Raw genomic sequence first — 115,343 nt, 5'->3', positions numbered from 1 at the left:
ACGGCTCACGGCTCGGGAGTCAGCCACAGGCGCTTTCCATTCACTTCCCTGGCGGGCCGCTCCCAGACCGCGGCGATGGCCTCGGCCAGTACCGTGACGTCCGTGAAGCCCGCGAATTTGGCGTTCGGGCGCTCGGCGCGCAGCGCGTCGTGCACCAGCGCCTTGATCACCAGAATGGCAGCCGCCGCGCGCGGTCCCTCCTCGCCCCCCGCCTTGCGGAAGGCGTCGGCGAGCGCCAGCGTCCAGGCCTCGGCGGCGGCCTTGGCCGCGGCGTAGGCGGCGTTGCCCGCGGTGGGCCTGCTCGCGCCCGCGGCGCTGATCAGCAGGAACCGGCCGCGGTCGCCGCGCAGCAGACCGTCGTGGAAGGCGAGTGAGGTGTGCTGGACCGTACGGATCAGCAGCTTCTCCAGCACCTCCCAGTCGGCGAGGTCGGTCTCGGGGAAGGAGGCGCTGCCGCGCCAGCCGCCCACGAGATGGACCAGTCCGTCGACCCGGCCGAACTCCTTCTCGGTCTTGTCCGCCCAGGCCCGGGTGGCGTCGAGGTCGAGCAGATCGACCGTGTCACCGGTGACCGTGGCTCCGCCGTGCGCGTAGCGGGCGGCGTCGACGGCTTCCGCCAGCCGTGCCGGGTCCGCGTCGGCGGCCACGACGACGGCACCCGCCTCGGCCAGCCGCAGCAGGGCGGCACGCCCCGCCGGACCCGCCGCTCCCGCGACCGCGACGACCGCGCCCTCCAGCGCGCCGCCGCCCGTACCGCCGTTCCCGTCCATGCCCGTCGCCTCCCGCGGCCGAGGGGTCACGCGGCCACCCGCTCGGTGCTCGTGGCGGTGATCCCCTTGGTGGAGGCGATCACGTTCTTGAGCTTCTTGGCAAGCGCCTCGTAGAACATGCTGAGCGGAAACTCGTCCGGCAGCACGTCGTCGACGAGCTTACGGGGCGGCTGCGACAGATCGAGGGCGTCGGGACCCTTGGCCCAGCGGGAGCCGGGGTGCGGGGAGAGATACTCCGAGACGAGGTCGTACGCCGCGAACCAGTGGACCAGTTTGGGGCGGTCGATACCGGCCCGGTAGAGGTCCTCGATCTCCGCGCAGAGCTGGTTGGTGACGCCGGGGGCGCGGTCCCAGTCGATCCGCAGGGTGTTGTCGGTCCAGCGCAGCACATCGTGCCGGTGGAGATAGGCGAAGAGCAGCTGACCGCCGAGGCCGTCGTAGTTCCGCACCCGCGCGCCGGTGACCGGGAAGCGGAACATCCGGTCGAAGAGCACGGCGTACTGGACGTCGCGGCCCTGCGCGACCCCGTCGGCCTCCAGCCGCACGGCCTCACGGAACGCGGTGAGGTCGCAGCGCAGCTCCTCCAGTCCGTACATCCAGAACGGCTGGCGCTGCTTGATCATGAACGGGTCGAAGGGGAGGTCGCCATGGCTGTGGGTACGGTCGTGGATCATGTCCCAGAGCACGAAGGCCTGCTGGCAGCGGTCCTGGTCGGCGACCATCTCACGGATGTCGTCGGGGAGTCCGACCCCGAGGGTGTCCACGGCGGCCTCGGTGACCCGGCGGAAGCGGGCGGCCTCGCGGTCGCAGAAGATCCCGCCCCAGGTGAAGCGCTCGGGGGCCTCGCGCACGGCGATGGTCTCCGGGAAGAACACCGCGGAGTTGGTGTCGTACCCGGCGGTGAAGTCCTCGAAGGTGATCCCGCAGAAGAGGGGATTGTCGTAGCGCGTGCGCTCCAGCTCGGCCAGCCACTCGGGCCAGACCATACGCAGCACGACCGCTTCGAGATTGCGGTCGGGATTGCCGTTCTGCGTGTACATGGGGAAGACGGCGAGATGCTGGAGGCCGTCCCGCCGGTCGGCCGCGGGCTGGAAGGCGAGCAGCGAGTCCAGGAAGTCGGGTACGTCGAAGGCGCTGTCGGCCCACTTACGGAGGTCGGCGACGAGCGCCCGGTGGTACGCGGCGTCGTGCGGCAGCAGCGGGGAGAGCTGTTCGACGGCGGAGGTCACCCGGTCGAGCGTCACCTCGACGAGCCCGCGCGCCGGAGCGCCCTCGGCGTCGAAGTCGACCGAGCCGTCCTCGGACTGCCAGGGGCGGATCTCCTCGACGGCATTCTTGAGCTGTGTCCAGGCCGGGTGCTCGACCACCCGGGCAGCATCGACAGCACGGCTTGTGCCGGACGCGGCGTCCTGCGCAAGAATTTCCGTCATGTCACTTCCTCCACACGAGATCTTGGCGTAAAGACACCGTATAGGTCTCTTGTTCCGCCATACAAGGACGACCGTGAGAAATTATCCTGCGGACCCCCCATGGTCACCGCCGTTTTTCCTGCCGCAATGAGGTAGGACACACACTTCCATCGTGCCGCACGGCGCCTCGACGAGCCACCGCTCCCCGGGGCGGCTCGCCGCCGCACGACGGGTTCCCATCCGCCGAGCGGCCGTTAGAGTGCGCGGGATCCGCAGTCGACGGAAGCGAGACGAACCTTGACTTTCCAGACCATCGGTCATCGTGGAGTGATGGGTGTCGCACCCGAGAACACCCTGCGTTCCTTCGTACACGCCGAGCGCGCCGGCATGGACGCCATCGAGCTGGATCTGCATCTGAGCAAGGACGGCGCGCTCGTCGTGATGCATGACACCGAGGTGGACCGTACGACCGACGGCACGGGCGCCATCGCCGAACGGACCCTCGCCGAGCTGCGGGAGCTGGACGCGGGCGACGGCGAGCGGATCCCGGTCTTCGAGGAGGTCCTGGACGCCGTACGGTCGCCGCTCCAGGCCGAGATCAAGGATGTGGCCGCGGCGAGGGCGCTGGCCGAGGCGATCCACCGGCGCGGGCTGACCGGGCGCGTCGAGGTGTCATCGTTCCATGACGCGGCGGTCGCCGAGATCGCGGCCCTGGCACCGGGGGTACGGACGGTGCTGATCGCGAGCCGCTGGGGCGCGGACGTGGTGGACCGGGCCGAGGCGGTGGGCGCCGCCTCGCTGGCCCTGAACATCCGCAGACTGACCCTGGAGATCGTGGAGCGCGCGCACGACCGGGGGCTGCGGGTGATCGGCTGGGTGGTGAACACCCAGGATCAGCTACGGCTCGCGCGGGCCTTCGGACTGGACGCGGTGACCACCGATCTGCCGGAGATCCGGCGGACCGGCCGGTTCACGGCCTGAGTCCCGGCGCCTGGGACCGGGCGCCCGGGTCACGGCGCCTGGGTCAGGGCCGGCCGCACGGCCCGGGACCGCGCGCGATCCCGGGCCGCGTACGGTCCCCGACCGCGTACGGCCCCGGACTACATACGGTCCTGGGCCGCGTACGGTCCCGGGCCGCTGCGGGTCATCCGGCCAGCGGCTTGACCAGCAGCTCGAACGCGAGATCGTCGCGCTGCGGGATACCGAAGCGCTCGTCGCCGTACGGGAACGGGAAGAGTTTTCCCGTACGGCGGTAGCCGCGCCGCTCGTACCAGGCGATCAGTTCCTCGCGGACCGTGATCACGGTCATATGCATCTCGCGGACGCCCCAGGTCTCGTGCGCCAAGCGCTCCGCCTCCGTGATGACCCGTCGGCCGAGCCCCCCGCCCTGCGCGCCGGGCAGTACGGCGAACATCCCGAAGTAGGCGGCCTCGCCCCGGTGTTCGAGCTGGCAGCAGGCGACCAGCTCACCGTCGCGCTCGACCGCCAGCAGCCGGCTGCCCGGCGCCTCGATCACCTCCAGCACACCCCGTGGATCGGTCCGCCGGCCCTCCAGGATGTCCGCCTCGGTGGTCCATCCCGTACGGCTGCTGTCCCCGCGGTAGGCCGACTCGATCAGGGCGACCAGCGCCTCGGTGTCGGCCGCGGTGGCGTCCCGGTAGGTGAGTTCGCCGGTGGGGCGCGAGGCGGTGTCCATGGTGCGCGTTCTCCGTATCCGGTCGTGCGGCGTCGCTCTGAAAGACGTCCTGAAGACGTCCTGAAGACGCCCGCAGCCTAACCCGGCCCCGCTCAACCGGAGCGCGGGCGGTCGTACCGCGGTACGAACCCGAGCAGCCGGGCGCAGGCCTCGGTGTCGAACAGCGAGTCATGGCCCGCCAGCTCGGCGAAGACGGGCACCCCGGGGTGGTAGAGCGTCATCAGCTCCGCAGTCGGCAGCGGTGAGCTGGTGTCGCGCGCGGCCACATTGACCACATGGCAGCCGGACAGCCGGGTCTCCAGCCCGCGCCGGACCGCCTCGGCCGCGTCCCGGGTGTCCAGCCACCCCCACAGATCCATCCGGTGCGCCGCGGGATCGGCCCGTACGGCGTCGAGCTGGCTCATCAGCCGTTCCCCGGTCCCGGTGAAGGGCAGCCGCAGACAGACGATGTCGGTCCCGTATCGCCGGTGGACGGAGCGGGCCGTCTCCTCCAGAACGATCTTCGACAGTCCGTAGGGGTCCTGGACGAGCGTCGGATGCTCCTCGTCCAGGGGGACGTAGCGCGGCGACTGCGGCACCGGCGACCAGGCGAGTCCGACGGCCGCCATGCTGGAGGCGGCCACCACCCGGCGGACACCGCCGCGCCCCGCCTCGTCCAGCACCCGGTGCGCGGTCAGACAGTTGGTGGCGAAGAGATCGCTCGCGTCGTCCACGTTGGGATGCGGGATCGCGCCGAGATGGACGACGGCCTCGGCTCCGTCCATCGCCTTGCGCACCAGATCGGGATCGCGGAGATCCCCGGTGTGGACGGACTCGGCGCGTGGCTCGTCCACCGGGAGCAGATCGGTGGCGACGACCTGGTGGCCCCGGGCCAGCAGATCGTCGAGCACGAACCGTCCGATATGGCCGGCCGCGCCGGTGACCAGTACCCGCATCAGCCCTTCACCGCCCCGACCAGTCCGTTGACGAAGTACCGCTGAAGACTGAGGAAGAGCAGGATCACCGGAATGACCACGATGAGCGCGCCCGCCATCAGATTGTTGTAGTGCGGCACGTTCTCCGCCGAGAGCGACTGGAGACCCAGCGGCAGGGTGTAGGTGGACGGATCGTTGAGGGAGACCCGGGTGAGCAGGAACTCGTTCCAGGTCGGGATCGCCGTCAGCAGCGCCACCGTGATCAGCGCGGGCCTGGCCAGCGGCAGATAGACACCGGTGAAGATACGCAGCTCGCTCGCGCCGTCGACGCGCGCCGAGTCGCGCAGCTCGCCCGGTACGGCCATGAAGGCTCCGGTCATCAGCAGGATCGACAGCGGGGCACCGCCGTTGACGAAGGGCAGCACCAGTCCGAAGTGCGTGCCGAGGATCCCCATCTTGTTCTCCAGCAGCACGATCGGCAGCATCACCGTGATCCCGGGAACGAACAGCAGTGCGACGAAGAGCTTCTGGAGGGCTCCCCGGCCGGGGAAGCGCAGTACGGCGAAGGCGTAGCCGGCCGCCGCGTAGATCACCAGCGTCAGGACCACCGTATAGCCCGTCACCAGCAGGCTGTTCAGGAAGAAGTCGAAGAAGTGCAGCTTGTTCCAGGTGTCGACGAGGGTGTCGAGCGTCGGGTCGTCCGGGATGAGATGTCCGCCGCGTACGACCTCGATCTGGTCCTTGAAGGCCGCCGACACCATCCACAGGAACGGGTAGACGCTGACGAGTCCGTACAGCGCGAGCAGAACGCCGACGACGGTGCGGGCGATCAGCCGGCGGCTGCGGGCGGCGCGGTCGTCGGGCGGGCCGGTACGCGCCTTGAGGGGTATCGATGTCATGTCGTGCTCCGCGATGTCATGTTCTGCTCCGCAGCGCGCGCAGATTGATCAGGGCGAGTACCAGCGCGGCGGCGAAGAGGATCCAGCCGAGCGCGCTGGCGAGCCCCAGGGTGGGGAGGAGGTTCTTCAGGAACGCGAGGCGGTAGGCCTCCAGCCCCAGCACATTGGTGTGGTCCCCCGGACCGCCGTTCGTCATCACCAGGAAGGTCTGGAAGCCCTGGAGCGACTCCCGCAGATTGAGCAGCACCACCACGGCGGTGATGGGCCGCACCAGGGGCCACACCACCGAGGCGTTGGTACGCCACCAGCCGGCGCCGTCCAGCTCCGCGGCCTCCAGCACACTGCGGTCGATGCCCTGGAGCCCGGTGAGATAGAGCAGCATCGCGACCGGGACCTGTCCCCACACCGTCACCACGATCATGGTGGGCAGGGCGGTGGACGGGTTGCCGAGCCAGCCCTGCGGCTGCTGGAGGGAGCCCAGCCCCAGGCTGTCGAGCAGGAGGTTGATGGCGCCGTCCGGCTGGAGGATGTACTGCCAGGCGAAGAAGACCGCGACTCCGCTGGTGACATAGGGCAGGAAGTACACCGAACGCAGCACCGACCGGAACCGCTTGATCTGGTTGAGCAGTACGGCCAGCGGAAAGGAGACCGCGACGGTCAGGGCCGGTGAGGCGATCATGACCCAGAGCGTGTTGGCCGCCGCGTGGCGCACCCGGGGCGCGTAGACGGGGCTGCGCCAGAGCAGATCGGCGTAGTTGTCGAAGCCGACCCACTTCCAGTTCGGGGTGAACCCGTTCCAGGTGGCGAAGCTGAGCGCGAACCCGTATCCGACGGTGTACAGGCCCATGACACAGAACAGGACCACGGCCGGGGCGACGAACAGATACCCGGTGAGCGCCTCGTACGAACGCGGGCGCCGGCGGCGTGTACCCCCTGCCGCCGGCGCCTTCGTCACCGCGCCGGGAACCGTTGTCACCGTGCCGCCGCCCAGTAGGCGGCGTTGAGCTCACGGAGTTTCCGGGCCGTCTCCTCGACGGACCGCTGCTTGAGCGGGGTGAGATCGGCGAGGATCGCGCCGGCGTCGTCCTGCTCGTAGCCCGGCGCGCGGAACTCGTTGCCGCGGTTCGGGTCGTAGGTGTTCTGCGGGGTGCCCTTGAAGCTGTCGACCATCGCGGCGAGCGCCGGGCCGAGAACGGTGGCGGAGTCCCCGCCGAGTTCGGTGGCCGGTACGTCGGAGGCGTCCTTGGCGAACTTCGCGGCGGTCTCCTGGGTGGAGAGGAACTCCATCCACTTCTTGGCGTTGCCGGGCTGGTCGCTGGTCGCGCTGACGCTCAGACCGGTGAGCGCGAGCGGACCGAGCGCGCGGTCCGGTACGGCGCCGTCCTTCAGGGCGGGCAGTCCGAACGCGAACACGTCGTCGGGGCTCATCCCGTTCTGCTGGAGGAAGGCGAGGGTGAAGGTGCCTCCGACGTCGAAGGCCGCCTTGCCCTGGGCGAAGGCCTGGTCGGCCTCGTCGATGGTGAGGCTCTGGGTGCCCGGCATCCAGTACGGCGTGAGCTGGTCGTACAGGCTCAGCACCTTGATCCCGTTGGGCGAGGCGAAGTCCGCGCTCTCGTCCTTGCCGAAGAGCGCCTCGTACCCCTGCTGTCCGAGCTGGCTGAAGGCGAGCGGCTGGAGGACCCAGGTCAGTCCGGTGGCCTGGACCTTGAGGCCGAGGGCGAGACCGCCGGTGGTGGGGTTCTTGGCGGTGGTCGCCTTGAGCGCGGCCAGGAACCCGGCCCAGTCGGCGGGGGGTTCGGTGATGCCCGCGTCGGCCAGCATCTTCTTGTTGGCGTAGACGATGCCGAAGGTGCCCACGGTGAGCGGCACGCTGTAGCGGGCGCCCTCCTCGATGCCGTGGTCCCTGGCGGTCTCGGGCTGCGAGTCCTTGAAGCGCTGTTCGGTGACGAGTCCGGACTGCTGTACGGCCTGCTGGATACGGCCGGCCCACTCGCCCTTGAAGTCGTCCCTGAGGTCGGCGACGATGCCCGCCGCGCCGAAGACCCGGTCCTCGCCGTCGGAGTGGACTTCGAGCACATCCGGCAGATCGCCGGTCTTCGCCGCGCTCTGCACCTTGGCGGTGTACGCGTCGTCGGGGGTGTACGCCTCGATCTCGACCGAGATACCGGTCTGCTTCTCGAATTCGGCCGCCGCGTTGCGCAGCGCGCCCACATGGGACTGCTTGAAGGTCCACATCTCCAGCGAGGCGGAGTCCCCGCCGGAGTCGGACGATCCGCCGCAGGCGGCGAGGGTGGTCAGTGAGAGCGCGGTCGCCGCGGCGACCACCGCGAGCCGGACATTCCGCGAAAATGGTATGCGCATCGCCCCTACCTAAGGATCAACCGTTCAGAAGGCCGAATGACGTTGGAGTGACTGAACTTATGGTCGAGGTGATATAGCGTCAAGACGCACGTCGAGATTTCGTGCTGACCGGATCGCCGAGGGGCGCCGGTGCGAGAAGCGGAGGTTCCGTGGAATCGGTGGCAGCAGCAGCGCGCGGGCGCAAGCCCGAAGAGGTCAAGTCCGCCGCTCGGGTACTTGAGGTGCTCGAACTACTCGGCGCGGAGGGCGCCCGGCTCTCGCTCGCCGAGATGGCCGGCGCCATGGCCGTGCCCAAGAGCAGTCTGCACGCGATCCTCCGCACGATGGAGGCACGCCACTGGGTGGATCTCGACGCGTCGGGCACCCGCTACAGCCTCGGCCTCAAAGCCCTGCTGACGGGCACGGCCTATCTGGAGGGCGACGATGTCGCGAGCCTCGCGGGACCGGTGCTCGACGCGCTCGCCGAGGAGACGGGCGAGTCGGTCCATCTGGGCAGACTCGACGGTACGGACGTGGTCTACCTGGCCAAACGCGAGTCGCGGCACGCGCTGCGGATGTATTCGGCGGTGGGCCGCAGACTCCCCGCGCACGCCACCGCGCTGGGCAAGGCGATGCTCTCCCAGTACGACGCGGCCGAGGTGCGGATGCGGCTCAACTGGCCGCTGGAACGGCTCACTCCGGACACCGTGACCGATCCCGAGTCACTGCTGTCCCAGCTCTCCGAGGCACGGCTGCGCGGCTGGGCGATGGACGACGGCGAGAACTCGCCCGACATACGGTGTGTGGCCGTGGCGCTCGGCACCGGCCACGGCGGCGGCGACGCGATCAGCTGCTCGGCGCCCAAGAGCCGGATGGACGACGCCCGCGCGGAGGAAGTCGCCCGCGCGGTCACCGAGGCGGCCCACTCGCTGGGCACCCTGCTCAAGCGCCTCGGACAGCACTGAGCACCGCCGAAGCCTCCGCCACGATATTTGGTAGAGTCATTGACAAATGAAAGTCGACCTCCCTACGTTCGAGTAGCGGTACATCATTCTGCTATCTGTACGCTGGAGTTCGCATGGCTCAGCCTGATGCCCGCTCCGATCTTCTCGCTCCCGCCCCCTGGGTCGAGGAACGCGGCGCCAAGGTCCGCATCACGGCCGTACGCACCTTTCTGACCGCCCCGCACGGCTGTCCCCATCTCATCGTCCGTGTCGAGACCACCGAACCGGGGCTGTACGGCCTGGGGTGCGCCAGCGATCCGCAGCGCACCCTCGCCGTACGGTCCGTGCTCGACGACTATCTCGCGCCGCTGCTCGCCGGGCGCGATCCCGACGACATCGAGGACCTCCACCGGTTGATGCTCAACAGCGCCTACTGGCGGGGCGGTTCGATCACCGGCAACGCCCTGGGCGGTATCGATGTCGCCCTCTGGGACCTCAAGGCCAAGCGGCTCGGCGCCCCGCTGTACTCACTCTTCGGCGGACGGGTCCGTACCCGCGCCGACGCCTACACCCATGTCGACGGCGCCGACGCCGCCGAACTCGCCGAGAAGGTGGTGGCCGCGCGGGAGCGCGGCTACCGGCATGTCCGGGTCCAGGCGGCGGTCCCCGGTTCGGACGCCTACGGCACGAAGGCCGGCGGTCCGGCCGACGCGTCGGCGCTGCGCCGGCGCGCGGTGCCCTGGGACTCCGCCGCGTACGTACGGACCGTGCCGGGCATCCTCACCGGGGTACGGGAACGGGTCGGCGACGGGACGGAACTGCTCCACGATGTGCATGAGCGGCTCGATCCCCGCCAGGCACGGGAGTTCCTGCGCCGGGTCGAGGGAGCCGGGCTCTACTTCGTCGAGGATCTGCTCGCCCCGGAGGACGCGGCGCACTTCGCGGGGATGCGCGCGGCCTCCTCCGTACCGCTCGCCGTCGGTGAACTCTTCAGCGACGTGGGCCAGTTCCTGCCGCTGCTCGAAGGACCCGTGCCGGTCATCGACTTCGCCCGGGTGCGGATCCCGACCCTGGGCGGGCTGACCCCGGTCCGCAAACTGGCGGCGCTCTGCGAGCTGCGCGGGGTACGGCTCGCCCCGCACGGACCCGCCGATGTCAGCCCTGTCGCCCAGGCCGCCACCCTCGCGCTGGACATCAGCAGCCATGCCTTCGGGGTCCAGGAGGCGGCGGTGTTCCGGCCGGCGGTCGCCGAGGTGTTCCCCGGCACCATCACGGCCCACGACGGGGGGCTCGTCCCCCATGAGACACCCGGCCACGGTGTCGACTTCGACGAGACCGCCGCCCGCCGCCACCCCGTGCCCGAGCCGCTGGAGCACGACCGCTGGGCCCTGCTGCGCAACACCGATGGGAGTGTGCAACGACCGTGACCTCAGAGACCTCCGGCACCCGAAGGGCCCTGGTCGTCCGTGGCGGCTGGGAGGGACACCAGCCGGTGGCGATCACCGAGCTGTTCCTGCCCTTCCTGCGCGCACGCGGATTCGACATCCGGATCTCCGACACCCTCGGTGTCTACGCGGACGCCGAACTCCTCGACGCCACCGATCTGGTGGTCCAGTGCTGGACGGCGGGCGAGCTGACGCGGGAACAGAGCGCCGGGCTCGCCGCCGCGGTCCGCGCGGGCACCGGACTGGCCGGCTGGCACGGCGGGATCGTCGACTCCTTCCGCGGCGATGTCGGCTATCAGCTCCTCACCGGCGGTCAGTTCCTGATGCACCCGCCCGGCTTCTCCGACCACACCGTCACACTCGCCGAGGAGCACTCCGGCCATCCGGTGATCGCCGGACTCACCGACTTCCGGGTCCACACGGAGAAGTACTGGCTGGCCACCGACCCGTTGATCGACGTCCTGGCGACCACGGAGTTCACGGCGGACGAGGAGCGGGCACGGCCGGTCACCATGCCCGCCGTCTGGACGAGGCAGTGGGGGGCGGGACGGGTCTTCGTCTCGGCCATCGGTCACAAGCCGGACGACTTCGACGTGCCCGAGGTACGGACACTCACCGAGAGGGGGCTGCTGTGGGCGAGCCGCTGAGGATCGGCATGGTCGGCGCGGGCAAGATCAGCGGGGCCTATCTGGACACACTGGAACGGCTGGACGGCGTCACGCTCACGGCCGTCACGGATCTCGACCCCGGCCGCGCCGGCGCGGTGGCCGCCCGGGTGCCCGGAGTCGCGGTCAGCGGCTCGGTGGCCGAGCTGGTGGCACGCCCCGATGTCGACGCCGTACTGAACCTCACGATCCCCGCGGCCCATGCCGAGGTGGCCCTCACGGCGCTCGCCGCGGGCAGGCATGTGTACGGGGAGAAGCCGCTGGCCGCCACCCGCGCGGAGGCGGACGCCGTACTGGCCGCGGCCGGGGCCGCCGGGCTGCGGGTCGGCTGCGCCCCGGACACCGTTCTCGGCACGGGCGTCCAGACCGCGCGCAAGGCGGTCGACGACGGGCTGATCGGCACCCCGGTCGCGGCGACGGCCTTCATGACCACCCCGGGACATGAACGCTGGCACCCGGACCCGGAGTTCTACTACCGTCCGGGCGGCGGCCCGCTGCTCGACATGGGTCCGTACTATCTCTCCGCCCTGGTCCATCTGCTGGGACCGGTCGTCAAGGTCACCGGCGCCGCGTCGCGGCCCCGCGCCGAGCGGGAGATCGGCAGCGGCCCCCGGGCGGGCGAACGGTTCGCCGTCGAGGTGGCCACCCATGTCACCGGCGTACTGCGTCATGCGGGCGGAGCGCTCACCACGCTGGTGATGAGTTTCGACATCCATGCCGCGCGACTGCCGAGGATCGAGGTGCACGGCACGGCGGGCTCGCTGTCGGTACCCGATCCGAACGGTTTCGACGGGCCGGTGGAAGTGCACCGGGACGGCGGTGGGTGGGAGACCCTTCCGGTGTCGGCCGGATACACCGGGGCCGGGCGCGGTACGGGACTCGCCGATCTGGCCGAGGCGCTCGCCGCCGGGCGTCCGCACCGGGCGTCGGCCGAGCTGTCGCGCCATGTCCTCGACATCATGCTGACGCTGCTCGCCTCGGCGCGGGAGGACAGAAGTCTGCCGGTGGAGAGCAGTTGTGCCAGGCCGGAGCCGGTGAGCCGATAGTTCCCGCGGTACGGGGAGAATGTCATTTCACTTTCTTTCCGAGGTCTTCACCATTCGGATGATTAGTTACCTGACAAACACTCCATGGGCCCTCATCACCTGGAACAAGAAGGAATGGGGAAAGGCGTTGACTTGATAACACTCTTGGTTTTACATGGCGGTTACTGGCTGGACAGGAAGGGCCGCCCATGCATGACCGCAGGAAGTCCGGAGAAGAGCGGATAGCCCATTTCCTCGCCGCCCGTCTGCGTCCCGCGCTCTACACCGCGCGACTTCCGATGGAGGTCGGTGCCTGGCACATTCCCGGTGAACCGGTTCCTGTCGATGTGGCCCTCCGGGCCGATTACACGCCCTTCGCCGTCGGTGACCTGTGGGGCGGCCCCTGGTCCACCACCTGGTTCAAGGTCCGTGCCACCGTCCCCGAGCGCTGGGCCGGCCGGCGGGTGGAGGCGGTCTTCGACCTCGGCTTCGACAGCCACGCCGAGGGACTCGTCCATGACACGCACGGCACCCCGCTCCAGGGGCTGCACCCGCTCAACCGGTCCCTGACCGTCTCGGCGGCGGCGAGCGGCGGTGAGCAGGTCGGGCTGCTCGTGGAGGCCGCCGCCAATCCGCCGATCGACGCCGAGTCCGGCGCCGGGTCGCTGTACGGCGATCCGGTCACCGCCGGGGACGAGCCGCTCCACCGGCTGCTCCGCGCCGATCTCGCCGTCCGTGACGAGGACATCTGGCATCTCATCCATGACATCGATGTCCTCGACGGACTGATGCGCGCGCTCCCGGTGGAACTGCCCCGCAGATACGAGATCCTGCGCGCCCTGGAACAGGCCGTGGACGCCGTCGATCCACGCGATGTCGCCGGGACCGCCGGGACCGCGCGCGAGATCCTCTCCCCCGTACTGGCCCGCCGCGCCCACGAGTCGGCGCACACCGTCGCCGCCGTCGGCCACACCCCCGCGGACTCCGCCCGGCTGTGGCCGATGCGCGAGGCCGTACGGCACACCGCCCGCGCCTTCAGCACGGTGACCGCGCTCGCCGACGAGTATCCGGAGCTGACCTTCGCGGCCTCCTCGGCCCAGCGGTACGCCTGGATGAAGGACCACCACCCGCATGTCTTCGAACGGGTGCGCAAAGCCGTCGCCGACGGCAACTGGGCGCCGGTCGGGGGGATGTGGGTGGAGCCCGACGGCACCCTGCCCGGCGGTGAGGCGCTGGTCCGGCAGTTCGTATACGGCCGCCGCTTCTACCGCGAGGAGCTGGGCACCGACTCCGACGGCGTCTGGCTGCCCGGCTCGTTCGGGATGAGCGCCGCCTTCCCGCAGTTGGCCGCGCTCGCCGGGGCCCGCTGGTTCCTCGGCCGGCGGCCCGCCCCGGACGGCGCGCGCGATCTGCCCCGCCCCACCTTCTGGTGGGAGGGCCTCGACGGCACCCGGCTCTTCAGCCATGTCCCGCCCGCCGCCGGCCGGGGCTCCGCCCTCACCGGCGGGGAACTGGCGGACGCCGTGTCCGAGTTCACCGCGTACGCCGCGAACACCGGCGCGGGCGCGGGCGTCCGCTCCCTGCTGCCCTTCGGCCACCCGGACGGCGGCGGGCCCACACGCGAGACGCTGGAGCGCGCCCGCCGGCTGGCCGATCTGGAAGGCTCGCCGAGGGTCGGGATCCAGCATCCCGCGCACTTCTTCCGGGACGCCCTCGACGAGAGCCCCGACGCCCCGGTCTGGCGCGGTGAGCTGTGCGCCGGGGCCCGGGTCGGTACGTACACCAGCCAGGCGCGCACCAAGCGCGGCAACCGCCACGCCGAATCGCTGCTGCGTGAGGCCGAGCTGTGGTCGGCGACGGCCGCGGTGCGGGACGGCATCCCGTATCCGTACGACGAGCTGGAAGCGCTCTGGAAGAAGGTCCTGCTGCACCAGAGCCATGACATCCTGCCGGGCACCTCGATCGCCTGGGTGCACCAGGAGGCCGAGCGGAGCCACCGCGAGATCCACCGCGCTCTCGATCAGCTCATCCGCCGCGCCGTGGGAACACCCGACGACGCGGGCACCGCCGTCTTCAACGCGGGGCCGCGACCGCGCCGCGAGGTGGTCGTCCTGGACGGGGACCACCCCGCCGACGGCGGTCAGCGGCTCGCCGACGGCCGGATCGCGGTCCTGGCGCAGGCGCCCGCGCTCGGCCGGGGTCCGGTCGTCCGGATTCCGGCCGACGGGGGTCGGTCCGACGGGGATGCGGCCGGCGGGGGTCGGTCCGACGGGGATGCGGCCGGCGGGGCACCCTCCGATGTCGCGCCGGTGACCGTACGGCCGGCGGACGGCGGCGGAGTGCTGCTGGAGAACGGGCTGCTGCGGATCCGGCTCGACGCCGAGGGGCTCGTACGCTCCGCGCTCGATCTGACCACCGGCCGGGACGCCATCGCACCGGGAGCGGCGGGCAATCTGCTGAGGCTGCACCGCGACGACCCGGCGCACGGGAGTGCCTGGAATCTGGACCCCCACCACCGGGGATCCGGCCGCGATCTCGACCGCGCGTCCGAGGTCGACGTGACCGCGCGCGGCCCGCTGCTGGCCTCCGTACGGGTCGTGAGGAGCACCGGCAGATCCACGATCGAGCAGGTGCTGTCCCTGACGGCGGGCAGCCGCGCCCTGACCGTGGACACGGAGATCGACTGGCGCGAGCGGGACACGGTCCTCAAGGCAGTCTGGCCGCTGGACGTGCACGCCGAACAGAGCACGGGCGAGATCCAGTTCGGCCATGCCGAGCACCCCACGCATGAGAACTCCGGGCGTGACGCGGCCCGTTCGGAACTGTGGGCACACCGCTGGATCCATGTCGGCGAACACGGCTGGGGCGTGGCGCTGGCCGGTGACTCCTCGTACGGATACGACGTCTCGCGCCACACCCGTGCCGACGCGGGCACCACCACGACCGTACGGCTCTCCCTGCTGCGCGCCGCGCACAGCCCCGATCCGCACGCGGACCGGGGGCCGCAGCGCTTCCGGCACGCGCTGCGGCCGGGCGCGGACATCGGCGACGCGATCGGCGAGGGGTACGCCCTGGCGCTGCCGCTGCGACCGGGGGCGGCCGGACCGGCCGGATCCGCCGGACCTTCTGGATCCGCCGGACTCTCTGGATCCGCCGGATCCGCCCTCTCGCCGCTGGTCTCCGTGGACCATCCCGATGTCGTCGTGGAGGCGGTGAAGCTGGCCGACGACCGCTCGGGGGATGTGGTCGTACGGCTCTACGAGTCGCGCGGCGGCCGGGCCCGTACCGCGCTCAGAGCGGGCTTCCCGGTCGCCGCCGTACGGGAGACGGACCTGCTGGAGGAGACGCTCGCCGAGCGTCCGCACGAGAACGGCACGGTCGCGCTGGCGCTGCGGCCGTTCCAGATCCTCACCCTGCGGCTGGTGCGCGGGGAGCACGGTCCGCGGGCCAGGAGCGAGGTCCGCGGAGCCGGGAACGGGATTCGCGGGGCCCGGAGCGGCAGCGGGAGCGGGGATCACGGGGCCGGGGGCAGCGATGCCCGCTGAGGCCCTCCATGACGACGGCCCGGTCGGCTCTCTGCCCCCGGAGCACCGGGCCGTCCTGCGCCGCTGGGCCGAGGAGGGCGGCCCGCTCTCCACCCGCGCGAGCGTGGTGCTGCTCGCCGCCGACGGACTGCGGGACGCCGAGATCTCCCGCCGGCTCGGGGTGTCCCGGCAGACCGTGGGCAGTTGGCGCCAGCGCTGGACGAGCGCGGGTCTCGACGGGCTCGAACACCGGCCGCGCACCGGCAGACCCGCCACGGTCGACGAGGCCGAGGTGGTCACCCGTACGCTGCTGGCGCCCGGCGGCAGCGGCGCCTCCCGCGCGGTGGCACGGGAGTTGGGACTCTCCCATGCCACGGTCGCCGGGATCCGGCGGCGCTGGCGGCTGGGCCCCGACGAGGCGCGGGCCCCGTCCGTACCGACGAGACCACCGCTGCCCGGCGCGCCCGTCTGGCTGATGGGGCTCTATGTGGACCCGCTGCGCGCCGTGCTTCTCGCGGGCACCCGGCCGGGGTCCGCCCGGTCGGCCGCCGCGGGGACAGTGATCGGTACGGAGGTGCTCACCGGTCTCGACCGGGCGCTGGAGGCCGCGCTGACGGCGGCGAAGGAGCGCGGAGCCGAACCGACGACGACGGCGACGGGGGCGGGGGCGGGGGCGGGGGCGGGGGCGGTTACGGGAGGAGCAGGGCCGGTTACGGGAGGAGCGGGGACGGGAACGGCGCGGGGCCGGTCGGCGGATCGCGGTCTGCCGGAGTATCTGGCCGAGGCGAGCCGCAGCCATCCGGACCTGGGCCTGCACGCGATCACGCTCTGGGACTCCGGGGACGGGCCCGACACGACCGTGCCTCTCCCGGTAACTCCCCCGTACGAGGGCGGAGTGACGCACCATCACATTCCGGCGCGGTCCACCTGGCGCACCTTTCTGCGGGCCATGATCGCGCTCGACAGCACCAGCCATCCGGAGTCCTCGCGCCGGGTCTATCTCGACCTCGCCGCCGAGCTGGAGCGCTACGCGACGGCGCGCTCCGACCGGCCGTGCGCCGCGGTGCGCTGGCTGCGCGAGAACGTGGCCGGGCATCTCGGCGCCGACCAGGCGATCGGCGCCACGGCCCGGAACCAGTCCTGGAGCGGGGTCAACCAGATCGATCTGGGCTCGTTCAACGAGTGCGTGGTCATCGAGACGGTACGGCTCTCCGGCACCATCACCCGGGGCGAGATCGCGCATCGCACCGGACTGACCCAGCAGTCGGTCTCCCGGATCGCGCGCTCGCTGCTGGACCGGGGCATCCTGATCGAGGACGCCCAGCGCCGTGCCACCTCGGGCAAGCCCCGTACACCGGTACGGCTCTGCGGTACGGCGGCGCACGCGCTCGGCATCCATATCGACCCGGAGGTGCTCACCGCCGTCGTGATCGATCTCGACGGGGCGATCGTCTGCACACGCACCCGGCCCGTCACCGCGGACATCGATCCGGCGGAGTTCGTGGAGCGGGTGGCCGCGCTGGGGCGCGAGACGCTGACGGAGGCGCGCGGGTCGGTACGGGAGGACGGTTTCCTCGGTATCGGGGTCGCCGTGCCGGGACCGGTCGACATCGCGTCGGGCACGGTGCTGGGGCCGCCGCTGATGTCGGCCTGGGGCGATCTTCCCCTGCTGTATCTGCTGAAGGACCATTTCCCGTGTCCCGTCCTGATGGAGAAGGACTCCACCGCTGCCGCCGCCGGGGAACGGTGGATCGGCCGGGACCGCCGGGCCAGGGACTTCGCGTATCTCTATCTCGGTACGGGGGTGGGCACCGGGCTCTATCTCAACGGTGACATCTACCGCGGGATCAGCGCGAACGCCGGGGAGTTCGGCCAGCTCTGCGCGATCGCGCTGGGACGCGTGGACAAGGACGGCCGTCCGGAGATCCTCCCCGAGTGCAATCCGCCGGTGTCGGTGCCCGAGCTGGCCGTACGGGGCGGAATGCGGCCCGTACCGGCCGTGCCGGGGAGCACCGCTTCGGGGAGCACCGCTTCGGGGGGCATCACTTCGGGGGGTGGCGCGTCCGTGGGCGGCACGTCCGGGAGCACCGCGGCGTATCTGGCGGTGGGCGAGGCCGCGGCCGCGGGTGATCCGGCGGCCTCGGCGGCCGTACGGGAGGTGGCGCAGGCGGTGGGCCGCGGGGCGCTGGGGCTGGTCGATCTGCTGGACATCGATCTGATCGTGCTCGGCGGGCCCTTCTTCACGGAGGACGTCGCCGGGTTCTATCTGGACGAGATCACCCGTACGGTCAACGAGTTCCCGACGGCCAGAAGACTGCGGCGGGTCGAGGTCGAACCGTCCGTGCTCAGCGCGGAGGCGGCGGCGGTGGGGGCCGCCTCGACCATCTTCCACGCGACGTTCACCCCGAGACTGCGGGGACGGGAGGGCCGGGCACGGCATCTGCCGACCGGCTGAACTCCCCCATCAGGCGCGAGGGGACGGAGATATGAAGGTGCGGGCCGCCGGGGATCCTTCCGGCGGCCCGCACTTCGGTGTCCTGTCGTCAGATCCTGTCGTCAGATCCTCGGCTGCGTGGGCCTCGTCGCCGTCAGTCCGATCTGGCCCTTGAGCATCCGGCCGCCGTCGCCGGTCAGCCGCAGATAGTAGTCCGACGAGCAGGAGGTGCCGTCCTCGTCGAGCGCCCAGATACCCGAACCGGAGGGCACCTGCGAGCCGTTCTCCGCGGTCTTGGCGATCTGGTTGCCCTCGTTGAACTCGTCGAACATCGAGATGTAGATGCCCTGCGCGCCGAGCCTGACCATGTTGTAGAACTGCCGCCACATGAAGTCCCCATGGGCGCGGTGGCGTTCCTGGAGGTCACCGGGGAGCACACAGGGCTGGTAGTCGATACCGCGCGCGTTGCACTCGGCCTGGTCCGGGGTGTTGACGTCACGGAAGAACCGGTCGGTGTCCCCGACGTTGGAGATCCGCCCGACCATCCAGGGCGAGATCATGTTGAACGAGCGGTACACGTCCTGGAAGCCGGGCCGTGAGTCGTCGGTGCTGTTGCGCCAGTGGGTGGGCACCCCGCCGATCACATAGCAGCCCTGCGCCTTGAACCAGTCGACGACCTCCTTGCACGGCCCGGGTGCGAACGGCCGGCCGGGGTCGTTGAAGCCGAAGCCCCAGATGCACACCACGGGCTTGCCGTTCTGCCGGGCGTAGGCGCTGGACGAGGTGTGCGCCCTCATCTTCGACGTCCAGTCCTCCTTGATCTGGGACTGCATGGACGTCCAGCCGGTGACGTCGTACATGATGTAGAACTTGCGGCCGTTGGCCTCGGCGGACTGGCGCACCTTCTGTGCCATGGCGTCCCGGGTGGGGCCCTCGGGGCTGAAGGGGTTGAACCGCTGGAGCGCCGCGGTGTCGCAGTTGTTCTCCCGCATCCACCGGAAGTGGGTGTCGACGGTCTGCTGGTCCCAGGAGGAGAAGAGCGACGCGGGCTGACCGCCGTTCAGATTCGCGTAGGCGGTGCGGTAACTACGGGAGTATTCCCGCATGTCCGGCCAGGACTTGATGGTGGTATTGCTGGGCGAGGGCGGCTGGCTCATGTTCTGACTCCAGTGCCACCAGCCATTGATGGGGGCGCCGTCGCCGCTACAGGCGAACCACCCCTGGTAGCCCACGGTGATTTTGCCGACCACGTCGCCGGGCGGACTCGCGGCGGGTGCCGGCTGTGCGCGGCGCCTCGGTTCGGATGCCGCGGCACCCTGCTGGGCAGCGCCGACGCCACCGATCGCGGCGGACGCGGCCAGCGCGGACGCGATGGCCGACCGTCGTGACATATGCATGGAGGATTTCCTCCCACTAGATATCTGCCAGAAATGCGTAAATTCCCTGGGGGTGGGGGGATTTACAGGCGGCGGCAGTCCGCCCGGCCCCCAAGGGCACGCACGTGCAAAGTAGCCGGGGGCCGCGTCGGCCACAAGGCCGTCGGCGCCAGGAATTCTTCCCTGAATTCCATCGGCGTGTCAGTCGATTTTCTTTACGATTTCCGTTTCCAGCGGAATGCGAATGAAGGAAAAACCACCTGGGGCCGAGGACGGCGGCTACGGCGCGCACGGCCGCGGACGGCGGTCCGAGGTCGGCTCGTGTACCACCGGTGCGCTCCCTTTGTGTCCCTCTGCGCTCGTTCGCGCTCGTCTGCGCGTCGGCGGCACCGGGCATCACCTTCACGACACCGTTCAACGGGGGAGGTGCGCGGTGCACGGACCGGCGACGGCCGGCTGGCTGCTCGTCGCGCTCTGCGTGGCGACCGGGGGTTACTGTCTGCTCCGGATGCGCAGCGGCGTGGACGAACAGCGCAGATGGGCCGGGAGCGAAGCGCTGATGGGGTTCGGGATGGCCGTCATGGCCGTGCCCGCGGCCGTCCTTCCACCGCCCCGGTGGGTGTGGACGGTGTACGCGGCGGTGTTCGGCGGCGCGGCGCTGTACACGGTCCTGCGGTCCCGTCTCCCGGCGTACCGCGCCCACGGGACGCACCATCTGCTGGGGATACTGGCGATGGTCTATATGGCCGGGGCCATGGCCGCGGCGCCCGGCGGGGCACACGGCACGCATACGGCGGGCGGGGCGCCGCTGGTCACGGGGGCGCTGCTGATCTACTACGCCGCCTATGTGCTGCGGACGGGCGGACGTCTGCTGCCGCTGCCCGCGGGGGCGGGGCCCGGGGCGCGCGGGACGGTGACGGTCACGGACGGGACGGTGACGGTCATGAGCGGGGGCGGGGCGACGGCCGGAGCCGGGATGCGCTGGGGCGACAGGACCGAGCTGGCGCTGGCCTGCCGGCTGTCCATGGGCATAGCCATGCTGGCGATGCTGCTCACCATATGACCGCACCGGCCGAAACGTGTCCTAGGTCACTTGACCGACGAGGACATACCGCAGAGTAGCGCGGTCCTCATACTCTGGTGACCATGATGGTCTCCCTGGCGCTGCTGCTTCTCGGCGCACTGGCCGCCGTCGTCGCCCCGCGCCTGCTGGCGCGCGCCGACTGGCCGGAGCGCGAGCCCGTGGTGGCGCTGTGGGTGTGGCAGTGCGTCGTGGCGGCCGTCCTGCTGAGTTTCGCGCTCTCCATGACCTTCAGCGCCGCGGCGGCCTGGCTGGCCGTACGGGGGCATGTCTTCGCGCCCGCCCCGAGTGGAGTGGTGGAGGCCTACGCCCTGGGCTCGCACCGGCCGTGGTCGGCCCTTCTCGCGGTCGTCCTGGCGGGCGGCGGGGTCTGGACGGCGGCCATGCTGACCCGGGAGGTCCTCCGGGCCCGCCGCAGGCGCCGCCGGCGCCGCGCGGAACTGCTCGTACGCTCCCCCGTGCTGCCCGGCGAGGAGCCCGGCGGCGAGCCGCTCGTCGTCCTGGAGGGCGAGCGGCCCGACGCCTGGTGGCTGTCGGGCGTGGAGCCCCAACTGGTGATCACCACGGCGGCGCTGCGCCGGTTGAAGGGCAGTCAGCTCGACGCCGTGCTGGCGCACGAGCAGGGCCACGCGCGGGCCAGGCACGACTGGTTGCTGCACTGCTCGGGGGCGCTGGCGAACGGCTTTCCGCAGGTGCCGGTGTTCGCGGCCTTCCGCGACGAGATGCACCGGCTGATCGAGCTCGCCGCGGACGATGTGGCCTCGCGCCGCTTCGGCCGGCTGGCCATCGCGCTCGCCCTGGTCGAACTGAACGAGGACCGGGGGGTGTTCGGACCGGGCACGGCGCCGGACGCCCAGCTTCCGCGGCGGGTGAACCGGCTGCTGTCCCCCGTTCCCCGGCTCACCGCGGGCCGCAGACTGCGGCTGACCGCCGCCGCGGCGGCGGTGCCGGTGGTACCGCTGCTGGTCGCCTTCGTACCGGCGCTGCGCGCGCTGGGATAACCCGGACGCCCGCACGGGCTGGCCCCTCGTACCCGACGTCGGCGAGGATTTCCCCATGCGCTCACCGTCGATCCCCGAAGCCGGTCCGACACCGCCGACGACAGGCCCGCGTGCCCCGGCTCCTCCCTCACTGGTCACGCCGGCCCGTACGGGCGGTCTGCTCGCCGTCCTGCTGGGCCTGCTCGTCATACTTGTCGTGGCGGAGTGGGGGCCGCTGCTCTCCTTCGACCGGATGACCGCCGAGGCGCTGCACCGCCGGGCGGTGGCCGAGCCCGGAGTCACCTGGATCAACCGGGTGCTCACCGACTGGGCCTGGGACCCCTGGACGATGCGGCTGCTGACCGCGGCGGCGGTGATCGCGCTCTGGCTGCGGGGCAAGCGGCTGCTCGCCTGCTGGGTCGCGGTGACGAGCGTGGTGGGCGCGGCCCTCTCCCAAGGCCTGAAGTACACCGTGGGACGCGAACGCCCCGAGTGGCCCGATCCGGTCGACTCCGCGCACTTCGCCGCGTTCCCCTCCGGCCACGCGATGACGGCGGCCGTGAGCTGCGGTCTCCTGCTGTGGGTGGCACACCGCCAGGGGGTCCGCCGACGGGTGTGGCGTACGGCGCTGGCCGTCGCGGTCGTCTCCGTGGCCGGCGCGGGCCTGACCCGCCTCTGGCTCGGTGTCCACTGGAGCGCGGACGTCCTGGCCGGCTGGCTGCTGGGCGGCTGTCTCGTGGCCTTTTCCATCGCCTCGTACGGGCGCTTGGCCTTGTCCCGGGAGCCGTGACGCCGCCAGGAGTAGAACCAGTCCACCTCGCCGCCTCGTCCGAGCTGTGCCCGTGCCCGAGCGCGTACATCCTTCGGCAGCGGAGTTCTGGCGGCGCGTGGGTACCTTGGGCGTGGCCTCCAGCCAGGCGTATACCTCATCGGCCGTACGGTGCGTGGTGAGCACGGTGGCGGTCTCGGCGAGTTGGTCCTTGTCGATCCAGTCGGTGCGGTCGCTTGCGTTCTTTGAAGTGCACAGGCGTGAAAGTTCCTGATCAGCGGATCGTGTCGGCTACCTTGTCCAGCAGGGCGGCGCTGGCCGGGATGTCGTGGCTGAGCCGGACCGCGCGGTGCGTCAGTGCAGAGAGACGAGACGCCACTTCCGTGCGGACACTCTCCTTGCCGCCACCGTCCACGCCCTGCGCCAGCTCGAAGACGTCCGGGTAGCGGTCCTCCGTGGCGCCGGACATGAAGTCCGCCTTCCCGAGCGTGCGCGCCCCGTCAATGACGTCGGGCGCCGCGTTGGCATCGACCCGGGGGAAGAGCAAACCGGCGGCTTGCCCTCCGGTGGCCAGGGGGACATTGAAGAGTTCGGGAAACTGGTCGGGGAAGACCTGGACCTTCCGCTCCCTGCCCTTGCCGTCCCACAGCGGCGTGTGGCTGCCGTCCAGGAGCGCCTCGGTCACGGACGCGTGCTGAGTGGGGTGGAAGCTGCCACCGGTGCGCAGATACTCCCGGGCGGTGACGTCCCAGCCGAGGGCGTGGAGGAGGCCGAGGCCGAGGGCGGCGGCGGACGGCCAGGGCACGACCTCGACACCCAGTTCCCCGATCGGGCGGACGAGCACCCTGTCGTTGGCCAGGAGTTGCCAGCCGTGAGAAGCGAGCAGCAGGGCTGTGGTCGTCTTGCCCGCGCCCTTGTCCCCGAAGGCGAGGAGGGTGGCGCCGTCGTCCGGCCTTACGACTGCGGAGGCGTGGAGCACAGCCCAGCCGTCGCGCAGCAGCTGGCTGCGGATTGACTCACGGGCGAGGCGCGCGGCGGCCAGCGTGAGGGACTGGGGGTTGGTACCGGCGAGGGTGAGGCGGCCGGTGGACGGGGTGGAGCGGTAGGCGATCTCCTCGCCTGGCGATGTCGCGATGATGTCCTCGCCGTCGCGTGCCACGAGCACGGGGTGCTTCGCGTAGTTCACGGTCTCCGTGGGCCGGCCGTCATGGACCAGGAGGGTGATCTCCTCGTAGTCGGCCGGCTTGACGTCCGCGATGACAACGGCCTCGGCGTACACCTCGGCGGCGTCCAGGGAAGTGGCGTTCCACCAGGGGCCGAAGTAGCGCAGGGCCCAGTCCGTGACCTCGGCACGGTTACTGAGGACGGTGACGGCTGCCATGGCGGCGCCGAGTCGGGTGGCATTGATCATGGGGCGATCCTTTCGGTGTGGGTGGGAAGGCGGGTGTAGGCGTCACGGAGGCTTCGGGCGGCGGCGTCCAGACGACGCTGCTCGGTGCTGGTGAGGTGCGGCAGGCGCGCTACGCCCTGGCCGCCGGTGAAGTGCACCGGAGTTCCAAGCCAAACGTCCCCGTACGGCACGGACAGCTCTTCCACACCGTCGACCAGGCCAAGGGCCTTGCGGAGCGTGGAGAGCACTGCGCCGGCAGGACCGGAGCGGGTACGGCCGATGCCGTCACGGATCAGTGCCGGCCGCCGCTGGAGATCCTCGACGACCGTTCGCATGCGGACCGTGACGGGTCGACTGTCGACGGTGGTCGTGGATACGCAGACGACCGCGCGGTCACCGTGCTCGCCGATCACGTGGCCGCGAACGACATCCGGGGACACGCGGGCGTACCTGGCCAGGAGGAGCCGGTATCGGGCTGAATCAAGGTTCGAACCGATACCGAAGACCCGGGTGCAGCCCGACATCTCGGCGAAGCGCCGGGCCATCAGGTCGACGGGGTTCGTGACAACGATGACTGTGCCGCCGAAGCCGCGAAGCTCCCGAGCCAGGGAACCGAGCGCGGGGGTGTTGGCGGCGGCGCCACCGCGGCGGATGTCACGCTCGGCGGTGTTCTTGAAGGCGGTGCGGAGAGCGATGACCACCGCGTCGCAGCCGTGGAGGTCGTCTGCTCCTCCCGCCTCGACCTGCGTACGGGAGCTGGAGGCGTGCGCGAGGTCCTGGAGGTCTGCGGCCAGGGCACGTACTTGGTCCGGCTGCCGGGACACGACAAGGAGCCGCCCCGGCAGCGCGGCGGCGACGAGGCTGGTGGCGAGGGTCTGTCCGACCGCACCCGCGCCGACAATCCCGACGACCGCGGCGGTCACCGACCGCTCCCTGCGGTGTCCTCGACCTCGGAAACCACGACGTCCAGAAGCCGGGGTCCAGCCATCGCCCCGGTGAGAAGGGTGCTCACGCGGTGCGTGATGCCCGCCACCGTGCGGGCCTTCCCTACGAGGGCCTGCTGATGGGGAGTCAGCGGGAGTCCCGGAGGTGTGCTGAGGCAGGTACTCAGGATGTTCACGGTGTCCACGAGCCATAACACCAGGACCTCGCGGAGCCGGCGTGCGCTCTCGTGTCCGGGCAGGGCCGCCATGTGGCGGGCGAGCGTGGAGGCGATGCCCTGCACCATCTGTTGTCCGGCACGCTGGTTCGGGTGCCCGAGCGCGAGAAGAAGCGACCGGCCGGCCAGCTTCGCGATGTCCGGTTGGGATCCGGCGGCCCACTGCACGGCGGGGTCGATGAAGTGCATGTGGGGGCCGTCGATGTAGACGTGCTCAGGCTTGAGGTCCCCGTAGACCGCGGTGTCTCGCCGGGACGAGATCGCGCCGCTCATCGGGAGCAGCCGCGACACCGTGTGCCGGACCAGTTCCACGACCTCCTGGCGCACGTCTTCCGGGAGGCCGCTGTCCCGGCCGAGGGCCGCCAGATACGTTGCGGCGCTCAGACCGTTGAACTTCCTGCGGAAGATTCGGACGACGGAGCGCTCGTCGATCGAAGCCGCCCCGCGTAAGAGCTGCGCGCCCGCAGGCCCGTGCAGATCCGCGAGGGCACTGAGGGCCGCGTCGAGGAGATCACCGGTCTCCTGCGGGCGGGCCGTCAGTTCGTCGGCCAAATTCGTCCCCGGCACCATCCGGGTGAGAAGCACTCCATGGTGGAGGCCGGCCGTCTCGCATACGCGGGGGCGCCCGAGCTCGCGCAGAAACTCCAGGTTCTGTGCTTCGCGAGCGGTGAGCAGGTCGGTAGTACGGACATACATCTCCTGCGCCTGCTGCACCTCCTCCCACGTTCCTCCGGCCCCCCTCAAGATGGACACCAGGGACATGCCCAACCAGTTGTACTTTGCGATCAGTTCCTCGTCGTCCACCGTGACCCGGCAGACGTACGAGGTGACGCTCGGGCACTGCTCGCCCAAGACGATCTGCTTGTTGGGCCACAGGTCTTTGACCGCGCGGGCGATAGCCCTCTGGGTCACGGTGTGCAGCAGAGCCGCGCTCACCGCCGTGCTCTTGTTCGGGAGGGTCACCGGTCGCCTCCTTGCGGGATCGGGGTGTCTGAGGTGTTGATCACGCGTTGCGCGTTGCAGGACACACGGGAGGGAACAGCGGACCGAGGCTGCTCTCCGCTCCAGGCGAGGCGGGTCGGGGCCGTACCGGCCGACCGTCCCCGCCGATACGGGGTGGCCGATACGGAGTTCATGGGGTGGTGCCGACCGCTGCGGGGATCCCCGCGACAAGCGCGTTGTGCAGCAGCTCGGGATCCGCCAGGTAGCAAGTCGTGGTCAGCGGCACGATCCAGCGCAGGCGCTTCTCCTCTTCCGTGTAGCTCACGGGCGGCACCGAGAGGAAGGTGGCGACGCCCAGCGGCACGACTGCCGACAGCGGCAGATTCCAGGTGTCGGCGGCACCGAGAGGAATCAGCCAGTACAGGACCTGGCGTCGCCGGGCCTCGTCAATTCCCGCAGGGGTGAGTCGACCGAGGCGGGTCTCCGCCTCGGGAATCAGCAGGGCCAGGTATCCACGCATCAGGTGCGTGGCCCTCTCCAGATCCTTGTCCGGCACTCGGAGACCCGAGTCGACGACCTGCCGCGCCGTCTTCGCCATCGTGGGGAAGTCGAGCGGCCGGAAGTCGGTGTCGGAGGCTGCTGTTCTCGTTGCAGTTTCATCCATGTGTCGACGCTCCTGGTCAGCGTTGGTTATCCCTGGCGGCCGTGTCAGCGGGCTCCGGGGTCGTGGGATCGCGCACTGACGGAGCGGACGATGTCTCTTCGGCCGCCGGCAGTTCTCTCGGCGTCCGGCATCCGCAGATCACAACGGGCCAGACCCGCTTCAAGCCAACGAGAGCGACGCTGCCAGCGGCAAACAGGATCTTGGTGACTGCGCCGCAGTGCCAGCACGCCTGTCCGTGGAGCCGTGCAATGCTGACCGGCACCTCAACAAGAGCCGCTGCGGCGGATGTTGTGTCGTCCATCCCGCGTCCCCATCTACCTGTGCGCGTGAACAAGGCCGATGATGGATCGCGGGAGTGGGCGTAAGTGCTACTCCTTGTAGCACCGAGGTTTTCCGGAGGTGCGCAGCCAGGGTCTTTCGTTTGGATCAGGCTGGATCAGGGAGCGCCCGCCGCGGTAGCGGCTGGTGTCAGCGTGGTGCCGTGGATCGCAAGGCGGAGGAGGGAGCCCACGCGGAGCGTAGGCGACCGACGACAACGCGGCGAGGCGCGGCACCAGGGCACGCGAGCCCAGCAAGACCCAAACGAAAGACCCTAGATCGCGCCAATCCATTCCGCGTAGCTGGTGAGGGATTCGTCGTCCGCGCGCCGCAAACGGCGCAAGGTCGCGATGGTTTCGCGGGCCCAGGGATGCTCACGCGTGTGCAGCGGCGCAATCTGGCGCGCGACTTTGAGCGATTCGTGAGCGTCTTCCCGCCTGTTACCCCACAGTTGGGCGCGCGCCAGCTCGATCCAGAATCCGGAGCGCCGCTCAGCAGGAAGATCTTTGGGCGGCGTCCACTCGTGCACCACGTCGAAGGCACGGCCCACGTGGTCACTGCCGAGGCTCACCGCCACTGATACCTCATGGATGCGCACCGACTCAGGGCCGAAGGCGGTTCCCACGTAAATGCCTTCAGGTACCTGGTCGCCCAGACTCCGCGCCTCATCCAGATGGACGTCGGCCGCGTCGCTGTCCCCCAGCCGACCGGCGACGACCGCGGCCCGCATATGCAGCGCGCCCCGAGCGGCGATGGACTGTGGTGTGGTGGCTACCGGTCCCTGGTCGACGGCGAGTTCGAGCGCCTTGAGTCCGGCGCGGTGAGCGCCGGCAGCGAAGAACGTCTCGGTCCGAACGTAGGAGGTCGATGCTTCGAGCAGCGGATCGTCGGCCTGCGCAGACGCCCAGCGCATGAGGTCGATGAGCCGGGCGGAGAGGTCGTGAGCACCATTTTTGTAGGCTGCCGCGTCAGCCGTTCGGGCTGCGGACGCGAGCAACCGCGCCGCGTACTGACGTTCGCGACCGTCAGCGGCGTGGAAGGCGGCGAGCGCGCCCGTCAGTAGAGTGGGGGCGCTCTGCGCGACGCGCCCGTACTGGGCCGCGAGTCTCCAGCTCTCGGCCTCGGTGACTGCCGTAGCCAGCTGACCGAGCGGGGGCGTTGGGCTGTCGGGCGGGATGTCATATCCGGCGATGCTGCTGGAGATCTCCGGGAGCGCGGCCCGGACGCGTCGCTCCGTTCCAACATGCCCCTCCAGCAACGCGGAGGGGCCGACACCGAGGGCCGCGGCGATGGTCTCCAGCGCCATGTCACTCGGCCGACGAGCTCCGCGCTCGATGGCCCGAATCGTGGCGACCGACAGGTACGCAGCCGCAGCGAGCTGTGTCTGGGTCAGGCGGCGGGCGCGTCGACGGGTCGCGATGCGCTGACCGATCTGGCGCGGCTGGTCGGACATGTGCACTCCTGGGGCGGATCACCGCACCGTACCGGCGAAGGTGTGCGGCTGAGTGCCGATTCCTGAGCTTCACACCCCGGAGCCGCCGGCCTCGGCGATGGGGAGGAGTTGCGTCAGGTTGTCGATGCGCCAGTCCGCGGCCCCGACGACGTCCGGGTCCCCGGCCCACAGATGGCCCCAGGGGCCCCGCCGCAGATGGGCGGTGAGCAGGCCCGCCTGACGCGCGGGGAACAGATCGTTGGCAGGATGGTCGCCCACGTACACCGTCTCGTACGAGAGCGTCCCTGCCTCATCGAGAACGCGGGCGAAGAACTCCTGCGCGGGTTTGGCGACGCCCCACTCCGCAGAGGTAGCCACAAGATCAGCGGGCAGATCAAGGCGACGCAGGAGGTCACCGGCCTTGGCGCTCTGGTTGCCCGCGATGACCACGCGGATCCCGAGCGCGCGAAGAGCGGCCAGGGCGGGCCGCACATCGGGATAGAGATCGGACTCGTCGAGATGCTCTCCGCGGCCGGCGGCTTCACGCGCCGCGTATTCGGCGTCGACATCAATGCCGGGGCGGATGAGGCGGAGGGCGTCAGCGTTGTCTCTGCTCTGCGAGACGACAGCTCCGACGAGGGCGGAGACGGTGTGCCGTGGCATGCCGAGCCAGTCCGCCCAAGATGCCCAGTAGCGGTCGTCGCGTACGAGGGTTTCGCCGATGTCAAAGACCACTGCTCGAATCATGGCCGCATCGTAGTCAGCGGGCGAGCCCGTCAAAGATCCGCCAGCGACTGCCGAACTCAACGCCGCCAGGGGGTCCGCCGACGGGTGTGGCGTACGGCGCCGGCCGTCGCGGTCGTCTCCGTGGCCGGCGCGGGCCTCACCCGCCTCTGGCTCGGTGTCCACTGGAGCGCGGACGTCCTGGCCGGCTGGCTGCTGGGCGGCTGTCTCGTGGCCTTTTCCATCGCCTCGTACGGGCGCTTGGCCTTGTCCCGGGAGCCGTGACGCCGCCAGGATCGGACGCATGACCTTCAAGGGCGTGCTCTTCGACTTCTCCGGAACCCTTTTCCGCATCGAATCAGCAGGATCCTGGCTGCGAGCCGTGCTCAACGAGGCAGATGTGGCCGTGCCACCCGACGAGGTGCGGCGGTACGCGATGAAACTGGCCGTGGCGGGCGCGCTGCCCGGCGGGTCCTCGCCGGAGCGGGTGCCGGGCGAGCTGGCCGGGGTGTGGGCCACCCGGGACGAGAGCGCGGAGCGCCACCGCGCCGCGTACACCGGACTCGCGCGCCAGGTGGAGCTGCCCAGCCCCGCCCTGTACGACGCGCTCTACGAGCGCCATATGACACCGGACGCCTGGCGTCCGTACCCCGACGCGGCCGAGGTGCTGGGCACCCTGCGGCACTGGGGCGTCGGGATCGGGGTCGTGAGCAATATCGGCTGGGATCTGCGGCCCGTCTTCCGCGCGCACGGTCTCGACGCCCTTGTCGACGCGTATGTGCTGTCGTACGAGCACGGTGTCCAGAAGCCCGACGTCCGGCTCTTCCGGACGGCCTGCGAGGAGCTGGGACAGGATCCGCACGATGTGCTGATGGTCGGGGACGACAGAGGAGCCGACGGCGGAGCGGCGGCGCTGGGCTGCTCGGTCCACTTCGTGGATCATCTGCCGGTGGAGGAGCGCCCCGCGGGACTGCGCCCCGTCCTCGCCCTCGCGAGCAGCGGGCCGCTTCCGTAACCCGCGCGCCGGGCGCCCCGCCGGACCCGGGTCCGGGTTCCGGCAGGGCGCCCCGCCACGGAGACCCGGCACCCGTCCCCACCCGGAATCGGGCGGCTCCGGCCCGTGAAACGGCCTCGCACACGCCCCGAACGGGCTTTCCGGCGCCGCCGGGCATGCCGAAGCCGTCTGCCTTGGACGATCCCCCGCGTCGCCCAAGGCAGACGGCAGCCCCGTTGACCAGGCCCGATGGGGCCCGGGACGGGACGCACTGAGTATATTGGCTTAGAGCCAGTCAACGCAGGAGTCAAGCATGTCCCCGCGGAGCCCATCGGTCAATGAAGAGCTGCGCCGGCGTTCCCGGGAGCGGCTGCTGCAAGCCACGGTGGAGCTGGTCGCCGAGCGCGGTTACGAGGCCACGACGCTCGCCGACATCGCCGACCGGGCCGGTTCGGCGCGCGGTCTCGTGTCGTACTACTTCCCGGGGAAGCGGCAGCTCCTCCAGTCCGCCGTGCACCGGCTGATGCATCGGACGCTGGCCTCGGCCCTGGAGCGCGAGCCGGTCACGGACGACGGGCGGGAGCTGCTGGCGCGGGCGATCGACGCCATCCTCGGACTCGCGGCCGACAGCCCCGTACTGATGCGGACACATATGGCCGGCATCCTCCAGGCCGAGGGCTTCGTCCAGTGTCCGGAACAGCAGCGGCTCGCGGCCCTGCTGCGCGAGACGGTGACCCGGTACGGATCACCCGACCCGGACACCGAGTATCCGATGCTGCGCGCCCTGCTGATGGGCGCGGTCTTCGCGGTCCTCATGCCGGGCGCGCCGATGCCGCTGCCACGGCTGCGCGACGAGCTGTTCCAGCGCTACGGGCTGGAGTGGGAACTCGGCGTTCCGCCGGGCGGTGAGCCGCCCGGCGGAACGGATCAGGGCACCACCGCTCAGTGGCGGAAGTCCTCGAAGTAGTCGGGCTGCGTCTGGACGTTCAGCTCGTCCATCCGTACCCGCTTCGCGGCGTCCGTCCTGCGGTCGTTGAGCTGCAGCACGTCAAAGCCCTTGGCGATGTCGTTCGAGTAGATGTAGCCGTTGTAGTAGTAGGCCGACCAGGGACCGGCGGTGGTGACCCGGTCCGTGGTGATCGGACCGCGCTCGAAGTAGCCGATCTCCTTGGGCTGGGACGAGTTGGTGAAGTCCCAGACCGAGATACCGCCCTGGTACCAGGCCTGGACCATGATGTCGCGGCCCTTGACCGGGATCAGCGAGCCGTTGTGCGCGACACAGACCTCGGTGTCCGCCTGGGGGCGCTCGATCTTGAAGTAGCTCTTGAAGACCAGCTTGCGCCGGTCGCCCTTGCCGACGATGTCGTAGATGCCGTCGGCGCCCTTGTTCGGGCCTACGGTGTCGTTGCAGGTGGCGGCGCCACCGCCGCCCAGCTCGTCGGTGAAGACGACCTTGTCGGCATCCTGGTTGAAGGTGGCCGAGTGCCAGAAGGCGAAGTTGACGTTGTCCTGGACCCGGTCGATCACCTTCGGGCGCTCAGGGTGCTTGATGTCGAAGATGATGCCGTCACCCATGCACGCGCCGGCGGCCAGGTCCTTGGAGGGCAGCACCGTGATGTCGTGGCAGCCGGTGGTCGCCGAGACACCGGGGTTGGTGGTCCCGCCCGGATTTCCGCCGTCCGGGAAGAGGTTCGGGAAGCTCACCAGCTTGGCACGCTCCGGGGCCTTGCGGGGCACCTTGATGACCGAGATGCCGTCGTGCGGCGGCTGGCAGTCCGGGAACGTCGTGCTCGGCGAGTACGACGAGACGTAGACGTAGACGTTCTTGCGCTCCGGCACCAGGGTGTGCGTGTGCGAACCGCACGCGGTCTCGACAGCGGCGACGTACTTGGGGTTGCGGATGTCGCTGATGTCGAAGACCTTGATGCCCTCCCACGACTCCTTGATCGTCGCCGCCTGGGAGACGCTCGTGCAGGAGTTGTCGCTGCGCGAGGAGTCGGTGGAGAGGAAGAGCAGGTCACCGGAGACGGTGATGTCGTTCTGCGAACCCGGGCAGAGCACCTGGGCGACGGTCTTCGGGGACTTCGGGTTGCTGATGTCGAAGATCCGGAAACCGTCGTAGTTGCCCGAGAAGGCGTACTTGCCCTGGAAGGCCAGATCCGAGTTGGTCCCCGTGATCAGGTCCTTGGGGACGTTCGCCAGATGCTTGATGTTGTCGCTGTGGACGATTTCGTCCACACCGGGTATCTCACCCTGCTGAATGGCCGCCTTCACCTCGGCCGCCTGGCTGGAGGAGACCTTCTCCGAGGCCGGGCTGTCACCGGGATCGGGTGTGGCGACCGCCGGTCCGGCGGTCAACAGCGTGGCAAAGAGTCCGGCCGCGGCTGCCGCCACGCCCAGACGTCTCCGCCGCACGCGGGTGGTGTGCAACGAGGTCACTGCGGTCCTCCCTTGTATCCGTTCACAGTTGAACGGGTCACGGACCTCGGCAGTATCGTCCCTCTCATGTACATCTCAACAGATGGCAACACAGACGTAATGAAAGTTTTTGATCACTCGCCTGTCGAAGCGTGCTAGGAAAGTTTCACTACATCAAGTGCCATAGGAGGTCGCCGTGTTGATCCACCACAGGAGCCCGCGTATCCGCAGGGTCGCTCTCGCGGCGGTGACCGCTGTCGCCGTACTCGCCCTGGGAGCCTGCGACTCGGGGGACGGGGGCAAGACCAAGGCCAAGGCGGACAACGCCGCGGTCGTGGTGGCGCCGGGCAAGCCGGGTGAGCCCGCGAAGACACTCTCCGCGGAGGAGGCGAGGAAGGCCGCCCCGGACAACACCCCCAACGCGGCGGACTACACCTACGCGCAGATGATGATCGTCCACCACGGTCAGGCGCTGAAGATGACCGAACTCGCCAAGACACGTGCCGAGTCGAGGCAGGTGAAACTGCTCGCGGAGCGGATCGCCGCCGCGCAGCAGCCGGAGATCGCGGCGATGGACGGCTGGCTGAAGAACAACGGCGGGCCGAGGCAGCAGCAGGGCCATGACCACCACACGATGCCCGGGATGGCCACGGAGGCCCAACTGGCCCAGCTGCGGGCGGCGAAGGGCAAGGCCTTCGACGAACTGTTCCTGAAGCTGATGACGACGCACCACCAGGGTGCGATCACCATGGCCACGGAGGCGCTGGCGGAGGGCAGGAACGTCCTGATCGAGGAGATGGCGAACGAGGTCATCGCTCAGCAGACCGTCGAGATGAGCCGTATGCGCTCGATGTGAGCGGGGCGTACGACCGGGATACGACCAGGAGCGGCGCGTACGACCGGGAACGGGGCGTACGACCGGGAGCGGCCGGCGCGGACATACGGCGGGGCGCGGGCCGACGGCGTACGGCGCGATGCTCACGCCGTACGTCCCTGGCCGACGACCGGCGGCAGCGTCGCGCGGTCCGGCGTACGGAGCTCAGGACCAGGGGCCGGAGAGCCGGCGCCCCCGGTGGGGTCAGCGTCTGTGGTGACGTGGTGTCAGGTGGCCCTCGTCGCGGGCGCCCGCGATCAGCTTCAGTGACTTGCGGCGGCTGAACCCGGTCGCCGACATCACGGCGAGCACCGGGTCCTGGCCCGCCTGCTGGGCCGCGCGGTAGATCTCGGCGACACTGCGCCGGGCGGCGCTGCCGCGCGGCGGGGAAGGACGCGCCCGGTGCCGGCCCGACGGCTCCCGTCCGGGCTCCGGCTCGGGCTCGGGCTCGGGCTCCGCGGCGGGTTCGCGTTCGGCCTCGGTCAAGGGCTCGGTCACGGGTTCGGCCGCCGTTTCCTCACGGGACCCGGGCGAGAGCGTGTCGGGTGCGGCGGAGAGCGCGTCGGGTGCGGGAGCGTCCTGGGCGGTGTCGGATACGGGAATGCCGTACGCGGGGGTTCCGTAGGTGGGAGTGCCGTAAGCGACCGGGGCGGCCCCGGCGGCGATGCCGCCCGCGGCCTGCTCACCCTCGACGGTCCCGCCGACGGCCTGCTCGGCGTCCGCGAGGGACTCACCGACCACGGTGTCCTGGACGACCGCCTCACCGGCCACGGGCGCGGCGACGGGCGGCTCGGCGACCACGGTCCCGGGCACCGGCGGCCGGTGCCGGCCCGCGACCACCTGGCAGGCGTTCTGGAGCGGCGCCTCGATCGCCCCGGCGAGCGCGGCGAAGCCTTCGAGGGCCAGCGGCGGATCGGCCTGCGCGTCCTCGATGGCGATACGGCCGTCCCGTACGACCGCGAGTACGTCGAGCCGGGCGCCGTCCGCGAAGGTCAGCCGGATATCGACCCAGGGCGGCAGGATCTCGCGCCGTGTGGCGCCGTCCCTGGGATCACCGGCGCCGGTGACGGTGCCGTGCCCCTGCACCTCCCACACGGGCCACTCGTACGCATCGCGCTCATGGGGTTCCTGGGCGGAAATCCATTTATGTTCCGACACATTCACAACTTAATCAGGCAATCCGCCCCTCTTGTCCTGGCGCGCACGGACCGGCCCCGTACGGCACCCTGTCGGCTCATCGCACCGGCGTCCGGCTCATCGCACCGGCCTCGCACCGGCGTCACACCGGGGACGGGCGCCCACCGGGATCAGCTGCCGCCGAGCCGCCCCGCCTGCGCGTCGGCGGCCTCCAGGACGCTGCCGAGCAGCCCCGGGAAGAGGGCGTCCAGGTCCGCCCCGCGCAGCCCGCTCATCTTGGCCGTGCCCCGGTAGACCTGCCGGATCACCCCGCTCTCGCGCAGCACCCGGAAATGGTGCGTGGTGGTGGATTTGGTGACGGGCAGATCGAAGTGCGAACAGGCCAGCTCACGGTCCGCCCCGGCCAGCTCGCGCACGATACGCAGGCGCAGGGGGTCGGAGAGCGCGTGCAGCACGCCCTCCAGACGGATCTCCGTGCGCTCGGGGTGCGCGAGTTCGCGCCTACTGGTCGCGGCGTTCACAGCGGCTCCACTCCTTCAGGGAGTCTCATAGTACGAGAAGCTTCGTAGTTTGACATTCGCCTTACTACGATGCGTACCGTAGTAAGCGTCGCCGTCCGATGTGAATGGAGTCCCCCGTGAGCTCACTGTTCGAGCCGTACACCCTGCGGTCGCTGACCATCCCCAACCGGGTCTGGATGGCACCCATGTGCCAGTACTCGGCGGACGAGACCGGACCGGACGCGGGGGTCCCCACCGACTGGCACTTCGCCCATCTCGCGGCGCGCGCGGTCGGCGGCACCGGGCTGATCCTCACGGAGGCCACGGCCGTCAGCCCGGAGGGCCGGATCAGCCCCGCGGACCTCGGGATCTGGAACGACACGCAGGTCGAGGCGTTCCGCCGTATCACGCGCTTCCTCGGTTCACAGGGCACGGTTCCCGGCATTCAGCTCGCCCACGCAGGGCGGAAAGCCTCCACCGACCGGACCTGGAAGGGCGGCGGCCCGGTGGGTCCCGAGGCGGGCGGGTGGCAGCCGCTGGCGCCGAGCGCGGTGCCTTTCGTCGAAGGCCACCCGGTGCCCGCGGAGCTGTCCGTACGGCAGATCGAGGAGATCGTCGGACAGTTCGCGGCGGCCGCGCGGCGGGCCCGTGAGGCGGGCTTCCAGGTGGTCGAGGTGCACGGCGCGCACGGCTATCTGATCGGCGAGTTCCTCTCCCCGCACAGCAACCGGCGCACGGACGCCTATGGCGGCTCCTTCGAGAACCGCGCGCGGTTCGCCCTGGAGGTCGTCGACGCCGTGCGCGCCGAGTGGCCGGACGAGCTGCCGGTGTTCTTCCGGATCTCCGCCACCGACTGGCTGGACGAGGGCGGCTGGACCGTGGACGACACGGTGCGGCTCGCGGACGAGCTGGTGGCGCACGGGGTGGATCTGCTCGATGTGTCCAGCGGGGGCAACGCCGCGGGTGTACGTATTCCGCTCGGCCCCGGCTACCAGGTGCCGTTCGCGGTCCGGGTCAGGAAGGAGACCAGGCTGCCGGTGGCGGCCGTCGGAATGATCACCGACCCCGAGCAGGCCGAGAAGATCGTCGCCAACGGTGAGGCCGACGCCGTGCTGCTCGGCCGGGAGCTGCTGCGCGACCCGTCCTGGGCCCGCCGTGCCGCCGGTGAGCTGGGGGCCGCCGTACGCACCCCTCCGCAGTACCACCGGGCCTTCTGACCCGCGCGGACGCCAGCTCCAGGCGCCACTGTCGGCGGTCGGGCGCGGACCGGCCCGTACGGTGACGGGCGCGGACCGGCCCGTACGGTGACGGCGACGTCCTGGATGTGTCGGCGACGACCGGCGCGCGCCACGCGCCGCGGTCATCCGCCGCACGCGCCGCGGTCACCGTCCGACAGCCGGACGGCCGGCCGACCGGGTCGCGGGGCGGTGGGCAAACGCGGTGGGCAAATGCCGTGCGGCGAAGGTGTGTTGGCGGGTGCGTGCCGAGGCGTGCCCTCCGCGGCAGTAGAGTGGCCCCCCGTGGCAGCAAGACCGTTGAACGAGATCGTCGAGCCCGGATGGGCGGACGCACTGGGCCCCGTGGCCGGACGCATCACCGAAATGGGTGATTTCCTCCGTGCGGAGATCGCCGCCGGACGCACCTATCTACCGGCCGGACCGAATGTGCTGCGGGCCTTCCAGCAGCCCTTCGACGAGGTACGGGTACTGATCGTCGGCCAGGACCCCTATCCGACCCCGGGTCACGCGGTGGGGCTGAGCTTCTCCGTCGCACCCGAGGTCCGTCCCCTGCCCGGCAGTCTGGAGAACATCTACCGGGAGCTGAATACGGATCTGGGGCTGCCCCGGCCCTCCAACGGCGATCTGACGCCCTGGACGAGCCAGGGGATCCTGCTGCTCAACCGGGCGCTGACCACCGCGCCCCGCAAGCCCGCCGCCCATCGCGGCAAGGGCTGGGAAGAGGTGACGGAGCAGGCCATCCGCGCCCTGGTCGCCCGGGGCAAGCCGCTGGTGTCCATCCTCTGGGGCCGCGACGCCCGCAATCTGCGGCCGCTCCTCGGCGACTTCCCCGCGATCGAGTCGGCCCATCCGTCGCCCATGTCGGCGGACCGCGGCTTCTTCGGATCGCGTCCGTTCAGCCGGGCGAACGACCTGCTGGTCCGCCAGGGCGCGCAACCGGTGGACTGGCAACTGCCATGAGCCGGATGCCGCGATGAGGCGGATGCCGCCATGATGGGGTCGCGGCCATGAACGGGGAGCGGCGATGAGCTGGGTACTGGGTGTGGACTCGGGCGGCTCGGGGCTGCGCATCGCGCTCGGTTCGACGGCCGGCGGCCAGTCGGCCGGGGTCAGGACGGTCGGCACGACGGCCGCCGCCGAGCCGGTCCGCACCGGGCCCACCGGTATCGACCCCGGGCATCTGCTCGCCCAACTGCTGCCCGCGGTGGAGGCGCTGCTGGACCGGGCCGGCACGGACACCCTGTCCGCGGTCGCGATCGGCGCGGCCGGGATGGCGACGCTCGGTGACGGGCTCCGCGCCGAACTGCCCGCCGCGCTGGAGCGCTCGTTCGGGGTACGGCGGCTGGCGCTCGCCGCGGACGCGGTCACCGCCTACGCGGGAGCGCTCGGACAGCGCCCCGGGGCCGTCGTGGCCGCCGGTACGGGCATGATCGCGCTCGGCACGGATCTGACGGGCTGGCACCGCGCCGACGGCTGGGGCCATCTCCTCGGCGACTGCGGCGGCGGTGCCTGGATCGGGCGCGCGGGGCTGGAGGCGGCCATGCGCGCGCACGACGGACGGCGGGGCGGCTCACCCGCACTGCTGTCCAGAACAGAAGCGGTTTTCGGGCCCGCGGGCGAGCTGCCGGGACTGCTCTATCCGCGCACGGACCGGCCCGCCGTGCTCGCTTCCTTCGCACCGGAGGTGGCCCGCTGCGCGGCCTCGGATCCGGTCGCCGCGGAGATCCTCGCGCTGGCCGCGCGGCATATCGCGGAGGCCGCCACGGCGGTCTGCCCGGCCTCAGGGACACCCGAAGTCGCCCTCACCGGGGGCCTGTTCAAGCTCGGTGACCCCCTGCTCGTACCCCTGCGGGCCGAGCTGGCCGAGCAGCTTCCGCATGCCACCACCGTCTCCGCCGCGGCCGATCCGCTGACCGGGGCGCTGCGTATCGCGGCCGAACTCGCCACGGGTTCGCTACGGCTGCCGCACGATCCACGGCTGCTCTACGTCCCGACACATCAGGACAGATGAGCGGAAAAATACCTAACGGATAAATAAGGACAGATGGTTCACGAGCGCCCCCTCCCCGAACAGCCGCGCCCACAAAACCAGTAGCATTCGACGGCATGAGCACCCCCACTGGGCCCGCATCCGGCCTGCCTGTACGAATGCCGCGACCCCGTCAGTCGGGGCGCCACCGCCGTCCCGAACCGGTGGCGGCTCCCGAAGGTGCGCCCGCGCTTGTTCTCGCCGTTCCCGGCACCCCCTCGGCCGCCGTGCGCGGTCTGGCCGAAGAGATCATCAGCATCGCCCGCTCCGAGCTGCCCGGCCTCGACGCCGTCATCGGCTTCCTCGACGGTGACGACGAGGAATACCCGGCGCTGGCGGGTGTCCTGGCGGGAACCGCCGCGCTGCGTACCGAACGCTATGAACTGGCGAAGGCCGCGGGCCGTGAGGTCACCGAGCCCGAAGGCCCCGTCGCCGTGGTCGTACCGCTGCTCGCCGGTCCCGACAGCGGACTGGTCACGCGGATACGTGAGGCCGTCGCGGAGAGCGGCGCCGTCGCGGAGCTGACGGATGTACTCGGTCCGCATCCGCTGCTCGCCGAGGCCCTGCACGTACGGCTGTCGGAGGCCGGACTGGCCCGCGCGGACCGCGCCCGGCTGTTCACGGTCGCGACGGCGGCCGACGGCATCATCCTGGCCACGGTGGGCGGCCAGGAGGCGGTCCAGACCGCCGGGATCACCGGAATGCTGCTGGCCGCGCGCCTGGCCGTACCGGTGATGGCCGCCGCGCTCGACGAGGAGGGCTCGATCACCGCGATCGCGGAGCAGCTGCGCGAATCGGGTTCTACGCAGCTCGCGCTCGCGCCGTATCTGGTCGGCCCCGAGCTGCCCGAGGGGCTGCTCGACGCGGCGCTCAAGGAGGCCGACTGCGCCGCCGCGGAGCCGCTGGGCGCCTATCCGGCGATCGGCAAGCTGGTGCTGTCGAAGTACACGACGGCGCTGGGTATCCCCGCGCAGCCGCAGGGATCGCCGACGCACTGACACCACACCGACGGATGCCCCTGTGTACGGGACGACCGTGTCCCCGTGCGCATGGAAAGGGCCCGCACCGGATCTCTCCGGGGCGGGCCCTTCCGCGATCGGTCCGAGCACGAGGGCACGGTGACGGTGCTGTCCCCGCCTTGGGGAACATCGGTACAGCGGTTGACGCTCGCGGGCCGACCCGCGATTGATCGGGGTGTGCCGGCCTGAGGGAGCGGGGCGCCCTGTTCAGTGGGGTGGCGGTAGCGGGTCCAGGGCGTTGGCGATGGTGCAGCCGCCCTCTCCGGGCATCCGCTGGATCCGGGGCGGCACCCACACCTCGGTGGCACCGGGGACCACGCGGGCAAGAACGCAGTCCTGCGCGTCGAAGCGGTCGCCCTTCACCGACAGGAGAACACCGACCCGGCCGCCGTCCGCCTCCACCTCGGTACGGATCGCCGGATCCAGATCCAGACCGGCGAGCCTGCGGCGCACCTCGAACTCGTCCACCCGGCCGCCCTCCGGCACCCGGGGAAGTTTCGCGCGAAGCGCCTCGTACGGCAGCCGGGGCGGTTCGGGTGGCGGGGCGAAGGCCAGCGGAGCGCCGTCCGGGCAGTCCACGTCACGGAGATCCCCACGCGACTGCCACTTGGTCGACACCCGCACCGTGAAACATCGCCGCACGGCGACCTCCTTGAGATCGCTCCACCGGTTGTACGCCGAGCCGTACGTGCGGACGACCACGTCGATGCCGTCCCCGTCGTGTGTCGAGGTACCCGTCACCCGCAGCACCTCCACCCCCTCGATACCGGAGGCGGAACGCCCGACCTCCTCCGCCGTACGCGGGCGCCGGTCGTAGAGCCGCTCGCCCGCCTTCCTGGCCACCTCCCGTGCGGCGTCCGTCGCCTTGTCCTCCGAGGACTCCACCACCCCGCAACCGACGGTGAACAGCAACAACGAGGCAAGCAGCAGCAGTCGGCGCATATATCCACCCTCCCGGCGCCGCACACGGCGGCCAACCGCCGACGTACTCAGACCGGCGCAGATGATCGTACTCAGTCGGTGCGGCAATACGGCCCGGCGGTCCCGGCTCGGACGAAGCGGCTCGCGGTCCCGGACTCGGTCGGCACCGGCCACTCCGGCACCGGTCACTCCGGCACCGGTCACTCCGGCACCGGGCGAACTCGGCGCCGTGCGGCACCACCTCGGCGAAGCGATCAAGGCGATCCCGCCATGACCTGCCGGAAGATCAAACCAAGGTCTACCGGACATCATCTGAGCCCAGCACAATCGCCCGTATGACGACCACCACGGGCGCACCGCTGCCCACGCGCCGTACGCCCGTCGCGCTCGCACGGGGGTTGCTGACCGGTGGCGTGGTCGGCACCTCGCTCGCCGCGCTCGTCGTGGGTGGGATCGTCGAGAACGTACCGCTGTTCGTCATGGGGTTGGTCCTGCCCGCGGTCTACGGACTGCTGTTCTTCCTCGCCGGTATGCCGAGACGTGCCCGGGAGGCGGCGGTCGTGCCCCGCACGGCGCTCGCGATGATCGAGAGCCTTGAGGCCGTCGGGGGCGAGTCGAGCGACATACCGGTGCGGTTCGAGCTCACCGTCGCACCGGACGACGGGCCGGCGTACCGGGTGGAGATCACGCAGGACATCAACCTCGTGGACCTGTCCGACTACCGGCCGCGCGGCGTCGTGGTGGTCCAGTACCCGCCGGACAGGCCGTGGCGGGTGCGCATCGTCAAGCGGCCGACACCGGAGTGGGAGGACCGGGCGGCCTCGGCCCGCCTCGACTCGGCGCCGCCGACGGCCAGGGCTGCCGCGCCCCCGGAGGGCTGTGCCTTCGGCTTCATCGTGCTCCTCGGCCTGCTGCTCGGCGCGGCCGTCGTGATCCTGCTGTTCCGCGCGGACCTCTTCGACCGGGACGACACCGCGCGACCGCCTTCGGCCGCGCGGCCGTCCGTCTCCTCCACGTCGTCGACCACGGTGTTGTCGTCGGCGTCCGGAACGGTCGCCCTGGGACCGGGCCGGTCGTTTCTCGACAAGGGTGAGCTGGACCGGGCTGTCGGCTCGCTCACCAGGGGTGGGGACACGCACCACGCGCTCACCGTCGTCGTGCAGGAGCGCCTGCTGTCGGTCGTGTTCTCGCCGACCGGCACGCGGACTCCGGGGCTCGACCCCCGTGCGCTGCCGTACGACCGTTTCCCCGCCCTGGTCGAGGAGGCCACGACCACCCTCGGCGTCCGCTCCCCCCGGACCTGGCAGATCACCGCCGACCGTCTCACCGGCTCCCTCGTCATCAGGGTCGTCGTGACCGGGCCCGAAGGCACGGCGTCGCTGGAGGCGAACGGACAGGGCAAGGTGGTGCGGCGCGCGCCCGCCCGGTGAGGCGCCCTGGGACCGCACCGTTCCGGACGGCGAGGGTGTGCTCGGTGGCCGTCCCCGTAGTGGCAGGAGGAAAGACGGATGGGCTGGCACGGATATCTGGCGCTGTGGTGTGGCGTGTTCGGCACGGTCGCGCTGGTCGGCTACGGGAGGTCGCTGGCCGGGATGACCCGGGCGCAGCGGGCGGTCCGGGCGAAGGGGCGGATCGAGCGGGTCGGGGAGCCCCGGCACGGAAGCTCCCCGAACGACGGGATCGCCGTGGTCGTCTCCTTCCAGGACCCGTCCACCGGGCAGGAGTTCACCGTCACCAACGACGGTGAGCGGGGCGAGAGGATCAGCGCGGCCTGGACGGGCCGGGAGATCGGCGTCCACTACCCGCGCGGCAGACCCCACGCCTTCCGGTTCACCAGCGACCTCTCCGAAGGCGGGCGCGGACTCGGCCGGCCGGCCTTCGCGGTCTTCCTCGTCTACACCGGTCTGGTCGTCGTCGCCGCGATCGACTGGGGCTGGCCATGGGCTCTGCTCGGCTTCTGCGGGCCGTGGGCCCTCTCCGGCGTCTACCACCTGCCCGGGAACGTACGCGACAGGAATCGCCGTCTCGACGCACTGGCCGCCGTGGCCGCCGTACCCGGCCGTGTCGTCGCCGTACTCAAGAGCGTCAGTACCGACGACGACGGAAACACCTCCACGCGCGTGGTGCCGGTCGTCACCTTCACCACCCTCGACGGTACGGCCGTCACGGCCTACTGCGAGTCAGGACTGCGGGACCCCGCCGGATCACAGGGCCGGGACGTCACGATCCACTACCCCCCCGATGACCCAGCGGTCTTCACCCTGGACGTCGAGGCCGAACGCCGGTCCTGGAAGCTGGACATGGCCGTCAACATCGTGGGTGTCGTGGTCGTGGCGGCGGCGGCCGTGGTGGGGATGGTCGCACTGTGACGCGGGAGCCGGGTTTCCTCTCGCCATGGATGGAGCACTGGCCGAGAGCTGGATCCCATGAGACGGGACAGCGATAGGCCGGCCCGCGGCAGCATGGAAACCCAAGGGGTTCGATGTCGGTGCGCCCGCGTACGGTCTGTCCATGGATGATCACGTGGGACAGGCGTGGGGCCGGGTCGCCAGTTGGCTCGAACGGAACGCTCCCGGCGTTTTCGCCGGTCTTGACGGTCCAGGCAGCCCGGCCGCCATCAGCGATGCCGAAGAGCGCATGGGCCTGAAGCTGCCGGGGGAGATGCGACAGTGGCTGCTGGCGAACGACGTCGGTGCTGGGAGGCAACCCGATGCCGGTTCATGCCTGGTGGCGCTGGGATGCGCGGGAGTCATTCCCAGCGGGGGTCTCCTTCTGGGGCTCACGGACATCGAGCGTGTCTACCTCCACAAGACGGGCATGGAGGAGATGGAACCCTCCCCGGACCCGGACCATCCGTCCTGGCGCCGTGAGTGGGTGCCCATCGCCGCGGAGAGCGACGGCTTCCACGGCAGGTTCCTGAACACGCGCACCGGAAGCATCGGGTCCTGGACCGAGGGCTCCGACCCCGAAGAGGGAAAGTTCACCTCGTTGTCCGCCTTCTTCCAGGATGTGGCGGACCACCTGGAAGGGGTCTCCCCGCACGATCGCGGTCCGGAGGGCGAGGAGATACGGCTCTGGGCCCGTGCGAACGGCTACCTCGTCAATGACAAGGGACGGATCCCCGCCTCCATCCGCGAGGCGTACGAAGCATCACTGTGAGCGCCGTGACCGGCCGTTGGGACCAGCGCGGCGGCTGCCCCCCGGTGCCGGTCTTCGTTCCGGTGCTCGTTTCGGTGCTCGTTCCGGTGCTCGTTCCGGTGTTCCCCACCTACGGCGGGGGTGACGGCCGGGCCCGTCCGGGCCCCGGTCAGCCGAAGATCACACAGGAGGCGGCGGGAGCCTCGATGGAGCCCGTACGGGACGGGATGCCCGTCGCCGGGTCGATGTCGAACCAGGTCACGTCGCCGGAGTGCTCATTGGCGGCGTAGAGACGGCGGCCCGTGGGGTCGAGGGCCAGATCGCGCGGCCAGTGGCCACCGCACGGCACGGTGGTGACCAGTTCCGCCTTCTCGTAGGTCGCGTCGAGCGCGAGGACGGCGATGCTGTCGTGGCCCCGGTTGGCCGCCCAGACGAACCGTCCGTCCAGGGACACGACCACCTCCGAGGCATAGCTCGCGACCTCCACGCTGTCCGGCAGGACGGGCGCCTCACCGACCGGTTCCAGTACGCCCGTCCCCGCGTCCCAGCGGCAGACGGTGAGGGTGGGTTCCAGCTCGTTCAGCACATAGGCGTGGCCGCCGGCCGGATGGAAGGCGAGATGGCGCGGGCCGGTACCGGGGCGCAGCGCGGTCTCGCCGTGCGCCGTCAGCTCCCCGGAGGCGGGGTCCAGGGAGAAGATCCGTACGGAGTCGGTGCCGAGGTCGGTGACCAGGATCCAGCGTCCGCTCGGATCCGTCACCACCTGGTGCGCGTGCGGCCCGTCCTGCCGGTCCGCACGCGGGCCCCGGCCCTCGTGCCGGAGCACCCCGGCGGCGGCCAGCAGTCCGCCGTCGCCGCCGACCGGCAGGGTGGTGACACTGCCGGAACCGTAGTTGGCGGTCAGCAGATGACCTCCGGCGAGCGTGAGATGAGTGGGACTGGCACCGCGTACGGGGACGGGGGAGCCGATCAGCGCCGGCACCGGGGCCTCGGCCCCCGCGGGCGCCGTGAAGGCCGCCGCCGCGCCCTCCTCCGTCTCGGAGACCGCGTAGAGCACGGACCCGTCCGGCGCGAGCGCCAGGAAGGAGGGATCGGCTACGGCGTCGGTCGCTCCCCGTTCCGTCAGGGCCCCGGTGTCCGCGTCCACGGCCGCGTGGATGATGCCGCGGCCGCCCGCCGAAGTGAACGACCCGATGAAGGCCCGTCCGTCGTTCCTGCCGCTCACGTGTATGTCCCCTCTTCGGCTGAACCTCAACGCCCGATCCGCTGATGTCGGGCCGACGGTAGCAGGCGGTCTGGACCAATCCCGGGGGCCGGGCGCGGGATCCCCCGGGAAGAGGGCCCGGTGCCCGGGGCCCAAGGACACGCGCGACGCCGGACGTCGCTTGGCATCCTGGAGCGCATGAGCACTTCACCTGCACCGGCGGTCATCTTCGATCTCGACGGAACGCTCGTGGACAGCGAGCCGAACTATTACGAAGCGGGACGGCGGCTCCTCGCGCAGTACGGTGTCACGGGCTTCACCTGGGAGCACCACACCCGCTTCATCGGGATCGGCACCCGGGAGACCCTGGAGGCGCTGCGCGAGGAGTACGGGATCGACGCGCCGGTCGACGAACTGCTCGCCGGGAAGAACCGGCTCTATCTGGAGCGGGTCCGCGTCTCGACTGAGGTGTTCCCGCAGATGCGGAAGTTCGTGGAGCGCCTGCACGCCGAGGGTGTGCCGATGGCCGTGGCGTCCGGCTCGTCCCGCGCGGCCATCGACATGGCCCTGGGCGTCACCGGTCTGGACGGGTACTTCACCACGACGGTCTCGGCCGAGGAGGTCGCCCACGGCAAACCGCGGCCGGACGTCTTCCTGGAGGCGGCGCGCCGTCTGGGCGCGGCGCCCGCCGGATGCGTGGTCGTGGAGGACGCCGGCCCCGGTGTGGTCGCGGCACACGCGGCCGGAATGCGCTGTATCGCGATCCCCTACGTTCGGACCACGGCCGATGACCCGGAGTTCGCCACGGCAGGGATCGTCTTCCCCGGCGGCCAGAGCGAGTTCACGGCGCAGGCCGCGTACACCTGGCTCTTCGGGAACGGCGGCCCGGGGCGGGCCTGACGGCTTCGGGCCGGGTCCTGGCCGGGAGCCGGGCGGACGGGTCACGCCTCGCTCACGCGTCCCTCGCGCCTCGGTGCGGATCACTCGGCCTCGACCGTGGCGGTGCCGGGCCGCAGCACGGGATCGCGTTCGGCCGCGCCGGTGCGTGGCAGCAGTGCGACGGCGAGTACGAGAGCCGGAAGCAGGGCGGCGGCGAGGTGCGTCCGGAGGCGGTACGGGGCGGGGTGCAGGACGGGGTGCGGGATACGGGGAGCGCCCCACAGCCGGAGCCATGGGCGTGCCAGGAGTGGCCACAGAAGGACTACGGCCAGGACGATCGCCCACCGCGGCCGAATGAGGAGGTCCCGGTGGGCCAGGTCCAGGCTGCTGGCGACCGCCGTGCCCGGGGCGTCGCCGAGAAGGATCAGACCGGGGATCGCGGCGCATGTCACGACCACCGCGTGCAGAAGCAGGGCGATCGGGCCCGCCAGCAGGAGCAGCGACGGGGCCACCGGCCGGTGTGACCGCTCGATGAACCATCGGCGCAGGGCGCTCGGCGGGTGGTACAGCTTGCCGATCACTTGGCGGAGCCCCGATGTCCGGGTGGCGTCGAGCGCCTCCAGCACCGTGCGCCGCCCGGCGTTGGCCACCGCGTACCGGTCCGCCGCCAACTCGGCGCACCACAGGGCGATCACGGGAAGGATCAGTACCTGCGGCAGCCGCACGACGACGGTGAGCACCTGCGCGACCAGCAAGGGAGCGGCCGGTGCGTGGGTGACGGTCAGCCAGACCAGCGGCGCCACGGCACACACCAGGAAGAGCACCGGCCAGGCGCCGATCAGACGGGTGAAGGGACTGCCCAGGCCTGTGATGAGGTGTTCGCCGTTGACGAGATGGCCGGCCTCGTGGAGCAGCAGGGCGCGCGCCCGGTCCTGATCGCTCTCCCAGAGCGCGAGGAATCCGAGGGACACCGCGACACGCCGGCCGCGCCAGCCTCGCGCGTACACCCTGATCGACGGGCCACGGGCCCGCGTCGAGAGGGTGAGGACCGTACCGGGCGCGTGCTCGTCGAGCAGTCGCTGTACGGACCGTACGGCCGGGGAGGGACCGTACGCCGCGCCGTCACGGAGGTCGACCCGGACAGGGCCCAGGTGATACCGCCACTCCGTGTACCGGCCGCGGACGTGCGGCAGCAGCACCGTGGCCACCCCGGCCGCCAGGAAGAGGAGGGGTGCCAACTGGCTCACCAGCATGACGCGCAGCGCGGCGAACCCGGACGTCGAGACGGTGGCCGCGCCGTACTCCCCCGCCGTCCAGACGTCCAGGAGCTGCGCCCGCCACCAGACGAAGGCGGCGGGCGCGTCCTGGACATAGCTCGCCATGGCCAGCCACAGCCAGGGCGGTGGAGGCAGCGCGCCCGCGAGCCCGCCGGAGGCGGGGGGCCGCTTCACCCTCCACTCGTGGGGAGACCGGGGCCGCGGCCCGAGAGCCGGGTGGCCAGTCGGCGCCGCAGACGGCGGACGGCGGATACGGCCGTGCCTGGGGGTCGCGGCGCCGGTGCGCCGGTGGGCTGGTGACCCGCCAGGAGTCCGAGGAAGGCGCGGGCGCCCGCGTCGCGGCCCTCGTACAGCGCCGCGACGGCTTCGGCGGCGGCTCGGTCGGCCTGGTGACGCGGTGTACCGCCGTCCTGGAGGGAGCGGGACACCTGGGCCGCGGCGCCGACGAGAACGGCGAGATCGGCGGCGCCGACTCCGCCGATCGCCGTTCCCGCCTGGGGCCCCGGTGAGGACGGTGACACCGGCACCACCGGCGTCGCTGCCACCACCGGCACCACCGGCGTCGCTGGCGTCGCCGGCTCGGGCGACCGGGAGTCCGCCGTCCCGACGCCCGGCCCCGCGCCAGCACCCGCCCCCTCGTCCGAGCCGGCGCCGGAGTCGGTCCCGGCCCCGGATCCGGAGGGCGCCCCGGCGCCCTGTCCCGTCCTACCGGACGCGCGGTCCCGTGCCCCGGACGTCCGCCGCTCCTCCAGTGCCAGCAGCAGCGCCGTGCCCGACACCGCGTTGCTGACGACCGGGGAGCCCATGGCCGCCACGAGCACGTCGTACGACACCGCGAGCGCGTGCCAGAGGGTGGGCAGGAGTGTGACCAGTTCGCCCCCGGCACCACCCGGCGCCGGGGGCGCGGAGCGGAGCAGCCCACGGCGGCCCCGGCCGCCCCCGGCGTAGACGCGTGCCGTGAGCCCGGCGAAGGAGATCTCGTCCGGTGCGACCGCCGCCGCGATCCGTCCGGCCCAGACGTCCAGCGGTTCCGCCCGTCCCGCCTGGTCCACCCGTCCCGCCTGGTCCGCCCGCTCCGGATGGTCCGCCCGCTCCGGATGGTCCGCGTCCGTGACCGCCTCCGAGCGCTGCTGCCCCTCACCCCCATTCGACACGGAAGCTCCTGGTCCCGTCGATCGTCGTCCCGCTGAGCGTCAGCGAGGCCGAGTCCCCGGTCACCGTTCCCTCCAGCGTGGTGCCCGTGGCCATCCCGTACGCGAAGGCCATGTACTGGCTGCACGGCAGGATCGGCTTCGGTACGAAGAGCAGGTTCAGCGCGGCGCCCTCGGCGGCGCCGGGATCGGTGAGGCTTCCGGAGATGTCGCCCGAACCGTCGTCCGAGAGCGACCAGTAGGTGATGGCCACCGGTTCGCCGTCGAGGGTGTCGGTCCCGTCGAGGGCGGAGCTGACCCCGAACGCTCCCTCCGCCATCTGGCTGTCACTCGCCCAGGAGAGGTTGAAGCCGTTCTGCTCCCCGCCGACCGGATCACCGATGAGCAGCGTCGCCGGCAGCTCGTAGGACCGCGATTCCGCCGCGCAGCCCGGGTCCGCGAAGTCGACACTGACGGTGGCCGTGCCCGACCACTGGCCGCGTGGCACCCCCGACGCCGTGTCCTCCTCGCCGGAGCCGCCCGAGGAGGTGTCGTCCGAACCGCCGTCCTCCTCGGGGGAGGTGTCCTCCGAGGGCTCCTCGGTGATCTCCTCCTCCGGTGCGGACGTCTCCGCCGGGGACGGCGTGGCCGGCGCCGTCGTTTCCGTGGGCGACGCCTCCGCCGCCGTCGTGTAGCCGCTGCCGGACGGTTCGCCGGACGCGTCCCCGCCGCCTCCCCCGCAGGCGGTCAGGGCCGCCAGACCGCCCAGACACACCGCCGCGAGCACCGTCCTTCGCGGTCGCCGGATCCTCATCGAAACCCCCCTGTTGCCGCCCATCCCCCGTCTCCTTCACGCTCGTTGTGCCGCCGCACCGGCGCCCCGCCTCGTGGAACGCCGGTACGACGAGCCCCCGTCCCCGCGCCCTCCCCCCGGAGAGGGCCATGTCCACGCACGCCCCCCGGCGCGCGCCCGCGCGGAAGGCGCTACGTCAACTGCCCCGGTACGCCGCCCGGTTGGGGGTACCAAAGTAGACGGGCTTTTGTGCCATTCCCATCCCAGATGTCTGGGGGTCGTCCTAGCCTGCTCGCGTGACTTCCGCTTCCCGCCCAGACCCCGACCGCCACCCCGCCGGACCCGCTCGTGCCAGCCGCTCCGGCCGCACCGGCCGCTCCGGCGCCCGAGGAGCGGCGGTCGCCCCCGCCGCCCGTGACGCGCTGGTCAGCGCCCTGGCGCGCCGGCTGCGCGGCACCGGACCGCTCGGCGCGCTCGATGTCCTCCAGGCCGCCGCGGACGCCTTGCTCACCGCTGTTCCCGCCGACATCTGGTGCGCCGTCATGCTCGATCCCGCGACGCTCCTCGACACCGGGGGCCTGCACGAGTACGGATTTCCGCGGAGTGTGATGCCGCGCCTGTTCGAGATCGAGCACGCCGATCAGGCCGGTGTCGACAACATCCGCGCCCTCGCCCACCGCGCCACACCCGTCAGTCTGCTCAGCGACTCCATGGCCGGCCGGGTGGCCGAGAGCGTCTACTACCGCGATGTGCTCCGGCCCTCGGGGCTCACCGACGAATTACGCGTACTCCTGCGCGACGGCTCCCGTACCTGGGGACTGTTCGTGCTGTGCCGCGGCGAGGGCTCACGGCCCTTCACCCCCGCCGAGGTCGCCCTCGCCGCCACCGTCAGCGCCCCGGCCACGACGGCCCTGCGCCGCTCGCTCCTCCTCGGCGGCATCGACCGTGACGACGTACCGGACGCCGCGGGCCTGCTCATCCTCGACGACGACCAGCGGGTGCGGCTGTGCACGTCCACCGCCGAGCGCTGGCTGCGCCTCGTCCAGGAGGCCCATCCCGCTCCCGGGCACCGGTATCCGTTCACGCTCGCCGCGCTCACCCACAAGGTCCGCTCCGTCGGCCTCGGTGTCCAGGTGCAGTCCCGCGCGATCAGCCGTACCGGCCACTGGGTCACCCTGAGCGCCTGGCGCGAGAAGGCGGAGGGTGCGGAGTCGGAGGCGCTCACCTATGTGTCGCTGGCCCCGAGCCGCCCCGGCGAACTGACCGCCATCGTCCTCGACGCGTACGGCCTCACTCCGCGTGAGCGCCAGGTCGCCCAGCATGTGCTGCTCGGCCGGTCGACGGCCGAGGTCGCCGACTCGCTGCGCATCGGGGAGTACACCGTGCAGGACCATCTGCGGAAGGTCTTCGACAAGGCGGGGGTACGGAGCCGTCGCGAGTTCACCGGGGAGCTGTTCCAGCGCTGCTACCTCCCCCGGCTCGACGACCCGCCCCTCACGACCGACGGCCGTATGCGCGACGACGCTCCGGACCGCCCCGCGTGAACCGCGCCGGCGGTCCGGGGGCGGATCACGTCATCGGTCGCCGGACGTCACACCCGCCCGACGGGCCTGACGTATTCCGCCCCGGTGGGGGCAGGGCCCTGTCGAGCGGGGGTGGGTCACGAGATATCTTGATGTCGAGCAATGTTGCAGACGTGGAGCGGAGCTACCGGTGACTGACTCGACCATCATCTATACGCACACCGACGAGGCCCCGGCCCTGGCGACGTATTCGTTCTTGCCTGTGATCGAGGCGTACGCCTCGACGGCCGGGGTCACCGTGGAGAGCCGTGACATCTCTCTGGCGGGGCGGATCATCGCCAGTTTCCCCGAGCGCCTTGAGGAGGGACAGCGCGTCGATGACGCCCTCGCCGAGCTGGGCGAGCTGGCCAGGACACCCGGGGCCAACATCATCAAGCTGCCGAACATCTCGGCTTCGATCCCGCAGCTCAAGGCGGCGATCGCCGAGCTGCGGACGCAGGGCTACGCGCTGCCGGACTACCCGGACGATCCGAAGACGGACGAGGAGAAGGACGTCCGCGCGCGCTACGACAAGGTCAAGGGCAGCGCCGTCAACCCGGTGCTGCGCGAGGGCAACTCCGACCGCCGCGCGCCCGCGTCCGTCAAGAACTACGCCAAGGCGCACCCGCACCGGATGGGCGCGTGGACGGCCGACTCGAAGACGAATGTCGCGCAGATGGACGCCGACGACTTCCGCTCCACCGAGAAGTCCGCGGTCATCGCCCGAGTCGGCTCGCTCCGTATCGAGCTGGCGGGCGACGACGGGACCACCACCGTGCTGCGCGAGTCGGTGCCCGTGCTGGCGGACGAGGTCGTGGACGCGTCGGTGATGCGGGTGGCGGTGCTGCGTGAGTTCCTCGCGGCGCAGGTCGCGCGCGCCAAGGCCGAGGGTGTGCTGTTCTCGGTGCATCTGAAGGCCACGATGATGAAGGTCTCCGACCCGATCATCTTCGGCCATGTGGTCCGGGCGTTCTTCCCGAAGACGTTCGCCGAGCACGGCGAGAAGCTCGCCGCGGCCGGTCTGAGCCCGAACGACGGTCTCGGCGGCATCCTCAAGGGTCTGGAGTCGCTGCCCGAGGGCGCGGAGATCAAGGCGTCCTTCGAGGCCGAGCTGGCCGAGGGCCCGGCGCTGGCGATGGTCGACTCCGACCGGGGCATCACCAATCTGCACGTACCGAGCGATGTCATCGTCGACGCCTCCATGCCGGCCATGATCCGCACCTCCGGTCATATGTGGGGTCCCGACGGCAAGGAGGCCGACACCCTCGCGGTCATCCCGGACAGCAGCTACGCGGGTATCTACCAGGTCGTCATCGACGACTGCCGCGCCCATGGCGCCTACGACCCGTCGACGATGGGCTCGGTGTCGAACGTCGGTCTGATGGCGCAGAAGGCCGAGGAGTACGGCAGCCACGACAAGACCTTCGAGATCCCGGCCACCGGCACGGTCCGGGTCGTCGACGACAACGGCGACGCCGTGCTGGAGCATGTCGTGAGCGCCGGTGACATCTGGCGCATGTGCCAGACCAAGGACCTGCCCGTCCGGGACTGGGTCAAGCTCGCCGTGACCCGCGCCCGTGCCACCGGTGACCCGGCGGTGTTCTGGCTCGACGAGGAGCGCGCGCACGACGCGAGCCTGATCGCGAAGGTGCGGACCTATCTCGCCGAGCACGACACCGAGGGCCTGCGGATCGAGATCATGGCGCCGGTCGACGCGATCGCGTTCTCCCTGGAGCGCATCCGCCAGGGTGAGGACACGATCTCGGTCACCGGCAATGTCCTGCGTGACTATCTGACCGACCTCTTCCCGATCCTCGAACTCGGCACGAGCGCGAAGATGCTCTCGGTCGTCCCGCTGATGAACGGCGGCGGACTCTTCGAGACCGGGGCCGGCGGCTCCGCGCCCAAGCATGTCCAGCAGCTCGTCAAGGAGAACTACCTGCGGTGGGACAGCCTGGGTGAGTTCCTCGCCCTCGCGGTCAGCTTCGAGCACCTCGCGCAGACCACGGGCAACGCGCGGGCCCAGATCCTCGCCGACACGCTGGACCGCGCGACCGCGACCTTCCTCAACGAGGACAAGTCGCCGAGCCGTCGCCTCGGCGGTATCGACAACCGCGGCAGCCACTTCTACCTGGCGCTCTACTGGGCCCAGGAGCTGGCGCGGCAGACCGACGACGCGCGGCTCGCCGAGTCGTTCTCGGCTCTCGCCAAGACGCTGGCCGAGCAGGAGCGGACCATCGTCGACGAGCTGATCGCGGTGCAGGGCTCGCCGGTGGACATCGGCGGCTACTTCCGTCCGGACGCGGCGAAGGCCTCGGCGGTCATGCGTCCGTCGGCCACGTTCAACCAGGCGGTCGCGACGCTCGCCTGAGCCGTACCGTACCCACGGGTACGACCGCCCCGGCCGGCGTTCTGCCGGCCGGGGCGGTCGCGTACGGCCTGTCCCTCGGAGGGGGCCTAGTTCCAGCCGGAGAGTCCCGCGCCGTAGGGATAGAGCGGGTTGCCGTAGGTGGTCGGCACCGGCTGGCCGGCGTCGATCTTCGCCCTGATGTCCGCGCGCTCGGCGTCCGTGGCGCCGAGATCGTAGGGAAGGTCCCACTTCTCGTTCGCGTCCGCCTGCACATCACCGCCGCCCGGCTTCAGGATCTGGTCGAGGCTTCTGGGCAGCTGCCAGGGAAGCTTGCCCTTGGGCGTGTAGTCGCCGAAGAGCAGGGAGGCCGTGGCAGGTCCCACCTCCTCACCGCCCCGGTAGGTGACCACGATGGCGTCCGCCAGACCGTTCCACTCGCTGATCACGATGGGCCGGGGCAGTGTCAGCACCACGACCACCGGAATCCCCTGGTTCTTGAAGTTCTGGATCAGGGCGAGCTGGTCCGCCGGCAGATGCGGCTGGAGGTTCGGCCATGCGGTGGCGTGGGTGTAGGAGGGCTCGCCCACGGCCACGACCGCGAGCTTGGGCGACGGTCCGGTGTCCTGGTAGACATTGACACCGGCGGTGGAGGCCCTGGCTCTGATGGCTTCCAGAGTGGTCTGCGAACCGTAGTTGGGGTGGAAGTAGCTGGACCAGATGCAGCACGCGGCGCCGTCGGTGGCACGGGCACCGGCCACCACGATGTTGTCACCGCGGTTGAGCCTGACCGGGAGCACACCGTTGTTCTTGAGCAGTGTGTTGGACTCGCGCGCGGCCTGGTTGGCCAGCGCGACATAACTGGGCTGGTGGAAACGGTAGGGGCCGTTCACCGGGTCGCCGTAAGGGCTCTCGAAGACACCGAGCTGGAACTTCAGCCGCAGGACCCGGGCCACCGCGTCGTTGATCCGGGCGAGCGGCACCCGGGCCTGGAAGTCCGCCATGGTGAACCCGGTCGCGCCCGGGTCGGCTCCGCCCATCACATCGGACCCGGCGTTGGCCGCGTTCACCCAGGCGCCCGAGGGCAGCCAGTCCGTGGTGATGAGTCCGGTGTAGCCGAGGTTCTGCCGCAGATACGCGAGGATCTTGGCGCTGTCACCCGCGCCGGGACCGCCCGGGTCGAGATAGGAACTGCCCGCGTACCCCGGCATGATGTTGACGGCCCCGGCCTCCATCGCCGCCCGGAACGGAATCATGTGGTACTTGATGGTCACCCCGTCGTAGACGATGCCCGCCTCGCCGCCGGCACCTTCCCCGGGCCAGTGCTTGACGGTCGCGAGGACCGAGGCGGGATTGAGTTCCGGTCCTCCCTGGAGACCGGCCACCAGGGCCCGCAGCTGGGCCGCCACGACATCGGCGTTCTCGCCGCCTCCCTCCTGGATACGGGGGTAGAGCACCTTGGTGCCGACCTCCGCGAGCGGGGAGAGCGTTCCGCGCGTGCCGACCTCCAGTTGCTCCTTGCGCTGCATGTCGCCCAGCTGGTGATCGAGCGCGTAGTTCCTGTTCGCCGCGAGCGTGCTCTGCAACGGATAGGTGGTCTGGTAGCCGGCGGTGGTGTCACCGGCGGAGACCGGCGGAATGCCCAGTCTCGTGGCCGCCGTGGAGAGCAGGATGTCATGGAGATCGGCCGGCTGGGCCGGTCCGAAGTGCCAGCCGGACCTCGGGAACGACTGGACGTTGTAGAACATCTGATAGGCCTTCTCCTCCGGCGTCATCCTGCCGAGGAGATCACTGACCCGGGTCTCGACCGGCTGACGCCAGTCCTCGTACGGCTCGATGGTCCCGTTCCTGTTGAGGTCCCGGGCGCCGTTGACGATGCCCACGCCGTCGTCGACGGTCTCGACGGCGGGCAGATAGACACTGAAGGAGCGGATGTCGGAGGTGGTCTTCGCACCGGAACCGCTCACCGCGACGACGAACCACTTGTAGGTCCACCGGTCGGTGATGTCCCAGGTCGGTGTGTAGGTGGTACCGGTGGGTTCGGCGACCTTGGTGTAGAGGTCGAGCAGATTGCCCGAGGCGGCGAAGTCGTAGTCGGTACGCGTGACATTGAGCCACAGCTCGTAGCGGACGGCACCCTGGACGGGCGCCCAGGAGAACGCGGGCCTGCGGGTGTTGGTGATCATGGCCCGGTCCGCGGGCGCGGACAGCGCGAACTGGTTCAGGGCCGCGGGCGCCTTGGTGGGACCTGAGAGCAGGGGCGCGGTGGCGGAGGAGCTGTCGACGGAACCGAAGACCTGGAACTCCCACAGCGAGAAGCCGTAACCGGTCGCCCGTACCGTGCCGTACACCCGCACGTAGCGGGCCTTGCCGGTGATGTCCAGCTTCTCGACACCGCCCTGCCCTGTGGCGGTGGTGTAAACGGTGGACCAGGTGGAGCCGTTGTCGGACAGGTCGATGTGATAGCCCCTGGCGTACGCCGACTCCCAGTTGAGCTCGATGCCGCTGATGGTGGCCGACCCGCCGAGATCCACCTGGAGCCACTGGTTGTCGGCGAACTGGCTCGACCAGCGGGTGTCGTTACGCCCGTCCAGCGCCGCCGCGGGCGCGTTGGCGCCCTCCCAGGTCGAGGCGGACACCTGCTTGTAGGCGGAGATGGGTGTTCCGGAGGGACCGCTGCCGGTGCCGCCGGTCGAACCGTAGACCTGGAACTCCCAGAGGGAGTAGCCGTAACCGGTCGCCCGTGCCGTGCCGTACATCCGCACATAGCGGCCGGAACCGCTGACGGTGAGCGTCTGGCTGCCTCCGGGGCCGGCCGTCGTGGAGTGGATGTCGGTCCAGTTCTGGGCGTCGCCCGACACCTGGATCTTGAACGAAGTGGCGTACGCCGTCTCCCAGTTGAGGACGACGGAGCTGATGGCAGCGGTGGCACCGAGATCGATCTGGAGCCACTGCGGATCGGCGGCGGCGCTGGACCAGCGGGTCCCCGCGTCGCCGTCGACGGCCGCGGAGGCGGGGGTGCCGGCGTTCTCGATCGAGGAGGTCGTGACGGGTTTGCCCTGCGACAGCAGGGTGTCGGCCGCCTCCGCGCTGCCGGCCGATGTGCCGACGGTGCCGCCCATCGCGAGACTCAGCACGGCGGCCAGGGCGATCAGCGGTCTGCGGCGCCGGGCGTTTCCACGTGCGCGTAAGAAGGACAGGACGCTCATACATGTCTCCACGGGGTGCGGTGCGTGTCCACCACAACGCCGTGGCACGGTCAGCGACGGCACGCGAGGGGTGGCTGTCGGTGGCTCCGGACTCAACGCTCCGTGACGGGAACATCGTCGGAGAGCGCTCTCCCGTGAGGGTGCCCGCGTGGCTGACCACTGTCAACCCTTGTCACACGGCACCCGGATACGCGAAGCCGTCACGGCACGGCACCCATCGATGCCGTCGAAGCCCGCCGAACACCCACAGCGGCGGGGCATTCACCTCATGGGGAAATTCTCCCGGTGTCGGACGGTCGATGTATTCGGCCGACAGGAAGCGCTTTCCACGGTTATCAACCGACCCTCCATCATTCGGTAACCGGATAATGACGGCGAGGCTGATGAAGGATCAATTACCGGAGCATGACCGGACGACGGAAGCAACTCCCATACCCCGCCGGTAGGGTGACCCGCGGCAGTTGTCGAGGGAACGCTGACCTCGATCTACACATTGTGATGATTGGAGGAGGCAGTATGACCACATCCCAGGAGAACCTCGCGGTGGTGCTGGATGCCATCAGGAAAATCTCTCCCGCGCTACGGGAGAACAGCAAAACCGCGGAGTCCCAGCGCTGGATAACGGAAGAAAGCATCGAGCTGCTCAAGGAGGCCGGTGTCTTCCGTGTCGCGGTCCCGGAGCGTTTCGGCGGACTGGACCTTCCCGCGGCCGACCAGGCAGAGGTCCTGTCCGAGATCGCGCGGAGTTGCGGTTCGACCGGCTGGGTCGCGTCGGTCTGGATGTCCAGCACCTGGATCGCGAGCCTGTATCCGGACAAGGCACAGGAAGAGATTTTCGCGAACGGATCGGTCCGGATCTCCGGCGGTTTCACTCCGTCCGGAACACTCAAGGCGACCGACGGCGGGTACATCCTGAATGGGAGCTGGCGTTTCAACACCGGCGTCCGGGGAGCCGAATGGAACATATGCGCCGCCATGGCGGAGCTTCCGGACGGAGAGCATGAAGAACTCTTCGCGATCGTGCCGATCTCGGAGGTCTCCGTCGCCGACGACTGGGACACCTTCGGCGCGGCGGGAACGGGAAGTGTCACCTCCACGGTGAAGGACGTATTCGTCCCGGCCCACCGTGTGGTCGACGCGACGGTGTACGACGCGTCGACCCGTGACCGCTGGAACGCGGACATCAACGGCCGTAACTACAATCTCATCAGTTACATTCTGGCGACCTGCGCGCCGGTGTACATCGGACTGGCGAAAGCCGCGCTCGATCTCTTCGTCGAGCGGCTCCCCGGCAAGGGCATCACCTACACGGAGTGGACGGAGCAGAGCCTGCACCCGTACACCCAGGTGCAGGTGGCGACGGCCGCGAACAAGATCGCCGCGTGCGAGGCGCTCCAGCGGGTCTGGCTGGAGAGCATCCAGAACCGGGAGGACGCCGGCGAGAAGATGACCGTCGAGGCCAAGGCCGCCGTACGCGGTCAGGTCGGTTATGTCGTCCAGACGGCCAAGGAAGCGGTCGAGGTCCTGTACAACATCAGTTCCGCCTCGACGATCGCCCGCGCCAACGCCTTCCAGCGGGTCTACCGGGATATCGCGGCCCTTTCGCTGCACGGTCTGCTGACCCCCGTCAGCTCGCTGGAGGCACATGGCCGAGTACTCCTCGGACTGGAGCCGGGTACGGAGTACATCTGATGCCCGCCGGCGTGCATCCCGCCCTCTCCGGCCCCTGACCCGTTCGTATTCCGGCCCCGCGCCGCAACTGCCGGTTCCCTGATCCATGAGTGCCCCCGGTCCTTCGACCGGGGGCATTTGTGCTGCCGTCGGGCATTCGGGACACGGAGCACGACGGCGGCACCGTCCCCGACCCCAGAGAGTGCGTTCCGCTTCCCAGAGAGTATTTACGCGAAACCTGAATGTGCGGAAAATTACCGGGCAATGAGCGGCCATAGTCCACTCGGTGACAGGCGCCCTTTACAGTCTTGGACAAGGCTTCGGCGCAAAGAACAAGGACGTTTTGCGCCGAGCCGTGCACGGGGGGAACAGCAATGACCAGACAGATCCGGGAACACCCCGGAAGCACAGAAGACGAACACTTCTCGCACGGCGGTCCCGTCCGAAGGCAGTGCGGCCTTCCACTCGATGACGTGATGCCTGCCTCTCACCGACTTACGCTCCGTTTCCTGGGGGAATGACGGCGCGCGACTCATTCGGCACCCGCTCATCCACGCAGAGCGCCGAGACATAGGCCACAGACACCGTGACGACGAGCTGCCGCAGCTCGTCTCCGGTGTGCCTCTGCACCGCACACGGACCGACGGGCCATGGCATTCAGGACATCAGCCGATGCCGTACGCCCGTCCGATCCGGTGTGCGTTCCTCCGCCCGATGGCGAAAACCCGACAACCAACATCAGTGGAGTACTTCGCATGTCTTTCCGTGGCACTGAATCCAACGGTCCGGCCGAGCGCCGGTTCGACCGCCGCAGTCTTCTCAAGGCAGCCGGCGCGACCGCGCTGACCACCTCGCTCATACCGGCCACGGCCGGTGTGGCACGGGCCAAGGAAGCCGCGACCGTGGACGCCATCGTCATCGGCGCCGGATACGCGGGCGGCACCGTGGCGAGAGAGCTCGCTCTTCAGGGTCTGAAGCCGCTCGTGCTCGAAGCCCGCAACCGGATCGGCGGCCGGATCTGGACCTCGACCTTCGCCGGCGCGCAGGTCGAGGTCGGGGGGAGCTGGCTCGGTCCCCAGCAGCCCCTGATCCACAAGGAACTCCAGCGCTACAACCGGAGCACCTTCGAGGACGTCGTCGCGGAGCAGCTGGTCCTGCCCGGTGACCAGGGCTTCGAGGTCCTGCCTCCCGAGGACGCGTTCGCCACTCTCGGTCAGCTCTGGGGAGAGTTCTACGCGGGCTCGGAGAACTACTTCGAGCGGCCCCAGGAACCGCTGTTCCGCTCGGACCTGCTGGCGTCCGTGGACCCGCTCTCGCTGTCCGACCGGCTCGGGCAGCTCCAGCTCTCGCCGACCGAGCTGAAGTGGCTCAACAGCGAGACGTCCGTGTACTCGGGCGGGCCCAGCACCCGGGGCGCGCTGACCGCCATGGCCCAGTGGATCCAGCTCTCCGGCGGCTCGTACGGCACCTACTCGACCACCATGAGCCTGCGGCCCGTGGGCGGGATGACCGCGGTGCTCCAGGCCATGTTCAACGAGTCGCAGGCCGACATACGTCTCAACTCCCCGGTCAAGAAGGTGACCGAGTCGGGTGGACTGGTGACGGTCGAGACCACCGCCGGTGCCAAGTTCGTCTCGCCGGTGGTGGTCGTGGCCACCCCCGCCAACGTGTGGAAGAACATCACGTTCAGCCCGGGGCTGCCCGCCGCGCACACCCAGGCGACCACCCAGGGCATCGGTGTGCCCCACGCCACCAAGATGTGGGTCCAGGTGCAGGGGAACGTCCCGGCGACGGCCGCTCAGGCGGGCGAGGGATCCCCGATCCTTATGATGGTGCCGCAGCAGCAGCTCGCCGACGGCCGGTTGTTCATCTGTTTCACCGGTCCGTCGCTGAACGTCAGCAACGCCACGGATGTACGGGCGGCCGTCCAGCAGTTCCTTCCCGGCGCCACGGTCCTCCGCTACCAGGCGATGGAGTGGGCCAAGGACCCGTACGCGGGAGGCGGCTGGGGTCTGCGCCGGCCCAATCAGCTTCTCCAGCTCTTCCCCGCGATCGAGCAGCCGCACGGCCGGATCGTGTTCGCGGGTGCCGATATCGCGACGGGCTGGCACGGCGCGTTCATCGAGGGAGCGATCGAGTCCGGCTTCCGGGCGGCCCAGCAGGCGGCCGCACTGGCCTGACGGACCGGACGGACCTGACGGGACTGACGCACCGTCACCGGCCCCCACCGACGGCCAGGTGAGGCGTCGCGGGAGTCGCTGAGAGCGGGACCGGTCTCCGGACCGGGTCCGGGTCTCCGGGGAGCATGCCCCCGGAGACCCGGGCCGGGTGTCCGGGAGATCAGACCGCCGGCTTCTTGAGCACCTCGATGAGGCTGGAGAAGCTGTTCTCGGCGAAGCCCTTCTCCATGCCCGCCTTGAAGATCTCGGCGACGGCGGCGGGCAGCACGGTGCTGACGCCCGCGTCCTGGTGCGTGTGCAGGACGTGGTCGACACTGGCCGCCCCCATCGCGAGCCGGTCCACGTCGCCCGGGTAGTCCGCGGAGTCCACGTGCTGGGCGTACAGCTCCAGGAAGTGCGGCATCATCGACGTCATCATCGTGGCGTAGGGCAGCAGTTCTTTCGCCGAGACACCGTTGGCCTGGCCCAGCGCGAGGGTCTGGTAGTAGCTCAGCATCGTGGTCCAGAAGATGGTCATCTGGGCCTGGTAGTACATGGCCGCGAGGCCGGCGTCCTCGCCGCGGTAGTCCGCGTTGGTGAGGACCTTCAGGGTGTCCTCATGGGCGTCGAAGACGTCCTTGGGACCGCTGTAGTAGGTGGAGGACTCGGGCTTGCCGATCAGCGGCGGCGGCACCTGCACACCACCGGTGAGGTGCTTCGCACCGTGCTTGGCAGCCCACTTGGCCGCCTCGCGGGCCTTGTCCGGGGTGTCGGAGCTGAGGTTGGCGATGACCTTGCCGGACAGGGAGCCCGTCACCGGCTCAAGAATGGCGTACACCGCGTCGTAGTCCGTCAGGCTGAGCACGATCAGCTCATTGGCGCTGAGCGCGTCCTCGACGGTGGGAGCCAGTACGGCACCCCGGGCCACGAGCGCCTCGGCCTTGCTGGCGGTCCGGTTCCACACGGTCACCTCGTGGCCGTTGTCCAGGAAGGTGTTCACCATCGCCTGGCCCATCGGGCCCAGACCGATGACCGTTACCGACTGCTTGCTCATCTGGAGCTCTCCTTGATTCAGCACGTGTGAGCCGCGCTGCCGCCGCTCAGGCATGGGGATGGATGGAGCGGCGGCAGGCGACCAGCTCGATTCACTAGAACGAGCGATCTATCCAGTGACAATGTATCAGGCTTCCAGAACGATCGCTCTATCAAGTAGATTGATGACATGGAGACCAAGCCGCAGGGTGTGAGCGCCACGGACACGGAGGCCGCTGTCGGCACGCGCGAGCGCGTGGTGCGCGCCGCGTCACGGCTTCTCCAGCGGCAGGGGTACGAAGGCACGGGGATCAAACTGATCGCCCGGGAGGCGGGGGCCACGCTCGGTTCCGTCTACCACTTCTTCCCCGGCGGCAAGGAGGAGCTGGCCGTCGCGGCCATCCAGCACGGCGACCAGGAGTTCGCCGACACGCTGAGGACCGGGCTCGACAGCTCGGACGATCCGGCCGTCGCGGTGGAGAACTGCGCCCGTCTGCTCGCCACCGCGCTGCGCGAGTCGGACTGGACCGACGGCTGCCCGGTCACGGCGACCGCCCTGGAGACCCTCGGCCGCACGCCCCGTATCCAGGAGGCCTGTTACGCGGCGCTGCGGAACTGGCAGGAGGTGCTGTCCGCCAAGTTCCGTGACTGCGGCTTCGGTGAGAAGGAGTCGGAGGATCTCGCCTGCACCGTACTGGCCTCCCTGGAAGGGGCCGAGGTGACCTCCCAGGTCTTCCGGAGCGAGCAGCCTCTGCTCACCGCGGGGCGGCACATGGCCCAGCTGATCGGGTCCCGGGCCTAGAGCGAGTTTCGTACGCACGCGACTTCCGTACCCACGGCCGCGTGAACGGTCATGTGAACGGTCATGTGAACGGCCGGAGGGGGAGTGTCCTGTCGGGACGCTCCCCCTCCGGCCTTTGAGCGTGGTCAGCCGGCTGCCGGGAAGTGTCCTTCCTGTACGAAGAAGTCGACGTACGTGGCGAACAGTTCCTCGGTCAGCGGCGGGCACTCGATCCCCGTGCCCTCCAGCGCCGCCTCCGTCTCCGTGGTGTCGATGGGCGGATAGAAGGCGTCCGAGTCCGCGGTCATCATCTCGAACGCGTGCAGGAGCGGCAGCAGCGCGTTGGTGCGGTCGGCCCGCACCGCCGCGCTCCACTCCTCCCGGCCCATGTCGCGCAACCGGTAGCCGAGGCCGCGCAGTTGGGACACGCAGTCGGACAGGCTCAGAGAACTCCGGTTGAAGAGATGGAAGGTGCCGCCGGCCGTCTCGGGCCTGACGGAGATCCCGATGATGGCCGCGCTGACGTAGTCGACGGGCAGGAGGTGGAAGCGGCCCTCGGTCCCGGACGGCACGGCCTGCGCCTGGAGCAGCCCCTTGAGACTGAGCCAGACGAAGTCACGGGTCTGGCAGGCGCCGTTGCGCCGGTCACCGGAGATCACGTCCACGCGGTAGACGGAGACGGGTATCCCCCGTTCCCTGGCGAGCCCGACGATCTGCTCGGCGACCCACTTGCTCTGGAGATATCCGCTGGGCAGCGCCTCGGCCGGGCCGGTGGGATCGGTCACCTTGAGCGGTACGCCGGCGGTGACGGGGCCGTCGAAGACGCCCACCGTGGAGACATAGTGGACGGGGACCGTGCGATGGCGCGCCGCCAGCCGCAGGATCTCCTCGGTGCCGCGGACGTTGGCCGCCCGCAGCGCCGTGTACGGGTGGAGCCAGTGGACCGTCGCTCCCGCGTGGTAGACGACATCGGCCGTGCGGGCCAGCGAGTCGAAGACCTCCGGAGCCAGGCCGAGTCCTTCCTCGGCGAGGTCACCGACCAGTACGGAGAGCCGGTCGGGGTCGACGGCGTCCCAGACCCGGTACCACTCCAGGCTCGCGCGCAGCCGCTCGTACGCCGCCGCCTCGTCCGCTCCGCGTACCAGGCAGTGGATCCGTGCCTCCGTGGTGAGCATCAGATCGCGCAGCAGGAACGCGCCGAGGAAGCCGCTCGCTCCCGTCAGCAGGATCTCCCGCGGATCCGCGGTGGGGCTCACGGTCTCGGCCGCGGGCCTGATGTCGTCGGCGAGGCGGATGTCCGCCGCGTGGTCGACGGTGTCCGGGGCCGCACTCCCTGAGCCGGAGCCGGCTCCGCCGCCCGCCGCGAGGATCTCCGTCAGCAGCCGGGCGGCCAGGGCCCCCGGGGTCGGATGGTCGAAGACAAGGGTCGCGGGCAGCCGCAGACCGGTCACGGCGGCGAGCCGGTTACGGAGTTCCACCGATGTGAGCGAGTCGAAACCGAGCTGGGTGAAGGGCCGTTCGGGATCGATGCTCCGGCCGGCGCCGTGCCCGAGCACCCCTGCCATGGCGTCGAGCAGTGCCTTCAGCACCCTCTCCCGCTGCTCCGACCCGGTCAGACCGGCCAGCCCGTCGGCGAGACCCGCCCCGTCGTCGGCGGCGGCGCGGGCGACACCGCGTACCGGGGTACGGACGAGGGAGCGGAGCACCGTGGGCACCTGCGGCTGTCCGCGGAGCACCGTCAGGTCCAGCGGGGTGGCGACGGCGTCGGGGTGGCCGAGCCGGAGCGCGAGATCGAGCAGCGCGGGGCCCTGCTCGGTGGCGACCGGGCGGAAGCCGCTGCGGGCGATACGCCGGAGATCGGTCTCGGTCAGTCCCCCGGTCAGTCCTGAGGTCTGCTCCCACAGGCCCCAGGCGAGGGAGACGGCCGGCAGTCCCTGGGCGGCGCGGTGCCGGGCGAGCCCGTCGAGGAAGCTGTTGGCGGCGGCGTAGTTGGACTGGCCGGGCCCGCCGATCACGGCGGCGACGGACGAGAACAGCACGAAGGCGGTCAGATCCAGATCGCGGGTCAGCTCGTGCAGATGCCAGGCGGCGTCGGCCTTCGGCCTCAGCACACCGTCCAGCCGCTCCGCGTTCTGCGCCGCGACCAGTCCGTCGTCCAGAACACCGGCGGTGTGGACGACCCCGGTCAGCGGATGCTCGCGTGGCACGCGTGCCAGCAGCGCGGCGAGCGCCTCACGGTCGGAGACATCGCATGCCTCGACCGTGACCGTGGCCCCCAAGGCCGTCAGCTCCGCCGTCAACTCGGCTGCCCCGGGGGCCTGTTCTCCACGGCGGCTGACCAGAAGCAGATGGTTCACACCGTGCTCGGTCACCAGATGCCGGGCGAACAGTCCGCCGAGGGAGCCGGTGCCGCCGGTGATCAGCACCGTACCCCCGGAGCCCCAGACGGGTTCCGGGCCGATGTCGCCGCGCCGGACGCGGGCCAGACGGGGCAGCAGAACCGTGTCGTCGCGAATGGCGGCCTGGGCCTCACCGGTGGTGAGCAGACGGGAGAGCAGCGCGTCCGTGGTCGCGTCCAGGACCGTGGTGGCGTCGGACGGCAGATCGACGAGGACGATACGGCCGGGCGCTTCGGACTGCGCCGAGCGCAGCAGCCCCCAGGCCGCCGCACCGCCCAGATCGGTGACGTCGTCGCCGTCGGAGACCGCCGTCGCACCGGAGGTCAGGACCACCAGAGGGACATCGGAGAGCCGCTCCTCCGCGAGCCACTCCCGCACCAGTGCCAGCGCGCGGCCGGTGGTGTCGCGGACCGAGGCGGTGGTGTCGCGGACCGAGGCGGTGGTGTCGGCGGTCCCGTCCTCGGAGGCGGGCCTGTCCTCGGAGACGGTCCCGTCCTCGGAGGTCAGATGGACGCGTACGGCGTCGACCGGCGCGCCGGAGGCGATCGCGGCGGCTGCCTCGGCGACCGTCGCGTAGCCGGCCGTGGCCCGCCCCGCGCTGTCGAGCGGGGCCCACCGGACTCCGGTGCCGAGGGCCGGCGGGAGGGGGTACGGCTTCCACTCCATCCGGAACAGCGCGTCATGGGGGCGGGTCCTCGCCGAGGCGAGGCCCTCGGTGTCGAACGGACGCACCGTCACGGCGTCGGCCTCCGCGACGAGCCGCCCGGTCGGATCGACGAGTCGCACCGCGAAGGTGCCGCCGTCCGCGGGGGATCCGTCCACCGGGGAGAGCCGGGCGCGAAGGGTGGTGGCGCCGGTGGCGTGAAGACGTACGCCCCGCCACCGGGCGGCCGTTCCCGCGTGTGCGGCCGGACCGCCGGCACGGGCCGTGGGGCCGGTGAGCAGCAGCGGCTGGAGCGCGGCCTCCAGCAGCGCGGGATGCAGCCCGTACTCGGGGGCCCGCTCCGCCAGGGCGGCGGGCAGCACGATCTCGGCGAACAGGTCGCCGCCGCGTCGCCACAGTCCGGTGAGGCCCTGGAACGCCGGTCCGTACTCGGTGCCCGCTTCCGCGAGGCGGAGCCGGACATCGGCCGCCGGGAGCGGTTCCGCGTCGGCCGGCGGCCACTGCGGCGCCGTCCCGGGAGAGGGCACCGGGGTGAGCGGGCCGGAACTCAGCAGGCCGTGCGCGTGCCGGACCCATGTCGCGCCGGTGCCGTCGGGCCGGGAGTGGCAGGCGAGCGCGCGGTGCCCGGACGCGTCGGGCGCGCCGACCGTGACCCGCAGATGGACACCTCCGCCGGCGGGCAGCACCAGCGGCGTTTCGACCGTGAGGTCGTCCAGAGCCGTGCAGCCGACCTCGTCGCCCGCCCGTATCGCCAGCTCGACCAGCGCGGCGGCCGGCAGTACGGCCGTACCTCCCACGGTGTGCTCGGCCGGCCAGGCGTGGGTGCGCGCCGACAGCCGGCTGGTGAACACCGCCTCGTCGCTCTCGTCCAGCAGCAGGGCGGCACCCAGCAGCGGGTGTTCGGCCGGCTGGAGGCCGAGCCCCGAGGCGTCCGTGGGCGACTCGGCGGTGTCCACCCAGTAGCGCCGGTGCTGGAACGCGTACGTGGGCAGTTCCACCGTGCGGGCCCCGGTCCCCGCGAAGAACGCCCGCCAGTCGGGCCGCGCCCCGGTCGTGTGCAGCAGTCCGAGCGCGCCGGTCAGACCGCGCGGCTCGGGCTGGTCACGGCGGAGCAGGGCGATCGCGGTGGTGGTGCCCGGCCGGTCCGTGAGGACGCCTCGGGCGATCGCGGTGAGAACAGCGTCGGGACCGATCTCGACGAAGGTCGTCGCGCCCTCCTCGTGGAGGGTCGTCACGGCCTCGGCGAACCGTACGGCCTGCCGGATCTGGGTCACCCAGTAGTCGGCGGACCGCAGTTCGTCCCCGGTGGCGGTCCGGCCGGTCAGTGTCGACACCACCGGAATCCGGGGGGCGCTGTACGAGACGCGCTTCGCCGCCGTACGGAACTCCTCCAGCATCCCGTCCATGTGCGGCGAGTGGAACGCGTGGGACACCGTCAGACGGCTCGTCCGGGACCCCAGTCCCTCGAAGTGCCGCGCGATCTCCTCGACGGCCGCGGTGTCACCGGATATCACCACGGAGGAGGGTCCGTTGACCGCCGCGATGCCCGCTTCGTGCTCACGGCCCACGAGCAGCGCGGCCACCGCCGGCTCCGCCGCGCCCACCGCCACCATCGCACCGCCCCTGGGCAGCGCCTGCATCAGCCGGGCGCGGGTGGCGACCAGCCAGGCGGCGTCCGCCAGATCGAGCACACCCGCCACATGCGCGGCGGTCAGTTCGCCCACCGAGTGCCCCGCGACCGTGTCGGGGGTCACCCCCCACGACTCCAGCAGCCGGAACAGCGCCACCTCGAAGGCGAACAGGGCGGGCTGGGTGAAGCCGGTCTCCGCGAGCAGCGCGGCCTCGGCCGACCCCTCCACTGCGAACATCACCGGCTTCAACGGGCGTTCGAGATGAGGATCGAGGGCCGCGCACACCTCGTCGAGCGCCTTCGCGAACGCCGGATAGGACTCGTACAGTTCACGTCCCATCCCCGCCCGCTGGGCGCCCTGCCCCGAGAACAGGAACGCGGTCCGGCCCGACGACCGGACCGCGCCCAGCCCACCGCGCCCCGGCAGGCCCTCCGCCAGCGACCGCAGCCCGGCGACCAGTTCCGCACGGTCCGCGCCCACGACGGTCGCGCCGTGGTCGTGTGCGGTACGGGTGGTGGCCAGGGAGAGGCCGATGTCGGCGATGTCCACGTCCGGACGCGTCTCGGCGTACTCGGACAGCCGCGCCGCCTGGGCGCGGAGAGCGTCCTCGGTCCTCGCGGAGACCGTCCAGGGCACCACGGGCAGCGTCTGTGCGGTGCGCTGGCGCTCCCCGGCCGCCTCGCCGTCCTCGGGTGCTGGCTGTTCGAGGATGACATGCGCGTTGGTCCCGCTCACCCCGAACGCGGAGACGGCCGCGCGCCGGGGGCCCTCCGCGCGGGCGGGCCAGGCGCGCGGGCGGGTGAGGAGTTCCACGGCCCCCGCCGACCAGTCGACCATGGGCGTCGGTTCCGTGACATGCAGGGTCGCGGGCGCCACGCCGTGGCGCATCGCCTGCACCATCTTGATCACACCGCCCACACCGGCGGCGGCGACGGTGTGACCGATGTTGGACTTCAACGAGCCGAGCAGCAGCGGCTGTTCGCGCCGCTGCCCATAGGTGGCGAGCAGGGCCTGTGCCTCGATGGGATCACCGAGCCGCGTCCCGGTGCCATGGGCCTCCACCGCGTCCACCTCGGCGGCCGTCAGACCCGCGCTCGCCAGCGCCTGCCGGATCACCCGTTCCTGCGAGGGACCGTTCGGGGCCGTGAGTCCGTTGCTCGCGCCGTCCTGGTTCACCGCGCTGCCCCGTACCACCGCCAGCACCCGGTGGCCGTTCCTGCGGGCGTCGGCGAGCTTCTCGACGACGAGCAGGCCGACGCCCTCCGACCACGAGGTCCCGTCGGCCGACGAGGAGAACGACTTGATGCGGCCGTCGGGGGCCAGCCCTTTCTGGCGTGAGAAGTCCACGAATCCGCCGGGTGTCGCGGTGACGGTGGCGCCGCCCGCGAGCGCGAGCGCCGACTCGCCCCGGCGCACCGACTGCACCGCCAGATGCAGGGCGACCAGCGACGACGAGCACGCCGTGTCCACCGACAGCGCGGGGCCCTCAAGACCGAAGGTGTAGGAGATCCGGCCGGAGGCGACGCTGCCGAGCTTGCCGGTCATCAGATAGCCCTCGAACTCCTCGGGCCCTTCGAGTCCCAGATAGCTCTGTTCCACCACACCCGCGAAGACACCGGTCCTCGACCCCTTGAGCGTGGCCGGGTCGATCCCGGCGTTCTCGAACGCCTCCCACGCCGTCTCCAGCAGGACCCGCTGCTGCGGATCCATCGCCAGTGCCTCACGCGGGGAGATACCGAAGAAGCCGGCGTCGAACAGCGCGGCTCCTTCGAGGAATCCGCCCTCCCGGGTGTACGAGGTGCCGGGCTCCTCCGGGTCGGGGCTGTAGAGCGCCTCCAGGTCCCAGCCCCGGTCGGCGGGGAATCCGCTGATCGCGTCCGTGCCGTCCGCGACCAGCCGCCACAGATCGTCGGGGGAGGTCACCCCGCCCGGGAACCGGCACGCCATTCCCACGATCGCGACGGGCTCCTCGCCGGCTGTCTCCAGCTCGGTGATCCGCTCGCGCGCCTTCTGCAGATCGGCCGTCACCCACTTCAGATAGTCGACCAGCTTCCGCTCTTTGGCCTCGGCCTGCTTCTGCTCATTGGACATGTCTGCGGACATGCGGAATCAGTCACTCCTCGATACGGCAAGATGCCTGGAACGCGGTACGGGCGTGGCGTGGTGGGGCGTGGCGTGGTGGAGCGCCGGACGGCCGGATCAGCCCGCCGCGCGGCCGAGCTGGGTGTCGATGAAGGCGAAGATCTCGTCCGTCGAGGCGGAGGTGATCAGATCGGGCCGGGGTGCCGTGTCCGCCGTGTCCACGGGCGCGCTCACCTTGGCCAGGAGGGTCTGAAGGCGTACGGAGATACCGGAGCGGGCCTCGTCGTCCTGCGGCAGCTGGGCCAACGACGCCTCGATACGGTCCAGTTCGCCATGGACGGAGCGGGCCGGGTCCATGGCCTCGGGGGCGGCCTCGGCCCGCAGATACGCGGCGAGCGCGGCCGGGGTCGGGTGGTCGAAGACCAGGGTGGCGGGCAGCCGGACACCGGTCGCGGCGCCCAGCCGGTTGCGCAGTTCGACGCCGGTCAGGGAGTCGAAGCCCAGCTCCTGGAAGGGCCGGTCGGGCCCGATCCCGGCGGGACTCGTGTGGCCCAGGACCGCCGCGACCGTCGTGGTGACGGTGTCCAGCAGATACTGCTCCTGCTGGGCCTCCGACAGTTCCGCGAGCCGCTCGCCCAAATCCGGGGCCCCCGCCGCCTCCGCGGTGGTGCCGGCGTCGGCGCCGCCCGGACGTACACCGTCCGTGACCGCCGAGGAGACCATCGGGGAGGCCACCAGCGCGGCCACACCCGAGGCCACTCCCCTGTCGAACAGTGACCGCCCCTCGTCGTCGGTGACGGGCCGGAACCCGTCGCGGGCGAACCTGCTCAGATCCCTCTCGCTCAGATCGGCGTTGAGGCCACGGTTCTGCCACAGACCCCAGGCGAGGGAGGTGGCGGGAAGTCCCAGGGCCGCGCGGTGCTGGGCCAGCGCGTCCAGGAAGGCGTTGGCGGCGGCGTAGTTGGACTGGCCGGGCGCGCCGAAGACTCCGGCCGTGGACGAGAAGAGCACGAACGCCTTCAGATCCAGCTCACGGGTCAGTTCGTGCAGATGCCACGCCGCGCCGGCCTTCGGCCCCAGCACACGGTCGAGCCGCTCGGTGTTCTGCGCGGGAAGCAGTCCGTTGTCGAGGACCGCGGCGGTGTGGACGACCGCGGTGAGAGGCTGCTCGTCCGGTATCCCCGCCAGCACCGCGGCGAGGGCCTCCCGGTCGGAGACATCACAGGCCCCGACCGTGACCGTGGCGCCCAGTCCGGTCAGCTCCGCCACCAACTCGACGGCGCCGTCCGCCCGTTCGCCCTGACGGCTGACCAGGAGGAGATGACGTACCCCTTGGGCGGCCACCAGATGCCGGGCGAACACACCGCCGAGCGCGCCGGTGCCGCCGGTGATCAGCACCGTACCCTCGGGCCCCCACGGCGAGTCGGGGAGTCCGGCCGGTCGGACCGGTCGGACCGGTCCCTCCGGTCCGGTGACAGATCCCGCCGGACCGGTTTCGTGAACGGGCGTCAGTCGCGGTGTCAGTACGGTGCCCTCACGCACCGCCGTCCGCGGCTCCCGGCCGGCCGCGACGGCGGAGAGCGTCGCGTCCGACACGGAGGGCGCGTCGACGAGGACGATACGGCCGGGCGCCTCGGACTGCGCCGAGCGCAGCAGTCCCCAGGCCGCGGCGGCTCCCAGATCCGGTATGCCGTCCCCGTCGGACACGGCGACGGCACCCGAGGTCAGGACTACCAGCCGGGCATCCGCCAGCCGCTCCTCCGCCAGCCATTCCCGTACCAGGTCCAGTGCCCGGCGCGGGCCTTCGGCGGCATCCGCCGAGCCGGACCGTACCGGGAAGGGGACGAGCACGGAGTCGATCCGGGTCCCGGAGGCCACGGCGGCGGCGATCTCGGCGACATGGGCGAACCGGTCCACGCCGGAGAGATTCCCGGCCGTCCCGGCCGCCGCCGGCGCGAGAACCGCCCAGCGCGGCGGCTCCTGCGGTGCCGGTACGGTGGCGGGCTCCCACGCGACACGGAAGAGCGCGTTCCGCGCCCCGGTGGACCCGGGAGCCCCGGGGACCTCCGGCCGCAGCCAGTACCGCTGCTTCTGGAAGGCGTAGGTGGGCAGTTCCGCCCGGCGGGCCCCGGTCCCGGCGAAGAACGCCCGCCAGTCCACCGCGACCCCCCGGCAGTGCAGCGCGGCGAGCGCGGCGACCAGGGCCTCGGGCTCGGGCCGCCCGCCGCGCACGGCGGGCACGGCCGAGGTGACGTCGGGCTGTCCGGCCGACTGCGCGACCAGGGCGCTGAGCACTCCGCCGGGACCCACTTCCAGCAGCGTGGTGACACCGTCGGACTCCAGCGCGCGGACCGCGTCAGCGAATCGGACGGCGTGCCGTACCTGGTCGACCCAGTAGTCCGCGGTCCGCAGATCGTCACCGGAGGCGGTCCGCCCGGTCAGTGTGGAGACGACGGGGATGTCCGGCGCCGCGAACGTGACCTCCTTCGCCACGGTACGGAACTCCTCCAGCATCCCGTCCATGTGCGGCGAGTGGAACGCGTGCGAGACCTTCAGCCGGCTCGTGCGGCGCCCCAGCTCCGCGAAGTGGCCGGCGATCTCCTCCACCGCCGCCTCGTCACCCGAGACCACCACCGACGACGGGCCGTTCACCGCGGCGACGGCGACCTCACCCGTACGTCCCGCCAGCAGCGCGGCCGCCTCCGGCTCCGTCGCGCCCACCGCCACCATCGCACCGCCCCGGGGCAGCGCCTGCATCAGTCCGGCGCGGGCGGCCACCAGCCTCACGGCGTCGCCCAGCCCCAGGACGCCCGCCACATGGGCCGCGGCCAGTTCGCCCACCGAGTGCCCCGCGACCACATCGGGGGTCACCCCCCACGACTCCAGCAGCCGGAACAGCGCCACCTCGAAGGCGAACAGGGCGGGCTGGGTGAAACCGGTCTCCGCGAGCAGCGCGGCCTCGGCCGACCCCTCCACGGCGAACATCACCGGCTTCAACGGGCGTTCGAGATGGGGATCGAAGAGAGCGCACACCTCGTCCAGCGCGTCGGCGAACGCCGGATAGGACTCGTACAGCTCATGCCCCATCCCCGCCCGCTGCGCGCCCTGCCCCGAGAACAGGAAAGCCGTCCTGCCCGACGACCGCACACCGCTCACCACACGGGGAGAGGGCAGGCCCTCCGCCAACGACCGCAGCCCGGCGACCAGACTCTCCTGGTCAGCGCCGACCACCGCCGCCCCGTGGCCGAAGTGCGCGCGCGTCGTCGCGAGCGAGTACGCCAGATCCAGCGCGGACCGGCCGCTCCCCGCCTCGGCCACCGCGAGCAGCTTGCGCGCCTGCCCGGCCAGCGCTTCCGGCGTACGCCCCGACAGCAGCCACGGCACCGCACAGGCCAACGGCTGCCACTCGTCCTCGGGGGTGTCCTCGGACCGGGGCCCGGCCCCGGGTTCGGTCCCGGCTTCGGTCCCGGTCCCGGTCTTCTCCTCCGGCGGGGCCTCCTCGACTATCACATGGGCGTTGGTGCCGCCGAAGCCGAAGGAGGAGACGGCGGCACGACGGGGACGGTCCACCTCGGGCCAGTCGACCTGCTCCGTCAGCAGCTCGACCGCGCCGGAGTCCCAGTCCACGAACGGCGACGGCTCGTCCACATGCAGTGTCTTCGGCAGCACACCATGACGCATCGCCTGCACCATCTTGATCACACCACCCACACCGGCGGCGGCCTGAGCATGACCGATGTTCGACTTCAACGACCCCAGCAGCAACGGACGTTCACGATCCTGCCCGTAGGTGGCCAGCAGCGCCTGCGCCTCGATGGGATCACCAAGACGGGTCCCCGTACCATGCGCCTCCACCGCGTCCACCTCGGACGTCGTCAGACCCGCACTCGCCAACGCCTGCCGGATCACCCGCTCCTGAGCCGGACCGTTCGGCGCCGTCAGACCATTACTCGCACCATCCTGATTGACAGCCGAACCCCTCAGCACCGCGAGGACCTGATGACCGTTACGACGGGCGTCCGAGAGCCGCTCCACCAGCAGCAGACCCACACCCTCCGCCCACCCCGTCCCGTCCGCCTCCGCCGAGAACGACTTGCACCGCCCATCCGCGGCAAGACCGCGCAACCGGGAGAACTCGACGAACGCGACCGGGGTGGACATCACGGTGACACCGCCGGCCAGGGCGAGATCACACTCACCCGAACGCAGCGCGCTCGCCGCCAGATGCAACGCCACCAACGACGACGAACACGCCGTGTCCACCGTCACCGCCGGACCCTCGAACCCATACGTGTACGACAACCGGCCGGAGGCGATACTGCCCGCGCTGCCGCTGAACAGATAGCCCTCGAAGTCCTCCGGAGGCAGATGGGGCCGTGAACCGTAGTCGTTGTACATCACCCCGGTGAACACACCGGTACGGGAGCCCCGCAGCCCCGCCGGGTCCACACCGGCGCGCTCGAACGTCTCCCACGCGGTCTCCAGCAGCAGACGCTGCTGCGGGTCGACCGCGATCGCCTCGCGGGGGGACATGCCGAAGAACTCAGGGTCGAAGCGGTCCGCGTCGTGCAGGAAGCCGCCCTCGCGGCTGTAGGACGTGCCGGTCCGCCCGGGATCCGGGTCGTACAGCCCGTCCAGATCCCAGCCCCGGTCGGCCGGGAACCCGCCGACGGCGTCCGTGCCTTCCGACACCAGCCGCCACAGATCCTCCGGAGACGCGACCCCGCCCGGATAGCGGCACGCCATCCCGACGATCGCGATCGGCTCCCGCTGCCGGTCCTCGACCTCACGCAGCTTCCTGCGCGCGTCGCGGGCGTCCGCGATGGCCTTCTTGAGGTAGTCGCGCAGCTTCCCCTCGTCCGCCATGGTTCTCAACTCCCAGATGTGGTGTGGTCGATGGCCTCTGATACGCCGGAACCGCCGCGCGCTCAGTCGAGTTCGTCGACAAGGGCGAACAGCTCCTCGTCGGAGGCGGACTCAAGGCTGTCGTCGTCCTTGTCCTTGTCCTCCTCGCCGGAGGCCCTGGTGCCGCCGCTCGCCAGATCCGCCGCGTCGAGCAGTTCACGCAACTGGGCGGTGATCCGGTGGTACGCGCCGGCGTCCGAGGCGGACCGCTCGATCGCCGACCTGAGCCGGGACAGCTCGGCCAGCACGGGCTCGCCGGGCGCGGTGTCCACGACGAGCTGCCCGAGGAGATGGGCGGCGAGCGCCGCCGGGGTGGGGTGGTCGAAGACCGTCGTGGTGGGCAGCCGCAGTCCGGTCGCGGCGCCGAGCTGGTTGCGCAGTTCGACCGCGGTCAGCGAGTCGAAGCCGAGTTCCAGGAAGGCACGGCCGGGGTCGATCGCGTCCTGGTCGGCGTGGCCCAGTACGGCGGCCACCCTGCCGCACACCAGGGCGGTGAGCATCCGTTCGCGTTCGGCCGGGGGCAGTACGGCGAGCCGCTCCGCGAGGCCGGTCCCGTCCCCCTCGTCCGCCGCCACCGCCACCGCGCGCTTGGGCGCGGCCGGCACCAGCCCCCGCAGCAGCGCGGGGACCGGGGTGCCGGACGCCCGCAGCGCGGCGGCGTCCAGACGGGTGACGGCGAGCACCGCCTCGCCGGTGGCGGGCGCGGCGTCGAAGAGGTCCATGGCCTCGCCGCTCGCCAGCGGCAGCAGTCCGGAACGCGCCAGACGGCGCAGATCCGCGTCGGCGAGATGGCCGGCGATGGAGCCGGTCTCGCCCCACAGTCCCCAGGCGAGCGAGACGCCCGGCAGTCCCTGGGCCCTGCGGTGCGCGGCCAGGGCATCGAGGAAGGTGTTCCCGGCGGCGTAGTTCGCCTGTCCGGCGGTGCCGAGCAGACCCGCGACGGAGGAGTAGAGGACAAAGGCCGTGAGACCCATGTCCCGGGTCAGCTCGTGCAGATGCCAGGCCGCGTCGACCTTGGGCCGCAGTACGGTGTCCAGCCGCTCCTGGGTCAGCCCCTCGACGGGGACGTCGTCCAGCACACCCGCCGTGTGCACCACGGCGGTCAGCGGGTCCTCCGGCGAGAAGCGCCCCAGCAGCTCCGCCATCGCGTCACGATCGGTCACATCGGCCGCGGCGACGGTGACCTCGGCCCCCAGCTCTCGCAGTTCGCGGGTGAGTTCCCCGGCGCCCGGCGCGTCAGGGCCCCGACGGCTCACCAGCAGCAGCCGTCCGGCCCCGTGCGACACCACCAGATGCCGGGCCGCGATGGCGCCCAGCGCACCGGTGGCACCGGTGATCAGCACCGTTCCGTGGTCCCACCGCGGTGTGTTCTCCGGCGCGCTGCCGGCCTCCGATGCGCTGTCGGCCTCCGGCGCGGGCCGGGTACGGGCCAGCCGTGGCACGAGCGGAGTGCCGCCGCGCACCGCCAGCTGGGGTTCACCGCTCCGCGCGGCCCGTGCGAGAAGGCCGGCCGGTACGCCGCCGCTCTCGCCGTCGATCAGAACCACGCGGCCGGGGTTCTCGGTCTGCGCGGAGCGCAGCAGGCCCCACACCGGGGCGTGGACGAGATCGGTCACGTCCTCCCCCGGCCCGGCGGCGACGGCGCCCCGGGTGACCACGACCAGCCGGGTGCCGGCGAGCCGTTCGTCGGCAAGCAGTGACTGGACGTCCGTCAGTACACGGAGCGTTCCGGTCCGGACCAGCTCCGGCAGTTCCCCGCCGCCGGCCGGTCCTGGACGGCAGGGGATCACCAGGAAGGACGGTGCCCGCACGCCTTCGTCGAGCGCGCGGATGACGGCCTCGCCGTCGCCGTACGACCGTACCGGTACCTCGGAAAGCCCGAGTCCGCCGGATCCGCCGTCACCGAGCACGGCCCAGTCGCCGGGCTCCGCGCTGGTCCGCGCGTCCCGCAGCGGGGTCCAGTCGACCCGGAGCAGGGCGTCCCCCGTACCGGCCGCCGCCGCGCGCAGCGCCTCGGCCGACAGCGGCCGCAGCGTGAGCGCGCCGACGGTGGCGACCGGTGCGCCGGTGCCGTCGGCCACGGTCAGCCGGACCACGGGCGATTCGGGGTCGGTGCCGTGGAAGGCGAGCCGGACGCGCAGGGACGCGGCGCCGGAGGCCCGTACGGTGACGTCGGACCAGGAGAAGGGCAGCCACGATCCGCCGTCGTCCCCGGCGACACCGGGCAGCAGGGGGTGGAGCGCGGCGTCGAGCAGCGCCGGGTGGACGGTGAACCGGCCCGCTTCGGAGCGCTGGTCGTCGCCGAGGGCGACCTCCGCGTAGAGAGCGCCGTCCGCCGTCCACAGCCGGCGCAGATTCCGGAACGCGGGGCCGTACGCGTACAGCCGTTCCGTGAGCCGCTCGTAGACCCCGGTCAGATCGGTCTCGACGGCGCCGGCCGGCGGCCAGACCGTCAGGTCGTCGGCCGGGGAGTGGTGGGCCGTCGCACCGTCGGCCGTGCCGAGGATGCCATGCGCGTGCAGTGTCCACTCGCCCGCGTCCTCGCCGGCACCGCCGTCGGAGCGCGAGTAGATCTGTACGGTACGGCCACCGGCGCCGTCGGCGGCTCCCGCGACGAGCTGCAACTGGACGCCGCCCCGCTCCGGCAGCACCAGGGGCGCGGCCAGGGTCAGTTCGTCGACACCCGTGGCGCCGATCTGCTCACCGGCCCGCAGGGCGAGTTCCAGCAGACCGGTGCCGGGCACCAGGACCGTGCCGCCGACGGCGTGATCGGTCAGCCAGGGATGGGTGTGCCGGGACAGCCGGCCGGTGACGATGTGCTCGTCGCGGTCCGCGAGGGCGACCGCCGCGCCGAGCAGCGGATGTCCGGTGGCGGTCAGGCCCAGTCCGGCGGCGTCACCGGCGCGGGCCGGGTCCTCCAGCCAGTAGCGCTGCCGCTGGAAGGCGTATCCGGGCAGCGGGACCGTACGGGCGCCGGGGAACACGGCGTCCCAGCGCACCTCCGCGCCGCGTGCGGCCAGCAGACCGAGGGCGGAGGCGAAGGCCCGGTCCTCGGGCCTGCCCCGGCGCAGTGCCGGGGTGAGCGCGCCCGCGTCGGTGGTCAGGGACTCCTGGACCAGCGCGGTCAGCACACCGTCCGGGCCCAGCTCCAGCCACTCGGTGACGCCTTCGGCGGCCAGCAGCCGTACGCCGTCGAGGAATCGGACCGGCTGCCGGATGTGCCGCGCCCAGTAGTCGGGCGCGGTGAGCTGCTCGGGCGTGGCGAGCCCGCCGGTGACATTGGAGACCACCGGTATGCGCGGCGGATGGAAGGTGAGGCCCTCGGCGACCGTCCGGAACTCGTCGAGGACATCGTCCATGTGCGGCGAGTGGAAGGCGTGGCTGACCGGCAGCCGCTTGGTCCGGCTGCCCTTCTCGCGCCAGAGCGCGACGATCGCCTCGACCGCGGACTCGTCACCGGAGATCACGGTGGAGCGGGGGCCGTTGACCCCGGCGACCGTCACCGTGTCGCCGTATCCGGCGAGGGTGGCGCGCACCTCGTCCTCCGGTGCCTCCAGCGCCGCCATGGCACCGCCTTCACGCGCGGCCTGCATCAGTCGTCCGCGCTCGCTGACCAGGACACAGGCGTCCGGCAGGTCGAGGACTCCGGCCAGATGCGCGGCGGTCAGCTCGCCGATGGAGTGGCCGAGCAGGAAGTCCGGGGTGAGGCCGTGGTGCTCGGCCAGCCGGAACAGCGCGGTCTCCAGTGCGAACAGGGCGGCCTGGGTGAACGCCGTCTGGTCGAGCAGGGCCGAGTCGGCGGACTCTTCGGGGGCGAAGAGCACGCTCTTCAGCGGGCGGTCGAGTACGCGGTCGAGATGGGCGCAGACCTCGTCGAACGCGGCGGCGAACACGGGCGAGGACTCGTACAGCCCACGGCCCATCCCGAGGCGCTGGGAGCCCTGGCCGGTGAACAGGAACGCGGTCTTCCCGCGGCGCCCCGGGCCGGCGTGGACGACGGCGGGCGAGGGATCCCCCTCGGACAGCGCGCTCAGGGCGTGGCGGAGTTCGTCGCGCTCCTCGGCCATGACGGCGGCGGCGTCGCCGTGCAGGGCACGGGTGGTGGCCAGCGACCGGCCGATGTCGTCGATGGTCAGCTCCGGGTGGGCGTCGACGTACTCGACGAGCCGTGCCGCCTGGGCGCGCAGTGCCGCCTCACCACGGGCGGAGACCAGGAAGGGCGCGATCGACAGCGCGGGCGCCTGCGCGGCGTCCGGCTGTTCGGCGGCGGTTCCCGCGTCGTGCTCGACGCCTGGCTCGACGCCCAGTTCAACGCCTTGCTCGACGCCCTGTTCGATGATGACGTGGGCGTTGGTGCCGCTGATCCCGAAGGAGGAGACGGCGGCGCGACGGGGACGGTCCACCTCGGGCCAGTCGACCTGCTCCGTCAGCAGTTCCACCGCGCCGGAGTCCCAGTCCACGAACGGCGACGGGACATCCGCATGCAGTGTCTTCGGCAGCACACCATGACGCATCGCCTGCACCATCTTGATCACACCACCCACACCAGCGGCAGCCTGAGCATGCCCGATGTTCGACTTCAACGACCCCAGCAGCAAAGGACGTTCACGATCCTGCCCATACGTCGCCAGCAGCGCCTGCGCCTCGATGGGATCACCAAGACGGGTCCCCGTACCATGCGCCTCCACCGCGTCCACCTCGGACGTCGTCAGACCCGCACTCGCCAACGCCTGCCGGATCACCCGCTCCTGCGCCGGACCGTTCGGCGCCGTCAGACCATTGCTCGCACCATCCTGATTGACGGCCGACCCCCTCAACACCGCGAGGACCTGATGGCCGTTGCGACGGGCGTCCGAGAGCCGCTCCACCAGCAGCAGACCCACACCCTCCGCCCACCCCGTCCCGTCCGCCTCCGCCGAGAACGACTTGCACCGCCCGTCGGCCGAGAGTCCGCGCTGCCGGGAGAATTCGACGAAGACACTGGGACCCGCCATCACGGTGACACCGCCCGCGAGGGCGAGATCACACTCACCCGAACGCAGCGCGCTCGCCGCCAGATGCAACGCCACCAACGACGACGAACACGCCGTGTCCACCGTCACCGCCGGACCCTCGAACCCGTACGTGTACGACAACCGGCCGGACACGACACTGGAGAGATTGCCGGCCAGCAGGAAGCCCTCGTACTCCTCGGGGCTCGCGGACAGACGGGACGCGTAGTCGTCGTACATGGCTCCGGTGAACACACCGGTACGGGAACCGCGCAGCCCGGCCGGGTCCAGACCGGCGCTCTCCATCGTCTCCCACGCGGTCTCCAGCAGCAGCCGGTGCTGCGGGTCGATCGCGGTCGCCTCGCGGGGCGGGATCCCGAAGAACTCACGGTCGAACTGGTCGGCGTCGTGCAGGAATCCGCCGTGCCGCACATAGGACGTGCCGGTCCGCGCGGGATCCGGGTCGTACAGCGCGTCCAGGTCCCAGCCCCGGTTGACCGGGAACTCGCTGACCGCGTCGGTGCCTTCCGACACCAGCCGCCACAGGTCCTCCGGGGAGGCGACCCCGCCCGGATAGCGGCACGCCATCCCGACGATCGCGATCGGCTCGTCGGCGGCGAGGGCGGTGACCGCGGCGCGGGCCGCGGGAACGCCGGACAGGGGCCGGATGTCCGAGACCCGGGAGAGGATGTGGTCCGCCAGCGCCTGTGCCGACGGATGGTCGAAGACGGCCGTGGTGGGCAGCCGCAGTCCGGTCGTGGCGTTGAGACGGTTGCGCAGTTCCACCCCGGCGAGCGAGTCGAACCCGATCTCCTTGAAGGCGCGGCGCGGGTCGAGCGCGGTGGCGTCGGCATGGCCGAGGACGGCCGCGACGGTGCCGCGCACCAGTTCCTGTACGGTCTCGCGGCGCCGGTCCTCGGGGAGCGCGGCGGTCCGCTCGGCCCAGCCGGTCCCTCCGGTTCCCACGGTGCGTGCGGCGGCGCGGCGCGGGCGCGCCCTGCCGGGTCCGCGCAGCAGAGCCGGGGGCTCGTCGGTGAGGGCGCGCAGGGCGGACGGATCGAGTTCCACGGGGACGCGCAGCGCGGGCCCCTCGGTGAGTGCCCGGTCGAACAGGGCGAGTCCCCGCTCGGGTGTGAGCGGTGTGATGCCCATCCGGCTCCAGCGGGCGAGGTCCGCCTCGCCGAGCGTGCCGCCCATGCCGTGGGTGCCGTCCCACAGTCCCCAGGCGAGCGAGACGCCCGGCAGTCCCAGGGCCTGGCGATGGGCCGCCAGGGCGTCCAGATAGGAGTTGCCCGCGGCGTAGTTGGCCTGTCCCGCGGTGCCGAGCAGACCGGAGACGGAGGAGAAGAGCACGAAGGCGGTGAGGTCCATGTCCCGGGTGAGATCGTGCAGATGCCAGGCCGCGTCGGCCTTGGGCCGCATGACGGCGCTCAGCCGTTCCGGGGTCAGGGCCCCGATGGTGGCGTCGTCGAGCACACCCGCCGTATGCACCACGGCGGTCAGCGGGTCCTCCGGCGAGAAGCGTGCCAGGAGTTCCGCCGTGGCGGCGCGGTCCGCGACATCGCACGCGGCCACGCGCGCGTCGGCCCCCGACGCGGCCAGCTCTGCGATGAGTTCGCCGACGCCCGGTGCGTCCGGGCCCCGACGGCTGACCAGCAACAGACGCCGTACGCCGTGCGACTCGACCAGATGCCGGGCGAACAGGGCGCCGAGTCCCCCCGTACCACCGGTGATCAGTACGGTGCCCGCCGGATCGAACGCCGTCACGGTGTCCTGGGCACCGCGGCGGCTCGCCCGTACCAGCCGGGGAGCCGTCATCCGGCCGCCGCGCAGGGCGAGTTGCGGCTCGCCCGTGGCCAGGACGGCGGTCAGCAGCGTCTCCGTCTCCGGACGGTCGACGTCGACGTCCATGTCCATGTCCACGTCGACGTCCACGAGGACCAGACGGCCGGGGTGCTCCGACTGTGCCGCGCGGACCAGGCCCCATACGGGGGCGCTCGCCAGCGCGGTGACGCTCTCGCCGGGGCCGGCCGCGACGGCGCCCCGGGTGAGGAGCAGCAACCGGGCGTCGTCGTACCGTTCGTCGGCGAGGAACCGCTGGATCAGGCGCAGCGCGCCCGCCGCCGTCTCATGGGCGGCGGCGACCTCGTCCTCTCCGGACCCTTCGGTGCGGAGCCGGTCGACCCGTACGAGGACGACATCGGGGGCGACCGTCTCACCGGCGCCCTCCGTGCCTTGCGCGTCTTCGGTGCCGTCAGTGCCCTCCGCCCCTTCCGCGCCGGGCAGTTCACCGTCGAGCGACTCCGCGATCCGGAGCGCGCCCGGGGCCGTGGCGGGTACCGGGACGGCCGTCCACTCCACGTCGTGAAGAGCGTCGGGACCGCCGTCGGCGGGGGCGAGCTGATCCCGTGCGACCGGCCGCAGGACCAGGGACTCGACGGCGACGACGTGCTGGCCCGTGGCGTCGGCGGCGGTCAGCGAGAAGGTGTCGGGGCCGGTGGGAGAGATACGTACCCGCAGGGCGGTGGCCCCGGTGGCGTGCAGGACGGTGTCGGTCCAGGAGAACGGCAGCCGGATCGAGCCGGCCGCCTCGCTGCCCGCCAGTTCGGCGGCGTGCAGCACCAGCGGGTGGAGGACCGCGTCGAGCAGCGCCGGATGGATTCCGTAGCGGGCGGCGTCCGTGTGGTGCTCCTCGGGGAGGGACACCTCGGCGTACAGGTCCTCTCCCCGGCGCCAGAGGGCCGTGAGTGCCTGGAAGGCGGGCCCGTACTGGTAGCCGAGTTCCGCGAGGCGGTCGTAGACCCCGTCGAGCGGCCGCGCCGTGGCTCCCTCGGGCGGCCACACCAGCGCTTCTTCAGCGGCGGGAGCCCCCGCCCGGCCCAGGACACCCGAGACATGGCGGGTCCAGGGATGTGGATCGTCGGCCGCGCCGTCGCGGCGGGCGTGGATGCCGAAGGGCCGGGCGCCGGAGGCGTCGGGGGCGTCCACGGAGACCTGGACCCGCGTCGCGCCGTGTCCGGGCAGTGTCAGCGGCGACTCCAGGGTGAGTTCCTCCACCCGCTCGGCGCCGAGGAGTCCGCCCGCGGTCAGGGCGAGTTCCAGGAAGGCGGTGCCGGGCACCAGGACCGTGCCGTCGATGGCGTGATCGGCCAGCCAGGGGTGGCTGCCGGTACCGAGACGGCCGGTGAGCACATGGTCCTCGCGTCCCGCCAGCTCCACCGTGGTGGACAGCAGCGGATGGTCCGCGGGGTCGAGGCCGAGCCCCCTGGCGTCGGTGGCGGTGCCGCCCGCGAGCCAGTAGTGCTCGCGCTGGAAGGCGTAGGTCGGCAGATCGACGCGGCGGGCGCGCGGGAAGAAGGAGGCGGCGTCGAGGGACGCGCCCCGGGTGAGGGCGGTCGCGAGACCCGCGGCCAGTGTCTCCGGCTCGGGCCGTCCGGCCCGCAGGAGGGGCACGGCGGCCGGGTCGCCGGTGAGGGAGTCGCGCACCATGGAGGTCAGTACGGCGTCGGGGCCCACCTCCACGAAGACGGTGACGCCCTGTCGCTCCAGGGTGCGGGCCGCGTCCAGGAAGCGGACCGTACCGCGTATCTGCCCGGTCCAGTAGCCGGGCGAGGTGAGGGCGGCGGCCTCGGCGATCTCACCGGTGACGGTGGAGACGACCGGAATGGCGGGGGCGTGGAAGGTGAGGCCCTCGGCGACCGCCCTGAACTCGTCCAGGACATCGTCCATGTGCGGTGAGTGGAAGGCATGGCTGACCTGGAGCCTGCGGGTCCTGCGGCCCAGCGCCCGCAGGCGCTCCGCGACCCGTTCGGCCGCGTCCTCGTCGCCGGAGATCACCAGGGAGGTGGGACCGTTGACGGCGGCGACGGAGAGCAGGCCGGGTTCTTCCGCGAGGTCGGCGGCGAGTTCGGCCTCCTCGGCCTCGACCGCGATCATGGCACCGCCGGAGCGCGCCGACTCCATCAGCCGGCCCCGGGCCGCGACGAGCAGGGCCGCGTCGTCGAGCGAGAGCACTCCCGCCGCATGGGCGGCGGTCAGCTCACCGATCGAGTGTCCGGCGAGCAGGGCGGGGGTGAGTCCATGGTGTGCCAGCAGCCGGAACAGCGCCGTCTCCACGGCGAACAGGGCCGGCTGGGTGTACGCGGTCCGGTGCAGCAGCGCCCCGTCCGCGCTGTCGGCGGGGGCGAACAGCACATCGCGCAGGGGCCGTCCGAGATGCGGGTCCAGCGCCGCGCAGACCTCGTCGAGGGCGGCGGCGAACACCGGTGACGCGCCGTGGAGTTCCCTGCCCATACCGGCGCGCTGCGCGCCCTGTCCGGTGAACAGGAACGCGGTACGGCCGGCGCCCGAGACGCTTCCTGTCACCAGATGGGGAACGTCGGCGCCCTGTGCCAGGGCATCGAGACCCGCCAGGAACATGCCACTCGTGGTGCCGAGGATCACGGCCCGCTGATCGAGGGCGGTACGGGTGGTGGCGAGGGAGAGACCGATGTCCGCGGGACGGGCGCCGGTGCCGGCGATGTGCTCCCGCAGCCGGGCGGCCTGGGCGCGCAGCGCCGTCCCGTCCCGCGCGGTGATCAGCCAGGGGGCCGGGACCGCCGGCGCGGAAGGCTCCGGTGCCACCGGTTCGTCCACCGGCTCGCCCGCCCGCTCCTCCACCGGCTCGTCCGCCGGCTCGTATTCGAGGACGACATGGGCGTTGGTGCCGCTGATCCCGAAGGAGGAGACGGCGGCGCGGCGCGGACGGTCCACCTCGGGCCACTCCGCCTGCTCCGTCAGCAGTTCCACGGCGCCGGAGTCCCAGTCCACGAACGGCGACGGCTCGTCCACATGCAGTGTCTTCGGCAGCACACCATGCCGCATCGCCTGCACCATCTTGATCACACCACCCACACCGGCAGCCGCCTGGGCGTGACCGATGTTCGACTTCAACGACCCCAGCAGCAGGGGATGTTCACGGTCCTGCCCATAGGTGGCGATGACCGATTCGGCCTCGATGGGGTCGCCGAGGCGCGTTCCGGTGCCATGTGCCTCGACCGCGTCGACCTCGGCCGGACCGAGTCCCGCGTCGGTCAGGGCCTGGCGGATGACACGCTGCTGGGAGGGGCCGCTGGGCGCGGTGAGTCCGTTGCTCGCGCCGTCCTGGTTGACCGCCGAGCCCCGGATCACGGCCAGCACCTGGTGTCCGTTGCGACGGGCGTCCGAGAGCCGCTCCACCACCAGCAGACCGACACCCTCCGCCCACGAGGTGCCGTCGGCACCCGCCGCGAAGGACTTGGAGCGTCCGTCGGACGCGAGTCCGCGCTGCCGGGAGAACTCCACGAACATGCCGGGCGCCGACATCACGGTGGCGCCGCCGGCCAGGGCCAGCGTGGTCTCCCCCGAGCGCAGCGACCGTACCGCCAGATGCAACGCCACCAGCGACGACGAGCACGCCGTGTCCACGGTCACCGCGGGCCCGACGAGTCCGAGCTGATAGGCGATACGGCCGGACATCACACTCGGTGTGGTGCCGGTCAGCAGATGGCCCTCCACACTGTCGGGGGCCTCGTGCATACGCGGTCCGTAGTCGAGCGCCGTGGCGCCGACGAACACACCGGTACGGCTGCCCCTGAGCGTGCCGGCGTCCAGCCCGGCCCGCTCCACGGCCTCCCAGGCGGTCTCCAGCAGCAGTCTCTGCTGGGGATCCATGGCCAGCGCCTCGCGCGGGGAGATCCCGAAGAGGGTGTTGTCGAACCGGGCGGCGTCATGCAGGAACCCGCCCTCGCGCACGGAACTCCTGCCGCTCTTCGACGGATCGCGGTCGAAGAGTTCCTCGTCCCAGCCCCGGTCGGTGGGAAAGCCCGAGATCGCGTCGCCGCCCGCGGCGACCAGCCGCCACAGGTCCTCGGGCGAGGCGACCCCGCCCGGGTAGCGGCAGGCCATGCCCACGATGGCGATGGGTTCATGGGCGGCCTCGGCGTCGGGCAGTCCGTCGTCCGCGCTCCCGTCCGGCCCCGCGGCCAGTGTGCGCAGATGGTCGATGAGCGCGCTGGGCGTGGGCCGGTCGAAGAGGAGTCCGCTCGGCAGCCGCAGCCCGGTGGCGGCGGACAGCGCGTCGCGCAGCTCGACCGACATCAGCGAGTCGAAGCCCAGGTCCTTGAAGCTGGTGTGCGGTTCGACGCGGCGGTCACCGGAGTACTCCAGTACGGAGGCGATGTGCGCGGTGACGAGTCCGGCGAGGTCGGCCGTGGCCCCGGCCGTGACCGTGGCCGCCGCCGGTGACACGGGTGTGTCCGTGTCCGCCGGAGGCCGCGTGGGTGCGGCGCCCGGGGAGAGCTCCGCGGCGCGGGCCGTGCCGGAGATCCAGTACGGCTCGCGCTGGAAGGCGTACGTGGGCAGCGGCACCCTGCGGGCCCCCTCCCCCGCGTACACCGCTGCCCAGTCCACGTCCGTGCCGCGGACGAAGACGGTGGCGAGGGCTGTGAGCAGTCCGCGCGGCTCGGGGCGGCCGGACCGCAGCGCGGCCACCGCGGCCGTGGTGTCCGCGTCGCCCAGGCACTCGACGGCCATCGCCGTGCAGACGCCGTCGGGGCCGAGTTCCAGGAAGGTCGTGACACCGGCGGCCTCCAGGGCGCGTACGGCGTCCAGGAACCGTACGGGGCGGCGCACCTGTTCCACCCAGTACTCGGGCGAGGACCACTCCCCGGGTGTGACGGGCCGCCCGGTCACGGTGGAGATGGCGGGCACACGCGGCTCGTGGAAGGTGAGTCCCCCGACGACCTGGCGGAAGTCGTCCAGCATGGGGTCCATCAGCGGTGAGTGGAAGGCGTGCGAGACCGTCAGCCTGCGGATGCTCCTGCCCTGGTCGCACAGGCGCCCGGTGATCCGGTCCACCGCGTCGCCGTCTCCCGAGACGACCGTCGACAGCGGTCCGTTGACGGCGGCGATCGCGGCCAGCGGCTCGTCGGCGAGCAGCGGCAGCACCTCGTCCTCGGTGGCCCGTACGGCGGCCATGACACCACCGGCCGGGAGGGCCTGCATCAGCCGGCCCCGGGCGGCCACCAGGCGCGCGGCGTCCGCGAGCGAGAGCACTCCGGCGACATGGGCGGCGGCGATCTCCCCGACGGAGTGCCCGACCACATACCCGGGGACGATGCCCCAGGAGGCGACGAGGCGGTACAGCGCCACCTCCACGGCGAAGATCGCGGGCTGGGTGAAGCCCGTCTCGTCCAGCCCGTCGCCGGACTCGATGATCTCGCTCAGCGGGCGGTCGAGCAGCGAGTCGAGATGACCGCACACCTCGTCGAACGCCTCGGCGAACACCGGGAAGGCACGGCGCAGTTCCATGCCCATACCGACGCGCTGGGCACCCTGGCCCGTGAAGAGCAGGGCGGGTGCTCCGGAGCGCGCCGCACCGGTGACGGCGCCGGGGGCGGGCGCTCCCTGGGCCACCGCCGCGAGTCCGTCCAGCAGCGCGGTACGGCTGTCGGCGAGGACGACCGCGCGGTGGTCGAAGACGGTGCGGTGCGCGGCGAGGGAGAGGCCCACATCCGCCGGGTCGAGTGTCGCGTCCGCGGCGACGGCCGCGTGCAGCCGTCCGGCCTGGCCGCGCAGCGCGGCGGTGCCACGGCCGGATATCACCCAGGGGGTGAGGGCGGGGGTGTCCCCGGGCTCCGGGCGGGGGGCCGGGGCGGGTGCGCGGTGCTCGGCGAGTACGACATGCGCGTTGGTGCCGCCCATGCCGAAGGAGGACACACCGGCCAGCAGCGGTCGGCCGGGCTCCGGCCACGGGGACAGTTCGCTCTGCACCGCGAGGCCGAGCGAGGCCAGCGGGATGGCGGGACTGGCCGTCTCGAAGTTGAGGCTGGCGGGGAGCCGGCGGTGGCTCAGTGCCAGCAGCGCCTTGATCAGGCCGGTGATCCCGGCGGCCCCTTCGAGATGCCCGACATTGGTCTTCGCCGAGCCGACCCGCAGGGCCCGCTCGGGGGTGCGGCCGGCGCCGAGGACCGCGCCGAGCGCCGCGGCCTCGATCGGGTCCCCGACGGGCGTGCCGGTGCCGTGCAGCTCCACGTACTGGACCGCCGCGGGGTCGACGCCGGCCTTCTCGTACGCCTCGCGCAGCACCCGCTCCTGGGACGCGCGGCCGGGGACGGTCAGACCGGGTGTGGCACCGTCGTTGTTGACGGCGCTGCCGCGGATCACGCCGTAGACGTGGTCGCCGTCCGCGACCGCCTGGGCGAGCGGCTTGAGGATGACGGCGCCGCCGCCCTCACCGCGTACGAATCCGTTGGCGCGGGCGTCGAAGGTGTAGGACGTGCCGTCGGGCGACAGGCCGCCGAACCGCTCCTCGGTGATCGCGCTCTCGGCCAGGATGTTGAGATTGACACCGGCCACGACGGCCGCCTCGGACTCGCCCGAACGCAGCGACTCGCAGGCGAGGTGCACGGCGACGAGCGAGGAGGACTGGGCCGAGTCGACGGTGAGACTGGGGCCGCGCAGACCCAGGTGGTAGGACACCCGGTTCGCGATGACGCCCCGGTTGACACCCGCCATGGTGTGCTGGGTGATCGCCTGGGCACCGTACTGGTAGAGGAGCGCGGCGTAGTCGTCGCGCAGGGTGCCGACGAAGACGGCGGTACGGGTGTCGCGCAGCGTGGCCGGCACGATACCGGCGTCCTCCAGGGCCTCCCAGGCCAGTTCCAGCACCAGCCTCTGCTGCGGGTCCATGGTGACGGCCTCGCGGGGCGAGATACCGAAGAAGGCGGCGTCGAAGGTGTCCACGCGGTCCAGGAACCCGCCCCGGCGCATCCCCGGGTCGGTCTCCTCGGCGGCGGTGTGTCCGGTCGCGGTCAGCCAGCGGCCCTCGGGTACGCCGGTGACGGCGCTCGTTCCGGTACGGAGCAGCTCCCAGAAGTCCGAGGGGCTCGGCGCGCCCGGAAGCCGACAGGAGAGTCCGACGACCGCGACGGCCTCGTTGTTCCCCCCACGTGCCGCGGGTGTCTCAAGGTGGTGCTGGTTCGTCATCGCGCTCGACTACCCTTCCGGCTGAATTAACCGACAACCCAAAGCATTGAGGCAATCCTGTGACGTGATCGTAGGCAGTCGCCCTCTCCGGAAACTCAACGCACGGCCTTGATCGGGTAATTCGGCGGCGAAGCGGCGGGAGAGCACCGTATTACCCGGCGGTGCCCGGGATGTTGCGCGGGATGGAATAGCGTCCTGGCACGTGGAACTCAGCCACCTCACCCACAGAAGGGCAGGCCGACTCTCCCATGTCGCAACTCACCGATAACTTGGAAAAGCGCACAGAACTTTACGTGGATGCCTTCAACGCCGGGGACTTCGACGCCGTCGACAGCTTCTACACCGAAGAAGCCGTCGCGGTCTGGGAGCCGGGCAAGCCGCTGACGGGCCAGGCCCGCAGGGACTACCAGCGCGAGTTCCTGACCCGCAAGCCGAAAATGACCGCCGTTCCGCGGCAGACCTTCGTCACCGGCGACACCGCGCTGCTGATCGTCGACTGGGTGATCGAGACCGTCGACGAGGCGGGCACGCCCGAGCGGCTGGAGGGCGTCGGCGTGGACGTGCTGCGCCTGGGCGACGACTCCGTCTGGCGCTACGCCGTCGACGACCCGTACGGCCAGGGCTGATCCGGCCCGTACGACCGGGGCCGGCCCCTGTCCGCCGGCCCCTGTCCGCCAGGCACCGGCACGCCTGGCACGCACTCCGCCCCGAGGCGCGGCGGCGCCCCGGGTCAGCACGAGCACCAGTCGGCACGGCACACCACAGCCATTCGGTCATCACAGAGAGGCGGGCCGGTTCACCATGGCCTTCACCATCGATTTCGACCCCGAGAACCCTGACCTCACCAGCGACACCGACACCCAGAACGAGATCTTCATCCAGGTCTTCAACTCCGGTGACGGCGAGCTGTTCAACCGTCTGTACCTCGACGACTCCATCTCGAACTTCTCCGGTGAGCCCCTCACCGGCGCCGCGCGCCTGGCCTTCTTCAAGGAGTTCCTGGTCTCGAAGCCGAGCCTGAAGGCGAAGGTGACCCACTCGTACGTCGCCGGCGACGTGGCGCTGATCGGTGTCGACTACAGCATCGAGGCCACCGGCCCCGACGGCGCTCCCCTCCTTCTGGAGGGCAATTGCACGGACGTCCTGCGGCGCCAGGCCGACGGCCGCTGGCTGATGGCCATCGACCGTCCGGTGGCCGCCACCGGTCTGGTGGCCGAGTAACGGACCGCGCGCACAGCAGAAGAACCCCCCGGATTCGCTCCGGGGGGTTCTCCTCATGGCCGGGTAATTCTCCGGTCAGCGGGCTCCTGCCGCGGTGAGAGCGGCCGGGGGGCGGTCCGCTTACCGCCGCGTTACTTTCCTTACCACCGCGTTACTTTCCTTACCACCGTGTTACGTGCCGCCGTCCGCCGCGCTGATGATGATTACTCATCCATTCCGGGAGAGATCCCGGATTTCGGGGTACGGGGTACGGGGTACGGGGCCGAGGGTGGTCCCCTGCCCCCGGCGGACGCCGTCGTCGCCGGGGGCCCGGCCGTTCAGCGGACCGACAGCTCCGGGCGGCCGAAGGCGCCATTGACGAAGAGCAGCCCCGGGCCGTCGCCACCGCGGCCGGCCTCCAGCACCGTCCCGATGAAAATGGTGTGGTCGCCGAACGAGTGCGCCGCGGTCAGCTCGCACTCCACCCAGGCCAGTGAGCCTGCCAGCAGCGGCGCTCCCGTGTGCTCACCGGGCCGCCACTCGACGCCGTCGAACTGCGCGGCCCCCAGGGTCCGGTTCTTGTCGGCGAAATGCCGTGCGAGGGGCTCCTGTTCGGCGTCGAGGATATTCACGGCGAACCGGCCCGCGGAGGTCAGCGCCTGATGCATCACCGCGCCGTGCCCCACACTGCACAGCACCGAGGGCGGTTCGAGCGACAGAGAGCTGAAGGCATTCGCCGTCATGGCGTGCAGATGCTCCCGGCCCACGGTGATCACCGTGACGCCGGTCGCGAAACGGGACATCACTTCCCTCAGCCGGCCGGGACCCACCCAGCGCGGCTCGGAGTGGGAAGCTGAGGAGTCGAGTTCAGCGGACGCGGAATTCATGCCACCTTCTCCGAATTCGTTGGGGCACGCTCGGCCCGTTACGATTCGAGACACGGGCCGGCGGTTCATCAACGTACCGGCGGCTCATCGACGGGCCTCCACCGTCGGGTAACCGTGGTCCCTCCCCGCCCCGTCGCCGGCCGGGTGACTCCGCGATGACTGCCGGTTTACCCCGCGGGCGCACTCTGTGCCCATGGATCACACAGACTCCGTATCACCCGAGCAGGCGTCCACCGACACAGAGTCCACCGGGCCTGAACTCGCCGAGCCGTATCTGCGCGAGGTGCTGGGCACCGCGGGACTCGCCGTCGAATATGTACGGGCCGAGGACAATACCCTCTTCCGGCTCGGCGAGGACGGCACCGAGATACCGGTGGTGGACTTCGCCGGCGGTTACGGGTCCGTTCTGCTCGGCCACAACCACCCGGAAATCGTCGCGCGCGCCACCGAGTTGCTGGCGGCGGGAACCCCCGTACACGCGCAGTTCTCCCGGCACCCCTACGCCAACCGTCTCGCGGCCGGACTCAACCGGATCATCCACCGGGAACTCGGCACCGACGAGCCGTACTTCGCCATCTTCGCCAACACCGGGGCGGAAGCCGTCGAAGCCGCGGTCAAACACGCCGAACTCGACCGGGTCATGCGGCTGGCGGCGCTCCAGGAGGAGCTGGCCGCGCACACCGAGAACGCCCGTGAGGCGGTGGCGGCCGGTACGGCGACGGTCACGGACCGGACATACACCCGCCTCGGTATCACCGGTCCCGCGGCCGACGGGAATTTCGACACGCTCGCCGCGGAACTGACGCGCCGGAATGCCGAACAGCTCTCGCGGCCCCCGCTGTTCCTCTCCCTGGAGGGCGGTTTCCACGGAAAGCTGGCGGCGAGTGTGCAACTGACACACAACGAGGCATACCGCACCCCCTTCAAGTCACTCGCGGCGCAGGCCAGGTTCGTACCCCGGGAGCGGCCCGACGCGCTCAAGGAGATCCACTCCGAGGAACGGCGTACGGTCTGGGACATGACCGTCTCCGACGGCCGCGTGGAGGTGACGGAACGCGAATTCCCGGCATTCTGCGCCTTTCTGGTGGAGCCGATCCAGGGCGAGGGCGGAATCCAAGTCCTCTCACCCGAATTCGCCGCGGAGATCCAGCGGTTCTGCGAGTCTGTCGACTGCCCGGTGGTCGTCGACGAGATCCAGAGCGGTATGGGCCGGACCGGAACCCTTCTGGCCAGTTCACAGATCGGCCTGCGCGGTGACTACTACACACTGGCCAAGACGCTGGGCGGCGGGATCGCCAAGACATCGGTGATGCTGGTGCGTCAGGCCCGGTACCGCAAGGAGTTCGAGATCGTCCACAGTTCGACCTTCGCCAAGGACAGCTTCTCCTGTCATATCGCGCTCAAGGTCCTCGAACTGCTGGAGGCGGACGGCGGCTCGGCCTACCGGCGGGCCGTGGAGCGGGGCGAGGCGCTGCGTGCCGCGCTGACCTCGGTGCGCGAGGACTTCCCCGACGTGGTCAAGGACGTCCGGGGCAAGGGCCTCATGCTCGGTATGGAGTTCCACGACCAGTCGGGCTCCTCCTCTCCGGTCCTGCGGGACGCGGCGGCCGGCGGGCTCTTCGGATATGTACTCGCCGGGCATCTGCTGCACCGGCACGACATCCGTACATTCCCGACCGCGAGCGCTCTCCACACCCTCCGTTTCGAACCGTCCCTCCAACTCTCCGACACGCAGATATCCCAACTGGAGCGCGGGCTCCGGGACATCTGCGGAATCATGAGGGACCATGCCGGTGAACGTCTCACGGGCGCCCCCGCCCACTGAGCGGGCGCCGCGTGGCTCGCCCCCGCACGCCGACGCCCAAACGTCCGAGATGGCCGATTCGACCAATCTTTGACACAGGTGATCAAGGGTTTGTAGCGTGCGGGGTTTCAAGCGGGGAGATTCATGCGATTTCGGCTCTTAGGCCCATTGGAAGTCCAGACCGACGCCGGGCCGGTGGAACTCGGTGGGACCCGGCAGCGGGCGGCACTCGGCTTCCTGTTGCTGCACGCCAACCGGGTCGTGCCCACCAGTCAGCTGCTCGACGCCCTGTGGCCGACGGACCGCGCGCCCATGACCGCGCGGAAGATCCTGCAGAACGCGGTCTGGCGACTGCGCCGCGCGCTCGCCCAGGCCGCAGGCCAGCTGGGCGCGCCGGAGTTGGTGACACGTGCCCCCGGCTACATGCTCCGGGTCAGGCCCGACCAGGTCGATCTGCTCGTCTTCCAGCAGCGGGTGGCCGAGGGGCGGGCGGCGCTGACGGCGGACGATCCGCTCACCGCCAGCCGGGTGCTGCGCGACGCCCTGTCCCTGTGGCAGGGCGTCGCACTCGCCGATCTGGTGGAGGACGGCACGGCCTGGCCCCAGCTCACCGCTGTGCAGGAGAAGCGCCTCGATGTCATGGAGGACCGTTTCGAGGCGGAGCTGGCCTGCGGCGGGCACCATGCCGTACTGCGCGAGCTGGAGGCGTTCGTGGAGGCCGAGCCGCTGCGGGAGCGGGCCTCGCAGCAGCTCATGATCGCGCTGTACCGATGCGGCAGGCAGGCCGAGGCGCTGGGCGTCTACAACCGGGTGCGCGCGGCTCTCGTCGGGGGCCTCGGTCTGGAGCCGGGCCGTCAGATGCAGCGGCTCCAGCAGTCGGTTCTCACCCAGGACCCGTCGCTCGACCTGCCGGCGGAGATGGCGACGCGCCGTGAACACGCCCGCGCGGCCGTGGCGCCCGTCCCGGCCGCCGCCGCGGCGGACCGGGGCATGGGCGCCACGGCCGTCCAGGCTCCGGAGGAGGGCGGCGCGCACGAGACGGCGGACACCACCGGTCCCGGCCTCGCCCCCGCGGAGACCTCCGGGGAGGCCGAGGCGCCGGTGATCCCCCGTCATGAACCGCTGACCCCCCGTGAGCCGGCCACCATCCTGATGCTCCGCTTCCAGCTCGGCGCGGAGTTCGACCATCTGTCGCCGAAGGACATCGACCGGGTGCTCGACGCGGTCTCCCAGCTCGCCCGCGAGAAGATCGAGGAGTTCGGCGGGCTGGCGGCGGCGTCGATCGGCTCCGTCCAGCTCGGCTACTTCGCGCACTCCCCGGAGGGAGCGGGCGGCGCGAGCCGCGCGGTGCGCGCCGGCATCGCGGTCAGGGACTGTCTCAGTGTTCCTGCGGGCCCGCTCGCCCTGGCCGCTCCCATGGTGCGCGGCCTCGATGTGCACGCGGCGGTCACCACCGGCGAGGCCGTGGTGACCAACTGGACCGTGGCGGGCGCCGTCCGGCCGTTGATCGGCGGCGATCCGGTCGACGTCTGCCAGGACATGCTGGACCGGACACCGGGCGGTGAGGTCCAGGTGTGCGACGAGACCCGCCGGCTGACCGAATCGCACATCACCTACCGCCATGTACGGACGTCCCCCTCGGTCTGGCAGGTACGGTCGGTCGGCGGCGCCGAGGACCGCTGTGTGTCGTACGGCGGCGAGCGCGAATGCGAACTGGACCTGATGCGCGGCCTGTTGCGGCGTACCCGGCAGCGTTCGATACCGCATCTGATCACGGTGCTGGGCGAGTCCGGATTCGGCAAGACACGGCTGCTGATGGAGTTCCAGCGCCGGGTCGCGGCCGAACCCGACGCCGTACGGGTGCTGACGGGCACGGTTCCGCGTCCGGGCACCGGCAGCCCGCTGGCCGTGCCCTCGGAAATGTTCGCCACGTACTGCGGGATAACCGACCAGGACTCGGAGGACACGGCGCTCCACAAGGCCGAGACCGCGCTGCTGCCGCTCGCCGGCGGCCGGGCGGACGGCGCGCGGACGATGCTGTCCCTGCTGCACCCCCTGATCGCCGCGGTCCCCCACTCGCACCGCGCGCCCTTCACCGACGAAGTGCTAGCGGCCTGGCGGGACTTCCTCACGAGGGCGGCGCGCGAGGAGCTGCTGGTGCTCATCTGGGACGACCTGCACCATGCCGACGACATCCTTCTGGAGACGGTCGAGCATCTCACCGACAGTTGCGCCGACGTCCCCCTGCTGAACGTCGTCGGCGCCCGCGCCCCCCTGCTCGAACGCCGCCCCGACTGGGCGGGCGGCCGTCAGCACACCATGACCATCAGCCTCGCCCCCGTCGACGGTGACGCGCTGGACCGGCTGCTGAAGTCGCTGCTCGTCCCGGACGGCAGCGCGGACGTCGCCTAGAGCGTGCCGTCGAAGCGGGGCCGTTCGTCGCTACGGTGCCGCTCCTCGGTTCGGTGCCGCTCCTCGGTTCGGTGCCGTCGTCAGTACGGTGCCGTTCCTCGGCGCCGTTCCTCGGTGCGGCGGAGGCCGGTGCGCGCCGGTCCCGCCGCGCGGACGGTGGACCGCCCGCGTGCGGATGTCCGGCCTCGTCGACGGTCACGACCGCCGGGCGGAGACCGGCGCCGGGGCGGAACGGGCCGTCGCCGGGGCCGTCGCCGGATCGGTTCGCAGGATACGGATCGTCCGGGCCAGCGCACCGATCGCCTCCGTGCACGCCGGGTGTCCGGCCGGCAGCGTCGTGGCCGCGCACTCCAGCAGCAGCGCCGCCGCGATCACCTGCTGATCCGCGGCGGGCGGCGGTGTTCGGCCGGCGACCCGCTCGTCGAGGCTCATGGCGGTACGCAGAACCCCCCGGGCCCAGACGGTGAGCGAGAGCCGCGACACGCGACGCGGCACACCCCCCGGGATGCCGACCACCGGCAGCGCGGTCTCGAAGCGCCGGAGGATCGCGGGAGCGTGCCGTCTGAGCAGCACGACGGCCGGGTCCGCCCGAGGCGCGGGCTCCGCCCCGGGTACGGGATCCGGCCGCCGGTGCGGGGCGGCGGCCTCGGACACGGCCGGGGACGGGGACGGGGACGGGAGCACGGGTCGCGCTCGGCGCCGGTCGGTGGCCCGAGCCCGGCGCAGTCCCGCGTCGAGCGCTTCGACGAACTCCCTTCCCACGAGCGCGGCCAGGGCCAGATCGGCGCTCTTCGCGGGCCGGTGGGCGGGGGACGGTGGGAGGCTGTTGTCATCCATGCTTTCAGGGAAGCAAGTCCCGTGCTCAGACGCTCCATTCTGCGGTCATCGCTCCGCGTGCCTGGCCGCGAACGGTTCATGACCGGTGAGTGCCCGGCCCCGGCGCACCCCCTGGCGTACGGGACCCGCCGCGTACACCGTGCCCTCGGCCGCCTGCCTGCCGACGAAGCGCGCGAGCAGGTCCCCCCGCCGTTCCGGCAGCCGGTCGAGTGTCAGGGTCCCGGTGTGACGCTGCCCGCTGCCCCAGAAGGGCCGGCGTTCCAGCAGCTCGGGCCGGGCGGAGGCGACCACGAACAACGGCGCGGGCCGGGCCGTGGCGACCAGTCTCTCGATGCAGTCCAGCACCGAGTCCTCGGACCGGTGGATGTCGTCGAAGCAGAGGACCAGGGGCCGCTCGCGCGCCGAGAACGTCACCAGCTCGATCCAGCTCTCGTGGACCTCGTCGTGGCTGGCGTTCTTCGCGGCCGGGCCCATCAGCGGATGCAGGCTGTGCAGCAGGCGTTCGGCGGTCGGACCGTGCCCGGCCAGCCTGCGCACCGCCTCGGCGAAGCGGCTGTCCACGCCCGCCCCGGCCGGCAGCCCGCAGCAGGCGGCCAGGATGTCACGGGCCAGCCGGGGCCCGTTGTCGGCGCTCTCCTCCGCGCTCACCCTGACCACGCGCACCTGCGCGGACCGCAGGGACACCCGGCGTTCGAACTCCTCCAGGAACCATGTCTTGCCGACGCCCTGTTCGCCGAGGATCGTCACCAGGTGCGGTGCCTCATGGCTGCGGGAGCGGTCCAGCAGGTTGGAGACGACGGCGAGTTCGTGTTCGCGGCCGGCCGGCTCCTCCCGCGTGCCGAGCGGCATGTCGTGGATCTCGCCGCGCGTGCGCTGTCGCGGCACCTGGGGGTCCGCCTCCAGACTCACCACCGGGCGGTGCCGCATCCGTACCTCGGTGACACGTGCCGCGTCGCCGCTGACATAGACCTCGCCGGGCGGTACGGCGGTCAGCAGGGTCTGGGCGTCGTCGAGCAGCCGGCCGACCACCGTGACGGGCGCGGCCGGGTCGTGGGGGTCGTGGCGGACCAGCGCCGAGCCCGCGATCACGACCGCGTGGAACGTGGGTCCGGACATCCGGTTGAGCCGGTCACGTACGGCGAGCGCCGCCGCCACCGCGTCCAGCGACGCCGTCGGCCGGTCCTCCCGCAGACCGAACAGGGCGACGGACACATAGCCGAGCGAGCCGACGACCGTACCGCCGAACTCCTCGACACCCTCCGAGAACGCGCTCACCGCGTCATGGAGCGACAGGGCGATCCGGTCGCTCCCGAGCGCGGCGGCCTCACCGGTGAATCCGGTGCGCACCAGCACCACGCTGACCTGCCGCCGTTCGGCCACCGGTCCTCCCGGGGTTCTGCCCGGGGTTCTGCCCAGCTCGGACCGGTCCGTCTCGCGTCTGCCCGTCCCGGGTCTGCTCCCGTCGGATCTGCCGGGGCCGGCCGGCGGCGTGACCGGCCTGTGTTCCTGTCCCGGCCGAAGCTCCTGTCCCGGCCGCTGCTCCTGCCTCAGCCGCTGTTCCTGTGCCGTCGGATGGCGCCGGCCCTCCCGCCGCTGTTCCGGCGCGGCCTGAAGGCGTTCGTCCTCCGGCCGGCGCTCCTCACCCGCCCGGGGCTCCTGCCGTACCGCCTCGCCGGGTCCCGGCGGCGGACCGCCGTGCAGCGGGCGTACGTTCGCGAGGACGATCCGCTCGGCCCCCGCGTCCACGGGCGCCACCAGGGTCGGATCATGGGTGAGGATGCTCTTCTGGAGGAGCTGGAGATCACGCGAGGGCTCCAGACCGTACTCCTCGACCAGCGCGCGCCGCACACGGGTGAACACGCTGAGAGCCTCGGCCTGCCGGCCGCAGCGGTACAGGGCGAGCATGAGCTGTCTGCACAGACGCTCCCGCAGTGGCTCCGCGGCGACCAGTGAGACGAGTTCACCCAGGACGGCCTGATGGCGACCGCACAGCAGTTCCGCTTCGAAGCGGTCCTCCATGACATCCAGCCGAAGCTGACCCAGCGCGGTCAGCTCCGGCCAGGCGACGCCGTGTTCGGCGAGGTCGGCCAGGGCGGGTCCGCGCCACTCACCGAGGGCCTCGCGCAGCAGACGCGCCGCACGCTCGACGTCCCCCGCGAACAGCTGGGCCCGGCCTTCGGCGACCTGCCGGTCGAAACGGTTCACATCGAGCCGCTCGGGATCGACGCGCAGGATGTATCCGGGCGCCTGGGTCAGCAGTTCGGGACGTTCGCCCTCCAGGGGACCGCGGTGGCCGGGTGGTTCGGACAGTACGGCCCGCAGGCCCCATACGGCGTTCTGCACGATCTTCCGGGCGGTCGCCGGCAGTTCCTCCTCCGGCCACAGGGCGGCCAGCATCTCGCTGGTGGCCACCACGCGGTTCGCCCGCAGCAGCAACAGCCCCAGCGCCGCACGCTGTTTGAAGCCCCCCAGCGGTACCGCCTCGTTTCGGAACGACACCTCTAACGGACCCAGAATCCTGAACTCCACGCTTGTCCCCTCATGGGTAAAGTGTGCGCTGATTCGACGAGTACGGAGGCCGCACTGCCACGACCCGGTCCGCGGTGGTCGGACCGGGTGCCGATGACCGTCCCGTCCTCCCGGAGGTACAGGACCGGGTACGGCGGATCCTGGTTGACCGGACCGGACCCGGCCGGACCCGGTCGGACCCGGCCGGACCGCGCCGGGCTCGCGCGGCCGGTCCGGTACGCTCCCCGATTCCGGCGGTCTTCACACCGTTGTAAATTCCACCGTTGTAAATTCCGTCCGTCCCAGCGCCGGGGCGCTCCGAAGAATTCCGCCCCACCCGCGGCACGGGCCCGCACGCCCGTCATGCCGCCCGGCCGTCATACGCACAGGACGGCAGGTGCCCCGCCCCTCCGCGCAGGACGGCGCTACGTTCGCAACGCGTCCTGGCCCGCCGGCCGGACCGCCACCCGGTCCACGATCGCCTCGGCCACCTTGTCGAGCCCGCCGCCCAGATAGAAGTGACCGCCGGGGAAGACGAGTGTCTCGCTCTCCAGCGCGGTGCGTTCGCTCCACGCCCGCGCCGACGAGACCGGGACCACCGGATCGTCGGCCCCGACGAAGACGCTGACCGGGGTGTTCAGCACGGGATCCGGAGTCCAGCGGTAGGACGCCAGCGCGCCGTAGTCCGCCCGCAGCGGGGGAAGCGCCATGGCGACCAGCTCAGGATCGTCCAGCACGGTGGCGTCGGTGCCGCCCAGGCGCCGGACGGCGGCCAGGATCGCCCCGTCGCTGTCGAGCAGGTCGTGCGGGCCGGGCGCCGTGCCCGGGACACCGCGGCCCGAGAGGAAGAGCCTCAGCGGTCCGGGCGCGCCGCACCGCTGGAGCGCGCGGGCGGTCTCATAGGCGACGAGCGCGCCCATACTGTGCCCGAAGAGGGCATACGGCCCGGCGGTCCCTTCGATCAGCCGCTGGGCGATACGCCCGGCCAGTGGGGTGATCCCGCGCTCCGGGGTCTCGTGTCTGCGGTCCTGCCGGCCGGGGTACTGCACGGCGAACACATCGAGGTGCGGCGCCAGCAGACGCGACAGACCGGCGTAGGCACTGGCCGCGCCGCCCGCGTGCGGGAAACAGATCAGCCGGGGACGGTCCGCGTCACCGGAGCCCGCCCGCGCGTCACCGGAGCCAGTCCGGTCGTACCGCCTGAACCACTTGCTGTCCATGACGCTTCTCCCTCCGCTCTGCACGGGTCACTCTCCTGGGCAAAGGTCGGCGGCACGTTCGTACGGTTCGACCGCGCGCGCCTGGCGCAGTGCGCGGGCCCACCAGCCGAGCCGGTCGAGCATGGCGCGGGCGGCCTCGTGACCGGCCTCGATGTCCAAGGGCCGGCCGTGCGCGTCGAAGCGCTCCTGGTAATCGTGGAAGCTGACGGTCTCCCGGACCGTCACGGCATGGGCCTCGGCGAAGACCTGCCGTAACTGGGCGACGGCACACAGACCGCTCGACGCCCCGCCGTAGGAGAGGAAGCCGACCGGCTTGGCGTGCCACTCCTCGTCGTACCAGTCGATGGCGCTCTTCAGGGACGCGGGAAAGCTCTGCTTGTACTCGGGGGTCACCACCACGAACGCGTCGGCCGCGGCCAGCCACGGCGCCAGGTCCTGTACCGCCTGCGGTTTGCGGGCCGAGAGTTCGGTGGACATCACATCCGGCAGCCAGGCGGTGGCGAGATCGATGACATCGATGTCGAAATCGTCGCGCAGCCGCGCCCTCGATGCGAGCCACTCCGCGGCGACGGGCCCGAACCGGCCCTTCCTGACGCTGCCGATGATGATCACCAGGCGCAGTCGGTCCGTGTCCCCCATCAGAGTCCCATTCCCTTCGCCGTGCTCGCGTCACTGCCGGAAATCACTCTGCGGCATATGCCTTCGGATTTCCTTCGGGTCCGCTTCGGGCCATCTCGTGCAGGCCCTTGGTACTGGCGTGACCTGCGAAAACCCCTATCCCTGTGGATTGGCTGAGTTAGGCTGGGACGCATGCAATTCGGGGTGCTGGGACCGCTGGAGGTGTGGGCGACCAAGGAGAGGTTGGTACGTGTACCCGAGGTGAAGGTCCGAGCCCTGCTCGCCGATCTGCTCGCCCACAACGGGCGTGTGGTGCCCGCCGACAGGCTCGTCGAGGACCTGTGGGGCGGTTCGACACTTCCCGCCAACCCCCTCGGAGCCCTCCAGGCGAAGGTCTCCCAGTTACGGCGAGCGCTGGAGGAGGCCGAGCCCGGCAGCCGGGAGCTGATCGTGCACAGGGCTCCCGGGTACGCGCTCAAGGCACCGGACAAGTCGGTGGACGCCGACCGTTTCCGGACCCTGGTGGTGCGCGCCCGTACGATCGAGGACCCGCGGGCGAAGGCCGCCGTACTGACGGACGCTCTGGCGCTCTGGCGGGGACCGGCGTTCGCCGACTTCGCGGACGAGCCCTTCGTACGGGTCGCGGTCGCCAGTCTTGAGGAGGAGCGCCTCACCGCCGTCGAGGAGCACGCGGAGGCCCGTCTCGAACTCGGTGAGCACAGCACGCTGATCGGTGAACTCACCACCCTCGTGGCCGCCCATCCGCTGCGGGAGCGGCTCCGGGCGGTGCAGATGCGGTCCCTCTACCGGGTCGGCCGTTCCTCGGAAGCCCTCGACAGCTACGCGGAACTGCGGCGGCGGCTCGACCAGGAGCTGGGGCTGTCCCCCGGCCCCGCCATCGAAACGCTCCGGCAGGCGATACTCCGCCAGGATCCCGGACTCCAGGACACCACGGGCGCGTCGAACGCCATCCCCGGCACCCGGTCCCGCACCAATCTGCCCGCCGGGGTCAACTCCCTGGTGGGACGGGACAAGGCGCTCGCCGAGGTGCAGCAGTTGGTACGGGACCGCCGGCTGGTGACCCTCACCGGTCCTGGCGGGGTGGGCAAGACCCGGCTCGCCACAGCCACCGCCCGCGAGCTGGACGGTGAATTCCCCGACGGTGTCTGGCTCGTGGAACTCGCGGGACTCGGTGGCGCCGAGCGGCCCGCCGGTCCGGGGGTGGTCGCCGAGCATGTGATGGCGGTGATGGGCATCCGGGAGGACTCCGGCGCCGCGGCCTTCGGGGCCGAGTCCGCGGGCGGCTCCGTGCAGCGGCTGGCCCGGACGCTGGCCTCCCGCCGGCTCCTGCTGGTCCTGGACAACTGTGAGCATGTGGTCGACGCGGTGGCCGAACTGGTCATCTCGCTGCTCGAAGCCGCCCCGTACGTCAAGCTGATGACGACCAGTCAGGAAAGGCTCCGGATACCGGGCGAGACCATCTGGCCGGTGCCGCCGCTCGGTCTGCCGCCGCCGGACAGCGACACGGCCGCGCTGCGACGCTCCAGCGCGGTCCAGCTGTTCGCGGCGCGGGCCCGGTCCGTGGACCCGGGTTTCGTCCTCGACGCCGTCACCATCCGCAAGGTGACGGACATCTGCCGGCGGCTGGACGGACTGCCGCTGGCCCTGGAGCTGGCGGCCACCCGGGTACGGACCCTCGGCGCCCAGGAGTTGCTGGACCGGCTCGACGACCGCTTCCGCATACTGAACAGCGGCTACCGCGGCGCACCGCAGCGTCAGCAGACGCTCCAGGCGACCATCGACTGGAGCTGGAGCCTGCTCAGCCCGCAGGAGCAGACGCTTCTGCGCGGACTCGCCGTGCACGCCGAGGGCTGCACGCTGGAGGCCGTCGAGGAACTGTGCGAGGGCACCGGAGTCTGCGCCGACGAGGTGCTGGACATCCTGGCCCGGCTGGTGGACCGCTCCCTGGTGATCAGGGTGGAGTGCCCCTCCCTGCCCCGCTACCGGCTGCTGGAATCCGTCGCCGCCTACGCCCAGCGGAAGACCCATGAGTTGGGCGAGACCGCGGAGCTGGCCCGTCGCCATCTGCGGTACTACGCGGAGCTGGCCGAACGGGCCCGGCCGCATCTGCACGGCCGCGACCAGCGCCACTGGCTCCAGCTCCTGGACGCGGAATCCGCCAACTTCCAGCGGGCCCTGGACGAGGCACGGCGTACCGGCTCGGCGCAATGGGCGCTGCGGCTGGCCAATGCCCTGACCTGGTACTGGTTTCTGCGCGGCAGGCTCGGTGAGGGATGCCGGGCGCTGGCGACCGCCCTCGCCACGGAGGGGCAGGCGCCGGCGGCCGAGCGGGCCGAGGCGAGGACCTGGCACACCGGGCTCGGCATGCTGCTGGGCGAGAGCGGGACGGACGCCGGAGCCCGGCCGGACGAGGACCGGCCCGAGCGGACGGTGGGCCGGGCCAGGGCGGAGTGGTTCCTCGGGTTCGCCGAGTGGAGCCTGGGCGCGCTGACGGCCGGCGAGCAGCGGATGAACGGGGCGCTGACCGACTTCCGGGCCCTGCGCGACGCCTGGGGTGTGGCGGCGGCGCTGAGCACCCGGGCCGCCCTCGCGATGGCCAGAGGCAATCTGGAGGCGATGCGCGGCAACGCCCTGGAGGCCCGCGGCCACTTCATCAGCCTGGGAGACGCGTGGGGGCAGCTCAAGGCGACGGAGGTGCTGAGCGTCCTCGCGGAGATCAACGCCGACTACGAACTGGCGGCCGGGCTGCACCGGGAGGGACTGCGTATCGCCGAATCCCTGGAGCTGTGGTCGGAGGTGTCGCGCAAGCTCTCGGGGCTGGGCCGGATCGCCCTGCTGGCGGAACGGCTGACGGAGGCGGACGAACTCCATGAGCGGGCCCTGCGGCTGGCGGTCGACCAGGGGAACCGGCCGGTGGAGCAGTTCGCCGAGCTGGGGCTCGCGCTGGCCGCCCGGCGTCAGGGCCGGCTGGACACCGCGGAGGAGCATCTGCGGCCGTGGCGCGAGTGGAACCGCAGCCGGGGGGCCTTCACCGGACTCGCCCTGGTCCTGGCCGAGCTGGGATTCGTCGCGGAGCAGCGGGGCGACGCCGACGCAGCGCTCGCCCTGCACCAGGACTGTCTGGCCACCGCCCGGGTGACCGGTGATTCACGGGCCGTGGCGCTGGCGTTGGAGGGGCTGGCCGGGGCGCACTCGCTCGCGGGCCGGCCCACCCGGGCGGCGCGGCTGCTGGGGACCGCCGCACAGACCAGGACGCTGTCGGGGGCGCCGCTGCCACCGGCCGAGCGCGGGGATGTGGAGCGGATCTCCGCGCGGATCCGCGCGAGCCTCGGCGAGGACGCGTTCCGGGCCGGGCTGGAGGCCGGGGCCGCGAGGGACCACGAGACCGCGGCGGACGAGGAGGAGAAGTTCATGGCGGATTCCCGGCGCACGACCTGACGACGGGAGGCCGGTCCCGTATACGGACCGTACAGCCGTCCGACTCGCCGCTTCGGTCAACCACCCCTGGCCACTGGGTCGTTCATGGTCTACTCGACGGCATGGAACGCGGCAACGGACACGGTCCCATCCTGGTCATCGGCGCCACCGGCAAGACCGGCCGGCATCTGGTGGCCCGGCTACGGCGGCTCGGTGAGGACGTCCGGGCCGCGGCCCGCTCCACACCGGTCCGGTTCGACTGGTTCGACGAGTCCACCTGGGAGCCCGCGGTGACCGGTGCGCGCGCCGCGTATCTGGTGGACGCGCAGGACGAGCACGCCGCGGAACGGATGCGGGCCTTCGCCCCGTTCGCCGTCGAGCGGGGCGTCGAGCGGCTGGTCCTGCTCTCCGCGCGCGGCTGGGCCGACTCCGGTGAACCGGAACTGCTCGCGACGGAGAACGCGCTGACGGAGTCCGGCGGCGCCTGGACGATTCTGCGGCCGACCTGGTTCATGCAGGGCTTCACCGAGGACGAGATCCTGCGCGCGCCGGTACGGACCGGGGAACTGCGGCTGCCGAGCGGCGACGGCATGGAGCCGTTCATCGACGCCGAGGACATCGCCGAGGTCGCGGCGGCGGTCCTCACCCGGGACGGACACGAGGGCGGTGTCTACGCTCTCTCCGGGCCGCGCGCCCTGAGCATGGGGGAGGCCGTGGACACGATCGCCAAGGCGACCGGCCGCGCCATCCGTTACGTGCCGGTCTCCGAGGACGAGTACGTGGACGGCCTCACCACGCGGGGTGTTCCGCCCGGTCAGGCCCGTTTCGTGGCGAAGCTGTTCGGCTGGATACGGGACGGCGAGGACGCCTATCTCTCGGACGGCGTCCAGCGGGTGCTGGGCCGGACCCCCCGGGACTTCACCGATTTCGTCGCCGCGGCCGCCGCGGCCGGAGCCTGGGACGACTGACCGGCCGGACGGCCCGCGTACGGACGGTCAGACGCGGCCCGTCCGGTGGAGGATCTCCGCGGCGATCGTCTCCGGGACCTGCTGGGGCTGCCAGTGCGAGACCCCCTGGAGACGGACGAAGCGGTACTCCCCCGTCACATGGTCCGCGGTGTGCTCCGCGGCGAAGACACCGACCGACGGGTCGTGTTCGCTCCAGATGTGCGTGGTCGGCACGGCGACGGGCCCGAGCTGGTCCGTGTCGTCGCGCAGGGTCCCCGCCCGGTACCACTTGAGCGCGGCCCGCAGTGTGCCGGGGCTGGTGTGGGTACGGACGTACCGCTGGATCTGCTCCTCGCTCAGCACGCCCTCGCCCGCCTGCCGGAACCATCCGTCGAGCCCGGCCGCGCCGTCGGCGAGGAAGGCGTCGGCCGCGTCCTCGGCGCTGAGGGTCTCGATGTACCCCGAGTGGTCCCGCTGCTCGGGATCCACCCGCAGCGCGTGCTGATAGGCGTCCAGATGCGGGAACGCCGCCGCCGTCAGGCTCCGTACCCGCTCCGGGACCCGCGCCGCCAGATACCAGCCGACCACCGCGCCCCAGTCGTGCCCGGCGACATGCGCCGAGGCGATACCGAGGGCGTCCAGGATGCCCAGGGCGTCGCCCGCCACCTCCTGGAGCGCGTACGCCTCCGCCGGTTCCGGACGGGCACCGGGTGAGTAGCCGCGCTGGTCGGGGGCGACGGTGCGCAGCCCGGCCCGGTGCAGGACCGGCACGATGTCGCTCCAGGACTGCCGGTTGTGCGGAAAGCCGTGGAGCAGGAGTACCGGGTCGCCGTCCTCGGGTCCCGCCACGTCGACGTCGAAGACCAGCTCGTTCAAGGAGATCTGCATCAGGGCTGCCTGTCCGTGGATGGTGGGCGGGTGACGGGTGGACGGATGGACGAACGGCCCTCGGACCGGCCGGTGTCACTCCGGTGCGGGTCCGGGTGCGATCGCGGGGCGGAGGGCCGGCCTCGTTCCGCACATACGCGGCCGGTCCTCCGCCGACGCGGCGGGCGGCACCCCGATGTGCCGGTCCGGGGCGACGCGTCAGTCCGCCTTCAGCGCCTCCCGCACTCTCGCGGAGCGCAACGCCTCCGGCGGGTCGACGAGACCGATGACACGCGCGTAGGCCGCCGCGACGTCACCGTCCCGCTGCGCCGCCTCCAGGACCCGGCCGATGTACTCCTGGTCGGCGAGGATCTCCGGTGTCCTGACCCCCTCGACCCCGGGAAAGCCCAGATCGTTGCCGAGTGCCTGGCGCCATGCCTCGTCCACCGCGTCGCGGGCGAGATCGCGGAAGTAGGCCACCGGATCGGGCGGTCCGCCGGCCGCCGCGTGCGCGCGCAGTACGACGGAGCCGAGGGCCGCGACCGTCATCCCCTGTCCGTACGTCGGGTTGAAGCTGCACACCGCGTCCCCCATGGCGAGCAGCCCGGCCGGGAACCGGTCCATCCGCTCGTAGCGGCGGCGCAGACTGGCCGGGAACCGGTAGGACACCGGTTCGTCGAGCGGCTCCCTGTCGACCACCAGCGCCTCGTAGATCTCCGGTGAGGAGAGCGACTTGAGGAAGTCGAGAAAGCCCTCCGGGTCGGTGGGCGGTACGTCGCCGAGGATTCCGTACGCGGTCACGATCTGACGCCCACCGTCGATGCGCGCGCATATCGCACCGCGAGGGTTGTCCGGTGTGGCGACGATGTCGACGGAGATGTCGCCGGGCGACGGCTCGGGCCCCGCCCGGTAGTGACGCGTGGTGTAGGTGAGACCGACCTGGGTCCGGTCCTCCGGGACACCGGGCCACCCGTGGTCCTTCAGCCATCTCGGTATCTGCGAGCCGCGTCCCATGGTGTCGACCACGAGATCGGCGTGGACGACGGATGTGCCGCCCGGGTCCTGGCGGTCCACGATCCGTACGCCCGTCACATGGCGCGTGACAGGGGCGAACCGCAGTCCGACGACCTCTCTGCGGTCCAGGATCTCGACGTTCGCCAGGGCGCGTACCCGGTGCCGGATGTGCGCCTCCAGCGTGGGCCGGGCGACGGACACCGCGAGGAGTCCGGAGTCACCCTTGCTCATCGGGATGCCGTCCATGATCCAGCGGACGTTCCCCGCCACATCACCCGTGACGGCGCCGGCCGTCTCCAACTCCTCGGTGATACCCGGGAAATACTCTTCGATGATCTGCTGGCCCCGGGCCAGTATCCCGTGGACATGGCGTCCCTGCGGCACTCCGCGCCGGTTCCCCGGGAGATCGCTCAGCGCGTCCCGGTCGACCACGACGACCTCGTCGTAGGCCTCCGACAGTGCCCGCGCCGCGAGCAGACCCGCGATGCTCCCGCCCAACACCACGGCCCGTCGCAACTTCTCACCCGTCATGGCGGGGTGCCTCCTCATGTGTCCGTCACCGCTCGTGTCTGCCACCCCTGCCGTCCGCCACTGGTGGACGCTTGTGTCCCTCAGGACTCAGGGACGCTAACTCCGCCCGGTAATCGATGACCCACTGCCCGGTAATCCCGCTGGGGACGCTCCGTTGACAACGGGGGCAAACCGCGCTTAGGCCACCTAGGGAGCGTGAGCACCGCCATGGCCGGACCACCGGGCGGGGCCGGAACGGCCCGGGAACGGATCCCGAACGGGTCGGGAACGAATCCGGAACGGACTCGGAACTGATTGGGAACGGATTCGGAACGCGTCCGGCGCGGCGAAAGCTCGCACCACAAGAGGCCGCGCGCCATGAGGGGCCGTATCCCATCGGAGTTACGCCGAATCGGTACCGCCTCGGGGCCACCGCACCCACCGCGCCCTGTCGTCAGGATCCACGGCGTGAGGGTGCATTACGCTCTGGCTCTCCCGCGACGGCCGGGGAACCCGTTCGGCCGCACCGTGGATCGCGTGCGGGGAACGACATCGCCGCATTCCGCCGAAAGCACCGGCGCCTGTCGGTTCAAGACCAGCCGAACCCGAAGGAAAATCCCGATGAAGGCATTCCAAGCTGTCACCGACGCGATCACCGCCGAAGGACTCGACCACTTGTTCGCCGTGATGGGGGACGCGAACCAGGACATGATCGTGGACCTGGGCGAACGGCACGGCGCGACATTCGTCCACGCCCACCACGAATCCAGCGCTGTCGGTATGGCCGACGGCTACGCCCGGTTCAGCGGCAAGCCCGGTCTCGCGTCGGTCACCCAAGGACCCGGCTGCACCAATGCCACGACCTCGCTGGTGGCCGCACGGCTCCACCGCACCCCCCTGATGGTGCTCGCCGGACACACCTCCCTCCGTGATCCTTACAACCCGCAGGGAATGGTGGACCAGCAGGCACTCGCCGGACTCACCACCGGGGCCACCGTCCGGCTGGAATCGGTGCACAACGTGGACTACTGCCTCGGGGAGGCATTCCGTCAGATCAAGGTCCGGAAAGGACCGTTCCTTCTGAATCTGCCCCAGGACATCCAGCAGACGGAGATCCCGGACCCCGGCTGGACATACCGGCCCATGTACACGCCCAACCCGCTCCAGCCGCCGCGCGCGGAAGATGTCGAGGAAGCGGTCAAGCTGCTCGCGTCGGCCCGGCGCCCGGCGATTCTCTGCGGACTCGGGGCGAGAAACTCCGGAGCGGAATCCAAGGTGCGCGCACTGGCAGAGCGACTTGCCGCACCGGTCGCCGTATCCATTCTGGCCGCCGGATTCTGCGCGGATTATCCGCTGTATCTGGGAGTCAGCGGCGGGCTGGGTTCGCGTCCGACCGTGAAAACGCTCGCCGAGAGCGATGTGCTGGTGGTCGTCGGCGCCAGCCTGAACGAATGGACGACCGACTTCGGCAAACTCCTGGCGAACGAGAAGAAGATCATCCAGATCGACGACCGGCCGGAAGCTTTCGGCTGGTTCGCCCGGGTGGCCGTCGGGATGACGGCCGACGCGGGAACGGGCGTGGCGGCCCTGACGGACCGGCTCGCCCGGACGGTGGAGGCGCGCCGGCCCGACCCCGGACTCGTACAGCGGCTCCAGGACGACCGTAAGCCGAAGTCGGTGCACTACAACGACGGGGACACCACGGATCCGCGTCGCGCCGTACAGCACCTGGAGGACGCCCTGCCGAAGGACGACCGCGTCCTGGTGGTCGACGGCGGCCACGCGGCCATGGTCTGCGCGAAGATCCTCACCGTGCCGCGCGCGGAGAACTGGGCGATCGGCTGGGACTTCGGCGCCATCGGCCAGGGCCTGGCCCTCGCCATCGGCGCCTGCTTCGCCCGCCCGGGACAACGTGTCACGCACGCGACCGGGGATGCCTCGTTCATGATGAACGTCGCCGACTTCCATACGGCCGTACGCCACAAGCTGCCGCTCACGGTGATCGTCTTCAACGACAACGCGGTGGGCCAGGAGAAGCACGATCTGGTCCACAAGAAGCTGAACCCGTCCTACGCCGACATGCCGGAACCCGACTTCGCCGAACTGGCGGCCGGCTTCGGCGCCAAGGGCTTCACCGTGCGCCGGCCCGACGACCTCGGCGAGATCGACAGAGCACTGGCCGTCGAGGAGGGCCCGGTCCTGGTCGACGTACGGATCAACGGCGATGTCGAGCTGGCGGCAAGCTGGGAGATCGCCAAGCACCTCGGCTAGCGCCTGCCCTTTGGACCGGGCCGGACCCTGCCGGACCGGACCGGGACCGTGCTCGTGACCCCGGCAGATCCGGCCGGGAGCCCCCGGCGTGCGCTCCTGGGCCTCGGCGTATGCCTTCCTCGGCGTATGTCTTCCCAGGCGTATGTCTTCCTAGGCCACGGCGATGGACTTCAGCTCCAGGTACTGCGCGAGTCCGGCGGCGCCGAACTCACGGCCCACGCCACTGGCCTTGTAGCCGCCGAAGGGGGCGTCGAAGCTGAACATGGCGCTGTTGACGGAGAGGGTGCCGGTCCGTACCCGCCGGGCGACATTCATGGCGCGTTCCTGGTCGGCGCCCCTCACGGCGCCTCCGAGCCCGTAGGGCGAGTCGTTGGCGATACGTACGGCGTCGTCGTCATCGTCGAACGGGATGACACAGACGACGGGACCGAAGATCTCCTCCCGGGCGATCCGCATGGAGTTGTCGACGTCCGCGAAGACCGTGGTCCGTACGTAATTGCCGTTCTCCAGGCCCGCGGGGGTGTCAGGCGATGTAGGTAATTACCTACTTTCGACGGTGGAGCGGAGTGGACCGCTTGGCAAGTAAGAACCTACCTACATATACTGGGACCATGGTCCGCAACGCAGACGAGACACGGCGCAAGATCCTGGCGGCCGCCACGGAGGAGTTCGCCCGCCATGGCATCGCCGGGGCCCGTGTCGATCGCATCACCACGGCCGCGGGTGTCAACAACGCCCTGCTCTACCGTTACTTCGGGAGCAAGACGGACCTGTTCGACACGGTCTACAGCCGGCTGGTCGTAGAGATCGTGACGGCCGTTCCCATGGACCCCACCGATCTGCCGGGTTACGCGGGACGCCTGCACGACTACTACGAGCAGCACCCCGAGGTCGTACGGTTCGCCGCCTGGCGCGAGCTGGAACGCCCCCAGCACGAGGTGCCCGACGCCGTTCTCAGGGCGCAGGAGGAGAAGGCCTCCCTCATCGCCAAGGCGCAGGAGGACGGTCTCGTCATGTCCCGGCTGCCCGCCGAAGAGCTGCGCGACCTTCTCGTGCTGCTGTCCCTCGGCGGTCTTCCGCTGAACCCGGCCATGGACGCGGCCGTGGACCGGGGGCGCCGCCGCGCCACCATCGTGGCCGCCGCCGCCGCGGTCCTCAACGCATGACATCGACGCGACAGGGAGTTCAGCACGTGAATGTGGTCATCTTCGGAGCGTCCGGGATGGTGGGGCAGGGGGTGCTCCACTCCTGCCTGGAGGATGAGCGGGTCACCAGCGTGCTCGTCGTCGTGCGCACCCCGCTGGCCGTGAGCCATCCGAAGCTGCGCGAGGTGGTCCACTCGGACTTCACCGACCTCACCGCGATCCGGGACGAGTTCACCGGTCTCGACGCCTGCTTCTTCTGTCTCGGCGTCAGCTCCGCGGGCCTGAAGGAGGCGGAGTACACCCGGATCACCTACGAGTACACCCTGGCGGCCGCACGCGCGGTGTCCGCCGACAACCCCTCCCTCACCTTCACCTATGTGTCGGGGGAGGGAACCGACAGCACGGAGAAGGGCCGCACGATGTGGGCCCGGGTCAAGGGCCGCACGGAGAACGAACTGCTCGCCATGCCCTTCCACGCCTATATGTTCCGGCCCGGCTATATCCGGCCCCGCCACGGCGCCGTCTCCAGGACGGCCTCGTACCGCCTGATCTACGGCCTGACCTCATGGCTCTACCCGGTCCTGCGCAGACTGCTCCCGCGCCATGTGACGACGACCGACCACTTGGGGCGCGCGATGATCGAGGTCACGGGCCTCGCGGGGACGGGTGCGACCGTGCTGTACAGCCCGGACATCAACCGCCTCGGCGCCCCGGACACGCCGGGCGCGTCGGGCTGATCCACCGGGGGGCGCCAGGCCGGGGAAAGCGCGCACGGCGCGGGCGGTACGGCGGTCAGGCCCCCGGCGTCCCGGCGAGCCGGTCCCGCAGCCAGGACAGCTGGACCGCCTGCTGGTAGGGGCCGCCGCCCTCATGGTCGTTGAAGTCGTAGACCTCGATCGTCTTGTCCGGGGCGGCACAGGCGTTGAAGGCGGCGAAGACCGTCGACGGCGGGCAGGTCCGGTCCTCCAGAGCCGCCGAGAACAGCGCGGGCGCCCTCCCCCGGGACGCGAAGTGCACCCCGTCGAAGTAGCTCAGCGTCCGGGCCACCCGCTCCGTCCTGTCGCGGTATGTCTTCAGATAGTTGCCCACCTCCCGGTACGGATGACGGTCGGTGAGCGTGGTGGCCCGCGGGAAGTCGCAGAGGAACGGCACATCGGGCGCCACCGCCGCGAGGTCGGGGACCAGCCCGCCGACCGCGAGGGTGATCCCGCCGCCCTGGCTGATGCCGGTGGCCACCGTACGCGTGGCGTCGACGAGAGGGTGGGAGCGGGCGGCCTCGACCGCGCGTACGGCGTCGGTGAACAGCCGCCGGTAGTAGTACTCGTGGGGGTCCTCGACACCCCTGGTCAGAAAGCCCGGGTGGGCGGAGGCGCTGCCCACCGGATCGGGTGTGTCCCCGCCGCCCCAGCCGCCGCCCTGGCCACGGGTGTCCATCACGAAGTGCGCGAAGCCGGCCGAGCCCCAGAGCAGATGCGTGTGCGGCAGACCGCGCCCGCCCCCGTAGCCGAGGAACTCGACCACGGCGGGCAGCGGCCGGTCCGTCCCGGCGGGCAGTACGAGCCAGCCCTTGACGGGATGCCCGCCGAACCCGGCGAAGGTCACATCGAACACGTCCAGGGTCGTCAGCGCCGTCGTGACCGGTTCGAAGCGGGCGGCGAGATCGTGACGGCGTGTCTCGCCGAGCGTCCGCGCCCAGAAGGCGTCGAAGTCCTCCGGTTCCTCGGACGGGCTCCGGTAGTCGCGGAGCTTGTCCAGGGGCAGGTCGAACAGGGCCATACGGACGGCCTTTCGGTCATGGATGGGACGTGATCACCCGGAAGCGATCACACCGTACGACCAGATGGGCGGCCGGGAGAAGGCCGGGGCCCAGGTCCTGTCCGGTCGGCGGAAATCTCTCTCCAGCCTCTTGACCCCGGCGCCCCCGAGGCCGATAGTGCCTGTTAATGCGCATTACTAATACGCATTAACAACTCGGAGGCAGCAGCGTGGACGAATCCAGGAGGCGGTCCCGGCCCGGCCGGGCCCCCGCGCCGGCCGGCCGTACATCACGGCCCCGTCAGGCGGAGGTCGCCAGACTGGCCGGGGTCTCGCAGGCCACCGTCTCGCTGGTGCTCGGGGGCAAGAAGCAGGGCGCGGCGATCTCCGAGGAGACCCGGCGCAAGGTCCTCGAAGCGGCGAGCAGTCTCGGTTATGTGCCCGATCCGGCCGCACGCAGTCTGGCCGCGGGATCCAACGACCTGCTGGGTGTGTTCAGCTTCACCGCGACGTTCCCGACCGATGTGCAGCACTCGTACTACCCGTTCCTGGTGGGTGTCGAGCGGGAGGCCGCCGCGCGCGGCTACGACCTGGTGCTCTTCACCGGGTCGAGCACCGGCGGCGCCGGCGCGACGGGGCCCGAGGCGCTGAGCCGGGTGCGGCTCGCCGACGGCTGTCTGTTCCTCGGCCGCCACGCGCCCGCGCGGGAATTGCGGCGGCTGGTCGACGACGGCTTCCCGGTGGTCCATATCGGCCGCAGGGACGAGCTGGAGGGGCTGGCCTGGGTCGGCGCCGACTATGTCAGCGCGAGCCGTGAGGTCGTCGCCCATCTCGCCGGTCTCGGCCACCGCCGGATCGTGCTCGTCCGTGAGGACGACGAGGCTCCCGCGTCCACCGACCGTGAACGCGGTTTCCTGGAAGGGCTGGAGAAGGCCGGGCTGCCGGGCGGCCCCGGGGCCGTCTTCCGCTCCGCCGATCCCGGGCGCGATCTCACCCCCGAGCGGCTGCGCGGCTGGCTCGCCGACGGTGTGAGCGCCTTCGTCGCCGAGGAGACCGACACGGGCGACGCCTGGCGCGCGCTGCACACCGCCGTCGTCGCGGCCGGTATCGACTGCCCCGGCGAGGCCTCGCTGGCCCTGCTCGGCAGTCCGTCGCCCGATCTGGCGGGTGGACCTCAGCCCACCGGATTCGATGTCCCCCGGGCCCGGCTGGGCGCGGCGGCGGTGCGGATGCTCGCCGCCCTGGTGGCCGGGGAGGCGGCGGCGGAGCCACTGGTGGCCTGTGTCTTCCGGCCCGGCGTCACCGCGGGTCCGCCACAGGCGGGTCCGCCACCCGCGGCCCGCCCCCGTGCCCGTCCCCGTACGTAGGCCTCCGCCGGAGCCGTCCGTACGCCCGGCATGACCGCGCCACCGCACATGTCCGCCCGACTGGAACAGCACCGCACAGCACCGCACCGCACCAGACAGCACCACGAGGAGAACACGCGTGACACCCGAACCGGACATACTCATCGTCGGCGGCGGTCTCGGCGGTGTGGCCGCCGCGCTCGCCGCCTGCCGGGCCGGGCGCAGTGTCGTCCTGACGGAGGAGACCGACTGGATCGGGGGCCAGCTCACCTCCCAGGCCGTCCCGCCGGACGAGCACCCCTGGGTCGAGCGGTTCGGCACCACCGCCTCGTACCGCGCGCTGCGTGAGTCGATCAGGGAGTACTACCGCCAGTGGTACCCGCTGCGCTCCGAGGCGCTCGCGCTCCCCGGGCTCAACCCGGGCGCGGGCCGGGTCAGCAAGCTCTGCGCCGAGCCCCGTGCCGCCCTCGCCGTCCTGGAGTCCATGCTCGCCCCGCACCGCGCGTCGGGCCGGCTCACCGTCCTGACCGAGTACCGTCCGGTCGCGGCCGAGGCCGACGCCGCGAACGACACCGTACGCTCCGTCACACTGGAGAACTCTCGCACGGGCGGCAGCCGCACGGTTCACGCCCGGTACGTCATCGACGCGACCGAGACCGGTGAGCTGCTGGAACTCGCCGGTGTGGAGTACGCGGTGGGCGCCGAGGCACGCGACGAGTACGACGAGCCGCACGCCCCCGAGACCGCGGACCCGCTCAACCAGCAGGGCATCACGGTCTGTTTCGCGCTCTCCCACCACGAGGGCGAGGACCACACGATCGACAGGCCCGCCGACTACGACTTCTGGCGCGACTACCGTCCCGGCTTCTGGCCGGGCCCGCTGCTCGGCTTCCTCGCCCCGGACCCGCGCTCCCTGGAGGCGGTCCCGCGTACCTTCGTACCCAACCCCGACCTCGACCCGCTCGACGTCACCGCCGACCAGAGCGCGGACGCGGGGGACAAGGAGCTGTTCGGTTTCCGCCGGATCCTCGCCCGCAAGCTGCACCGGCCCGGCGCGTTCGACTCCGACATCACCCTCGTCAACTGGCCGCTGAACGACTACTGGCTCAAGCCGCTGATCGGCGCGGGCCGGGAGGGCGCGGAGCAGGCCGTGGCCGAGGCGCGGCAGCTCTCGCTGTCCCTTCTGTACTGGCTCCAGACGGAGGCGCCCCGCGCCGACGGCGGCAGGGGTTTCCCCGGTCTGCGGCTCCGTCCCGACATCACCGGCACCGAGGACGGTCTCGCCAAGGCGCCGTACGTACGCGAGTCCCGCCGGATCAAGGCCGTCACCACCATCACCGAGCAGGACGTCGCGATCGATCTGGTCGGCCCGTACGGCGGCACCCGCTACCGGGACTCGGTCGGTGTCGGCAACTACCGCATCGATCTGCACCCCTCCACCGGCGGTGACAACTACATCGACATCGGTTCCGTGCCCTTCGAGATCCCGCTCGGCGCCCTCGTCCCGCGCCGGGTCCGCAATCTGCTGCCCGCCGGAAAGAACATCGGCACCACCCACATCACCAACGGCTGCTACCGGCTCCACCCGGTGGAGTGGAACATCGGCGAGGTCGCCGGTGCCCTGGCCGCCCACTGCCTCGCCGAAGGAGTCGAACCGCACCAGGTCCAGGCCGAGGACAAGCGGTTCGACGCGTTCGCCGGGGTGCTCGACCGCGCCGGGATCCAGCGTCACTGGCCCGACATCCGCGGCTACTGACAACGGAATACCCAACACCGGCGGGATGTCCGGACGGAAGCAGCTCCACCTGCCCCGCCCGGACGCACCGCCCGCGTATCCGCCAACCGCGCACAAGGAGGTGCCCAGACCAATGACCACCCACCGCATCCGCGTCGGCATCGACGTGGGCGGAACCTTCACCGACGCCGTGGCCGTCGACGCCACGAGCCTCGAACTCCTGGGGCAAGTGAAGGTTCCCACCAGCCACCACCACGAGAACGGGGTCGCCCACGGCATCGTGGAGGCGCTCGACCGTCTGCTGGAGCAGACCGGCAACTCCCCCGAGGACGTGGCGTTCCTGGCCCACGGCACCACACAGGCTACCAACGCCCTGCTGGAGGGCGATGTCGCCACCGTCGGTCTGCTCGGTATCGGCACCGGTCCCGGCGCCGTACTGACACGCCGGCTGGCGGCCTTCCGCAATCTCGAACTCACCCCCGGCAAGCGGCTTCCGCTCGCCTACGCGCATATCGGCGACCCCGACGACGCGGCGGCCGTGGGCCGTGCCGTCGACGCGGTCGTACGGGAGGGCGCCGAAGTCCTCGTCGCCAGCCAGCCGTTCAGCGTCGACCGGCCGGAGGGCGAGGAGGCCGTGCTCGACGCCGCGCGCGAGCGCGGACTGCCGATGACCGCGGCGCACCGGATCACCTCGCTGTACGGACTGCGCAAGCGCACGCGTACCGCCGTGGTCAACGCCGCGATCCTGCCCCGTATGCTCGCCACCGCCGATCTCGTCGACGCCTCCATCACCAAGGCGGGGGTCACCGCCCCGCTGATGGTGATGCGCTGCGACGGCGGTGTGATGTCGCTGGACGAGATGCGGCGCAGACCGCTGCTGACGGTGCTGTCGGGCCCGGCCGCCGGGATCGCGGGCGCCCTGATGCGGGAGCGGATCAGTGAGGGTCTGTTCCTGGAGACCGGCGGGACGTCCACGGACATCAGTGTCGTACGGCGCGGCAAGGTCGCCGTCCGGCATGCCACGATCCTCGGCAAGACGTCGTACATGTCCGCGCTGGACGTACGCACCGTGGGCGTCGGCGGCGGCTCCATGGTCAGGACAGGCGGCGGGAAGATCACCGCCGTGGGGCCGCGCAGCGCGCATATCGCGGGTCTGCCGTACGCCTGCTTCGCGACCCGGGACCAGCTGCGGGACGCGAGGCTCGCCATGGTGAGGCCGATGGCGGACGACCCGGCGGACTACGCGGTGCTCGACGCCGCCGGCGGCCGGTTCGCGATCACCATGACCTGCGCGGCCAACGCGCTCGGCCGGGTCCCCGAGGGCGACTTCGCCCGTTCGGACCAGGAGGTGGCGAAGGCCGCGCTCGCGCCGCTCGCCGCCGCGCTGGGCGTCGACGTCGCCACCGCCGCGGCCCGTGTCCTGGACGCGGGCACCGGCCAGGTGAAGGCCGTGGTCGAGACGGTGATCGGGGACTACCGTCTCGACAAGGACACCGTCGTACTGGTCGGCGGGGGCGGCGGCGCCGCGTCCGTCACCCCGCATCTCGCCGCGGTCACCGGCTACGAGGGCCGTATCGCCCGCCACAACGAGGTCATCAGCCCCATCGGCGTCGCCCTCGCGATGGTGCGCGAGCAGATCGAGCGCATCATCCCGGACGCCGGCCAGGAGCAGATCCTCGCCGTACGCGCCGAGGCCGAACAGGCCGTCATCGCCCAGGGCGCGGCTCCCGACGGTGTCGAGGTGGAGGTCACCGTCGACCCGCAGACCAACACCGTACGGGCGGTCGCCACCGGCGCCACCGAATTGCGTACCCAGGACCGCGCCCACCGCGCGGACGACGCCGAACGGCTGCGGGCCGCCGCGGCGAGTCTCAAGAGCGATCCGGCGCGAGTGCGGGTCCTCGCGAGCACTCCCGCGCACACGGTGTTCGGCACCGAGG

The 115,343-nt window shown here is 71.3% G+C and carries 74 protein-coding genes and 3 pseudogenes (2 of these 77 only partly in view); 40 read left to right on the top strand and 37 right to left on the bottom strand.

All coding sequences use genetic code 11. The annotated features are described in order from the left end of the window. The 3 genes in view from OG214_RS34150 to OG214_RS34140 are tightly spaced (at most 26 nt apart) and all read right to left on the bottom strand, a layout consistent with a single transcriptional unit that may run on beyond the window. A protein-coding gene (locus OG214_RS34150; RefSeq protein ID WP_363083971.1) for a low specificity L-threonine aldolase crosses the window boundary here: on the bottom strand, positions 1-27 show its 5' end (the start). The gene continues 1,059 nt to the left of window position 1, outside the view; the window shows 27 of its 1,086 coding nt (coding positions 1-27); it begins with the start codon at positions 25-27; its stop codon lies beyond the left edge, outside the window. After that, positions 6-770 (bottom strand): SDR family NAD(P)-dependent oxidoreductase, encoded by a 765-nt coding sequence (locus OG214_RS34145; RefSeq protein ID WP_363083978.1) that lies wholly within the window; start codon positions 768-770, stop codon positions 6-8. Before OG214_RS34145 ends, OG214_RS34150 begins: the two co-directional genes overlap by 22 nt. 26 nt (positions 771-796) lie before the next feature. Beyond that, positions 797-2,200: a DUF6421 family protein gene (locus OG214_RS34140; protein ID WP_405986911.1), complete on the bottom strand. Its 1,404-nt coding sequence runs from the start codon at positions 2,198-2,200 to the stop codon at positions 797-799. Positions 2,201-2,476: 276 nt separating this feature from the next. On the opposite strand from OG214_RS34140, the gene OG214_RS34135 reads away from it, so the two are divergent. Beyond that, the gene (locus OG214_RS34135) at positions 2,477-3,160 is read left to right on the top strand and encodes a glycerophosphodiester phosphodiesterase (protein WP_405986910.1); all 684 of its coding nucleotides are present in this window, start codon (positions 2,477-2,479) and stop codon (positions 3,158-3,160) included. A gap of 163 nt (positions 3,161-3,323) precedes the next feature. Here the strand turns inward: OG214_RS34135 and OG214_RS34130 are convergent, their stop codons facing one another. From OG214_RS34130 to OG214_RS34110, 5 genes are all read right to left on the bottom strand, one after another. Further along, the gene (locus tag OG214_RS34130; protein WP_363083968.1) at positions 3,324-3,875 is read right to left on the bottom strand and encodes a GNAT family N-acetyltransferase; all 552 of its coding nucleotides are present in this window, start codon (positions 3,873-3,875) and stop codon (positions 3,324-3,326) included. Between the two features lie 92 nt (positions 3,876-3,967). Then, positions 3,968-4,810 carry an NAD(P)-dependent oxidoreductase gene (locus OG214_RS34125; protein WP_363083967.1) on the bottom strand — a complete coding sequence of 281 codons (843 nt, stop codon included), beginning with the start codon at positions 4,808-4,810 and terminating at the stop codon, positions 3,968-3,970. Next, on the bottom strand, positions 4,810-5,688 hold the full coding sequence (locus OG214_RS34120) for a carbohydrate ABC transporter permease (protein ID WP_363083966.1): 879 nt from the start codon (positions 5,686-5,688) through the stop codon (positions 4,810-4,812). The genes OG214_RS34125 and OG214_RS34120 overlap by 1 nt, the downstream gene beginning before the upstream one ends. Before the next feature lie 16 nt (positions 5,689-5,704). Next, on the bottom strand, positions 5,705-6,643 hold the full coding sequence (locus tag OG214_RS34115; RefSeq protein ID WP_405986909.1) for a carbohydrate ABC transporter permease: 939 nt from the start codon (positions 6,641-6,643) through the stop codon (positions 5,705-5,707). A gap of 17 nt (positions 6,644-6,660) precedes the next feature. After that, entirely contained in the window at positions 6,661-8,049 is a 1,389-nt protein-coding gene (locus tag OG214_RS34110; protein WP_363083048.1) for an extracellular solute-binding protein, read from the bottom strand. Positions 8,050-8,207: 158 nt separating this feature from the next. Between OG214_RS34110 and OG214_RS34105 the strand changes: the two genes are divergently transcribed. The 6 genes from OG214_RS34105 to OG214_RS34080 all read left to right on the top strand — a co-directional run bounded on the left by OG214_RS34105 (position 8,208) and on the right by OG214_RS34080 (position 18,086). Continuing rightward, positions 8,208-8,993, top strand: a complete 786-nt coding sequence (locus OG214_RS34105) for an IclR family transcriptional regulator (protein ID WP_363083049.1) — start codon at positions 8,208-8,210, stop codon at positions 8,991-8,993. A 113-nt stretch (positions 8,994-9,106) separates the two neighbouring features. Next, on the top strand, positions 9,107-10,399 hold the full coding sequence (locus tag OG214_RS34100) for an enolase C-terminal domain-like protein (RefSeq protein ID WP_405986908.1): 1,293 nt from the start codon (positions 9,107-9,109) through the stop codon (positions 10,397-10,399). After that, the gene (locus OG214_RS34095; protein ID WP_405986907.1) at positions 10,396-11,064 is read left to right on the top strand and encodes a ThuA domain-containing protein; all 669 of its coding nucleotides are present in this window, start codon (positions 10,396-10,398) and stop codon (positions 11,062-11,064) included. Before OG214_RS34100 ends, OG214_RS34095 begins: the two co-directional genes overlap by 4 nt. After that, positions 11,049-12,128 (top strand): Gfo/Idh/MocA family oxidoreductase, encoded by a 1,080-nt coding sequence (locus OG214_RS34090; RefSeq protein WP_363083052.1) that lies wholly within the window; start codon positions 11,049-11,051, stop codon positions 12,126-12,128. Before OG214_RS34095 ends, OG214_RS34090 begins: the two co-directional genes overlap by 16 nt. Positions 12,129-12,316: 188 nt before the next feature. After that, a complete protein-coding gene (locus OG214_RS34085) occupies positions 12,317-15,652 on the top strand; it encodes an alpha-mannosidase (RefSeq protein ID WP_405986906.1) in 3,336 nt (1,111 codons plus the stop codon). Continuing rightward, positions 15,642-18,086 carry an ROK family protein gene (locus OG214_RS34080; RefSeq protein ID WP_405986905.1) on the top strand — a complete coding sequence of 815 codons (2,445 nt, stop codon included), beginning with the start codon at positions 15,642-15,644 and terminating at the stop codon, positions 18,084-18,086. The genes OG214_RS34085 and OG214_RS34080 overlap by 11 nt, the downstream gene beginning before the upstream one ends. A 101-nt stretch (positions 18,087-18,187) precedes the next feature. On the opposite strand, the gene OG214_RS34075 is transcribed toward OG214_RS34080, so the two are convergent. Beyond that, positions 18,188-19,462: a glycoside hydrolase family 71/99-like protein gene (locus OG214_RS34075; RefSeq protein WP_363083055.1), complete on the bottom strand. Its 1,275-nt coding sequence runs from the start codon at positions 19,460-19,462 to the stop codon at positions 18,188-18,190. A 412-nt stretch (positions 19,463-19,874) separates the two neighbouring features. On the opposite strand from OG214_RS34075, the gene OG214_RS34070 reads away from it, so the two are divergent. From OG214_RS34070 to OG214_RS34060, 3 genes are all read left to right on the top strand, one after another. Continuing rightward, positions 19,875-20,504, top strand: coding sequence for a DUF5134 domain-containing protein (locus tag OG214_RS34070; protein ID WP_363083056.1), 630 nt, complete (start codon positions 19,875-19,877; stop codon positions 20,502-20,504). Positions 20,505-20,587: 83 nt separating this feature from the next. Beyond that, positions 20,588-21,523, top strand: a complete 936-nt coding sequence (locus OG214_RS34065) for a M56 family metallopeptidase (protein ID WP_363083057.1) — start codon at positions 20,588-20,590, stop codon at positions 21,521-21,523. Positions 21,524-21,578: 55 nt separating this feature from the next. Continuing rightward, complete coding sequence (locus tag OG214_RS34060) at positions 21,579-22,292, top strand: phosphatase PAP2 family protein (RefSeq protein WP_405986904.1); 714 nt, start codon at positions 21,579-21,581, stop codon at positions 22,290-22,292. 253 nt (positions 22,293-22,545) lie between these two features. Here OG214_RS34060 and OG214_RS34055 read toward each other — a convergent pair whose 3' ends face one another. The 6 genes from OG214_RS34055 to OG214_RS34030 form a co-directional block, all read right to left on the bottom strand. Then, on the bottom strand, positions 22,546-23,682 hold the full coding sequence (locus tag OG214_RS34055) for a hypothetical protein (RefSeq protein WP_405986903.1): 1,137 nt from the start codon (positions 23,680-23,682) through the stop codon (positions 22,546-22,548). Next, a complete protein-coding gene (locus OG214_RS34050) occupies positions 23,679-24,584 on the bottom strand; it encodes a lactate/malate family dehydrogenase (RefSeq protein WP_405986902.1) in 906 nt (301 codons plus the stop codon). The genes OG214_RS34055 and OG214_RS34050 overlap by 4 nt, the downstream gene beginning before the upstream one ends. Continuing rightward, complete coding sequence (locus OG214_RS34045) at positions 24,581-25,783, bottom strand: phosphotransferase (protein WP_405986901.1); 1,203 nt, start codon at positions 25,781-25,783, stop codon at positions 24,581-24,583. The genes OG214_RS34050 and OG214_RS34045 overlap by 4 nt, the downstream gene beginning before the upstream one ends. A 169-nt stretch (positions 25,784-25,952) precedes the next feature. After that, complete coding sequence (locus OG214_RS34040; protein ID WP_405986900.1) at positions 25,953-26,426, bottom strand: DUF6415 family natural product biosynthesis protein; 474 nt, start codon at positions 26,424-26,426, stop codon at positions 25,953-25,955. A 592-nt stretch (positions 26,427-27,018) separates the two neighbouring features. Then, positions 27,019-28,197 carry a helix-turn-helix domain-containing protein gene (locus tag OG214_RS34035; RefSeq protein ID WP_405986899.1) on the bottom strand — a complete coding sequence of 393 codons (1,179 nt, stop codon included), beginning with the start codon at positions 28,195-28,197 and terminating at the stop codon, positions 27,019-27,021. A gap of 69 nt (positions 28,198-28,266) precedes the next feature. After that, positions 28,267-28,923, bottom strand: coding sequence for an HAD family hydrolase (locus OG214_RS34030; RefSeq protein WP_405986898.1), 657 nt, complete (start codon positions 28,921-28,923; stop codon positions 28,267-28,269). Positions 28,924-29,007: 84 nt separating this feature from the next. Between OG214_RS34030 and OG214_RS34025 the strand changes: the two genes are divergently transcribed. From OG214_RS34025 to OG214_RS34015, 3 genes are all read left to right on the top strand, one after another. Continuing rightward, on the top strand, positions 29,008-29,184 hold the full coding sequence (locus tag OG214_RS34025; protein ID WP_405986897.1) for a phosphatase PAP2 family protein: 177 nt from the start codon (positions 29,008-29,010) through the stop codon (positions 29,182-29,184). A gap of 19 nt (positions 29,185-29,203) precedes the next feature. Further along, positions 29,204-29,914 carry an HAD-IA family hydrolase gene (locus OG214_RS34020; RefSeq protein WP_363083059.1) on the top strand — a complete coding sequence of 237 codons (711 nt, stop codon included), beginning with the start codon at positions 29,204-29,206 and terminating at the stop codon, positions 29,912-29,914. A gap of 292 nt (positions 29,915-30,206) precedes the next feature. After that, positions 30,207-30,860, top strand: a complete 654-nt coding sequence (locus OG214_RS34015; RefSeq protein ID WP_405986896.1) for a TetR/AcrR family transcriptional regulator — start codon at positions 30,207-30,209, stop codon at positions 30,858-30,860. Here the strand turns inward: OG214_RS34015 and OG214_RS34010 are convergent. Next, the gene (locus tag OG214_RS34010; protein ID WP_363086127.1) at positions 30,836-32,332 is read right to left on the bottom strand and encodes a hypothetical protein; all 1,497 of its coding nucleotides are present in this window, start codon (positions 32,330-32,332) and stop codon (positions 30,836-30,838) included. The genes OG214_RS34015 and OG214_RS34010 overlap by 25 nt on opposite strands. 175 nt (positions 32,333-32,507) lie before the next feature. Between OG214_RS34010 and OG214_RS34005 the strand changes: the two genes are divergently transcribed. After that, positions 32,508-33,167, top strand: coding sequence for a DUF305 domain-containing protein (locus OG214_RS34005; protein ID WP_405986895.1), 660 nt, complete (start codon positions 32,508-32,510; stop codon positions 33,165-33,167). 222 nt (positions 33,168-33,389) lie between these two features. Here OG214_RS34005 and OG214_RS34000 read toward each other — a convergent pair whose 3' ends face one another. Together OG214_RS34000 and OG214_RS33995 are read right to left on the bottom strand one after the other, a co-directional pair. Further along, positions 33,390-34,343, bottom strand: coding sequence for a DUF6214 family protein (locus tag OG214_RS34000; protein ID WP_405986894.1), 954 nt, complete (start codon positions 34,341-34,343; stop codon positions 33,390-33,392). Between the two features lie 149 nt (positions 34,344-34,492). Beyond that, positions 34,493-34,843: a helix-turn-helix domain-containing protein gene (locus OG214_RS33995; RefSeq protein ID WP_363083533.1), complete on the bottom strand. Its 351-nt coding sequence runs from the start codon at positions 34,841-34,843 to the stop codon at positions 34,493-34,495. 116 nt (positions 34,844-34,959) lie between these two features. On the opposite strand from OG214_RS33995, the gene OG214_RS33990 reads away from it, so the two are divergent. From OG214_RS33990 to OG214_RS33975, 4 genes are all read left to right on the top strand, one after another. Beyond that, positions 34,960-36,039 carry an NADH:flavin oxidoreductase/NADH oxidase gene (locus OG214_RS33990; protein ID WP_405986893.1) on the top strand — a complete coding sequence of 360 codons (1,080 nt, stop codon included), beginning with the start codon at positions 34,960-34,962 and terminating at the stop codon, positions 36,037-36,039. Between the two features lie 303 nt (positions 36,040-36,342). Beyond that, positions 36,343-37,020 carry a uracil-DNA glycosylase gene (locus tag OG214_RS33985; RefSeq protein WP_363083535.1) on the top strand — a complete coding sequence of 226 codons (678 nt, stop codon included), beginning with the start codon at positions 36,343-36,345 and terminating at the stop codon, positions 37,018-37,020. 64 nt (positions 37,021-37,084) lie between these two features. After that, positions 37,085-38,071: an N-acetylglucosamine kinase gene (locus OG214_RS33980; RefSeq protein ID WP_405986892.1), complete on the top strand. Its 987-nt coding sequence runs from the start codon at positions 37,085-37,087 to the stop codon at positions 38,069-38,071. 95 nt (positions 38,072-38,166) lie between these two features. Beyond that, the gene (locus tag OG214_RS33975) at positions 38,167-39,087 is read left to right on the top strand and encodes a hypothetical protein (RefSeq protein WP_365906172.1); all 921 of its coding nucleotides are present in this window, start codon (positions 38,167-38,169) and stop codon (positions 39,085-39,087) included. A gap of 228 nt (positions 39,088-39,315) precedes the next feature. Here OG214_RS33975 and OG214_RS33970 read toward each other — a convergent pair whose 3' ends face one another. Continuing rightward, positions 39,316-40,050, bottom strand: coding sequence for a translation initiation factor IF-2 (locus OG214_RS33970; RefSeq protein ID WP_405986891.1), 735 nt, complete (start codon positions 40,048-40,050; stop codon positions 39,316-39,318). Positions 40,051-40,364: 314 nt separating this feature from the next. Between OG214_RS33970 and OG214_RS33965 the strand changes: the two genes are divergently transcribed. From OG214_RS33965 to OG214_RS33950, 4 genes and pseudogenes are all read left to right on the top strand, one after another. Further along, positions 40,365-41,459, top strand: a complete 1,095-nt coding sequence (locus OG214_RS33965) for a hypothetical protein (protein ID WP_405986890.1) — start codon at positions 40,365-40,367, stop codon at positions 41,457-41,459. 78 nt (positions 41,460-41,537) lie between these two features. Next, positions 41,538-42,398: a DUF3592 domain-containing protein gene (locus tag OG214_RS33960; RefSeq protein WP_405986889.1), complete on the top strand. Its 861-nt coding sequence runs from the start codon at positions 41,538-41,540 to the stop codon at positions 42,396-42,398. Between the two features lie 142 nt (positions 42,399-42,540). Continuing rightward, a pseudogene (locus tag OG214_RS33955) lies at positions 42,541-43,020 on the top strand (SMI1/KNR4 family protein); the annotation flags it as partial. Positions 43,021-43,038: 18 nt separating this feature from the next. Next, positions 43,039-43,188: a histone-like nucleoid-structuring protein Lsr2 gene (locus OG214_RS33950; protein WP_405987686.1), complete on the top strand. Its 150-nt coding sequence runs from the start codon at positions 43,039-43,041 to the stop codon at positions 43,186-43,188. Positions 43,189-43,336: 148 nt separating this feature from the next. Here OG214_RS33950 and OG214_RS33945 read toward each other — a convergent pair whose 3' ends face one another. Further along, positions 43,337-44,392 (bottom strand): lactonase family protein, encoded by a 1,056-nt coding sequence (locus OG214_RS33945; protein WP_405986888.1) that lies wholly within the window; start codon positions 44,390-44,392, stop codon positions 43,337-43,339. A gap of 177 nt (positions 44,393-44,569) precedes the next feature. Here OG214_RS33945 and OG214_RS33940 point away from each other — a divergent pair, with 177 nt between their 5' ends. Then, the gene (locus tag OG214_RS33940) at positions 44,570-45,271 is read left to right on the top strand and encodes an HAD family hydrolase (RefSeq protein ID WP_405986887.1); all 702 of its coding nucleotides are present in this window, start codon (positions 44,570-44,572) and stop codon (positions 45,269-45,271) included. Positions 45,272-45,351: 80 nt separating this feature from the next. Here the strand turns inward: OG214_RS33940 and OG214_RS33935 are convergent, their stop codons facing one another. Genes OG214_RS33935 through OG214_RS33925 form a run of 3 tightly spaced genes read right to left on the bottom strand, consistent with a single transcriptional unit; the run spans position 45,352 to position 48,495 of the window. Next, positions 45,352-46,701 (bottom strand): M48 family metalloprotease, encoded by a 1,350-nt coding sequence (locus OG214_RS33935; protein WP_405986886.1) that lies wholly within the window; start codon positions 46,699-46,701, stop codon positions 45,352-45,354. After that, the gene (locus tag OG214_RS33930) at positions 46,698-47,681 is read right to left on the bottom strand and encodes a hypothetical protein (protein WP_405986885.1); all 984 of its coding nucleotides are present in this window, start codon (positions 47,679-47,681) and stop codon (positions 46,698-46,700) included. The genes OG214_RS33935 and OG214_RS33930 overlap by 4 nt, the downstream gene beginning before the upstream one ends. Then, complete coding sequence (locus OG214_RS33925; RefSeq protein ID WP_405986884.1) at positions 47,665-48,495, bottom strand: hypothetical protein; 831 nt, start codon at positions 48,493-48,495, stop codon at positions 47,665-47,667. The genes OG214_RS33930 and OG214_RS33925 overlap by 17 nt, the downstream gene beginning before the upstream one ends. Positions 48,496-48,746: 251 nt before the next feature. On the opposite strand from OG214_RS33925, the gene OG214_RS33920 reads away from it, so the two are divergent. Both OG214_RS33920 and OG214_RS33915 read left to right on the top strand, forming a co-directional pair. Beyond that, the gene (locus OG214_RS33920) at positions 48,747-49,994 is read left to right on the top strand and encodes a response regulator transcription factor (protein ID WP_405986883.1); all 1,248 of its coding nucleotides are present in this window, start codon (positions 48,747-48,749) and stop codon (positions 49,992-49,994) included. A 169-nt stretch (positions 49,995-50,163) separates the two neighbouring features. Beyond that, complete coding sequence (locus tag OG214_RS33915; protein WP_405986882.1) at positions 50,164-52,383, top strand: NADP-dependent isocitrate dehydrogenase; 2,220 nt, start codon at positions 50,164-50,166, stop codon at positions 52,381-52,383. A gap of 86 nt (positions 52,384-52,469) precedes the next feature. On the opposite strand, the gene OG214_RS33910 is transcribed toward OG214_RS33915, so the two are convergent. Beyond that, a complete protein-coding gene (locus OG214_RS33910; RefSeq protein ID WP_405986881.1) occupies positions 52,470-55,568 on the bottom strand; it encodes a discoidin domain-containing protein in 3,099 nt (1,032 codons plus the stop codon). Positions 55,569-56,084: 516 nt separating this feature from the next. Here OG214_RS33910 and OG214_RS33905 point away from each other — a divergent pair. Together OG214_RS33905 and OG214_RS33900 are read left to right on the top strand one after the other, a co-directional pair. Then, entirely contained in the window at positions 56,085-57,260 is a 1,176-nt protein-coding gene (locus OG214_RS33905) for an acyl-CoA dehydrogenase family protein (RefSeq protein ID WP_363085609.1), read from the top strand. Positions 57,261-57,994: 734 nt separating this feature from the next. Continuing rightward, the gene (locus tag OG214_RS33900; RefSeq protein ID WP_405986880.1) at positions 57,995-59,419 is read left to right on the top strand and encodes a flavin monoamine oxidase family protein; all 1,425 of its coding nucleotides are present in this window, start codon (positions 57,995-57,997) and stop codon (positions 59,417-59,419) included. Between the two features lie 160 nt (positions 59,420-59,579). On the opposite strand, the gene OG214_RS33895 is transcribed toward OG214_RS33900, so the two are convergent. Next, complete coding sequence (locus OG214_RS33895) at positions 59,580-60,452, bottom strand: NAD(P)-dependent oxidoreductase (protein ID WP_363086355.1); 873 nt, start codon at positions 60,450-60,452, stop codon at positions 59,580-59,582. 168 nt (positions 60,453-60,620) lie between these two features. Between OG214_RS33895 and OG214_RS33890 the strand changes: the two genes are divergently transcribed. Next, positions 60,621-61,232 carry a TetR/AcrR family transcriptional regulator gene (locus OG214_RS33890; protein ID WP_405986879.1) on the top strand — a complete coding sequence of 204 codons (612 nt, stop codon included), beginning with the start codon at positions 60,621-60,623 and terminating at the stop codon, positions 61,230-61,232. 125 nt (positions 61,233-61,357) lie between these two features. On the opposite strand, the gene OG214_RS33885 is transcribed toward OG214_RS33890, so the two are convergent. The 3 genes and pseudogenes from OG214_RS33885 to OG214_RS33875 all read right to left on the bottom strand — a co-directional run bounded on the left by OG214_RS33885 (position 61,358) and on the right by OG214_RS33875 (position 86,889). Next, complete coding sequence (locus OG214_RS33885) at positions 61,358-67,933, bottom strand: thioester reductase domain-containing protein (RefSeq protein WP_405987685.1); 6,576 nt, start codon at positions 67,931-67,933, stop codon at positions 61,358-61,360. 171 nt (positions 67,934-68,104) lie between these two features. Further along, a pseudogene (locus tag OG214_RS33880) lies at positions 68,105-72,826 on the bottom strand (type I polyketide synthase); the annotation flags it as partial. 89 nt (positions 72,827-72,915) lie between these two features. Further along, positions 72,916-86,889, bottom strand: coding sequence for a type I polyketide synthase (locus tag OG214_RS33875; RefSeq protein WP_405986878.1), 13,974 nt, complete (start codon positions 86,887-86,889; stop codon positions 72,916-72,918). Between the two features lie 293 nt (positions 86,890-87,182). On the opposite strand from OG214_RS33875, the gene OG214_RS33870 reads away from it, so the two are divergent. After that, positions 87,183-87,515, top strand: a complete 333-nt coding sequence (locus OG214_RS33870) for a YybH family protein (protein WP_405986877.1) — start codon at positions 87,183-87,185, stop codon at positions 87,513-87,515. Between the two features lie 175 nt (positions 87,516-87,690). Further along, a complete protein-coding gene (locus tag OG214_RS33865) occupies positions 87,691-88,110 on the top strand; it encodes a nuclear transport factor 2 family protein (RefSeq protein WP_363083852.1) in 420 nt (139 codons plus the stop codon). A gap of 317 nt (positions 88,111-88,427) precedes the next feature. Here OG214_RS33865 and OG214_RS33860 read toward each other — a convergent pair whose 3' ends face one another. After that, positions 88,428-88,976, bottom strand: a complete 549-nt coding sequence (locus OG214_RS33860) for a flavin reductase family protein (protein ID WP_363083851.1) — start codon at positions 88,974-88,976, stop codon at positions 88,428-88,430. Between the two features lie 193 nt (positions 88,977-89,169). Here OG214_RS33860 and OG214_RS33855 point away from each other — a divergent pair, with 193 nt between their 5' ends. Then, on the top strand, positions 89,170-90,801 hold the full coding sequence (locus OG214_RS33855; RefSeq protein WP_382859660.1) for an aspartate aminotransferase family protein: 1,632 nt from the start codon (positions 89,170-89,172) through the stop codon (positions 90,799-90,801). 147 nt (positions 90,802-90,948) lie between these two features. Next, on the top strand, positions 90,949-93,192 hold the full coding sequence (locus OG214_RS33850; protein ID WP_405986876.1) for a BTAD domain-containing putative transcriptional regulator: 2,244 nt from the start codon (positions 90,949-90,951) through the stop codon (positions 93,190-93,192). A gap of 195 nt (positions 93,193-93,387) precedes the next feature. Here the strand turns inward: OG214_RS33850 and OG214_RS33845 are convergent, their stop codons facing one another. From OG214_RS33845 to OG214_RS33830, 4 genes are all read right to left on the bottom strand, one after another. Beyond that, the gene (locus OG214_RS33845) at positions 93,388-94,029 is read right to left on the bottom strand and encodes a hypothetical protein (RefSeq protein ID WP_405986875.1); all 642 of its coding nucleotides are present in this window, start codon (positions 94,027-94,029) and stop codon (positions 93,388-93,390) included. 45 nt (positions 94,030-94,074) lie between these two features. Next, positions 94,075-96,528, bottom strand: a complete 2,454-nt coding sequence (locus OG214_RS33840) for a BTAD domain-containing putative transcriptional regulator (protein WP_405986874.1) — start codon at positions 96,526-96,528, stop codon at positions 94,075-94,077. A gap of 434 nt (positions 96,529-96,962) precedes the next feature. Further along, complete coding sequence (locus OG214_RS33835) at positions 96,963-97,757, bottom strand: thioesterase II family protein (RefSeq protein ID WP_405986873.1); 795 nt, start codon at positions 97,755-97,757, stop codon at positions 96,963-96,965. 27 nt (positions 97,758-97,784) lie between these two features. Next, the gene (locus OG214_RS33830) at positions 97,785-98,396 is read right to left on the bottom strand and encodes an NAD(P)H-dependent oxidoreductase (RefSeq protein ID WP_363084212.1); all 612 of its coding nucleotides are present in this window, start codon (positions 98,394-98,396) and stop codon (positions 97,785-97,787) included. Between the two features lie 171 nt (positions 98,397-98,567). Between OG214_RS33830 and OG214_RS33825 the strand changes: the two genes are divergently transcribed. Next, the gene (locus tag OG214_RS33825) at positions 98,568-101,834 is read left to right on the top strand and encodes a BTAD domain-containing putative transcriptional regulator (RefSeq protein ID WP_405986872.1); all 3,267 of its coding nucleotides are present in this window, start codon (positions 98,568-98,570) and stop codon (positions 101,832-101,834) included. Positions 101,835-101,935: 101 nt separating this feature from the next. Continuing rightward, positions 101,936-102,781, top strand: a complete 846-nt coding sequence (locus tag OG214_RS33820) for an NAD(P)H-binding protein (protein ID WP_405986871.1) — start codon at positions 101,936-101,938, stop codon at positions 102,779-102,781. A 27-nt stretch (positions 102,782-102,808) separates the two neighbouring features. On the opposite strand, the gene OG214_RS33815 is transcribed toward OG214_RS33820, so the two are convergent. Together OG214_RS33815 and OG214_RS33810 are read right to left on the bottom strand one after the other, a co-directional pair. After that, positions 102,809-103,648: an alpha/beta fold hydrolase gene (locus OG214_RS33815; RefSeq protein WP_405986870.1), complete on the bottom strand. Its 840-nt coding sequence runs from the start codon at positions 103,646-103,648 to the stop codon at positions 102,809-102,811. Between the two features lie 198 nt (positions 103,649-103,846). Further along, positions 103,847-105,172 (bottom strand): FAD-binding monooxygenase, encoded by a 1,326-nt coding sequence (locus OG214_RS33810; RefSeq protein ID WP_363084895.1) that lies wholly within the window; start codon positions 105,170-105,172, stop codon positions 103,847-103,849. 600 nt (positions 105,173-105,772) lie between these two features. Between OG214_RS33810 and OG214_RS33805 the strand changes: the two genes are divergently transcribed. Beyond that, positions 105,773-107,422, top strand: coding sequence for a thiamine pyrophosphate-binding protein (locus OG214_RS33805; RefSeq protein ID WP_405986869.1), 1,650 nt, complete (start codon positions 105,773-105,775; stop codon positions 107,420-107,422). A 150-nt stretch (positions 107,423-107,572) separates the two neighbouring features. On the opposite strand, the pseudogene OG214_RS33800 reads toward OG214_RS33805, so the two are convergent. Further along, a pseudogene (locus tag OG214_RS33800) lies at positions 107,573-107,950 on the bottom strand (aldehyde dehydrogenase family protein); the annotation flags it as partial. Positions 107,951-108,033: 83 nt separating this feature from the next. On the opposite strand from OG214_RS33800, the gene OG214_RS33795 reads away from it, so the two are divergent. Both OG214_RS33795 and OG214_RS33790 read left to right on the top strand, forming a co-directional pair. Next, positions 108,034-108,588 (top strand): TetR family transcriptional regulator, encoded by a 555-nt coding sequence (locus OG214_RS33795; protein WP_405986868.1) that lies wholly within the window; start codon positions 108,034-108,036, stop codon positions 108,586-108,588. 26 nt (positions 108,589-108,614) lie between these two features. Further along, positions 108,615-109,304: an NAD-dependent epimerase/dehydratase family protein gene (locus OG214_RS33790; protein ID WP_405986867.1), complete on the top strand. Its 690-nt coding sequence runs from the start codon at positions 108,615-108,617 to the stop codon at positions 109,302-109,304. Between the two features lie 55 nt (positions 109,305-109,359). Here the strand turns inward: OG214_RS33790 and OG214_RS33785 are convergent, their stop codons facing one another. Further along, entirely contained in the window at positions 109,360-110,343 is a 984-nt protein-coding gene (locus OG214_RS33785) for an acetylxylan esterase (protein WP_363084891.1), read from the bottom strand. A gap of 209 nt (positions 110,344-110,552) precedes the next feature. On the opposite strand from OG214_RS33785, the gene OG214_RS33780 reads away from it, so the two are divergent. The 3 genes from OG214_RS33780 to OG214_RS33770 all read left to right on the top strand — a co-directional run. Then, positions 110,553-111,689: a LacI family DNA-binding transcriptional regulator gene (locus OG214_RS33780; protein WP_405986866.1), complete on the top strand. Its 1,137-nt coding sequence runs from the start codon at positions 110,553-110,555 to the stop codon at positions 111,687-111,689. Between the two features lie 118 nt (positions 111,690-111,807). Next, positions 111,808-113,424: an FAD-dependent oxidoreductase gene (locus OG214_RS33775; protein ID WP_405986865.1), complete on the top strand. Its 1,617-nt coding sequence runs from the start codon at positions 111,808-111,810 to the stop codon at positions 113,422-113,424. A 112-nt stretch (positions 113,425-113,536) separates the two neighbouring features. Then, positions 113,537-115,343, top strand: the 5' portion of a protein-coding gene (locus OG214_RS33770; RefSeq protein ID WP_405986864.1) for a hydantoinase/oxoprolinase family protein. 323 nt of this gene lie beyond the right edge of the window; only the first 1,807 of its 2,130 coding nucleotides appear in the window; it begins with the start codon at positions 113,537-113,539; its stop codon lies beyond the right edge, outside the window.

The organism is Streptomyces sp. NBC_00872 (assembly GCF_045161915.1).
Lineage (GTDB): Bacteria > Actinomycetota > Actinomycetes > Streptomycetales > Streptomycetaceae > Streptomyces.
This window is presented reverse-complemented; position numbering and strand designations above follow the sequence as displayed.

Coding starts and splice junctions, on each gene's coding strand:
- OG214_RS34145 (WP_363083978.1), bottom strand. CDS start 770: ATGGACGGGAACGGCGGTACGGGCGGCGGCGCGCTGGAGGGCGCGGTC.
- OG214_RS34140 (WP_405986911.1), bottom strand. CDS start 2,200: ATGACGGAAATTCTTGCGCAGGACGCCGCGTCCGGCACAAGCCGTGCT.
- OG214_RS34130 (WP_363083968.1), bottom strand. CDS start 3,875: ATGGACACCGCCTCGCGCCCCACCGGCGAACTCACCTACCGGGACGCC.
- OG214_RS34125 (WP_363083967.1), bottom strand. CDS start 4,810: ATGCGGGTACTGGTCACCGGCGCGGCCGGCCATATCGGACGGTTCGTG.
- OG214_RS34120 (WP_363083966.1), bottom strand. CDS start 5,688: ATGACATCGATACCCCTCAAGGCGCGTACCGGCCCGCCCGACGACCGC.
- OG214_RS34110 (WP_363083048.1), bottom strand. CDS start 8,049: ATGCGCATACCATTTTCGCGGAATGTCCGGCTCGCGGTGGTCGCCGCG.
- OG214_RS34100 (WP_405986908.1), top strand. CDS start 9,107: ATGGCTCAGCCTGATGCCCGCTCCGATCTTCTCGCTCCCGCCCCCTGG.
- OG214_RS34085 (WP_405986906.1), top strand. CDS start 12,317: ATGCATGACCGCAGGAAGTCCGGAGAAGAGCGGATAGCCCATTTCCTC.
- OG214_RS34080 (WP_405986905.1), top strand. CDS start 15,642: ATGCCCGCTGAGGCCCTCCATGACGACGGCCCGGTCGGCTCTCTGCCC.
- OG214_RS34075 (WP_363083055.1), bottom strand. CDS start 19,462: ATGCATATGTCACGACGGTCGGCCATCGCGTCCGCGCTGGCCGCGTCC.
- OG214_RS34065 (WP_363083057.1), top strand. CDS start 20,588: ATGATGGTCTCCCTGGCGCTGCTGCTTCTCGGCGCACTGGCCGCCGTC.
- OG214_RS34060 (WP_405986904.1), top strand. CDS start 21,579: ATGCGCTCACCGTCGATCCCCGAAGCCGGTCCGACACCGCCGACGACA.
- OG214_RS34055 (WP_405986903.1), bottom strand. CDS start 23,682: ATGATCAATGCCACCCGACTCGGCGCCGCCATGGCAGCCGTCACCGTC.
- OG214_RS34040 (WP_405986900.1), bottom strand. CDS start 26,426: ATGGATGAAACTGCAACGAGAACAGCAGCCTCCGACACCGACTTCCGG.
- OG214_RS34035 (WP_405986899.1), bottom strand. CDS start 28,197: ATGTCCGACCAGCCGCGCCAGATCGGTCAGCGCATCGCGACCCGTCGA.
- OG214_RS34030 (WP_405986898.1), bottom strand. CDS start 28,923: ATGATTCGAGCAGTGGTCTTTGACATCGGCGAAACCCTCGTACGCGAC.
- OG214_RS34020 (WP_363083059.1), top strand. CDS start 29,204: ATGACCTTCAAGGGCGTGCTCTTCGACTTCTCCGGAACCCTTTTCCGC.
- OG214_RS34015 (WP_405986896.1), top strand. CDS start 30,207: ATGTCCCCGCGGAGCCCATCGGTCAATGAAGAGCTGCGCCGGCGTTCC.
- OG214_RS33980 (WP_405986892.1), top strand. CDS start 37,085: ATGAGCTGGGTACTGGGTGTGGACTCGGGCGGCTCGGGGCTGCGCATC.
- OG214_RS33975 (WP_365906172.1), top strand. CDS start 38,167: ATGAGCACCCCCACTGGGCCCGCATCCGGCCTGCCTGTACGAATGCCG.
- OG214_RS33970 (WP_405986891.1), bottom strand. CDS start 40,050: ATGCGCCGACTGCTGCTGCTTGCCTCGTTGTTGCTGTTCACCGTCGGT.
- OG214_RS33965 (WP_405986890.1), top strand. CDS start 40,365: ATGACGACCACCACGGGCGCACCGCTGCCCACGCGCCGTACGCCCGTC.
- OG214_RS33960 (WP_405986889.1), top strand. CDS start 41,538: ATGGGCTGGCACGGATATCTGGCGCTGTGGTGTGGCGTGTTCGGCACG.
- OG214_RS33940 (WP_405986887.1), top strand. CDS start 44,570: ATGAGCACTTCACCTGCACCGGCGGTCATCTTCGATCTCGACGGAACG.
- OG214_RS33925 (WP_405986884.1), bottom strand. CDS start 48,495: ATGGGCGGCAACAGGGGGGTTTCGATGAGGATCCGGCGACCGCGAAGG.
- OG214_RS33910 (WP_405986881.1), bottom strand. CDS start 55,568: ATGAGCGTCCTGTCCTTCTTACGCGCACGTGGAAACGCCCGGCGCCGC.
- OG214_RS33905 (WP_363085609.1), top strand. CDS start 56,085: ATGACCACATCCCAGGAGAACCTCGCGGTGGTGCTGGATGCCATCAGG.
- OG214_RS33900 (WP_405986880.1), top strand. CDS start 57,995: ATGTCTTTCCGTGGCACTGAATCCAACGGTCCGGCCGAGCGCCGGTTC.
- OG214_RS33895 (WP_363086355.1), bottom strand. CDS start 60,452: ATGAGCAAGCAGTCGGTAACGGTCATCGGTCTGGGCCCGATGGGCCAG.
- OG214_RS33890 (WP_405986879.1), top strand. CDS start 60,621: ATGGAGACCAAGCCGCAGGGTGTGAGCGCCACGGACACGGAGGCCGCT.
- OG214_RS33875 (WP_405986878.1), bottom strand. CDS start 86,889: ATGACGAACCAGCACCACCTTGAGACACCCGCGGCACGTGGGGGGAAC.
- OG214_RS33865 (WP_363083852.1), top strand. CDS start 87,691: ATGGCCTTCACCATCGATTTCGACCCCGAGAACCCTGACCTCACCAGC.
- OG214_RS33860 (WP_363083851.1), bottom strand. CDS start 88,976: ATGAATTCCGCGTCCGCTGAACTCGACTCCTCAGCTTCCCACTCCGAG.
- OG214_RS33855 (WP_382859660.1), top strand. CDS start 89,170: ATGGATCACACAGACTCCGTATCACCCGAGCAGGCGTCCACCGACACA.
- OG214_RS33845 (WP_405986875.1), bottom strand. CDS start 94,029: ATGGATGACAACAGCCTCCCACCGTCCCCCGCCCACCGGCCCGCGAAG.
- OG214_RS33835 (WP_405986873.1), bottom strand. CDS start 97,757: ATGGACAGCAAGTGGTTCAGGCGGTACGACCGGACTGGCTCCGGTGAC.
- OG214_RS33830 (WP_363084212.1), bottom strand. CDS start 98,396: ATGGGGGACACGGACCGACTGCGCCTGGTGATCATCATCGGCAGCGTC.
- OG214_RS33825 (WP_405986872.1), top strand. CDS start 98,568: ATGCAATTCGGGGTGCTGGGACCGCTGGAGGTGTGGGCGACCAAGGAG.
- OG214_RS33820 (WP_405986871.1), top strand. CDS start 101,936: ATGGAACGCGGCAACGGACACGGTCCCATCCTGGTCATCGGCGCCACC.
- OG214_RS33815 (WP_405986870.1), bottom strand. CDS start 103,648: ATGCAGATCTCCTTGAACGAGCTGGTCTTCGACGTCGACGTGGCGGGA.
- OG214_RS33810 (WP_363084895.1), bottom strand. CDS start 105,172: ATGACGGGTGAGAAGTTGCGACGGGCCGTGGTGTTGGGCGGGAGCATC.
- OG214_RS33805 (WP_405986869.1), top strand. CDS start 105,773: ATGAAGGCATTCCAAGCTGTCACCGACGCGATCACCGCCGAAGGACTC.
- OG214_RS33795 (WP_405986868.1), top strand. CDS start 108,034: ATGGTCCGCAACGCAGACGAGACACGGCGCAAGATCCTGGCGGCCGCC.
- OG214_RS33785 (WP_363084891.1), bottom strand. CDS start 110,343: ATGGCCCTGTTCGACCTGCCCCTGGACAAGCTCCGCGACTACCGGAGC.